The sequence below is a fragment of the Priestia sp. SB1 genome (genome assembly GCF_038898415.1).
Genome location: NZ_JBBJSS010000004.1, coordinates 1 through 114,024, shown reverse-complemented (window position 1 = coordinate 114,024; position 114,024 = coordinate 1). Strand labels below are relative to the sequence as shown.

The 114,024-nt window shown below is 38.6% G+C and carries 126 protein-coding genes, 1 pseudogene and 2 riboswitches; of the genes and pseudogenes, 30 read left to right on the top strand and 97 right to left on the bottom strand.

What is annotated here, in order from left to right; all coding sequences use genetic code 11:
* Positions 1-46 precede the first annotated feature (46 nt).
* A complete protein-coding gene (locus tag WKH56_RS15700) occupies positions 47-646 on the bottom strand; it encodes a TlpA disulfide reductase family protein (protein WP_028413159.1) in 600 nt (199 codons plus the stop codon).
* Positions 647-841: 195 nt separating this feature from the next.
* On the bottom strand, positions 842-3,562 hold the full coding sequence (gene acnA, locus WKH56_RS15695; RefSeq protein WP_063247892.1) for an aconitate hydratase AcnA: 2,721 nt from the start codon (positions 3,560-3,562) through the stop codon (positions 842-844).
* A gap of 221 nt (positions 3,563-3,783) precedes the next feature.
* Between acnA and sspO the strand changes: the two genes are divergently transcribed.
* The 4 genes from sspO to ku all read left to right on the top strand — a co-directional run bounded on the left by sspO (position 3,784) and on the right by ku (position 5,863).
* Complete coding sequence (sspO, locus tag WKH56_RS15690) at positions 3,784-3,933, top strand: small acid-soluble spore protein O (RefSeq protein ID WP_013083371.1); 150 nt, start codon at positions 3,784-3,786, stop codon at positions 3,931-3,933.
* A gap of 212 nt (positions 3,934-4,145) precedes the next feature.
* Positions 4,146-4,286 carry a small acid-soluble spore protein P gene (locus tag WKH56_RS15685; protein WP_013057256.1) on the top strand — a complete coding sequence of 47 codons (141 nt, stop codon included), beginning with the start codon at positions 4,146-4,148 and terminating at the stop codon, positions 4,284-4,286.
* 152 nt (positions 4,287-4,438) lie between these two features.
* Positions 4,439-4,879, top strand: a complete 441-nt coding sequence (locus tag WKH56_RS15680; protein ID WP_310883860.1) for an Hsp20/alpha crystallin family protein — start codon at positions 4,439-4,441, stop codon at positions 4,877-4,879.
* A gap of 150 nt (positions 4,880-5,029) precedes the next feature.
* Complete coding sequence (gene ku / locus WKH56_RS15675; RefSeq protein WP_048019234.1) at positions 5,030-5,863, top strand: non-homologous end joining protein Ku; 834 nt, start codon at positions 5,030-5,032, stop codon at positions 5,861-5,863.
* A gap of 22 nt (positions 5,864-5,885) precedes the next feature.
* Here ku and WKH56_RS15670 read toward each other — a convergent pair whose 3' ends face one another.
* The 9 genes from WKH56_RS15670 to WKH56_RS15630 all read right to left on the bottom strand — a co-directional run bounded on the left by WKH56_RS15670 (position 5,886) and on the right by WKH56_RS15630 (position 16,065).
* Positions 5,886-6,284, bottom strand: a complete 399-nt coding sequence (locus WKH56_RS15670) for a hypothetical protein (RefSeq protein WP_048019233.1) — start codon at positions 6,282-6,284, stop codon at positions 5,886-5,888.
* Positions 6,285-6,471: 187 nt separating this feature from the next.
* Positions 6,472-8,184 carry a DUF2357 domain-containing protein gene (locus WKH56_RS15665; protein ID WP_048019232.1) on the bottom strand — a complete coding sequence of 571 codons (1,713 nt, stop codon included), beginning with the start codon at positions 8,182-8,184 and terminating at the stop codon, positions 6,472-6,474.
* Complete coding sequence (locus tag WKH56_RS15660) at positions 8,138-9,772, bottom strand: MrcB family domain-containing protein (protein ID WP_342836069.1); 1,635 nt, start codon at positions 9,770-9,772, stop codon at positions 8,138-8,140. The genes WKH56_RS15665 and WKH56_RS15660 overlap by 47 nt, the downstream gene beginning before the upstream one ends.
* 431 nt (positions 9,773-10,203) lie before the next feature.
* Positions 10,204-10,656: a hypothetical protein gene (locus tag WKH56_RS15655; RefSeq protein ID WP_372451734.1), complete on the bottom strand. Its 453-nt coding sequence runs from the start codon at positions 10,654-10,656 to the stop codon at positions 10,204-10,206.
* A gap of 71 nt (positions 10,657-10,727) precedes the next feature.
* The gene (locus WKH56_RS15650) at positions 10,728-11,207 is read right to left on the bottom strand and encodes a (2Fe-2S)-binding protein (RefSeq protein WP_063247888.1); all 480 of its coding nucleotides are present in this window, start codon (positions 11,205-11,207) and stop codon (positions 10,728-10,730) included.
* 1 nt (position 11,208) lies between these two features.
* Positions 11,209-12,042 carry an FAD binding domain-containing protein gene (locus WKH56_RS15645; protein ID WP_342836068.1) on the bottom strand — a complete coding sequence of 278 codons (834 nt, stop codon included), beginning with the start codon at positions 12,040-12,042 and terminating at the stop codon, positions 11,209-11,211.
* Positions 12,029-14,395 carry a xanthine dehydrogenase family protein molybdopterin-binding subunit gene (locus WKH56_RS15640; RefSeq protein WP_342836067.1) on the bottom strand — a complete coding sequence of 789 codons (2,367 nt, stop codon included), beginning with the start codon at positions 14,393-14,395 and terminating at the stop codon, positions 12,029-12,031. The genes WKH56_RS15645 and WKH56_RS15640 overlap by 14 nt, the downstream gene beginning before the upstream one ends.
* Positions 14,396-14,413: 18 nt before the next feature.
* Positions 14,414-15,058, bottom strand: coding sequence for an NTP transferase domain-containing protein (locus WKH56_RS15635; RefSeq protein WP_342836066.1), 645 nt, complete (start codon positions 15,056-15,058; stop codon positions 14,414-14,416).
* Positions 15,059-15,060: 2 nt separating this feature from the next.
* Positions 15,061-16,065: an XdhC family protein gene (locus WKH56_RS15630; protein WP_342836065.1), complete on the bottom strand. Its 1,005-nt coding sequence runs from the start codon at positions 16,063-16,065 to the stop codon at positions 15,061-15,063.
* Positions 16,066-16,249: 184 nt separating this feature from the next.
* On the opposite strand from WKH56_RS15630, the gene WKH56_RS15625 reads away from it, so the two are divergent.
* Both WKH56_RS15625 and WKH56_RS15620 read left to right on the top strand, forming a co-directional pair.
* On the top strand, positions 16,250-16,480 hold the full coding sequence (locus WKH56_RS15625) for a hypothetical protein (RefSeq protein WP_033579133.1): 231 nt from the start codon (positions 16,250-16,252) through the stop codon (positions 16,478-16,480).
* Between the two features lie 12 nt (positions 16,481-16,492).
* Positions 16,493-16,726, top strand: coding sequence for a hypothetical protein (locus WKH56_RS15620; RefSeq protein ID WP_013057270.1), 234 nt, complete (start codon positions 16,493-16,495; stop codon positions 16,724-16,726).
* Positions 16,727-16,854: 128 nt separating this feature from the next.
* On the opposite strand, the gene WKH56_RS15615 is transcribed toward WKH56_RS15620, so the two are convergent.
* Complete coding sequence (locus WKH56_RS15615; RefSeq protein ID WP_033579134.1) at positions 16,855-17,094, bottom strand: hypothetical protein; 240 nt, start codon at positions 17,092-17,094, stop codon at positions 16,855-16,857.
* A 70-nt stretch (positions 17,095-17,164) separates the two neighbouring features.
* Between WKH56_RS15615 and WKH56_RS15610 the strand changes: the two genes are divergently transcribed.
* The 5 genes from WKH56_RS15610 to WKH56_RS15590 all read left to right on the top strand — a co-directional run bounded on the left by WKH56_RS15610 (position 17,165) and on the right by WKH56_RS15590 (position 20,004).
* Positions 17,165-17,638, top strand: a complete 474-nt coding sequence (locus tag WKH56_RS15610; RefSeq protein ID WP_342836064.1) for an Hsp20/alpha crystallin family protein — start codon at positions 17,165-17,167, stop codon at positions 17,636-17,638.
* Positions 17,639-17,785: 147 nt separating this feature from the next.
* Entirely contained in the window at positions 17,786-18,682 is an 897-nt protein-coding gene (locus tag WKH56_RS15605) for a dynamitin family protein (RefSeq protein ID WP_342836063.1), read from the top strand.
* A 92-nt stretch (positions 18,683-18,774) separates the two neighbouring features.
* Positions 18,775-18,906, top strand: coding sequence for a hypothetical protein (locus tag WKH56_RS15600; protein WP_013057274.1), 132 nt, complete (start codon positions 18,775-18,777; stop codon positions 18,904-18,906).
* Between the two features lie 76 nt (positions 18,907-18,982).
* On the top strand, positions 18,983-19,537 hold the full coding sequence (locus WKH56_RS15595) for a PadR family transcriptional regulator (protein WP_034266508.1): 555 nt from the start codon (positions 18,983-18,985) through the stop codon (positions 19,535-19,537).
* Positions 19,534-20,004 carry a DUF4188 domain-containing protein gene (locus WKH56_RS15590; protein ID WP_063247883.1) on the top strand — a complete coding sequence of 157 codons (471 nt, stop codon included), beginning with the start codon at positions 19,534-19,536 and terminating at the stop codon, positions 20,002-20,004. Before WKH56_RS15595 ends, WKH56_RS15590 begins: the two co-directional genes overlap by 4 nt.
* 194 nt (positions 20,005-20,198) lie before the next feature.
* Here WKH56_RS15590 and WKH56_RS15585 read toward each other — a convergent pair whose 3' ends face one another.
* From WKH56_RS15585 to WKH56_RS15575, 3 genes are all read right to left on the bottom strand, one after another.
* Positions 20,199-20,894, bottom strand: a complete 696-nt coding sequence (locus tag WKH56_RS15585) for a class I SAM-dependent methyltransferase (protein ID WP_342836062.1) — start codon at positions 20,892-20,894, stop codon at positions 20,199-20,201.
* A gap of 67 nt (positions 20,895-20,961) precedes the next feature.
* Entirely contained in the window at positions 20,962-21,303 is a 342-nt protein-coding gene (locus WKH56_RS15580) for a DUF3147 family protein (protein ID WP_047750859.1), read from the bottom strand.
* Positions 21,296-21,703: a MarR family winged helix-turn-helix transcriptional regulator gene (locus WKH56_RS15575; RefSeq protein WP_342836061.1), complete on the bottom strand. Its 408-nt coding sequence runs from the start codon at positions 21,701-21,703 to the stop codon at positions 21,296-21,298. The genes WKH56_RS15580 and WKH56_RS15575 overlap by 8 nt, the downstream gene beginning before the upstream one ends.
* 170 nt (positions 21,704-21,873) lie before the next feature.
* Here WKH56_RS15575 and pssA point away from each other — a divergent pair, with 170 nt between their 5' ends.
* Complete coding sequence (gene pssA / locus WKH56_RS15570) at positions 21,874-22,365, top strand: CDP-diacylglycerol--serine O-phosphatidyltransferase (RefSeq protein WP_181170486.1); 492 nt, start codon at positions 21,874-21,876, stop codon at positions 22,363-22,365.
* Positions 22,366-22,397: 32 nt separating this feature from the next.
* Here pssA and WKH56_RS15565 read toward each other — a convergent pair whose 3' ends face one another.
* On the bottom strand, positions 22,398-22,625 hold the full coding sequence (locus tag WKH56_RS15565; RefSeq protein WP_074680934.1) for a hypothetical protein: 228 nt from the start codon (positions 22,623-22,625) through the stop codon (positions 22,398-22,400).
* 217 nt (positions 22,626-22,842) lie between these two features.
* Here WKH56_RS15565 and WKH56_RS15560 point away from each other — a divergent pair, with 217 nt between their 5' ends.
* Positions 22,843-23,601 (top strand): TrmB family transcriptional regulator, encoded by a 759-nt coding sequence (locus tag WKH56_RS15560; protein ID WP_342836060.1) that lies wholly within the window; start codon positions 22,843-22,845, stop codon positions 23,599-23,601.
* 104 nt (positions 23,602-23,705) lie between these two features.
* Entirely contained in the window at positions 23,706-24,875 is a 1,170-nt protein-coding gene (locus WKH56_RS15555; RefSeq protein ID WP_342836059.1) for an MFS transporter, read from the top strand.
* A 45-nt stretch (positions 24,876-24,920) separates the two neighbouring features.
* Here WKH56_RS15555 and WKH56_RS15550 read toward each other — a convergent pair whose 3' ends face one another.
* The 7 genes from WKH56_RS15550 to WKH56_RS15520 form a co-directional block, all read right to left on the bottom strand.
* Positions 24,921-25,391 carry a 2-thiouracil desulfurase family protein gene (locus WKH56_RS15550; RefSeq protein ID WP_310883868.1) on the bottom strand — a complete coding sequence of 157 codons (471 nt, stop codon included), beginning with the start codon at positions 25,389-25,391 and terminating at the stop codon, positions 24,921-24,923.
* 83 nt (positions 25,392-25,474) lie between these two features.
* Positions 25,475-25,915, bottom strand: a complete 441-nt coding sequence (locus tag WKH56_RS15545; RefSeq protein ID WP_063247878.1) for an Asp23/Gls24 family envelope stress response protein — start codon at positions 25,913-25,915, stop codon at positions 25,475-25,477.
* Positions 25,916-25,942: 27 nt separating this feature from the next.
* The gene (locus WKH56_RS15540) at positions 25,943-26,152 is read right to left on the bottom strand and encodes a DUF2273 domain-containing protein (RefSeq protein WP_048019213.1); all 210 of its coding nucleotides are present in this window, start codon (positions 26,150-26,152) and stop codon (positions 25,943-25,945) included.
* Between the two features lie 15 nt (positions 26,153-26,167).
* A complete protein-coding gene (amaP, locus tag WKH56_RS15535) occupies positions 26,168-26,710 on the bottom strand; it encodes an alkaline shock response membrane anchor protein AmaP (RefSeq protein WP_048019212.1) in 543 nt (180 codons plus the stop codon).
* Positions 26,711-26,856: 146 nt separating this feature from the next.
* Positions 26,857-27,687 carry a YihY/virulence factor BrkB family protein gene (locus WKH56_RS15530; protein WP_048019211.1) on the bottom strand — a complete coding sequence of 277 codons (831 nt, stop codon included), beginning with the start codon at positions 27,685-27,687 and terminating at the stop codon, positions 26,857-26,859.
* 281 nt (positions 27,688-27,968) lie between these two features.
* The gene (locus tag WKH56_RS15525; protein WP_048019210.1) at positions 27,969-28,331 is read right to left on the bottom strand and encodes a YidH family protein; all 363 of its coding nucleotides are present in this window, start codon (positions 28,329-28,331) and stop codon (positions 27,969-27,971) included.
* Positions 28,332-28,467: 136 nt separating this feature from the next.
* On the bottom strand, positions 28,468-28,869 hold the full coding sequence (locus WKH56_RS15520) for an alanine:cation symporter family protein (protein ID WP_342836133.1): 402 nt from the start codon (positions 28,867-28,869) through the stop codon (positions 28,468-28,470).
* A 323-nt stretch (positions 28,870-29,192) separates the two neighbouring features.
* Between WKH56_RS15520 and WKH56_RS15515 the strand changes: the two genes are divergently transcribed.
* Complete coding sequence (locus WKH56_RS15515) at positions 29,193-30,392, top strand: multidrug efflux MFS transporter (protein WP_048019624.1); 1,200 nt, start codon at positions 29,193-29,195, stop codon at positions 30,390-30,392.
* A gap of 32 nt (positions 30,393-30,424) precedes the next feature.
* Here WKH56_RS15515 and WKH56_RS15510 read toward each other — a convergent pair whose 3' ends face one another.
* The 4 genes from WKH56_RS15510 to WKH56_RS15495 form a co-directional block, all read right to left on the bottom strand.
* Positions 30,425-30,724: a TIGR04104 family putative zinc finger protein gene (locus WKH56_RS15510; protein ID WP_016764349.1), complete on the bottom strand. Its 300-nt coding sequence runs from the start codon at positions 30,722-30,724 to the stop codon at positions 30,425-30,427.
* 153 nt (positions 30,725-30,877) lie between these two features.
* Positions 30,878-32,050, bottom strand: coding sequence for an MFS transporter (locus WKH56_RS15505; protein WP_048019208.1), 1,173 nt, complete (start codon positions 32,048-32,050; stop codon positions 30,878-30,880).
* Positions 32,020-32,466, bottom strand: coding sequence for a MerR family transcriptional regulator (locus tag WKH56_RS15500; RefSeq protein WP_048019207.1), 447 nt, complete (start codon positions 32,464-32,466; stop codon positions 32,020-32,022). Before WKH56_RS15500 ends, WKH56_RS15505 begins: the two co-directional genes overlap by 31 nt.
* A gap of 155 nt (positions 32,467-32,621) precedes the next feature.
* Complete coding sequence (locus WKH56_RS15495; protein ID WP_048019206.1) at positions 32,622-33,284, bottom strand: hypothetical protein; 663 nt, start codon at positions 33,282-33,284, stop codon at positions 32,622-32,624.
* A gap of 248 nt (positions 33,285-33,532) precedes the next feature.
* On the opposite strand from WKH56_RS15495, the gene WKH56_RS15490 reads away from it, so the two are divergent.
* Together WKH56_RS15490 and WKH56_RS15485 are read left to right on the top strand one after the other, a co-directional pair.
* Positions 33,533-34,120 (top strand): beta-class carbonic anhydrase, encoded by a 588-nt coding sequence (locus WKH56_RS15490; RefSeq protein WP_013057294.1) that lies wholly within the window; start codon positions 33,533-33,535, stop codon positions 34,118-34,120.
* A gap of 16 nt (positions 34,121-34,136) precedes the next feature.
* Complete coding sequence (locus WKH56_RS15485; protein ID WP_047750849.1) at positions 34,137-35,756, top strand: SulP family inorganic anion transporter; 1,620 nt, start codon at positions 34,137-34,139, stop codon at positions 35,754-35,756.
* A 42-nt stretch (positions 35,757-35,798) separates the two neighbouring features.
* Here WKH56_RS15485 and WKH56_RS15480 read toward each other — a convergent pair whose 3' ends face one another.
* Together WKH56_RS15480 and WKH56_RS15475 are read right to left on the bottom strand one after the other, a co-directional pair.
* Entirely contained in the window at positions 35,799-36,482 is a 684-nt protein-coding gene (locus WKH56_RS15480) for a response regulator transcription factor (RefSeq protein WP_033579157.1), read from the bottom strand.
* Positions 36,460-37,950 (bottom strand): sensor histidine kinase, encoded by a 1,491-nt coding sequence (locus WKH56_RS15475; RefSeq protein WP_033579158.1) that lies wholly within the window; start codon positions 37,948-37,950, stop codon positions 36,460-36,462. The genes WKH56_RS15480 and WKH56_RS15475 overlap by 23 nt, the downstream gene beginning before the upstream one ends.
* Before the next feature lie 270 nt (positions 37,951-38,220).
* Here WKH56_RS15475 and WKH56_RS15470 point away from each other — a divergent pair, with 270 nt between their 5' ends.
* Entirely contained in the window at positions 38,221-38,721 is a 501-nt protein-coding gene (locus WKH56_RS15470) for a GNAT family N-acetyltransferase (protein WP_033579159.1), read from the top strand.
* A gap of 42 nt (positions 38,722-38,763) precedes the next feature.
* Here WKH56_RS15470 and WKH56_RS15465 read toward each other — a convergent pair whose 3' ends face one another.
* Together WKH56_RS15465 and WKH56_RS15460 are read right to left on the bottom strand one after the other, a co-directional pair.
* Positions 38,764-39,303 (bottom strand): SMI1/KNR4 family protein, encoded by a 540-nt coding sequence (locus WKH56_RS15465; protein ID WP_275211066.1) that lies wholly within the window; start codon positions 39,301-39,303, stop codon positions 38,764-38,766.
* Positions 39,304-39,458: 155 nt separating this feature from the next.
* On the bottom strand, positions 39,459-41,051 hold the full coding sequence (locus WKH56_RS15460; RefSeq protein ID WP_013057301.1) for an APC family permease: 1,593 nt from the start codon (positions 41,049-41,051) through the stop codon (positions 39,459-39,461).
* 249 nt (positions 41,052-41,300) lie between these two features.
* On the opposite strand from WKH56_RS15460, the gene WKH56_RS15455 reads away from it, so the two are divergent.
* Entirely contained in the window at positions 41,301-42,869 is a 1,569-nt protein-coding gene (locus WKH56_RS15455; RefSeq protein ID WP_310883871.1) for an RQC-minor-2 family DNA-binding protein, read from the top strand.
* Between the two features lie 160 nt (positions 42,870-43,029).
* The gene (spoIIP, locus tag WKH56_RS15450; RefSeq protein WP_168760859.1) at positions 43,030-44,199 is read left to right on the top strand and encodes a stage II sporulation protein P; all 1,170 of its coding nucleotides are present in this window, start codon (positions 43,030-43,032) and stop codon (positions 44,197-44,199) included.
* Positions 44,200-44,225: 26 nt separating this feature from the next.
* Here the strand turns inward: spoIIP and cobO are convergent, their stop codons facing one another.
* The 18 genes from cobO to WKH56_RS15360 form a co-directional block, all read right to left on the bottom strand.
* Positions 44,226-44,765, bottom strand: coding sequence for a cob(I)yrinic acid a,c-diamide adenosyltransferase (gene cobO, locus WKH56_RS15445; RefSeq protein ID WP_014459837.1), 540 nt, complete (start codon positions 44,763-44,765; stop codon positions 44,226-44,228).
* Positions 44,766-44,796: 31 nt separating this feature from the next.
* On the bottom strand, positions 44,797-45,366 hold the full coding sequence (locus WKH56_RS15440) for a nitroreductase family protein (protein ID WP_033579163.1): 570 nt from the start codon (positions 45,364-45,366) through the stop codon (positions 44,797-44,799).
* 20 nt (positions 45,367-45,386) lie between these two features.
* The gene (gene cobA / locus WKH56_RS15435) at positions 45,387-46,157 is read right to left on the bottom strand and encodes a uroporphyrinogen-III C-methyltransferase (RefSeq protein ID WP_013057306.1); all 771 of its coding nucleotides are present in this window, start codon (positions 46,155-46,157) and stop codon (positions 45,387-45,389) included.
* A complete protein-coding gene (locus WKH56_RS15430; protein ID WP_063247870.1) occupies positions 46,154-47,536 on the bottom strand; it encodes a cobyrinic acid a,c-diamide synthase CobB in 1,383 nt (460 codons plus the stop codon). The genes cobA and WKH56_RS15430 overlap by 4 nt, the downstream gene beginning before the upstream one ends.
* A 13-nt stretch (positions 47,537-47,549) precedes the next feature.
* Positions 47,550-48,674, bottom strand: a complete 1,125-nt coding sequence (locus WKH56_RS15425; protein WP_048019200.1) for a cobalt-precorrin 5A hydrolase — start codon at positions 48,672-48,674, stop codon at positions 47,550-47,552.
* Positions 48,671-49,447: a precorrin-4 C(11)-methyltransferase gene (cobM, locus tag WKH56_RS15420; protein WP_028413122.1), complete on the bottom strand. Its 777-nt coding sequence runs from the start codon at positions 49,445-49,447 to the stop codon at positions 48,671-48,673. Before cobM ends, WKH56_RS15425 begins: the two co-directional genes overlap by 4 nt.
* The gene (gene cobI / locus WKH56_RS15415) at positions 49,444-50,145 is read right to left on the bottom strand and encodes a precorrin-2 C(20)-methyltransferase (RefSeq protein WP_048019199.1); all 702 of its coding nucleotides are present in this window, start codon (positions 50,143-50,145) and stop codon (positions 49,444-49,446) included. The genes cobM and cobI overlap by 4 nt, the downstream gene beginning before the upstream one ends.
* Positions 50,146-50,147: 2 nt before the next feature.
* Entirely contained in the window at positions 50,148-51,344 is a 1,197-nt protein-coding gene (locus WKH56_RS15410; protein ID WP_063247869.1) for a bifunctional cobalt-precorrin-7 (C(5))-methyltransferase/cobalt-precorrin-6B (C(15))-methyltransferase, read from the bottom strand.
* A complete protein-coding gene (locus WKH56_RS15405) occupies positions 51,334-52,437 on the bottom strand; it encodes a cobalt-precorrin-5B (C(1))-methyltransferase (protein ID WP_028408304.1) in 1,104 nt (367 codons plus the stop codon). The genes WKH56_RS15410 and WKH56_RS15405 overlap by 11 nt, the downstream gene beginning before the upstream one ends.
* Before the next feature lie 3 nt (positions 52,438-52,440).
* Positions 52,441-53,088: a precorrin-8X methylmutase gene (locus WKH56_RS15400; protein WP_013083415.1), complete on the bottom strand. Its 648-nt coding sequence runs from the start codon at positions 53,086-53,088 to the stop codon at positions 52,441-52,443.
* Between the two features lie 5 nt (positions 53,089-53,093).
* Positions 53,094-53,861 carry a precorrin-6A reductase gene (cobK, locus tag WKH56_RS15395; RefSeq protein WP_063247868.1) on the bottom strand — a complete coding sequence of 256 codons (768 nt, stop codon included), beginning with the start codon at positions 53,859-53,861 and terminating at the stop codon, positions 53,094-53,096.
* A complete protein-coding gene (locus WKH56_RS15390) occupies positions 53,858-54,769 on the bottom strand; it encodes a sirohydrochlorin chelatase (protein WP_033579551.1) in 912 nt (303 codons plus the stop codon). The genes cobK and WKH56_RS15390 overlap by 4 nt, the downstream gene beginning before the upstream one ends.
* A 17-nt stretch (positions 54,770-54,786) precedes the next feature.
* Positions 54,787-56,409, bottom strand: coding sequence for a precorrin-3B C(17)-methyltransferase (gene cobJ, locus WKH56_RS15385; RefSeq protein WP_063247867.1), 1,623 nt, complete (start codon positions 56,407-56,409; stop codon positions 54,787-54,789).
* Between the two features lie 13 nt (positions 56,410-56,422).
* The gene (locus tag WKH56_RS15380) at positions 56,423-56,803 is read right to left on the bottom strand and encodes a (2Fe-2S) ferredoxin domain-containing protein (RefSeq protein ID WP_063247866.1); all 381 of its coding nucleotides are present in this window, start codon (positions 56,801-56,803) and stop codon (positions 56,423-56,425) included.
* Positions 56,804-56,903: 100 nt separating this feature from the next.
* Positions 56,904-57,083: riboswitch (cobalamin riboswitch) on the bottom strand.
* Positions 57,084-57,201: 118 nt separating this feature from the next.
* A riboswitch (cobalamin riboswitch) is annotated at positions 57,202-57,380 on the bottom strand.
* A 146-nt stretch (positions 57,381-57,526) separates the two neighbouring features.
* A complete protein-coding gene (locus tag WKH56_RS15375) occupies positions 57,527-57,685 on the bottom strand; it encodes a hypothetical protein (protein ID WP_014459832.1) in 159 nt (52 codons plus the stop codon).
* Positions 57,686-57,852: 167 nt separating this feature from the next.
* A complete protein-coding gene (locus WKH56_RS15370; protein WP_168760861.1) occupies positions 57,853-58,008 on the bottom strand; it encodes a hypothetical protein in 156 nt (51 codons plus the stop codon).
* Positions 58,009-58,036: 28 nt separating this feature from the next.
* Positions 58,037-59,074: a M42 family metallopeptidase gene (locus tag WKH56_RS15365; RefSeq protein WP_063247865.1), complete on the bottom strand. Its 1,038-nt coding sequence runs from the start codon at positions 59,072-59,074 to the stop codon at positions 58,037-58,039.
* A 107-nt stretch (positions 59,075-59,181) separates the two neighbouring features.
* A complete protein-coding gene (locus WKH56_RS15360; protein WP_048019195.1) occupies positions 59,182-60,453 on the bottom strand; it encodes a cation:dicarboxylate symporter family transporter in 1,272 nt (423 codons plus the stop codon).
* A gap of 387 nt (positions 60,454-60,840) precedes the next feature.
* On the opposite strand from WKH56_RS15360, the gene brnQ reads away from it, so the two are divergent.
* Complete coding sequence (gene brnQ / locus WKH56_RS15355) at positions 60,841-62,196, top strand: branched-chain amino acid transport system II carrier protein (protein ID WP_063247864.1); 1,356 nt, start codon at positions 60,841-60,843, stop codon at positions 62,194-62,196.
* 39 nt (positions 62,197-62,235) lie between these two features.
* On the opposite strand, the gene WKH56_RS15350 is transcribed toward brnQ, so the two are convergent.
* The 5 genes from WKH56_RS15350 to WKH56_RS15330 all read right to left on the bottom strand — a co-directional run bounded on the left by WKH56_RS15350 (position 62,236) and on the right by WKH56_RS15330 (position 64,939).
* Entirely contained in the window at positions 62,236-62,613 is a 378-nt protein-coding gene (locus WKH56_RS15350; protein ID WP_063247863.1) for a hypothetical protein, read from the bottom strand.
* Between the two features lie 13 nt (positions 62,614-62,626).
* On the bottom strand, positions 62,627-62,839 hold the full coding sequence (locus WKH56_RS15345) for a hypothetical protein (protein WP_047750840.1): 213 nt from the start codon (positions 62,837-62,839) through the stop codon (positions 62,627-62,629).
* Positions 62,840-62,909: 70 nt separating this feature from the next.
* A complete protein-coding gene (locus WKH56_RS15340; RefSeq protein ID WP_013057324.1) occupies positions 62,910-63,107 on the bottom strand; it encodes an IDEAL domain-containing protein in 198 nt (65 codons plus the stop codon).
* A 135-nt stretch (positions 63,108-63,242) separates the two neighbouring features.
* Positions 63,243-64,526, bottom strand: coding sequence for an ammonium transporter (locus WKH56_RS15335; protein ID WP_048019192.1), 1,284 nt, complete (start codon positions 64,524-64,526; stop codon positions 63,243-63,245).
* A complete protein-coding gene (locus tag WKH56_RS15330) occupies positions 64,523-64,939 on the bottom strand; it encodes a hypothetical protein (RefSeq protein WP_028413111.1) in 417 nt (138 codons plus the stop codon). Before WKH56_RS15330 ends, WKH56_RS15335 begins: the two co-directional genes overlap by 4 nt.
* A gap of 429 nt (positions 64,940-65,368) precedes the next feature.
* On the opposite strand from WKH56_RS15330, the gene WKH56_RS15325 reads away from it, so the two are divergent.
* Both WKH56_RS15325 and WKH56_RS15320 read left to right on the top strand, forming a co-directional pair.
* Positions 65,369-65,821: a DUF1641 domain-containing protein gene (locus tag WKH56_RS15325; protein ID WP_013057327.1), complete on the top strand. Its 453-nt coding sequence runs from the start codon at positions 65,369-65,371 to the stop codon at positions 65,819-65,821.
* Positions 65,822-65,854: 33 nt separating this feature from the next.
* Positions 65,855-67,033, top strand: coding sequence for an NAD(P)/FAD-dependent oxidoreductase (locus WKH56_RS15320; protein WP_013057328.1), 1,179 nt, complete (start codon positions 65,855-65,857; stop codon positions 67,031-67,033).
* Between the two features lie 45 nt (positions 67,034-67,078).
* Here the strand turns inward: WKH56_RS15320 and WKH56_RS15315 are convergent, their stop codons facing one another.
* The 4 genes from WKH56_RS15315 to WKH56_RS15300 form a co-directional block, all read right to left on the bottom strand.
* A complete protein-coding gene (locus WKH56_RS15315) occupies positions 67,079-68,035 on the bottom strand; it encodes an AEC family transporter (RefSeq protein WP_063247862.1) in 957 nt (318 codons plus the stop codon).
* A 12-nt stretch (positions 68,036-68,047) separates the two neighbouring features.
* The gene (locus WKH56_RS15310) at positions 68,048-69,751 is read right to left on the bottom strand and encodes an NAD-dependent malic enzyme (RefSeq protein ID WP_063247861.1); all 1,704 of its coding nucleotides are present in this window, start codon (positions 69,749-69,751) and stop codon (positions 68,048-68,050) included.
* Positions 69,752-69,975: 224 nt separating this feature from the next.
* Positions 69,976-71,427 carry a M20 family metallopeptidase gene (locus tag WKH56_RS15305; RefSeq protein WP_063247860.1) on the bottom strand — a complete coding sequence of 484 codons (1,452 nt, stop codon included), beginning with the start codon at positions 71,425-71,427 and terminating at the stop codon, positions 69,976-69,978.
* A gap of 23 nt (positions 71,428-71,450) precedes the next feature.
* Positions 71,451-72,674: an MFS transporter gene (locus WKH56_RS15300; protein ID WP_310883872.1), complete on the bottom strand. Its 1,224-nt coding sequence runs from the start codon at positions 72,672-72,674 to the stop codon at positions 71,451-71,453.
* Positions 72,675-72,843: 169 nt separating this feature from the next.
* Here WKH56_RS15300 and WKH56_RS15295 point away from each other — a divergent pair, with 169 nt between their 5' ends.
* On the top strand, positions 72,844-74,922 hold the full coding sequence (locus WKH56_RS15295; RefSeq protein WP_063247859.1) for a helix-turn-helix domain-containing protein: 2,079 nt from the start codon (positions 72,844-72,846) through the stop codon (positions 74,920-74,922).
* Positions 74,923-74,939: 17 nt separating this feature from the next.
* On the opposite strand, the gene WKH56_RS15290 is transcribed toward WKH56_RS15295, so the two are convergent.
* The 4 genes from WKH56_RS15290 to WKH56_RS15275 are packed head-to-tail and all read right to left on the bottom strand — an operon-like array spanning position 74,940 to position 77,678.
* Positions 74,940-75,410 (bottom strand): pyridoxamine 5'-phosphate oxidase family protein, encoded by a 471-nt coding sequence (locus WKH56_RS15290; RefSeq protein WP_028413105.1) that lies wholly within the window; start codon positions 75,408-75,410, stop codon positions 74,940-74,942.
* Positions 75,411-75,431: 21 nt separating this feature from the next.
* Positions 75,432-75,656, bottom strand: coding sequence for a non-oxidative hydroxyarylic acid decarboxylases subunit D (locus WKH56_RS15285; protein WP_028413104.1), 225 nt, complete (start codon positions 75,654-75,656; stop codon positions 75,432-75,434).
* A 16-nt stretch (positions 75,657-75,672) separates the two neighbouring features.
* Entirely contained in the window at positions 75,673-77,094 is a 1,422-nt protein-coding gene (locus WKH56_RS15280) for a non-oxidative hydroxyarylic acid decarboxylases subunit C (RefSeq protein ID WP_275211063.1), read from the bottom strand.
* Between the two features lie 2 nt (positions 77,095-77,096).
* Entirely contained in the window at positions 77,097-77,678 is a 582-nt protein-coding gene (locus WKH56_RS15275) for a non-oxidative hydroxyarylic acid decarboxylases subunit B (protein WP_028413102.1), read from the bottom strand.
* 113 nt (positions 77,679-77,791) lie between these two features.
* Here WKH56_RS15275 and WKH56_RS15270 point away from each other — a divergent pair, with 113 nt between their 5' ends.
* Complete coding sequence (locus WKH56_RS15270; protein WP_342836131.1) at positions 77,792-78,661, top strand: LysR family transcriptional regulator; 870 nt, start codon at positions 77,792-77,794, stop codon at positions 78,659-78,661.
* A gap of 68 nt (positions 78,662-78,729) precedes the next feature.
* Here the strand turns inward: WKH56_RS15270 and WKH56_RS15265 are convergent, their stop codons facing one another.
* The 4 genes from WKH56_RS15265 to WKH56_RS15250 form a co-directional block, all read right to left on the bottom strand.
* A complete protein-coding gene (locus tag WKH56_RS15265) occupies positions 78,730-79,686 on the bottom strand; it encodes an AEC family transporter (RefSeq protein ID WP_028408284.1) in 957 nt (318 codons plus the stop codon).
* 707 nt (positions 79,687-80,393) lie between these two features.
* Complete coding sequence (locus tag WKH56_RS15260) at positions 80,394-80,798, bottom strand: YkvA family protein (RefSeq protein ID WP_221833933.1); 405 nt, start codon at positions 80,796-80,798, stop codon at positions 80,394-80,396.
* A gap of 99 nt (positions 80,799-80,897) precedes the next feature.
* Positions 80,898-81,179: a hypothetical protein gene (locus WKH56_RS15255; protein ID WP_013083437.1), complete on the bottom strand. Its 282-nt coding sequence runs from the start codon at positions 81,177-81,179 to the stop codon at positions 80,898-80,900.
* A gap of 88 nt (positions 81,180-81,267) precedes the next feature.
* Positions 81,268-81,903, bottom strand: coding sequence for a DUF1796 family putative cysteine peptidase (locus WKH56_RS15250; RefSeq protein WP_275211061.1), 636 nt, complete (start codon positions 81,901-81,903; stop codon positions 81,268-81,270).
* A gap of 233 nt (positions 81,904-82,136) precedes the next feature.
* On the opposite strand from WKH56_RS15250, the gene WKH56_RS15245 reads away from it, so the two are divergent.
* Entirely contained in the window at positions 82,137-83,141 is a 1,005-nt protein-coding gene (locus WKH56_RS15245; RefSeq protein ID WP_168760869.1) for an LLM class flavin-dependent oxidoreductase, read from the top strand.
* Between the two features lie 27 nt (positions 83,142-83,168).
* Here the strand turns inward: WKH56_RS15245 and WKH56_RS15240 are convergent, their stop codons facing one another.
* The 13 genes from WKH56_RS15240 to WKH56_RS15180 all read right to left on the bottom strand — a co-directional run bounded on the left by WKH56_RS15240 (position 83,169) and on the right by WKH56_RS15180 (position 97,840).
* The gene (locus tag WKH56_RS15240; RefSeq protein ID WP_033579188.1) at positions 83,169-84,488 is read right to left on the bottom strand and encodes a (Fe-S)-binding protein; all 1,320 of its coding nucleotides are present in this window, start codon (positions 84,486-84,488) and stop codon (positions 83,169-83,171) included.
* The gene (glcD, locus tag WKH56_RS15235) at positions 84,485-85,897 is read right to left on the bottom strand and encodes a glycolate oxidase subunit GlcD (protein ID WP_063247857.1); all 1,413 of its coding nucleotides are present in this window, start codon (positions 85,895-85,897) and stop codon (positions 84,485-84,487) included. Before glcD ends, WKH56_RS15240 begins: the two co-directional genes overlap by 4 nt.
* Before the next feature lie 131 nt (positions 85,898-86,028).
* Complete coding sequence (locus WKH56_RS15230) at positions 86,029-87,141, bottom strand: CdaR family transcriptional regulator (protein WP_063247856.1); 1,113 nt, start codon at positions 87,139-87,141, stop codon at positions 86,029-86,031.
* Between the two features lie 71 nt (positions 87,142-87,212).
* Positions 87,213-87,785 carry a DJ-1/PfpI family protein gene (locus tag WKH56_RS15225; RefSeq protein ID WP_013083443.1) on the bottom strand — a complete coding sequence of 191 codons (573 nt, stop codon included), beginning with the start codon at positions 87,783-87,785 and terminating at the stop codon, positions 87,213-87,215.
* Between the two features lie 119 nt (positions 87,786-87,904).
* A complete protein-coding gene (locus tag WKH56_RS15220) occupies positions 87,905-88,237 on the bottom strand; it encodes an IDEAL domain-containing protein (protein WP_205689613.1) in 333 nt (110 codons plus the stop codon).
* Positions 88,238-88,444: 207 nt separating this feature from the next.
* Positions 88,445-89,878, bottom strand: a complete 1,434-nt coding sequence (locus WKH56_RS15215) for a GntP family permease (RefSeq protein WP_048019181.1) — start codon at positions 89,876-89,878, stop codon at positions 88,445-88,447.
* Between the two features lie 45 nt (positions 89,879-89,923).
* Entirely contained in the window at positions 89,924-91,114 is a 1,191-nt protein-coding gene (locus tag WKH56_RS15210; protein WP_115654099.1) for an iron-containing alcohol dehydrogenase, read from the bottom strand.
* A 245-nt stretch (positions 91,115-91,359) separates the two neighbouring features.
* A complete protein-coding gene (locus tag WKH56_RS15205) occupies positions 91,360-92,508 on the bottom strand; it encodes an ABC transporter permease (protein WP_063247855.1) in 1,149 nt (382 codons plus the stop codon).
* 1 nt (position 92,509) lies between these two features.
* Positions 92,510-93,616: an ABC transporter permease gene (locus WKH56_RS15200; RefSeq protein ID WP_063247854.1), complete on the bottom strand. Its 1,107-nt coding sequence runs from the start codon at positions 93,614-93,616 to the stop codon at positions 92,510-92,512.
* A 19-nt stretch (positions 93,617-93,635) separates the two neighbouring features.
* Positions 93,636-94,574: an ABC transporter ATP-binding protein gene (locus WKH56_RS15195; protein WP_028413090.1), complete on the bottom strand. Its 939-nt coding sequence runs from the start codon at positions 94,572-94,574 to the stop codon at positions 93,636-93,638.
* A 101-nt stretch (positions 94,575-94,675) separates the two neighbouring features.
* Positions 94,676-95,794: a sensor histidine kinase gene (locus WKH56_RS15190; RefSeq protein ID WP_063247853.1), complete on the bottom strand. Its 1,119-nt coding sequence runs from the start codon at positions 95,792-95,794 to the stop codon at positions 94,676-94,678.
* Between the two features lie 4 nt (positions 95,795-95,798).
* Entirely contained in the window at positions 95,799-96,437 is a 639-nt protein-coding gene (locus WKH56_RS15185; protein WP_028408271.1) for a response regulator, read from the bottom strand.
* Between the two features lie 167 nt (positions 96,438-96,604).
* Positions 96,605-97,840: a Zn-dependent hydrolase gene (locus WKH56_RS15180; RefSeq protein ID WP_033579195.1), complete on the bottom strand. Its 1,236-nt coding sequence runs from the start codon at positions 97,838-97,840 to the stop codon at positions 96,605-96,607.
* 714 nt (positions 97,841-98,554) lie between these two features.
* Here WKH56_RS15180 and WKH56_RS15175 point away from each other — a divergent pair.
* Together WKH56_RS15175 and WKH56_RS15170 are read left to right on the top strand one after the other, a co-directional pair.
* Positions 98,555-99,091 (top strand): IseA DL-endopeptidase inhibitor family protein, encoded by a 537-nt coding sequence (locus WKH56_RS15175; protein WP_014459798.1) that lies wholly within the window; start codon positions 98,555-98,557, stop codon positions 99,089-99,091.
* 154 nt (positions 99,092-99,245) lie between these two features.
* On the top strand, positions 99,246-100,832 hold the full coding sequence (locus WKH56_RS15170) for an MptA/MptB family glycosyltransferase (protein ID WP_028413088.1): 1,587 nt from the start codon (positions 99,246-99,248) through the stop codon (positions 100,830-100,832).
* A gap of 40 nt (positions 100,833-100,872) precedes the next feature.
* On the opposite strand, the gene WKH56_RS15165 is transcribed toward WKH56_RS15170, so the two are convergent.
* Positions 100,873-101,292, bottom strand: coding sequence for a GNAT family N-acetyltransferase (locus tag WKH56_RS15165; RefSeq protein ID WP_205826977.1), 420 nt, complete (start codon positions 101,290-101,292; stop codon positions 100,873-100,875).
* Between the two features lie 125 nt (positions 101,293-101,417).
* On the bottom strand, positions 101,418-101,615 hold the full coding sequence (locus WKH56_RS15160; protein WP_034269118.1) for a hypothetical protein: 198 nt from the start codon (positions 101,613-101,615) through the stop codon (positions 101,418-101,420).
* 47 nt (positions 101,616-101,662) lie between these two features.
* Here WKH56_RS15160 and WKH56_RS15155 point away from each other — a divergent pair, with 47 nt between their 5' ends.
* Complete coding sequence (locus tag WKH56_RS15155; RefSeq protein ID WP_342836058.1) at positions 101,663-102,625, top strand: aminoglycoside phosphotransferase family protein; 963 nt, start codon at positions 101,663-101,665, stop codon at positions 102,623-102,625.
* 17 nt (positions 102,626-102,642) lie between these two features.
* On the opposite strand, the gene WKH56_RS15150 is transcribed toward WKH56_RS15155, so the two are convergent.
* From WKH56_RS15150 to WKH56_RS15135, 4 genes are all read right to left on the bottom strand, one after another.
* Complete coding sequence (locus WKH56_RS15150) at positions 102,643-103,638, bottom strand: LLM class flavin-dependent oxidoreductase (RefSeq protein ID WP_063247851.1); 996 nt, start codon at positions 103,636-103,638, stop codon at positions 102,643-102,645.
* Positions 103,639-103,652: 14 nt separating this feature from the next.
* Complete coding sequence (locus WKH56_RS15145) at positions 103,653-103,937, bottom strand: DUF3219 family protein (protein ID WP_063247850.1); 285 nt, start codon at positions 103,935-103,937, stop codon at positions 103,653-103,655.
* 134 nt (positions 103,938-104,071) lie between these two features.
* Positions 104,072-104,665 carry an undecaprenyl phosphate transporter UptA gene (gene uptA / locus WKH56_RS15140; protein ID WP_098249550.1) on the bottom strand — a complete coding sequence of 198 codons (594 nt, stop codon included), beginning with the start codon at positions 104,663-104,665 and terminating at the stop codon, positions 104,072-104,074.
* 94 nt (positions 104,666-104,759) lie between these two features.
* Entirely contained in the window at positions 104,760-105,479 is a 720-nt protein-coding gene (locus WKH56_RS15135) for an endonuclease V (protein ID WP_063247848.1), read from the bottom strand.
* Positions 105,480-105,747: 268 nt separating this feature from the next.
* On the opposite strand from WKH56_RS15135, the gene WKH56_RS15130 reads away from it, so the two are divergent.
* The gene (locus tag WKH56_RS15130) at positions 105,748-106,623 is read left to right on the top strand and encodes a glycerophosphodiester phosphodiesterase (RefSeq protein WP_063247847.1); all 876 of its coding nucleotides are present in this window, start codon (positions 105,748-105,750) and stop codon (positions 106,621-106,623) included.
* A 34-nt stretch (positions 106,624-106,657) separates the two neighbouring features.
* Here WKH56_RS15130 and WKH56_RS15125 read toward each other — a convergent pair whose 3' ends face one another.
* The 12 genes and pseudogenes from WKH56_RS15125 to WKH56_RS15070 form a co-directional block, all read right to left on the bottom strand.
* Positions 106,658-107,170 (bottom strand): hypothetical protein, encoded by a 513-nt coding sequence (locus WKH56_RS15125; protein ID WP_033579200.1) that lies wholly within the window; start codon positions 107,168-107,170, stop codon positions 106,658-106,660.
* A 27-nt stretch (positions 107,171-107,197) separates the two neighbouring features.
* The gene (locus WKH56_RS15120) at positions 107,198-107,692 is read right to left on the bottom strand and encodes a hypothetical protein (RefSeq protein WP_029322197.1); all 495 of its coding nucleotides are present in this window, start codon (positions 107,690-107,692) and stop codon (positions 107,198-107,200) included.
* A 54-nt stretch (positions 107,693-107,746) separates the two neighbouring features.
* Positions 107,747-108,277, bottom strand: a complete 531-nt coding sequence (locus tag WKH56_RS15115; protein WP_048019169.1) for an ankyrin repeat domain-containing protein — start codon at positions 108,275-108,277, stop codon at positions 107,747-107,749.
* 66 nt (positions 108,278-108,343) lie between these two features.
* Positions 108,344-108,856, bottom strand: a complete 513-nt coding sequence (locus WKH56_RS15110; protein WP_063247846.1) for an Imm6 family immunity protein — start codon at positions 108,854-108,856, stop codon at positions 108,344-108,346.
* Between the two features lie 76 nt (positions 108,857-108,932).
* Positions 108,933-109,391, bottom strand: coding sequence for an antitoxin YezG family protein (locus WKH56_RS15105; RefSeq protein ID WP_048019167.1), 459 nt, complete (start codon positions 109,389-109,391; stop codon positions 108,933-108,935).
* The gene (locus WKH56_RS15100; protein WP_048019166.1) at positions 109,382-109,894 is read right to left on the bottom strand and encodes an ankyrin repeat domain-containing protein; all 513 of its coding nucleotides are present in this window, start codon (positions 109,892-109,894) and stop codon (positions 109,382-109,384) included. Before WKH56_RS15100 ends, WKH56_RS15105 begins: the two co-directional genes overlap by 10 nt.
* A gap of 156 nt (positions 109,895-110,050) precedes the next feature.
* Positions 110,051-110,374 (bottom strand): ribonuclease toxin immunity protein CdiI, encoded by a 324-nt coding sequence (cdiI, locus tag WKH56_RS15095; protein WP_230683483.1) that lies wholly within the window; start codon positions 110,372-110,374, stop codon positions 110,051-110,053.
* A gap of 222 nt (positions 110,375-110,596) precedes the next feature.
* Complete coding sequence (locus WKH56_RS15090; protein WP_048019165.1) at positions 110,597-111,085, bottom strand: hypothetical protein; 489 nt, start codon at positions 111,083-111,085, stop codon at positions 110,597-110,599.
* A complete protein-coding gene (locus WKH56_RS15085) occupies positions 111,082-111,519 on the bottom strand; it encodes an AHH domain-containing protein (RefSeq protein WP_230683484.1) in 438 nt (145 codons plus the stop codon). The genes WKH56_RS15090 and WKH56_RS15085 overlap by 4 nt, the downstream gene beginning before the upstream one ends.
* 408 nt (positions 111,520-111,927) lie before the next feature.
* Positions 111,928-112,308, bottom strand: a pseudogene (locus WKH56_RS15080) (T7SS effector LXG polymorphic toxin); the annotation flags it as partial.
* 231 nt (positions 112,309-112,539) lie between these two features.
* On the bottom strand, positions 112,540-113,235 hold the full coding sequence (locus WKH56_RS15075) for a hypothetical protein (protein WP_063247845.1): 696 nt from the start codon (positions 113,233-113,235) through the stop codon (positions 112,540-112,542).
* A gap of 6 nt (positions 113,236-113,241) precedes the next feature.
* Positions 113,242-114,024, bottom strand: a 783-nt coding sequence (locus tag WKH56_RS15070) for a hypothetical protein (RefSeq protein WP_342836057.1), incomplete at its 5' end; no start/stop codon positions are given.

Genomic DNA, 114,024 nt, shown 5'->3' with positions numbered 1-114,024 from the left:
ATGGTAAAGTAAATAAGTTTCATTTTTAATAAAACAAGCAGCGAAGTTAATTCGCTGCTTGTTGGGCAAAGTTTTCCATTTGTTTAAGCGTCATTGGACCATTCACTCGCTGAACAATTTTCCCTTCTTCATCTATAAAGTAAGATGTCGGAATGGTGGACACCCGGTATTTTTTACTTCCCACAGTATCTTGGTCGTCCAATAATACATGAAACGTAAACTGTTTTTCTTTCAGAAACTTAGATACTGCCTGTTTACTACCTTCTGATGAAGTTAAATTAACCGCAAGCAGCTGTACGTCGTTTCCATATTTCTTATAAAATGCTTGCATATCGGGCATTTCTTTTTGACACGGCGGACACCATGTGGCCCAAAAGTTTAAAATAACTTTTTTTCCTTTAAAGTCCGATAATTGAACAGTTTTTCCGTTCGTATCTGAAAGTGTAAACGGAGGTGCTGTATCTTTTGGTTCTAACCCATAAGCTTGACCAGAAGCCTGACGAGCACTATCGCCTTTTTTAATATTTAAATCCTTGTATTCGCTTAAGTTAGAATTATCGGATGCTTCATTTGGAGAAAGCCCTTCCCAAAGTGCGTAGCTAAGAAAGCCTACTAGAAGCAAGACCGCAATTATTTTTTTAACCATATGATCGGCTCCTTTATTTCTTCTAAAAAGTGATAATCTATGTACTAATAGATATGTGCAATATCTACTAAAATAATCCTTTTATCGGGCATTTTCTTTTATAATATAGCATATTTCCCTCTCACTTTTTGTCGAAAACGGTGCGTTTGCATAAAAAAAGAGCGGCTCACGAGAACCGCTCTTTTTCTTTATACCTTACGCATGTGTTTTAGACTGTAATTTATCACGAAGCACCATTTGAAGGATACCACCGTGACGATAGTAATCAATTTCAACTTCACTATCGAAACGAACCAGTACTTCAAATTCTTTTTTGTTTCCAGCTTCATCAGTTGCTGTTACTTTTACAAGATCACGTGGTTTTACTGTTTCATCAACTGCTACTGCAATTGTTTCTTTTCCAGTTAAACCTAATGTATCCGCGCTTTCACCATCTTTAAATTGAAGAGGTAAAACACCCATTAATACTAGGTTTGAACGGTGAATACGCTCAAAGCTTTCAGCGATTACTGTTTTAATACCTAAAAGATTTGTGCCTTTTGCTGCCCAGTCACGAGAACTTCCCATGCCGTAATCTTTACCTGCAAGTACAACAAGACCTGTACCTTGCTCTTTGTATTTCATACAAGCATCATAAATGCTCATTACGTCATTTGTTGGCCAGTACGTTGTCCAGCCGCCTTCTGTACCAGGAGCTACTTGGTTTTTAATGCGGATGTTTGCAAACGTACCGCGCATCATCACTTCATGGTTACCACGACGAGAACCGTATGAGTTAAAGTCTTTTGGTGCTACACCGTTTTCTTGAAGGTAAAGACCTGCAGGTGATGTTTTAGCAATTGAACCCGCTGGTGAAATATGATCCGTTGTCACTGAGTCACCAAATTTCGCTACTACGCGAAGCTTATTTAACGGTTCTACTTCACCTGGCTCTTCTGATAAGCCTTCAAAGAACGGTGGGTTTTGAATGTATGTTGAATCATTCTCCCACGTATAAAGAGCATCTTCGCTCGTTTTAATTTCATTCCAGCGCTCATTGTCATCGAATACACGCTCATACTCGTTGCGGAATAGTTCAGGCGTTACGGTACGGCTAACCACTTCTTTAATTTCATCTTGAGAAGGCCAGATGTCGCTAAAGAATACTTCATTGCCGTCTGTATCAATGCCGATTGGATCTTTTTGTAAATCTACATCTACCGTTCCAGCCAGTGCATATGCTACAACAAGCGGCGGAGAAGCAAGGTAGTTACCTTTTACTAATGGATGAATACGTCCTTCAAAGTTACGGTTTCCTGAAAGAACAGACGTTACAAGCAAGTCGCTGTCTGCAATCGCTGCTTCAATTTCAGCTTCTAATGGACCAGAGTTACCGATACAAGTCGTACAGCCATAACCTACGATGTTAAAGCCAATTTTATCTAAGTATGGAAGCAGCCCTGAATTTTGAAGGTAAGCCGTTACTACTTTTGAACCTGGTGCTAAAGAAGTTTTCACGTAAGCTGGAACATTCAATCCTTTTTCTACCGCTTTTTTCGCAACTAAACCGGCTGCTACTAATACGTAAGGATTTGATGTGTTCGTACAGCTTGTGATAGCGGCAATGGCAATGGCACCTGTTTTCATTGTTGTTTCTGAACCGTCTGCAAGCTTAAACATAATTTCTTTATCCGCGTCTTTAGCATCAAGTCCGAAGCTTTGATTGCTAACAGGAGCTGTTAAAGCTTTCTTGAATTCTGTTTGCATTTGAGAAAGTGGAATTAAATCTTGCGGACGCTTTGGACCTGAAAGATTTGCTTCAATCTCAGCAAGATTAATCTCCACAACATCAGTGAAAACTGGATCTTCATTTTCTGGTGTAAAGAATAAACCGTTTGCTTTTGTATATTGTTCGACAACCTGAATGTCTTTTTCATCTCTTCCTGTTAAACGCATGTATGCTAATGCCTCTGCGTCAACTGGGAAGAATCCACATGTTGCACCGTATTCAGGAGCCATATTAGCAATTGTTGCACGGTCAGCTAATGGAAGTTCTGCTACGCCAGGACCGAAGAATTCAACGAATTTTCCGACTACTCCTTTTTGACGAAGCACTTGCGTAACTTTTAACGCTAAGTCTGTAGCTGTAGTACCGTTTGGTAATTCACCAACAAGTTTAACACCGATTACTTCAGGAACTGGGAAATAAGAAGGTTGACCAAGCATGCCTGCTTCCGCTTCAATACCGCCAACACCCCATCCTAAAACACCGATACCATTAATCATCGTTGTATGAGAGTCAGTACCTACTAGAGAATCAGGGAAAGCTACGAATTCACCGTCTTCTTCAACAGCATGAACAACGTTTGCTAAATATTCTAAATTTACTTGATGCACGATACCAGTAGCTGGCGGAACTGCACGATAGTTATTAAATGATTTTTGAGCCCAGCTTAAGAAATTATAGCGCTCTGTATTACGTTGAAACTCAAGGTCCATATTAATTCGTAATGAATCAGCTGTACCTGCTTTATCAACTTGTACGGAGTGGTCGACAACGAGGTCTACTGGAATTTCTGGATTGATTTTGTCAGGATCTCCTCCTAAATCAGCCATTGCTTTACGAAGTGACGCTAAGTCTACAACCGCTGGAACTCCAGTGAAATCTTGAAGAATAACACGAGATGGTTTGAAAGGAACATCGATATCTTTGATATCTTTTGTTCCCCATTTTGCAAGGTTTTCGACGTGTTCTTTTGTAATAACACGGCCATCTACCTGACGAAGAACAGATTCTAATAATACTTTAATTGAATACGGCAGCTTAGATACGTTACCTAAACCTGCTTCCTCTAAAGCTTGTAAGCGGTAATAATTATATGTGCTGCCATTAAGATCGAATGACGAACGAGCGTTAAAAACGTCTTTTTTAGTCATTGCTTTTACCCCCTTAAAATTCTATGTATAAAGGATTTTCTTACCCCATCCTCTATTCCCTTCACCATCTATCTTAATATAATATTATACATAAGTAAATAAAAAGAATGTTATTAATTAACATAAGTTTCACTTATAACCTTTTTCCATCTTCCTTTTATTTTTCTAATAATTCATATTTCATTGATTTTTACGCATGCTAGAAACGGAGGTGATTCAACATGGCTAAACGCAAGTCAAACCACGTCATTCCTGGAGCTAACGCGGCTAGCGCTCAAGGAAAAGGAGCGGGTTATAATGAAGAATTTTCAAATGAACCATTAACCGAACAACAGAAACAAAATAATAAAAAACGCAAAAAAAATCAATAAAACACTCTCTTATTGGATATACTAATCACTAGTTAGAAAAGCAAAATCGTTTAACTCCATGAAATCTAACGAGAAGGCGTCATTATATATGGCGCTTTTTTTCTGTTCCCATTTCCTGTTTTTGCTAAACCTATTTTTAGAAAGGGGAATTTTTCATCGGATAAATCCCCTGTCACTATCCCACCCTAATAAATGAAAGGGAGGGTTTAACTATGAACAAAAACAGCAGCAAAGACATCAGAAGAAATGCGCCAAAAAGCAATTCTGGACAGCCCGAACCGCTAAGCGGATCTCATAAAGTAAAGAACCGTAAGCATTCTCGCCAAAAACACAATAGCGGACATGATATGTAAAACAGCGGCAAGCTCTCTACAGAGCTTGCTTTTTTATGCGTGGAAAAGACAGCTAGGACTTCAAGCTTATTCTTTGCGCAGGAGTTCACTAAGTACATAAACGCGCATATGATAGTAAAGTGAAACAGTTTAAATAATGGAGGAACGCAGAAATGAAAAACAAGCGTCTGCCAGCAGACCAAATGTTTGTAAAAGGCTTTCAAGAGTTGTTAGAAATCATGCTTTCAAATCCCTTTATGAGTTTTTTAGATTATGATTCCGTTCGTATAGATTTATTTGAAACGGAACAATCATTTATTGTCGAAGCTGAATTATTAGGATATCACCCTAAGGATATTATCGTTCAGATACAACCTGACCATTTACAGCTGACAGCCAAAAAATACTGTATTAGAGAATTTCATGATGAAAAGCAAGGAACGCTTGCAAGAGAACAAATGGAAGAAAGCGTTGAACGTACAATTGACTTTCCATTTTTATTGTTGAATAAAAAAATTACCGCTACATTTAGTAACGAAATCCTCGAAATTACGATTTCTAAACATGAGACAAATGAATCTAATCAGCAAATAGTCCCTATTGAGTTCCAATAAAGCTGCAGATGTTGTCTCTGCAGCTTTATTGGAACTATTTAATTGTTTATTTAGCACATAGTTTTTTTAGAAAGTTTTCCTTTTCAAAACCCTAGGATATCTAATTGGTTTTACGGCACACTACTAAAAAAGAGTAAAAGGAGAACGTTTATGCTTCATACTGCTTGGAAAGGTAAAATCAGCTTTGGATTAATTGATATCCCTATTAAACTCCACGGAGCAATTGAGGAAAAAGATGTAAAGCTGCGCACGCTACACTCCGTTTGCCATACACCTATTCATCAAGAAAAACATTGCCAAACGTGTGGACGAGAAGTAGAATCCGATGAACTGGTTAAAGGATACGAAACAGCGACCGGTCAGTTTGTTGTACTTTCACAACAGGAAATTGACAGTGTCAAAGGACCCTTCGCAGCAAACAAAGCTGTTGAATTGTTACACTTTGTTTCATTAAATGACATTGATCCCCTGTTTTTTGATAAGCCCTACTATATCTCTCCTGGAGAAACGAGCCTAAAAGCTTATTATACGTTGTTAAATGCGCTTGAAATAACGAATAAAGTCGGTATTGCCAATGTATTTTTATATTCCAAACAGCAAATCGCCATTATTCGTTCCGTGGGCGGCTCTCTCGTTCTTCACACGATGCATTTTGAAGAAGAACTTCGTTCAGTTACAGATGTGCCTAACTTATCTAGTACTTCTTCTATTAATGAAAGTGATACCCAAGTGACGGTGGAATTAATTGATAAGCTATCTACTTCTTTTAATCCGTCTATTTACAAAAACAACTACCGAGACGCCTTACAAAACGTCATTCAACAAAAAATAAATCAAGGCGAAGTTACAAAAAGCAGCGAAAGTGAAGAAAGAGACATTCGACATTTGATGGAAATGTTAAAAGTGAGCATAGATCCTTCTACTTTACAGCCGACAAAATCAACAGCAGAGAAAAAAACGTCATCTTTAAAAAAGAAAGCATAAAAAAAGCTAACGAAGAAGTTCGTTAGCTTTCATTTGCAACAGAAGTCTTAGGAATAATTGCTCCATATGACGCCGGTATTTTTAAATATTGCGTTACTTGATCATTTTCCACAAAAACAATAAAGTTATCTTTTTTATCTTTTCCAATACCTTTTGCTTTTGCTTCAGACCAATTGAAGCCCAGCTTTTCATTTACCTCACTGCGGGTCGTTTCCGGTCCAAAAACATATACTTTATCCCATCTAAAATCACATAATTCATTAAAATCAAGGATGGAAGCTTCTTCTTTACTTTGATTTGTTTTTTTAATTTCATTAATTACGGTTTGCTGAAGTTGCGCTTGGTTGCGTTCGCTGTATACCCTGTCAATAAAAAAAGTTGCCAATAGCGCTACTAACGTGAATAGTAGAATCTTTTTCACTTCGTTGTCCTCCTGATACGTTCTCTGCACATGATACGACTTCTTTTCGATACGGTTTTATTCTCTACTATTCTAGAAAATTCAACAGGAAAATACAACTAAAATCTCGAAATGTCATCAAAACATAAAAAACTTAACACTATGTCAACGCATAAAAAAAAGGCTTGTTCACGTTCTACCTATTTACCTAATCAGCGCTGAAAAGATTTGGTTCTTCCGTACAAATAGTTTTAATAAATTCTTCTACTAGCCCTTCCTCTCCCGGCAAAAAAGGCAGCGCACCCACTCCAACGCGTTCAATACTTTTATAAAAATGATGCTGCTTATAGCCTTCTGCTTTCCCTGGAAACAGCACAACCGCTGTTTGTACCGGTTTTATTCCATTTCCCTCTACAATAGCGTCTCGGTAACGATGCATGGTATTAATATCTTCTTCTCTAGGTGAAGGCGTATCGTGATTTGGTTTGATACGATACTTAGCGTCAAAAAGGTATACACTTTTTTTCTCCCCTTGCTTTACTTCAAGCAGTAAGTCAGGCTTTTGAATAACAGTATGAGTATGATGGTATGCTTTCTGATACCATAGCGTGACTTCTGCTTTCCCCACTTGAAAACGATGATAAGACGGCTGCATCCTGACGTTCAACCCTTGTTCTGTCGTTGTCATGATGTTTTGTTCTATCCGTTTGCCGTAAATTTGCAACTTCTTTAAAAGACTAACATACGTCCAGTATTCATAGAGAGTTGCGATATCTTTTAATGAAAGGTGGTAAAACTCTCCGTTAAGAGCCAACCCTCGCGTTAAGAACATAAAGTATCTGCTTGCTTCCCGGTAGCGGGGTGCCGTACGCAGTGTAGAAGAAAGCGTTGAAACTTGTATGGTCTTCACTCTTTGCCAGAACACATTGTTTAGCAGCCTTTTTAATTCGGTATGATTAGTTTCTAGAGCCGATACGGCTTCTTTTTTTACATATCTATCTTCTATCAATTTGTCAATTAGTGTAGTTAGCTTGTGATACAGCTGCGTCATCATCCATTTTACACTTTGATTTTCCAGATTATCATAGGTAGACACATGCCTGGTGCCAATCGCTTTTGTGGGTACTACTTTTATATTTCGATTAATTTTAATCCCCCTGCTTGAAGGTGCAAGATAGGTAGGGTGGGTTCGGACAAAAGATATAGCACGGCTATCTTGTTTTTTTATTTGATCTCCTCTCATGAGCTCATGTTCAACTTTTACCGATTGAAACGGCTGATTTTCAATCTGACGCACAGAATGAAGAAAGGGTTTCATATAGTGAGAGAGAACATGATAAAATTCTGTCCATGTTGCTTGCTTAGACCAAACAGATTTGGCTTGAATATATGTTTTACGAAGCATATCGTATGCCAAATCATGAATGTATTCGTTCACTTCATCGACCATGTGTACATAGTCTGTCTTGTAGCTCATCTTTGAAGGGAAAATTTCAAGAGTAAAGGAGAGCTCTTTTTCTCTTTCGCTGTAAACATGAAACGTAGAATACCCTACCTCATTTTGAAAGCTTATATTTCCCGTCAAAATGTAGGGAAATCCTACGCTTTGAAAGCTTTGTTCAACCCCTTTTGAATCGTGGTTAACAAACAGTCTTGTTTGATTTTTAGAAACAACTGTAATTTGATAGGTTTCATTTTCAAAAAATAAAGGCTCAAGCGGCGGTTTTGAAGTCATCATGCCTTTTGTTTGATTTAATACTTTTACATGTGTAATTCCTTTTCCTGTACAAGAAAAAAACATCATTTCTTCTGCAGATTTTATTTTTTTCTTATTTTTCCCTTTTATAACCACCGTACACGTGTCAGTTTCAATTTCAACGTACGGTATTAATCCAAAATGACGTGTATCCGTATACTTCAAAACGTCTCATCATCTCCATTATTTTGCGTGCGCTTTTAGGAAATCTCATCCCATCTGCATTTACGACAGCTGTCTCAAATTCATCATCTAACAGCGTATTTGTACAGTAATAGTAAAGGTTTTTTAATAAATCAAATGTGTACCCATCGCTTCCTGAAATACGAGGCAAAACTTTTTGCAAAACCTGAAAATCAAACGCCTGATCAAATGTAAACATTCCGCTTTTCACCGCGTGAATTAAATAAAAGCATATTTCGTCGCGTACGCGGTAACCTATTTGTAAATCGACTTCTATAAGCATCTCATTGATGGTTATCAGTTCATTTGTTACTTCGTGAATGAGCTCAGCATGTTCAACATACGCATCTTTTAAGTGAACGTATTGACTTTGAATTTGTACATTTTCAATACTGTGCCGAGGTGGATCTCTATCATCTAAAAAATCAAAAGAATCTAGCTGAATCTTATTCAGCTCAATGGTGTTGGTACGATCTAACAACTTTTGACTGAACCCATGAGTTGTTTCATCCATATTAATCGTACCAATAATGAGAAGGTTAGACGGCAAATAAATATCTCGGAACATCTTATGTCCAGGAAATAAAGGAGCTGTTTTGATTTTCCCTTTTGACCAGCTTCTGCTTTCCATCACGCTTAAAATATCGCTAAAATAATGTTCAACTCGAGCTAAGTTCATTTCATCCAATATGGCAACATATGTATAAGCTGGATGCTGAATGGCTTGCTGCATAATCGACAGAAACGATCCTCTGCGAAAATCTCCTCTTAAATCAATATACCCTAATAAATCTGAACTATCGTGCCAATCGGGCCGAACTGGAATAAGCACTTGTCTTCCATTTTCAATCGTAGCACCGATACTATCTGCCAAGAGCTGCGCAAGCTTTGTTTTTCCCGTCCCGCTCATTCCTGATAAAACAATAAACGGCTTGGTCTTTAAAGCAAAGTAGGCGTTGGCTATATCTTGTCGTTCGTATGTAAATCCAGATTTCTTAATATACTCATGAATGTGGACGATGGCGTCTTTATCGCCCATCATCTCTTTGCTCATTCCGTATGTTTTTATATACTGTTCATGTATACTCAGCAGTAAATGCAAATCATCTTGAAGCTGATCATTGTTAGGTAAGTCTGCTATATTGTAAGGAAGGTAAAGAGCTACTCTATCCTCAAAGCTTTTCGCTTCCATGCTTGTACCAATGACAATATGATTATCTTTCAATACGCGGGCATGTTCAGGAGTAAAAAAACGAATGTCTTTCAGATCAGTTCCTTCTTCTGAGTCTCCTCTCATCATGACTAAGTAAATACGCTGACCGTCTTCACTGAATAAATATGCTACTATCACATCACTCTCTATATTCTTATTGGCAAGGGTCACGTAAGGAAATGTTTCAGCGTGGTGGCCCGATATACGCATTTCTTCTCGATTTATATGCTCCAATCGATAAAGAGAAATCGGAAGCCGGCGTGTAAGCATATTTTCTATTTCATGTTTTACAAGTACGTCTCCACCCATTTGTTTATAATGTTCCGCTACATACAGCAGCCGATCGCGCAAACTCATCGAATTCTCTCCTTTCTGCCTTCACTGCAGTTTGTAAAAATAAAAAGCATCGTCAGCTGACCACGCAAAAGTTTCGTTTCTTTTATTATAGACGCTTTCTTCGTATCGTAAGCTATTTTATAACGTTAGAAAACACTACATTATTCTTTTCTCTACTTATCTCTACATATATGTTTATGTTCATTTTAATGAAACATGACAGAAAAGAAAAGCGTTAGGGGGCTTAATGAATGAAGAGGTAATGATACGAACAGAAAATTAGGCAGCTTCTGTACGCAGTGATACAATCGCCATTATGCTACATGATTATTTAATGTCTGATGCTTTTGGCTGAGTAAAGAAAAAAATAAAAATAACCAGCGGCAGCGCCATAAGAAAAATACTCGTCTCTGAAGGTCTTACTGTAGGTATATCCGTTAATGACATCTTAATCAGTCCTTTGTAAATTTTTCAACTAAGTCAGGATTTACATAAAAATGTTTTGATACGGTACGATGAAAAAACTGAGAGGATTGATTTAGTTCACTTAATGCAGGTTCTGTTTTAGGAACGCCAAAAATAGGTCCACTTACATTAATGGTAAACCTTCCAGAAGAAATAAAGGCGCCCGACACATTAATCTGGTTATTAAGCAGCAACGCCGCAAGAATTACATCAATCATATCAATAATGATATTAATTCCCGCATCTCCGCCTTTTCCTTCTATTCGGCTAGTTCCTGTAATAGGCCCCCCTACTGAAATACGAAAAGCTCCGGGTGTCACAAATACGCCTATAATTGTTATTTGGCCAGTTAATAATAATATAGCTGTTACTACATCCAGATTTCGTTGAATGGCAAAGATCAGTTCCCTTTCTTTGTCAAAGCCGCTTTTCCATTCCACATTCTCCACACCCTTAGCACATACTATTCTAAACACGTGTAAATGTTATTCTATTTTTTCTTTTTCCTGTCTCACTCCCGCTCCGAAAAGTGTAAAACAGATTTTACTGCGTCTTCAATTTCTTTATATCCTGTACATCTGCATATATTGGAAGCAAGCCACTCCTTTATAATATCGTCACTGCCTGAAGGATGGTGTTTGGAAAGCAAATGAGCATTCATGATAAAACCCGATGTGCAATAACCGCACTGAAAAGCAAAGTGTTCAATAAAAGCTTTTTGCATAGGTGAACTCTTCAGCCCTTCTATAGTCATTATTTCTTTCTCTTCTGTTTCTGCCGCTAACATGAGGCAAGATTTCATTGGCCGCTGATTTATCCCTACTGTACAAGCTCCGCAGTCCCCGTTTAAACAGCCTGGTTTTGCTCCGGTAAGGCCCAGCTTTTCTCTTAATACATAAAGCAACGTATCTGCTGTTCGGATATCAACCATTTTTTCTTCACCATTAACCTTTAGCTTAATTGTTATTCTATACCGTTCATCTTTTAGCACATTACGTTCCCCCCAACTCTGTGAAAATATCAAACAATAAATTTTTAATCACAAATTTGCGATAGCGATCCGACCCTTCTCCATCATTCAAAATCTGAGCGGGTATATACTCAAGAGCAGTTTGAATTCGAGCTTCTAATGGCGTTTCTTTATGATTTAGCACTTCTTCTATTTCTGCTGAGCGAAAAGGAAACGAACATACTCCGCTGAAAGCTACTCGAATGGTTCCTTCTGTTTTTAACGCTGCTATTGTCACTAGCGGATATCCTGTATCCCACTGCTGGCGCTCTTTTATACTCATATATGGCAGGGCAGCATACTTCGTTTCAACAAACACCTGAACAAGAAGTTCTCCGTTTTTCAGCTGCAAACGCCGGTTAAAAAGGTCGTGAATCGAATAGATATTTGTTCCAGCAGGACCTGCCACCGCAAGTTGACTATCCGTTAAAAGCAGCGGCAATACCGCTTCTCGATAAAAAATATGCCCACAAATATTTCCTCCTAGCGTTATTTTATTTCGAGCCGTGTGATCAGCCACTTCGCTAGCAGACTTACTTAATAAAGGAAACAAATTTTTCTCTTCCAGTTCAGTTAACGTTACTCCTGCACCAAAAATCATCCAGTCTTCATCGGCTTCTGCTTTTTGAAACTCGGGTATATTTTTTATATCAATAACAGCATGGGTAACAAACAAACCCAATCTGCCTAATGTCAGAATTTCAGTGCCGCCAGCATAATACCGCGGCTGTTTGCCTTGATTCTCTAACTCTTGAAACAGGGCAACTGCTTCTGAAAAGGTAGCAGGTTTATAGTATTCAAAGTCAAACGAAATCATCTGCATTCCCTTCTTTCATTCTCCAAATCAACTTCCTCTTATTCCCTTCTTTCATTCTCCAAATCAATTCTGGAATAAGAGGAAGTTGATTTAATTCTGTTTCTGCTGCCACCGTTAAGCTGTTTCCTAAAGAAGCCGGCATACCAAGCAGCCCGTGTTCTCCGACTCCTCTAGCTCCGTACGCCGCATCTAATTGAGGCGTATGAACAAAATTCACTACGTACTCCGGATGCTCTCCGTAGCGAAGAGGACGATATTTCCGAAGCTGAGGATTTAAAATACGGCCATTTGAATCAAACCAAAATGTTTCTCTGCCTGCAAACGATAGTCCCATACTCATCGCACCCATGACTTGCCCTCTTGCCATTTTCTCGTTTAGCACGGTTCCTATATCAATAACAGAGACTGCTTTTACAATACGATATCTATACGTTCTAGGGTTATATTCCACTTCAACTCCTTCAGCTGCTACCGTCCATTCAGGCCCTGGACGCCCAGCTCCCGTTTCTTTATCCAAGTAGGTCATGCCTCTTAAAATATAGTTTCCTCTCCCTATGATTTGCCCTCCAATTGCATTTCCGTTCGGATATTTATAGCCATACACAATTTCTTTAAATTTCAAAGAAGTCTCAGGCTCATCCCGTAAAAAAACTTTTTCATTTTTTATTTCGATATCTTCCTCAGAAGCTCGAAATATACAAGAAGCTATCTTTTTTAATTGGTTAATCACATCTTCAGCGGCTTCTAAAACCGCTCTTCCTGCCATAAAAGTTCCTCTGCTAGCCACCGTTTTCCAATGTTCAGGAGTCGTTTGAGTATCTACTTCCATTCGCACATGAATACGTTCCACGCGCATCTGCAATTTTTCAGCCAATATTTGCGCGAGCACGGTTTTCGTCCCCGTGCCTAATTCAATAACGCCAGACATTAAATTTACGCTTCCATCCGGATTGAATGTGAGAATAACACCGGAACCTGCGTTTGTTTCAATAGTGGAGGTTTTCCAGACGCAGCTAATCCCTTTGGCAGTAATAAGGCCGTTTTCATGAACCGTTCTTTGCCCTTCCTCCCATTTGATCAGCTGCTTCAAGCGACGAATACATTCCGGTAAGTTACCGACGCTGCTAGACGTTAAACGTACTTGCGTAGGCGTAGTATCGCCCGGCAAAATAGCATTTTTTTCTCTAAACTCCAAAGGATCTATACCTGCTTTTTTAGCAAGGATGTCCATCGTACGCTCAAACGCAAACAATAGTTCTGAGTGGCTGAATCCTCGAAAAGGAGAAGCGTAAGGGTGATTTGTATATACACATAATGAATCACAAACAATATGTTCAAGACGATAAGGTCCCGTACAGTCAGCTGCTGCAGCTTTACTCAGGTCCGTTCCTTTATCTGCATAAGCACCGCTGTCAAACAAATAAAGAATGTCAGCAGCCTGCAAGAGTCCCTCTTTAGAACAACCTAGCTTGATTTTGGCATCTAGACCTATGTGAGCAGGCGAAGTGAGCATATCTTCTTCTCTTGTATTTAATATTTTAACCAGTCTTCCACCAACAGCTTTTGAAGCTATATAGGCAAGCAACTCCAGCTGGACAGCTGCTTTTCCTCCGTAGCCTCCTCCTACTAGCGGTGTTTCAACGATCACTTTTCCCGCTTCAATTTCAAAGTACTCACTGATTAATTTTTTCACCATAAAAGGAGCTTGAGAAGAAGTGATAATTTTAACTAATCCATTCGGAAGAATTTCAGCAGCGGCACTTCTTGTTTCCATTGCCGCGTGATCTGAAGGAGATAGAGAAAACGTTTCTTCAACTATTAACTCACTTTTTTGCCAACCTTCTTCCATATTGCCTTTTCGTATTTTGACTCTGTTTGCTACGTTGGTGCCGGGCTCTGGATACACCGTTTCATCATGCTTGTAGATGTGCATATGTTCATGCACTAAAGGAGAATCCGGCTCAATAGCGGCGCTAGGAGAATGAACGACAGGTAACGGCTCATATTGAATATGAACAGCACTCGCCGCACGCTCAGCGAGTGCAGGATTTTCTGCTACTACAAGGACTACCGCTTCTCCGTGATACCGCACTTTTTCAAACGCAAGCGGTCGCCGGTCACGAACTCCTTCCCCGGTTAACGGCAAATGCTCACCGGTCACAACCGCGTGAACACCGGGAGTAGCAATCGCTGCTTGAACGTCTATTGCTTGAATCCTTGCATGAGCGTAAGGGCTGACCACTATTTTGGCATGCAGGGAACCTTTAAAACTGTAATCATTTGTGTACCTAGCCGTACCCGTTACTTTTTCTAACGCATCTTTTCGAATCACGCTTTTCCCAATAACATCCACTCTTTTCACCTCCATCAATCAAACCCGTCTACATTTCTCTTTATATATCTTTTTAATGAGTTCATACGCTTGTTTTGTATCAACATCCATAAAAAAGGAAGCGTCGGTACATTCATAAAACATTCCATTTCCAGGTCCGTTTTGCCTTATAATTTTTCTTGCTCCTTGATCTCCTTGCAGCTTATCCAAGCTTGAAAACATTTGTTTTGAAAATAAAACCGGTGCTCTGGCAATTCCTTGATAAAAAGAAGAAATAAACGGAGCGGAGGAATGGTTCTCAAACAGAGAAACAAATGTATCTATCAGCACGATACTTATAAGAGGCTGATCTGCCAGCAGCACAATAATAGCATCAGCGCTTAATTCTTTTGCTTTTTTTAATCCGCATTTTAAAGACGCAGACTGACCTTTTAAGGCGCTACTACAAGAAGTATGACTCCACTTCTGCTGATATGCTTCTGAAAAAAGAATAGGGTCAATCCACTCAAGAGAATCTCCTTTCTTTGTGACTACTATCGTATGATTTACTTTTGAACAAACCGCTGTTCGTAAAGCTTTACTCCCTAAACATCCATTCCCTAAAGGCAGCAGCAGCTTATTGCTGCCCATCCTTTTACTAGCTCCCGCGGCAAGATAAACAGCAACAATATTTAACCCGGACATTTTCACCCCTTTTTTTCATCATACATTCGGAGGATCTCAATTAATTCAGCTACAATACTAACCGCAATTTCCTGCGGTCCTACCGCTCCTATAGAAAGTCCCACGGGCGAATGAATATGGGAAGGAATATCGGTATTCAATAATCGAAGCGTTCGCTTTTTAGACCCTAAAACTCCTATATACTTCACAGGACTTGATTTTAATAGCGAGAGAATTTCTTGATCGCGATAAAAATTATGCGTCATAATCACAACAAAATCATCGCTCTGAACGGACAAGTGTTTCTCTACTTCCTCCGGGAATCCAATCTGTATTTCCTCTGCTAGCGGAAAATGTTCCTTATTACATAAAGCCGGTCTCCAGTCGCATAAAGTAACAAAAAACCCCGTATTGGCAGCAAGTGATACTAAATATTTTGCATCAGCACCTGCTCCCCATATAATTAGACGAGGCTTCGGTTTATATAGATGAGCATATGTGAGCAGAGAGCAATTTGAAAGTTGAATACCGCTCTTTCTCCCATTCCAATCATCTGTTGCAAAAGATGATTCGTCGCTATTTGCACCAAATGTTTGGCCCGTCTTTTCTACATAAAAAGAGGTTGTTTGAATAAAGTCTTTTTCTAATTTTTTAATATGCAAAACAGGATTTCGGTTATCTAAATGACGTTTTACCCGCAGAAGATCTTGCTTCATCTTCGCAGTTACAGGTTCTAGGAGAATATAGAGAATTCCATTGCAGCCTGCTCCTTGTCCCCACCCCGCATCACCTTCTTCTTTTAAATTGTACGTAACGGTTAATACGTGCTCAGTATCGAACAACTCTTTTACGCGCTCAGCAAGATCTGCTTCTACACAACCAGCGCTTAACATCCCAATGTTCTCCCCGTTTTCTTGAAACAGCATGGACGTTCCTTCTTTTAAATAAGAGGATCCTTCTACATGAATAATCGTTGCCAACACGCTTTTTACTGTTGATTTTTCTACAGTATGTAAAATGTCGTGCATTTTTATTATTTCCTCCTTTTACTACTGATTTTTTAAAATCTTTTCACGTTTTGTGGAGAACTAAAATACGCTACAGTAGGCTACTTCTGCTCTCGGAATGAATCCATGTATTATTCATATTTTCAACGAAGCTACAATAAGCTTTTAAAGACTTAGAAGAACTGTCGTTTGAAAGGAGAATAGTATGCTATTTGACTCAACAAAAATCAACCTAGGAAAATTGAACGTTCGCAGTGCTGATCAAGCAAGCAGTATTTCTATTGGAAATACGTCAAAAGTTACAAGGTATGTAACAGCAAAGAAAAATCAGGCCTTCGGACAGCAGCTCGCTGATCAATGTTTTTCAGCAGGATCTGCTTACAAAACTGTAGATAATGATTATGTGGATGCATTTGCAACAAAAAATGATAAATAAGGAGGAAACCATATGATTTTTTCACCTATGGTCATTAACTTACAAGCCTTCAAAGTGAACGTTCTGGATAATTCATCCGTTTTAAGTATAGGACCTAATCAGCAGCTTGACGTGTTCGTATCTTATAAACGTAATCAAGGACTAGGAGAATCAAACGGAGATTTTTCTCCAAACGTAACTCCGTTCTCATGGATTATAGATTCAGACGTAAACGATTCAAACTCAGTTAAAAACAGCGTAATTTAAGCTTCTACACCGCCTCTAACGAGCATGACTACTAGCAGCATACCTTCATCTATTCGTCTACTAGTATTCAACCTGATGCCTAATAAATATAACCTGCGTCTGAACTGGCTATATTTATTAGGCTCTTTCTATGAAATGGGTACTTTTTGAAAAGACGATGGGCTATCAATTTGATCACGATCATCAACACAGCTTCTCGTTCCTATAAACCCGCTATCATCACCGAAATTTTGCCCAAACCCCTGTGTTTTTTTATCTGAATTATTCCAGTCTGCTAGTAAATTCTGTCCGATATTTACCGCAGACGCATTTTCAAAGGAATTTATCTTTAGCATTAAAATATTAATATTTATAGATGCACCTGACATTTAAACCACCCCCTTTTCAAACTATATTCAAATTCCATCTTTTTATGATGTGTGGTAAGGAGGAAACCATATGGACTTTGATAAACTTATGCAGTGGATGGAATTTGCTAAAAAATATCAAACAAATGACTTTTGGAACGGTGTTTTTGATCAGACTGCTTTTAACGACTTTATGAAAGAAAATATGGATATGAACGCTCCGGATTCTTATCAGGCTCCTCAAGCTCCTAAAAGTAATTTTCCGCCTGTCGACATTTATGTTACTCCTCACGAGATCATTGTTATCGCTGACCTGCCTGGTTATCTAAAAGAAAACTTGCACGTTTCTGTTTCAGGCAGCCGGCTTCTATTAAAAGGCTCGCCCCACCCTCTCATTACAGGGCAGCCTGTTGTACAAGAACGACCTTCTGGAGATTTCAACCGAATTATCGAATTGCCTGAGCCTACAGATGCGCATCATCTGCGTGCAAAATTTGAAAATGGACTGCTTATTCTTTCTTATCACAGGCAGTTTTTTCAAGAAGAGCGTATTCATATTGAATAAGGTTTAGTAGTTTTACGAATGAAATGTAATGCTGCACATAAGCATTTATAAATGCAAAAAATTTAATATTAACTCCCAAACTGAATCAATATTTATTTATCTAACTGTGATTACAGAGGAAATAAGCCCAAGATGAGGAGAAGCGAAATGTCTATGAAAGGATTTTTCAACCCCAAACAGACTAACCAACATCTTCAAACTGAGCTAGCGGACTTCAAACATCAAATCAAGCGTATTAACACGCTTGAAGTTCACATGAACCGTTTTTTAAAACTCGAACCGCAAATGGGTTCTCTCATAATGTTCAAAAAAAAGCTGGAGGCTCAGCCAGTGCTTTCCAACGATTCTTCATCTTCACAAAGAAGTGCTCACAAAAACACTGAACAATCATATACAAAAGACATGCAGGATACTGCTAGGCAGCTTCATTTTTTAAAAGAAAAAGTAGCACAATTGGAACAAATCATCTCCACGCAAAACCCTCGCGATAAAAAGAAAGAAGCTGTGCCTTATCCGGATATAGCTAGCTTAGTAGAACAATCTGTAGAGAAACAAATGGCTCCTTATCTCGAAAAAATGACCGAACTAGATAACAGAGTTTCAGCATTAGAGCGAAGTATGTCGCTTTTAACTGAAGTACAGGTGGACATGCTAAAACGAACGTCTTCTCTTCAAGAAGAAGTAAGATTGATTCATCAAAAAGCAGCACTTTTAGAAAATGCTCCTCCGCCTATTCATATTGATAAATTTTTTCTTGATAAATACGAACAAAACAACAATATTGGCCAAGTGGGCATTAAGGAGCTCGGAGGTGCTTTAAACATCGGAGCTACATACGGAAGCGGAGCTATACCAAAGGATTTTACGGACCAAATCCAAAAAGATATGGAAGAGTTAAAAAACGCTAAATCAGATATTTCTTCTGGTAAACCGAAGCCTGCACAAGAGGATAAAGAGAATTCTTCTTCCGCTTTCGAAAAAGAAGAAGCGTATACAGAAGTTCCTATTTTTGATGAAGATGATCCAAAGGAAGAGTCAGTCTAAAAAAGTTATAAAATTATATTTAGTTATGACTAGAATTTTTGCAAGCTATTCTTTACACTATAGGTAATAACTTCAAAAAAGGAGATATGCTGATGCCAAAGCTTTTATGGAGAATAGGTGCTGTCATGTTGCTAATGTGTGGAGGCTTTATCTTTTTATTTATTGCTGCTTCGCAAATGATGGTTCAGCAATACAAACCTTTTTTTAGACGCGAGAGTGCATAACTCTCGCGTTTTTTTATTGAATAATATCCTGTTTATGGTAATATATATATCAAAAAGATATAGGTGAGGAAAGTAAATGAAGGAAAATCAAACAACATATGCGATTTTAGGACTGCTTACCACTGAATGCAGAACTGGTTATGAAATTAAGCGGTTAATGGATCGAAGTTTAAATCATTTTTGGAAAATTAGCTATGGTCAAATTTATCCCACTTTACAAAAGCTTGTGAATGAAGAACTAGCGACGGTAAATTCCGTTGCTCAAACTGATAAGCCGGATAAAAAAGTGTACGCAATAACAACTAAAGGAAAAGAAGTTCTGCAAGATTGGCTGCGTGAACCTATTAAGCAGCTCCCCTCAGAACGAAATGAACTTTTGTTAAAACTATTTTTTAGTAGTCACCAAGAAAAGCAGCTCACAATTTCGCAGTTAAAAAACGCTCAGCAGAAACTAACTGAACGCTATCACATGTATTGCGGAATCGAAGACAGCATTTCTAAAAGCCCTTCTCCTGACAGAACGTATTGGCTTATTACCCTAGACTACGGTAAACGAACAACTCGTGCTTCGATGGAATGGTGCAAAGATACGATTAATAAATTATATGATGAGGAGGCGCAGAATTTATGATTCATTCCAATCGTGTAATGGCTAAGCCCGGTCAGGATCTGGTCGTCTTTGTTATAGGAATGCGTATTAATAAATGGACAGCCGTACACAAATGGCTCCCTGTATTTAAAGCAATGCCTCCTATGATTCGAGAGTTGTATGCAAACAAAAATCTTGGCTTTTTATCTTTGCAAGGATCTTTTAATTTAAGAACCATTACGCTGATTCAATATTGGGAGTCAGTTGATCAATTGACCTCCTATGCCAAAGGTCCTCAGCACTTAAAAGCTTGGAATTCTTTTTATAAACAGGCTTCAAAAACGAATGCAGTTGGCATTTATCATGAAACTTACGTCATTCCTGCAGGAAATTATGAATCAGTATATGTGAATATGCCTTCGTTCGGCTTAGCTAAAGCGCTTGGATCTGAAACCATAACGAAGCATACTCAAACTGCTAAAAAACGTTTGAATGTTAAAAGAGGTTAAGACATGACGAAATGAATCCAATATAAAGACGAACAAATGGGATACATGAGCTGAACCGCTTGTGACGCCGCAGTTGAAACATACGTTCACCCTAACAAAAGAAAAAAAACGAACCCTTGATTAACATGTTTGATCAAGGGTTCGTTTTTCACTTGAGCTAAAATACTTTTTCCTCAGCTTCTTCATTACATTTGTTATACATATATTTTCAGCATTTGATTGGCACCTTTTTGAAATTCATACGGGACATCTGCTATTTCTGTTCCTTTTACTAGAGGCGCAATCTCTTCTAAAAGCTGCGGCAAATAGGTAGAAATCTTGCCGCTCAGGTCCGTTAAAGGAAACAAGCGCACTTCCTCTTTTGTAACGCGTATCAGTTCTTTTAAAGCCTCTAAATGAAACGTATAATCTAACCGGTCGCTGTACATAAATAAAAAGTTTGCACAAAGCGTTAAATCAAACTCGTTCTTTTGAAACGGCAAATTAGGAAGGGCTCCGTACTGATAGGCTTCCGGGTTCTTTTTCATATGAGCAATACAATCTTTTAATGCTCTTTTTCGATGTTCAGTTAAATTATCAATAGATGAAAAATATTTCCACACATATTGCTCCTGTACGTGCTGCATTTTATTCATCGTATGAATTAAATCCAGGCTTCCCTTCTTTTCAAGCTCTTCTGCCGTAAATTTATAGGCAATATCACAGCTAGTAGCCGCCGCACCTTGCTGCAAGGCATGAGCAGTAAAAGAACAGGCTCCGCTAGCACAATCTAACACTTTTTTTCCTTTTAAACGCTTGTCATTCAAATTAAACATAGCTCTATACTCTTCAAACGTTCTGCCGATAAAAACAACTCGGTCAATTCCTAACTTTTTCTCTGCTAAACTCAACTCTACTCAGCTCCTATCTTTTACTTAGACCTTTATTTTACAGAAAATTGGATTAAATTCCAATAGTTTATGTAGTAATTAGGTTAATCACCATCTTTTGAAGCACTAAAAACAAGGCCCAACACATAACTCCTATGGATAAACTCACAAACAAATGAAGAGAGTTTTTTACACAAATATAGACGACAGCAAGTAATAAAATAGTGCCTGGGAGTCCATAAAGAACGCCAAGCGTAAACTGACTGACCACTTCCTTTTTTTCTCCTTGCACTGACAACCATATAATACTTAGTAAGCTCACAATTGGAAGAGCAGCCACGATTCCACCGTATGCCGGAAATCTTTTGGCCATTTCTGTTACCCCTGCAATAATAAGAGCCGACATTAAAATTTTGATGATACTATACATGTTCTGCACGCTCGCTCAATAACTGAAAAGCCTGTTGAATTAGCTGTTTTTCAGATGCTGTCATTTCGCGTAAAATAGCTGCTACTTTTTCTTCATCCAAGCTTGAATTCCGTTTTAAGATGTCTTTTCCTGCTTCTGTTAAATGCAGAATTACTTTTCTTTCATCCTGTATATCTCTATTTTTATACACATATCCTTTCTTGATGCTTCTCTTTACATGTTCAGATGCCGTATTATGTGAAATAGTTAAATAATCTGCGATTTCTCTTATTCCAACCGAAGATGATTTGTCGATATGCTGCAAAAGACGTATGGTTTGGTGCGTAATTTTCTCTTGATGCGTATAGTGCAAATGATAATAAATAGACGTCCAATAGCTGTTTAACTCCTCTACTTTCATGATCCTGCTCCTTTATATCGTATTTTTAGTTATTATCGTATTATACGATATATATTACAGAAACGACAGCCAGTTTTCAATACTCCTTTCTTTTTATCTTGCATCTCACATAATAATACGATTTAACAGTTACACTAATTGTACACACTGTGAAAGGCGGTTGTATGACATTGATTCTTCGACTGTTAAAATGGGTTCCGAATCTCTTTACGATTGGAAATTTGCTAAGCGGCGTATTTTCCATAGCCTTTAATATGAACAGCTACGAACGCTTAGCTGCTCTTTTTATTTTTCTAGCCGCTTTTTTCGATTTATTTGACGGCAAAATTGCGAGAAAGCTAAAAGTTAACAGTGAGTTTGGTGTAGAGCTAGATTCTTTGGCTGATATTATAAGCTTTGGCGTAGCGCCTGCAATGCTATTTCATACTCTTTCTCCCCACTCTTGGCTAACGGTACTCGCTTTTATGATTTATCCAAGCATGGGTGCATTGAGATTAGCTAAATTTAGCGCAAATCCAACCGTAGGTTATTTTATAGGGCTTCCTATTCCTTTTCCTGCTCTAATTATCGCACTGCTTGGCATGTTTTATTATGTGAACCCTTATCTTATGATTATTTTAGCTATTTTGATGGTGAGTCCTATCCGGGTCATGAAAATTTAGATGCCATAAAAGACAGACAAAATGCCTGTCTTTTATAGCGCTGTCCATTCCTCACACAGCATTTTATGCTTGAATTTCAGCTCATGTTCTCTTTTTTCAAGCTGAGCTTGTAAAGAAAGCCACTCGCTATTATCAGGTGCTGAGCATAATTTTTCTTCAAGAGACAGTAAGGAATCCAGTACGTCTTCAAGCTGAGCAGCCACTTCTCTTTGCTGTTTCATGTTCATTTTTTTCAACAGTAGTTTTTCATTTTTCTTCATTTTTTTCACCTCTTTCTTTTCTTTACCCGATGATGAGTGTTTTAGTATGAAAAGCACATGATTAAAAATAGTTTTATCGTAGTAAAGACCCTTTAATAGCCTATTTTTTATCTTTGTTGATTATTTAGAACGTAGTTTAATAAGATATAGTTACAATTAGTAATACTTTTACAAACCGTGATATACTAAAAAAAGAAAGGATGATGAATAGAGAATTATGCTGCAAAAATTTGGTTTTTCTCAGTATGAAAGTCAAGTATATGAAGCGCTGCTTGCGAATGAAGGTCCGCTGGATGCTAGTTCGATTGTCACGTATTCGCATGTTCCAAAAGCAAAGATTTATGAAGTACTTAATCGTTTAATTGATAAAGGCATTGTAGTAAATACATTGTCCGGGAAAAAGAAACTTTATTCAGCGGTAGCCCTTCAAACCGTCATTCAAAAACTTACTGCTGATTTTGAAAATGACATTAATGAATTAAAAACATATAAAATTAAAAGAACGTTTACAGATGATCATGTTTGGAGTTTAAAAGATAAATCCTCTATTTCTGCTCACATTGAACAGTTGATTCAAGAAGCGGAATCTTCTATTATTTTATCGGCTTGGAATGATGAGTTGGAACATTACCGCTCATTGCTAGAAGAAAAAGAGAAACAAGGCGTAAACGTCGAGGTCTTAACCATAGGAAACTTGCAGACTTCCCTCAAACATTTACATACATTAAATCCAATAGATGATCATAAAAACCTTGAGCCGTCGCAGTTGATTATTGTTGACGATGCCTACCTTTTATTTGCCGGCATTGAACATGAGACATGGAAAGCAATAAAAACCTTGTCGCAGCCGCTTGTAAAAGTTTTTGCTGATTTCTTTTATCATGATGTCGCACTTACCCATATTACAAAGAAATATCAAGAGCAGCTTCTTCAGGATTCTGAGATCATGGAGCTGCTTACTCGACTGCGATATTAAAAAGGTTACTAATTCATTAGTAACCTTTTTAATATTACCTATTGAAATCCACTCTAAAAAAGGTTACTATTCTAGTTGTAACTTTTTAAAGAGGGGGTTTTTTGATGAATAAAAAAGTTTACATACTTGCGATTGCTTCTTTTGTTGTTGGAACAGTCGAATTAATTCTAGGAGGCATCTTGGACTTAATTGCCGATGCATTTCATGTATCACTAGCAAAAGCAGGTTATTTAATCTCTATTTATTCGTTTGTTTATGCCTTGTCTGCGCCGATTTTACTAAATGTGACGGCTAAGATAGAGCGTAAAAAAGTTTATATGTGGACATTATTTATTTTCTTATTGAGCAATGTATTTTCAGCCTACAGTTCGGGCTATTATATGCTATTAATCGGGCGTATCCTCGCTGCTGCGAGCGGCTCTTTTATTATTGTCCTATCTACCACAATGGCCTCTAGAATGGTAAAGCCTGAATATCAAGGCAGAGCAATTGGCGTTGTGTTTATGGGAATCAGCGGCTCACTTGTTTTGGGTATTCCTCTTGGTATTTTGATTGGAAATGCGCTTGGCTGGCGTCAAGTATTTGTTATGATTGCAATCTTAACTGCTATTATTATGATTACCGTTTGGTTTACAATGGAGCGTCTAGCTCCCGCTCCAATTGTACCGTTAAAGACTCAGATAAAAGCTTTACGCAATAAAAAAATGCTTGCTATTCACCTAGCAACATTGTTTGTACTGGCGGGCCATTTAACGCTTTATGCGTACTTCACGCCATTTTTACAAGAAACGCTAGGATTAAATACAACGATGGTAACCATTATTTATGGTATTTTCGGTCTTGCTGCAGTGGCAGGAGGAGGACTTGGAGGAGCTGTTTCTGATAGATGGAACCCTTCTTCGTCTGTTATCACCATGATTGCTCTCTTTTTTGTTAGCATGATTGCTATGCCGTTTGGCGTTCATTTGCCATTCGTTGTGTTCTTGCTTCTTATGATTATTTGGAGTGCGCTCAGCTGGGCGGTCTCACCGGCTCAAAGCAATTTAATTATTCATAGTGCACGCGACACGTCGGACATTTTAATCAGCACCAATGCAGCGATTTCACACGTAGGAATTGCGATCGGCTCCTATGTCGGAGGAATTGTCGTTAATCAATACTCTGTTATTTATAACGGCTGGGTCGGGTCTATTTTTGTATTACTTGGTCTTTTCTGCTCTCTTTATGCGGTAACACGAACAGAAAGCAAAGCAGATACGCTTCACAGTAAATAAGCTTTTAGAAAAAAAGCGTACACACATAGTGTACGCTTTTTTTGATTATGATTGGTCTCCATGCATTTCAGCTGCAAATTGAGATTCGGATATAACGATAAAACCATGCTTTCTTAACAACGCAGTCGTTACCCCTTCACCGGCTATTTTAACACCTAGAAATGCTCCGTTATATATATGTTCACTTCCGCATGAAGGACTGTTTTCTTTTAGTACAATAACAGTAGCTTTTATTTCTTTTGCGATGTTCAGTGCCTTATAGGCCCCGTCTATGTATATATCTGTCACGTCTTTTCCCGATCGTTCAATAACTCGCGCATTTCCGTTTATTACGTCTATTCCCGTTCCTTTTATAATTTCTGCCGGTTCTCTAGGCGTGTGAAATCCACCTAATAGCTCTGGACACATCATCACCGCTTCTTTATTTTCAACGAGCGCTTCCATTTCCTTAACTAAGGCACTGCTTCCATTATATCTGCAAGCTTGACCTGCTAAGCAGGAACTAACTAAAATCACAGAATTCTCCCTCCCATAAAAAAACACTTCTCCTTCATCATACAGAGAATATATGACGAATGGAAGTGTTTACCTTTTATATTCTATTCGAGATCGCGCTTTGCCTCCTGCTCTTTGTCTCGATCCGTTTTCGCTTCAAATTCAGAGCGAGTCATTACGTCCTCTACGTGCATATTTACTTCTACTACCTCTAATCCTGTCATATCGTGAACTGATTTTTTTACGTTATTAACAGTTTCAGAGAAAATGGCTGGAACGTTTTTTCCGTATTCAACAATTACTTTTAAATCAAGGGCAACTTGCTTTTCTCCAACTTCAGCGTTAATCCCTTTTGTGATATCTTCCGTGCTGCGGAAGCGATCTGTTAACCCGCTCATAAATCCGCCGCTCATTGATAAAATTCCTTTAATTTCATTAGTTGCCATTCCAGCAATTTTTTTAATGACTTGATCTTCAAATGTTAATGTATTTTGATTTGTATTTTCCTGAGATTTTACTGCTGTATTTGTTTCATTAACTGCCATAACTAACATCTCCCTTAAAGTGATTTTCTATCTTCCTTTAGTAAAAAATCCTACCCAATTATTTAGGTCTAAATGACCATCTCGCCACTTCCCAATTACATAACCAATTCCCATAAAAGCTACAATTAGCAGCGTGGGGCCAAAACCAATTGTTAATAGTAAAATTGCCAACACTAAACCTGCCAAAATACCAAGTACTCGGCCACGGTATGGAATCAATTTATCTGGAGTACCCATTATGTCCCTCCTTCATCACACAACACGCTCTTTCTTTCGCGTTTGTGTGTCTGTTAAATCGATGCGGACGGAGTGAACGGGAAGCTCAAGTAAAGCCTCTACGGCACGTTTTGTTTCAAGCTGCATCTCTTTTCCTAGTGTTGGTAGTCCATCTCGTCCAAACAGCGAACAGTTAATATATAGACTAACTCTTTCTTTACGAGAATGAATAGATGCTTGGACTTCAGGAGAGCGTATTCCCTGAAAGCTTCTAATTGCTCGCAAAGCTGTAGATTCAATCGTGGCTTTAGAAATGGTTATTTTGCCTTCGCCTGTCACAATTGCTAAATTCTTTTTAGGCGGCCTGCTAAATATGCCTGTTAAAAGAAAAATAATAAAAATAACAGCTAAAAATGCGCTTATTGACAATATTGTGTAGTAAAACCACTCCTGATGCTGCCACTTTTCTACCCAGTTTGAAAGGTGAGGAACCCTATAAACCATCAGTGCTAACATACCGGAACAAATCAGTCCTGCAATTCCAATAACTGCGATTAAAAACCGATTAAAATTATTCAATTTTCCACCTCATCTCAACGTGAACTCCTGCTGTTTTTTAGTTATGTGTATAGAAAAAGCAACGAGATATTCAATAGTTACCCGCGATATTTTTTTAATAAACCTTTTAACTGTAAAACTGAATATAAAAAAACGACTAGGTTTCCCTAGTCGTTTTCCACGTCTCTATACGTTGTCTCGTGAGCTTTGATGAACTTATTACCGTTTATTAAACCGCCAATTAATAAAATAGCGGCCGTTAAATAAAACCAGACCATTAAAATAATAATACTTCCAAGCTGACCATAGATTTGCGAGTAGCTTCCAAACTGGACATAGTATCCAAATCCGGTAGATACAACTTGCCATCCTAGCGTGGAGAAAACAGCTCCTGGAAGTACATCTTTCCACGTTACTCTTGCGCTTGGCATCAGTTTGTAAAAAAGAATAAAAAAGCCTAATAAAAATAATGTCCCAATTCCCCATCTAATTGTCGTCCAGCTTTGAAACCATATGTCAGGAACATGGACTTTTGTTAGGACCAAATGTCGAATGACCTCTTCAATAATTGGTACAAATAATGAAATAGCTACTACAACCATAAAACCAAAAGTTAAAATTAAATCATTGATTAAACCGCGCAAAAACGTTTGTTTTCTTTGAATATGATACGCGTCATTTAACGAACGAACCAAAGATTGTATAGCCATAGATGCGAGCCAAAAAGTCGCCAATAAACTAAAAGATAAAACTTTTTTCCCGCTATTGTTAACTGTTTCAATTGACCGTTCAATTACGTCGTAGGCGCTTTTAGGTGTAAATGGTTCAATAAATATCAGCAAATTGTTTGTATCAATTGGAAAAAAACTCAGCAGAGAAAAAAGAAAGATAATAAACGGTACAAAAGATAACAAAAAATAGTAGGCTGTTTGAGCAGCCTGATCAAAGAAACGCTCCGTAAAAAAACGAGCGGCAACGGTCTTAGATGTTTGAATCATACAGCGTTCTCCTTTACTTTCGCTTCACCCTACAGTGAAATTCATATTCAATTTTTTATGTTCAACATGGATTGGATAAGTTTCGGCTTATAAAGCTTTCCTTTTCCATTATCCGCGGTTAACAAAGAATTTAACCTGTAAAATTATACAGCCGGTTCATAAAGAAGATATTATTATAATTACATCTGCCATTACCACCATATCAATAGATCTTCTTTTTCTTTCATAAAACCGTAAATTCTTTGGGGGTGTATTCCCTTTTTTCTTACACCTTAAACTTTTTACGCTATGTTAAAAAAGTAAAACATAAGAGCCCCGATCAGCATCAGCATAATCATTGAAACGAAAATAACTAAAACGTGAGAAGATTGATACGTTTGGCTGTTAATTTTTTTACGTGTTGAAAAATAATGATAGGTTGAGAAAAGAAGCAAACCTGCACTTGCAGCTAAAGAAAAGATGATAACAGCAATAATAAGAGTATCGGCTGCTTCATTTAATTTTTTTCCGGAATTAAAATGCAGGCCGCCTGCAACAAAACCAATGCCAAGTGTAGCAATAGACGTTCGAATCCACGCTAAATACGTTCGTTCATTTGCTAAATGCTGCTGAATATAAATAGATTCATTTTCTTTTTTAGTCATGCACATACCACCGTCCTTTTATATGTCTTCTATTATAAATAAATGCTCAAACGAAAATAAATTGAGGACGCTTCATGCCACATTATACCCGAAAAAAACGAATCATTACCATTTTCAAGCGGTCGAAAGAGCTTCTTCACAAACTAAAAAAAGCCAACCCCAGTTGGCTTTTTTTAGTTTGTGAAACATTTTCTTTATCTTGATCATGCTGATATTCCTCGTCCCAATAATCAGCGTTTTGAATTCCTAATTTCCCAGGAGAAAAGACAGGATCTATGCCTTGTTTTCTCTGCTCGCGATAATCTTTTAAGGTTATTGAAGCAGGCTTAGCTAAAATCAAAATTGCAATTAAATTGAGCCAAACCATTATTCCAACTCCGATGTCTGCTAATGCCCATGCAGTTTCAGCTGTTCGGATAGATCCGTACAAAGTAGTGGCTAAAAGAGCTGCCTTAAGGATCATGGATACTATTTTATTTTGTTTGCCTTTCATTACGTAAGCTAAGTTCGTTTCCGCAATATAATACTGTGTGGATATAACGTATATTTTAGACAGATTATCTGACGCTTTTTTCAGTGAAGCATAAGTTCTTTACATATCCCCTACTGTTACAGCATAAGGTAATGAGTGAACTAAGGGTCACTTTATGTTCTAAGCGGAGTGTAACCGCAGCACATCTTTCTGTTTTCATTTCATGTTAATAGTTCACTAAGTGAATCATTTTATTTTTAAATATTTCTGATATGTGGTATAATTTAAGCTGATAAAAAGATGCTGCATGTATGCTAAAAGAGCAGGCCGTATGGTTTCGCTCTTTTGTTGTTTTTACGCTATGCGGCACAACGAAAGAAGGAAATAGAATGGAATTATGGAAACGAAACTTGTACATTTGCTGGTTCGGTTCTTTTTGCACCACAGCCGGGATGAGTTTAGTTATTCCGTTTTTACCGCTTTATATTGAAAAGCTGGGGGTTCACGATACAAGCTCCATCAGCAGATGGGCTGGTATTGCATTTGGAGCTACCTTTTTAATGGCCGCTATTGTTTCTCCTTTATGGGGAAGTTTGGCCGACAAATACGGTCGAAAGCTGATGCTCCTTCGCGCAAGCTTGGGTATGGCAATTGTTATGACTTCTATTGGTTTTGTACAAAATGTCTATCAGCTTGTCGGACTGCGCTTTTTAATGGGGGCCGTTTCCGGCTTCATCTCTGCAGCCATTACGTTAGTAGCGACTCAAACGCCTAAAGAGCACAGCGGTAAAGCATTAGGGACGTTGTCTACAGGGGCTGTATCAGGATCTTTATTAGGACCGCTAGTAGGCGGCTACTTAGGAGATACAATTGGATTGCGTCACGTCTTTTTCGTGACAGGTGCATTTATGTTTTTGTCTTTTTTAATTGTAAATTTAATTCAAGAAGACAAAAAAGAGACGACGAAAACCACGAAAGAATCTAACATTGGGTTACTTTCTCTTAAGAATTCAAAGGCCGTGATTGGTGTATTTGTTACAACTTTTTTACTGCAGCTTGCGGTTATGGCTATTCAGCCAATCGTTACACTGTATGTAAAACAACTGTCTACTCATACCGATCACCTTGCCCTTATTTCAGGTTTTGTCGTGGCGGCAACAGGAATATCAAATATTTTAGCTGCATCCAGACTTGGCAAAGTCAGCGATCGCGTGGGTCCTCAAAATGTGCTTCAAATATGCCTGCTCATCGTAGCGGTTATTTGCGGCTTGCAGGCCTTTGTGCATAGTACTTGGCAGCTATTTTTACTACGTTTTTTACTCGGTTTTGCAATGGGAGGATTGTTACCTTCTATTAATTCTTATTTGAAGAAAATTGTGCCGGACTCGATTACAGGTAAAATGTTTGGTTATAATCAAACAGCACAATACTTCGGGAATTTAGCTGGCCCAGTTATTGGCGGACAAATTGCCGGAGCTAAAGGAATTCCTTACGTATTTTTAACAACGAGTGTTCTTCTACTGTTGAATGCTGGGTGGGTGTATTATCAGCGCCATCACAGACAACAGCTAGACGGTAAAGCCGCATAAAAAACCTTCCGTGTTAACGGAAGGTTTTTTTATTACCACAAGGGTTCTTCTTCGCTGCTTACTTCATAAGAAAGTGGCATCATAACAACCGCTGCTATGAAGAAAATAAGCTCCGCGACAACAATGGATGGAAAGGAAAAGTCAAATAGTGAGAGAATAAGCCAAATAATAAGGGGTGCAAATGAGTAGATTGATAATCGCTTTTGGGATTTTGCAGAGATATACTGTTGTTTGTCACAGTGTGGGCATTCTAAAACGTTTCTAAATGTTAACAGTTGTTTAAAGGTTGTCCTCCAGTTCCATTTATGATTACAATTTTGACAGGTGGCCATGGGCATCACGCTCCTAAAAAGAATTTATGTACATATAAAGTATACGTACAAGTTGGTAAAGAGTTTCATTTTTATGATTAAAAACGTTTTTACTATTATAACATAAAACAAAATAAAAGGCTTTTTACAGGAAAAAGCCTTTTATGTCAACGTTTATTTAGAAACAGCTTCATTCGTTTGAGAAGTTGTTTTTACTTTTATAACCATAGTAACAAAAGCGAGCAATCCAAGAATCGCTGCTACAAGAAAAGGAGCTTGAGGCGCTACGGCATTGCCGATAACTCCTGATAATAAAGGAGCAAACGCTGCGCCTAACCATCTTAAGAAATTATATCCTCCAGATGTAATTCCTCGTTCATAAGGAGATACTTCCATTACATGACTCGTAAATAAGGCATTATTAAGTCCTGATACAAGACCTGCTGCCATAATTAAAACAATGCGCAACCATGTTGCATCAAAGGCAAATAAACAAATTAAAATAAGTGAAAAAACAATTAAGCTAACATGTAACACTTGTTTTGGCTGATATCTTTTTTCTAACTGATGTGCTAAAACCGCTGAGCCATAAGCTAAACATAATCCCCACCCAAAGAAAACAAAGCCAATTTGAAGAGCTCCGATCGATAGAATAAGCGGCGTATAAGCTAACACTGTAAAAAATCCGTAGTAATAAAGCATGCCTGATACAGCGCCTTGAGTAAATGGTTTTAATTTATAAAGTTTAACCATGTCTTTAAAACCTGCTGCTTTACGAGGTTTAGTGCTTGTAGGCTGTTTAACAATCGTTAATACTAAAATAAAGGCGATAAAAATTAAAGCACTTGTACCGAAAAACGGCAATCTCCAAGAAGCATTTCCTAACACGCCTCCTACAAGCGGCCCTCCGGCCATTCCCAAACCAATTGCAGCTTCATATAATCCTACTGCTTTTTTCACTTCACCTGATAATGCAATAAGCAGCGTCATAGCTGTTGCAAAGAAAAACGAATTACCAAGTCCCCAACCTGCTCGGAAAATGGAAAGCTGAGGAATGTTGTTAGAAAACCCGCATAGGGCTGCAAAAATCGTCACAATGATAAGTCCTGTTACCATTAAGCGCTTGTCTCCTACACGTGACGCTAGGATGCCTGCTGGAATCATCATAATAGCCATCATTAACAAATAGGAAGTAAATAACATTTCTACTTGCCAATGAGAAGCTCCAATTTGCTTAGCAATTTCCGGTAAAATCGGATCTACTACTCCAATTCCCATAAATGCTAAAAAAGTAGCTACTACCGTAATAATTTGACCTAATCGGTTAGTTGAATGCTGTCCTTCCACTCTTTCATCTCTCCTTTTGTTTTTGTTTTTTCATGTATTTCCATAGCAGATTCTCGCATTTCTTTTAATTCTGTTTTAAATGCCTGCATTTTTACGACTTTAAAATCAATCATCTTGATTTGATTTTCTAGCAAATCTTCTATTTGCGTGATCTCTTTCACTGACAACCCTTGCCGCTCACTTCTTTCTTCAATCATTCTTTTAAGCGACATAAACTGCTGCAGCTCCTGTAGAGAAAAACCGAGAACTTCTTTTGCTTCCGCTACTTTTCTTAGTTCTTTTACCTCTTCTTCGGAATAAATTCGTGCATTTCCTTTTGTGCGCTGCGGGGGTAAAATGAGTCCAATCTCTTCATAATACCGAAGAGCTCGCTTGGTCAAACCGGTCATTTTCGTCACGTCATCGATTAAATACATATGTTTCACCTCACCTCTCATTAACATTAACGTTAACCTTAATCATTCATATACTCATTATAGATTAACGTTAACGTTAATGTCAACAATATTAAGGTATTTTATGTAAATCTTAAAAATATGTGCACAAAAAAACCTATTGAAAAATCAATAGGTTACATCAATATGTCATATAGCTGCTGTGCTGTTTCTCCTGTTACTTTACCGTACACTCCTCTTTTTTTAGAAGTAAGTTCCGCACTATCGGAGGTGAATCGTACATTGTATACAGCGCCCTCATAAGTAAGCTGTACATCTGGGTCAAGAGCGACGCTGTAATCAGCTTTTTTCCATTGAATTTGTTTCATAATTGATTCTACAGTTAAAGCATCTTCTGAACTTAACGTTTTATCTCCTGCTTTTATAGGCTTGCCCTCCCTGTTTTTATTAAATTTTAGTTCCGAATGAGAAGATGAAAATTCAAGCTGGTTTTTATCATGCGCTACGAAATCTTGGGGTAGTTCTACATAGCGGACAACTTCTCCTTCGTGTACAAACACAAGCATTTGATCAGTAGCAGATATTTTTTTCATCACTTCCTCACTAACCGGTGCGTTTACAAGTTTTTCTACGTCGGCTTTCTTGCTTTTGTTTGTGAATAAATATCCTTTTTCCCATTTAAAATCACTTAACTTCGATACATCCACTGAGCTTACACCTTTTTTTTCAAATGATTGCTGAATATTCTCTCCCATTTCTTTGTCGTTGGTGACTTGGGCATTAGAACTGCACCCTACTAAACAACAGAAAATAATGCCTATTACTATAAGAACCTTCACTTTTGCCTTCCTCCTCTCTACCATTCTTTTATAAAATCCCAACTTTGTACCATTTTAACATATAATTCCTATTTTTTGCGAAAACAAACAAAGAATACGCTTACATAATTTCACGCATATAATTTCTGTTTATTTATAAGTTTTTTCTGAATATTTTAAGAAAATTTTAATATTTTATTTAGTTCGTTTTTAAACTTTATCTTTAGACTAAAAAATAAGTTAAAAATAAATAACGCAGGAGGAAAACAATGACTTGTCTATCTGAAGTTTTAAAGTTTAATGAAAAATTTGTAACCAATAATCAATTTGAGGCTTTTCAAACATCCAAATTTCCTAACAAAAAAATAGTCATTTTAACTTGTATGGATACACGTTTGTTAGAATTACTTCCTAAAGCTATGGGGCTAAAAAATGGAGATGCAAAAATAGTAAAAAATGCCGGAGCTGTTATCTCCCATCCCTTTGGTAGCGTCATGAGAAGTATCTTAGTTGCCGTCTACGCTTTGCAAGCTGATGAAGTATGTGTCATCGGTCATCATGAATGTGGAATGACGGGCATGAAAGCTGAAGCTATTTTAGCCTCTGCTGAACAAAGAGGGATTAGCACGGAACAGATTCGTAATCTAAAATATGCTGGTATTGATTTAGAATCATGGCTGACTGGGTTTGAATGTGTAGAGGATAGTGTCGAAAACAGTGTGGATATGATTCGAAATCACCCTTTATTACCAAAAGACGTGCTTGTTTCTGGAATGGTTATTCATCCTTCAACAGGAAAACTTGACGTCGTTGTAAACGGCTATTCCCAAGACCGAGCTGAAACCGTAAGCTCATGAAGGAGGGTTTTATCGAATGCTAAAAGATAACCGATTTCAAGGCTATTCAGCAGGGCATTTACAAAAAGACATTATCGCCGGTTTGGTTGTTGGGGTCGTTGCTATTCCTTTAGCAATGGCCTTTGCCATCGCTTCTGGTGTAAGACCTGAATACGGAATTTATACAACCATTATCGCAGGGATTATGGTTTCAATATTAGGCGGATCGAAATTTCAAATTGCAGGCCCAACAGGTGCATTTGTTCCGGTGCTGCTTGGAGTTGTCATGCAATATGGTTATGAGAACCTCATTATTGCCGGCTTTATGGCTGGAATTATGATTACGCTTCTCGGAATATTTAAACTAGGGAAACTTATAAAGTTTATTCCGCGCCCTGTGACGATTGGATTTACAGCAGGAATTGCGATTATTATTTTCTCAGGTCAGATCGCTAACTTTTTAGGCCTAAAGGGAATTGCAAAACATGAGGAATTTCATTTAAATATGATTGAAATCCTACGAAAAATTGCAACGATTAACATTTACAGCGTCATCATAGCCGCTATTTGTTTAGCTATCGTGATTATAACGCCAAAGTTTTTACCTAAAATTCCCGGTGCCCTTCTAGGTCTTCTTGTCTCCACACTTGTAGCCATTACACTGTTCCCAGGAAAAGTTGCAACGATTGGCTCTACTTACGGTGCCATTCCGAGTAAACTACCATCTTTTAGCTTCCCAGATTTAACATGGGATAACATCGTGATGCTATTTCCTGCTGCCTGCGTAATTGCGATGCTTGGAGGTATTGAATCTTTACTATCAGCTGTTGTTGCTGATAATATGGCCAAAACCAAGCATAATAGCAATAAAGAGCTTGTGGGTCAAGGAATTGCTAATATCGCTACCTCGCTATTTGGCGGAATTCCTGCAACTGGTGCCATTGCCAGAACAGCTACTAATATCAAAAACGGCGCAGCTTCTCCGTTATCAGGAGTTATACACGGCTTAGTTGTTTTATTGGTCCTTGTGATGCTGGCTCCTTATGCATCAAACATTCCGCTGGCAAGTATGGCACCTATTTTAATGTTTGTGGCCTGGAATATGAGTGAACGTAAAGAATTTGCACATATTTTAAAAACCAAGTCAGCTGATTCATTTGTACTTGTAGCTACGTTTTTATTAACAGTTTCAATCGATTTAACAACAGGTGTAGGCGTAGGTCTACTTTTAGCTATTGTTATGTTCGTGAAACGAATGAGCGGATCACTGAAGATTTCAAAGGTTTTAGCGGAAACATCTGAAAACGCTCACAAATCTGAGCTGATGGAATATACCATGCAAGGATCTCTTTTCTTTGGATCAGCTGAAGTATTAGAAGATTCCTTTGATAACATCGCTGAAGCGAAACCGAAAGTTTTATTGCTTCGAATGAGCCAAGTCTCCTTTATTGATACATCTGGAGAAGCTTTACTATCGAAGGTGGTCGAACGTTTGAAAGATTCGCATAGCCAAGTCGTTATTTCTGGCTTACAGCACCAGCCGAAAGAAATGTTAAAGTCAACCGGTCTATATGATAAAATCGGTGAAAAAAATATATTTTCTTCCGAACCTCCCGTGAGTAAGATTAAAGCTCGTCATAGAATCGTTACTACGTAATAAAAAAGAGATCCGAACGATTAATCGTTCGGATCTCTTTTTTTAAATATTAAACCGGTACCCTGCTCCCCAAACCGTTTCTAGGTACTGAGGATCTGCTGGGTTTTCTTCTAGCTTTTCTCTTAGTTTTCGAATGTGAACTGTTACGGTTGAAATGTCTCCTGAAGAATCAAATCCCCAAATTTTTTCAAATAGATGTTCTTTACTTAATACTTGATTTGGATGAGAAACGATAAACTTCAGCAAATCGAATTCCTTCGCTGTAAAAAACACTTCTTTGTCATTCACAAATACTCTTCTAGCGAGCGTGTCAATCGCTAAACCATGAATGCGAATCATACGCTTTTCCTGCTTATCAGAGAGTCTTTCATATCTCGCTAAATGCGCTTTGACTCTTGCGACCAGCTCCCCAGGGCTGAATGGCTTGGTAATATAGTCATCTGCACCTAGCCCGAGCCCTCTAATTTTATCAATTTCTTCTTTTTTAGCTGAAACTAAAATGATTGGAATATCTTTTGCAGCTCGAATTTGCTTGCACACTTCAAATCCGCTCACTTTAGGGAGCATAATATCCAAAATAATCAAATCAAAATGTTCATTTAACGCTTTTTCTAATCCCTTATCCCCGCTATATTGAACGTCTATTTCAAAATCGTTAATCTCTAAATAATCTCTTTGCAATTCAGCAATACTTACTTCATCTTCAATTAACAATATCTTCTTCATGTGTATCACCATTTTCATTCATTTTTTGCAAAGAAAAGAAAATACTTGTTCCTTCGCCAAGCTTACTTAGTGCCCAGATGTCTCCCCCGTGGCGTTCAACAATTTGTTTTGCGATGGCCAGTCCAAGTCCACTTCCTCCAGTATTGCTATTGCGGGACTGTTCTGCTCGATAAAACCGGTCAAAAATATGCGCTAATGCTTCCGGTGAAATCCCAGAGCCGTTGTCTTTTACTTCAATAATGAGTTCACTTTCGGTAGCAGAAAGAACGATATCGATTCTTCTTTTTTCTTTATCCATAAATTTGATGCTGTTGGTTGTTAAATTTATTAAAACTCTTCGCAGCTGCTCAGCATCTGCCTTTGCATACAGTGTCGTTAGAGAATCATTAGAAAATAAAACATCAATATCATGTTCGCTCATTTCAAACTGAAGCTCTTGCACATAACTTTCCATAAAGGCAGAAATATTAAGTTTTTTAAACACAAATGGAATTTCGTGCAAATCCAATTTAGAAAATAAAAACAGCTCATCGATTAACGCATTCATGTCTTTTGCTTTCGTTGAAATCGTTAACAAATATTTAGAAAGCTTATCTGGCGTATTAGCTACGCCATCTTGAATTCCTTCTACATATCCTACAATGGAAGTAATGGGAGTTCGTAAATCGTGTGAAATACTTGAAAGCAGCTGCTTTCGATTATCTTCATATTGAATTTGCAGTTCAACAGAAGATTTTAGTTTTTGCCTCATTTCTTCAAAAGCTTGCGTTAATTCGCCTATTTCATCCTTTGAATTAGCAGAGATCTCAAAGTGAAGATCACCTTGTTTTATTTTTTCGGCCGCTTCTTTTAATTCACGAATGGGTTTAATAATGCTTCTTGAAACAAGATAGTTTAAAAATCCAATAATCACAATCACTAAAATTAATAGTAGAAAGATTAAAAAAGGGAAAATCCGATTAATAATGCCTACATAAGGGCTGATTTTTCGCAAAACGTAAATGCTTCCTTTTTCTTGATTTGAGAAAGGAAAATCAAGGTTGATATATGTAAAATACTGCTTGCCTATGCGCAGCATGTCCTGCTGATATGAATGATTTCCTTTACTTTTTTGATGCTTTGGCAAGTATTTACGAAGGTTTTCTCCTTTAATGGATTCTGAAGCATATACAACCTCTGTGTTTTTTTGAATCACAATATCAATATTTTCAAATTCATATTTTTTAACTGTCTCCGGCCGCAGCAGCTGTTCTGGTTTTTTTTCACTCAATAACTTTAAATCTAAGAATGCATTTTCTTCTTCTGGCGTTAACAATTTATACTCATAGGAGTGGCTGTACAGTTTTCTTACAAAATCGGCGTCTCCAGTAATGGAGAAAAAAATAAGAAAGCCCGATAAAAAAAGCAAAATAATAAAAACAAACACAATACTGATATACGTTAAAACAAAACGCAGCTGAATTGACATGACTTACCCTATGCCCCTTTGGCTTTAACAAAACTATTTGATAGACTAGTAAAGGTGAATAACAAATAGATCGTTAGACATTATACAAATAGTAAAAATTAAAACAACAAAACAAATGTATATTCTCACTTTACCGTGATAGAGTAAGAATGAACACCACCTTTTTTACCATTTTATGAATTACTGGAAAATTATGATCTATTTTTCATAATATTCTTAGGCTGAAAGGTATACTATATGCCTTAATATTTTAAAAAAGGAGACTTTTTAATGAAAATTATTAAAGCTACTTCCTCTCACATCCCTTCTGTTGCCCGTCTGTACGTAGACAGCTGGCGCATTACATACAAAGGGTTAGTACCTGATGCTTATTTAAACAACTTGTCTTATAAACAAAGTGCAGAAAAGTGGTCCCTTTTTCTTACCGAGCCTTCTCATTTTATTTTGCTCGCTATCGATGAACGAGAAGAGATTGTCGGCTTTTCAGCAGGTAAACCTCATTTGTCTGCTGCTGAAATATACGCGCTATACGTTTGCAAGGAAGTGCAAAACCAAGGAGTTGGTCGTCTTCTGTTTTCTCATTCAGTAAAAGAATTTACTGATCAGCACTATACGTCTATGATTATTTGGGCCATGAAGAAAAATAAGAAAGCCGTTCAGTTTTATAAAAAATTAGGCGGCAAAAAAAGCTTGAATCGTACAAGTCAATTTGGAGAAACTAAAGTTGAAGACGAAGCATACGGTTGGGAACGTCTTCCTTCTAATAAATAAACGAGCACACTAGTGTGCTCGTTTATTTATTAGACGATAATATTATTGAGCCGTTGTCTTTTTATCCGTTGAATGAGCTTTATTACAAAGCTTATTCCAGTGCCAAAAACAATTCCCTTGACTCACTATAAAACAATCCAGCCATTTCTGAAAATTCATATGTAATACATGTGCATCTTGAAACGATGCGTTCCGCTTTTTTACTATTATATATGCAGAGTGCGCTGATTTTTTAGAGTCAATGATAATCTCTTCTTCTCCGACAGACCCAATTGTCATATAAAGACTCTGACTTTTATAAGCTGTTTCTCTTACGTCTTCTAAGCTATAAAAATTCCCTGTTATTTTTTTGTCAGCATCAATGAACAAATTACACCCATTTGTTAGCTGCAAAAACTGCTTGTAGTCTTCAGGAAGTGATACATGCATTTCTTCTTCAAAAACTTGCAGTTGGTTCTTGCTTACTCCATCAAAAAAAGTACAAGTGGTTCTGTATACTTCTCCTTCATTTTTACACACTTCTATAACATTATTGTTTTCCCACAGCCGCTTTCGAAGTGAATTTATTATTTTTTCAATCATACTCTTCCTCCAAGCGTTGGATTTAAAACGGTTACATTACATTAATTAAACAATAATGTGCTAATTCCTTCTTTCCTACTCAATTATACGATAAACTTTAGAAATTCATGTTTGCATAACATAGAAAAAAGCAGCGAATGTCGCTGCTTTACAGGTTATACAGGCGCTTTTTCTTCCTGTTCAGGATGGTGATCGTAATCAATAAGCGCTTTTGGAAGGCCCGTATATTTAGCCCAATAATAAATCCCAAGAGATACGACCGCTATGATAATTAAGTCTACAGGCGTATCAATTAAACCTTTCCCTCCGCCGAACGAACCGATATAAGAAATAAAGAGCATGATGATATAATAAGCAACTAGCCACCATGTTGATTTAATCTGCTGACGAAGACTTACTTCATTTTTAGGCACATATTTAGCAAAAATCAAATATATAACAAACATGACCAGTTGAGAAGTTAGCAGCCACGAAATAGTCTTCCATCCTGACCAGTACACAATAAAGGAAGCAAAAATAAAGGATAATGGACCAATTATACTCATTCCTCTTAATTTAAAAGGCTTTTCCAAATCTTTTGCGTTCACCATAAAGGCCGCTGATGAAATTGGTGCAATCGCGTAAGATAGAATAAGCGCAACAGAGCATACGTTTACGAGTGCATTCCACGAAGGAAATGGCAGTGTCCAAAAAATCGAAAGTCCTAATGAAAGCCATAAAGATGATCGTGGAATCCCTGTTTTTTTATCCACATGGGCAAACGTTTTAAATAACGTACCGTTACGAGACCAAGCATAGATAAGTCTAGATGTTGTATTCATAAAAATATTACCGTTACCACCCGGTGATAAAATAGCGTCTAAAATAACAAGTGTTGCTAGCCAGCCAAGGCCAAGAACAACAGCAATATCTTTAAACGGCAGTGAGAATTTATCTTGAATGCCGGACCAACCGCCTTTAATCATGTCAGATGGAATAGCTCCGATAAACAATACTTGTAGAGCAGTATAAATGAGAGCTGCTAGAATGATACAAATCACAAGAGCAATTGGAATATTGCGCTGAGGATTTTTTACCTCTCCAGCTACCGATACAATTGGATGAAGGCCTAAGTAAGCAAACATAACCCCGCCTGTAGCAATGGCGGCCTGGATACCATCAAATCCCCCGGGAGCAAACTCTCCCATCGTAAAGTTTCCTGACTTAAAATAAAATGCCAACGTTACAATTACCGTAAGCGGTACAAAATATTTGAAAATAGAAATGATAATATTCGATTTCGCAAATGCTTTTACACTCCAGTAATTGAGTAAAAAGAATAAGCAAAGCAACACAAATTGTAGAATCCATCCAGATATCGTTGGTGAGTCAGATCCGGATTTTGTTAAACCTGGAAACCAGTAAGCCACATACTGTCTCACTGCTGTTACTTCGATAGCGATTAAACTAGTGTAAGCTACGATCGTAATAAACGAAATCATATAGCCTACAAGATGACCGTGTGAATAAACAGGATATCGAATAATTCCTCCTGTACGAGGCAAGGCAGCCCCTAGCTCGGCGTATACAAGGCCTATTAATAAAATAATAACTCCACCAATAACCCAAGAAAAACTTCCTGCAGGACCTGCTTGCGTAGCGACATTACTAACGGCAAACAGCCAAGCGGAGCCAAAAATAGCCCCTAATCCAATCAATGTTAAATCTAATAGGGATATCGTCTTTTTAAACGGACCTTTATTCTCCATAAGCTTCCTCCTTTGGATGAATCATCACTTTTGTTGGTTTTTTTGACAACATTCATATATATTCGATAATATATGTCAAAATTTTTATTACTATACCCATTCAAAATTACTTTGAATCCCTTTTCTTTATTTCTGAAGGTTAATTAACAGAAAATTTTAAAAAATCATTCTTGCGTTCAAGACACATTAAAACTTTTTCTTCTTTTCTTTAATGGGTAAAATACTCAATAAATGAAAGGAGTTAGATAAATGACTTTACCAGAGAATTTGCCAGTTGATTTTACAGCTTACAACCACTTAACATTCCTTCCGCTCGGACGTAAGAATAAATCGATTCGGTCCGTAGGAAGTAAACATACTAAAGGGTTGCTTGGACGTTTAAATGACTACTTTGAGCGAGCAATGAATGAGTTACCTCAAGAAGATATCATCCTTTTTCAAACATTCTTATATGGAAATCATAGGGGCGGTTTTCCCGTCGCAATTGATAAAAATGAAGACGTTTATCCTTACTTTTGGAAACCAACTTCATTTCTATGGAAAGAATATAATAAGAATCGCGGCATTCCTATTCATCATGATGAGTTTTATTCTCAAGATTTTACGGTTTTGACTAAAAATGAGTTGGAAAATTATCTCGGAAGCATTATGAAAGATTACATGTTTTGCGCTAGAATACATGATTCTTCAAAAGAAGAATGGATTCAACATATTAATAAGTGTTTTTTCAAACACCCCCTCATTTCTCTTTATCACCGAAATGCAGATGTGATTGAAGCAATTGAACAATCAAAAAAATCACCTTTGCTTTTTATTATGAAAAACCCTGAGCAAATTGCTTTTTGGCGCAATCGGATTGAAATCATTATGAGACCTTTTCGCTCTCTTTCTTCCACCGCTTTTGAGAGAGGATTTTCAGATACGGAAGATACGGTATTAACTGTTCACGGGGAAAACGAGATCATTCGCTTAACTTCAGAAAACAGAGGTCTCGCCGTAACATATGATGTCACAGGTGATGCCATTTCACTTGATGATGAGTATAATGTAGTACTAGCAGCCAAGCGCTTAGTGACAACTCAGCGGCAGTTCGAAGAGATTATGGATGAAAATAAAGAAGTGATTCAAAAACTTCTTGTCTTTTTTAAGTGGAAAAGTCTTTTAAAGCACCATGAAGTGCACATTAAAGAGATCCAAGACAAATTGTGCAGCCTAACCACTTATCAACTTAATGAAGAACAAGTTTTACGGGAAAATGATCCTTTTCTTTCCTTCATTCAAAACGTATTACAAGTAAAAACACCGAATGCCAATCTCAAAATTGGTTCCATACAATGGTTTTCACAGTGGGATTTTTCAGATGCCACCCTGCTGCAGGAAACAAACAAATTTACATGTTATATGGATCCAAACGAAATAGAAAAGAAACTGACAGAAATAAGTGCTAAGATAGAAAATGAACTTCATAAGCAGCGTCAGAACCTGCTTTTGACTCCACTAAAAATCGGTCAAATAACGTTTGATTCAAACCAATTGCTACGGTTATTAACGCTTATAGATACCTTAAAGCACACGGAAACTCAGCAGAGTTACGTACAAATTTTAGAAGGCGTTTCTACTAACAGTATTCGTCAAAAAGAGCTTGATAAAATAACCGCATTTGGATTATTAAATTCGGTAAAGCGCAAGCGTATCGTTACGTATTTACAAGAATTACAAAACTATCAGCTGCTAAAAAAAGAGAAAAAAGGATTCAGCCTCACTCCAAAAGGAGAAGCCATCCGACGTCTATTTGAAGAAGAATCACGGAGAATATGAGATTATATCTCACGTGATTCTTCTTTTTTGATTTTGAAGACTACTTTCTCTATTAAATGCTTATCATAATTAGAAATCTCCATTCATATAATGATTACTAGATTAGCAAAGTCCTTCATACCTATTAGCCTGACGCTGACATAGAGAGGAGATTTCGCCATTGAAATCTAGTAATCGCGCCAATTTTGTAGTGTTAACATATAAGATGGTTCTTGTTATTTTATCCGTTGTTTTAATGACATCATCTATTATTGTTCTAGTAAGTTACTCAGCATTTAAAGAACAGTTCAATTCTTCTATTGTCTATCAAACGTTATCGAAGCATAAAGCAGAAAGTCTTTATTATTTAATGAGCCAAGAAAACCATCATTTTTCAACGGCTTTTGATGAAAACTACTCGCCTCCAGGTCTTTCTTCTACACTGCTAGAGTTATCAACAAGTATTCGAGCAGAAGACGCGAGAAGCTTGTTTGGTTCCGAACTTCCTGGATTCAGTATTTACGACTCCAATATTATCATCGCCGGTGAAGGTACAAATTTCACAAACTTCCCTAGAGAATCTGCACCGCCGCTAGATGAAACACTAAAAGAGAGAAATTCTACTACAAAAGTTCAGCAGCCTAAAGAAAACAATGGTACGAATGCTCCAAATAATAATACAACTGGCGGAAAGAAGGTATTTTATATTTATCATACGCACAGCTGGGAATCTTACTTGCCTCTGTTAGGACTTGAAGGTGATCCAGATGCTAATAAAGCGGTAGATAGTAAAACCAATATTAATATAGTCGCAAATATGCTAGGAAAAGATTTAGAGGCTCAGGGAATTGGAGCAGAAGTAGATCAAACCAATATTGGACAGAAATTAAAAGAAAAAGGTTGGAACACCAATCAATCGTACGCCATGTCTCGTACAGTAATTGAAACGGCGATGACTGAAAATAGAGATTTAACTTACTTTATCGATTTGCACCGAGATTCACTTCGAAAAGATAATACAACTATTAAGATTAACAATAAATCGTATGCAAAAGTTGTGTTTGTTTTAGGGAAAGCGAATCAAAACTTTGAACAAAACTTAAAGATGGCAAAAGCGCTTCATGAAGGACTTGAAAAGAAATATCCCGGCTTAAGCCGCGGAGTTATTGGCAAAAACAAATCCAGCGGTAACGGTGTATATAATCAAGATGTTTCTAAAAATGCGATTTTAATTGAAGTAGGCGGAGTTGACAATAACTTTGATGAACTAACCAACACAACAAAAGCACTGTCTGATGTCATTAGCCAATTTTACTGGCAAGCTGAAAAAGTAGATGCCCCTGCTCCATAAAAAAAGCCCTCTTCACTGAGGGCTTTTTAAAATTCAATTCCTTTTACAGCCGGAATTCCTTCATCGTAATAATGTTTATGAGGCTTCATTTCCGTCACAAGATCTGCTGCTTCCATCACTTCTTTTTTTGCAGAACGTCCGGTAATGACCAAATGCATATGCTCCGGGCGCTTTTGAATAAGGTCAATTACTTCGTGTAGCGGTAGCACATCATCAATAGGGAATTTCTCGATAGCCAGTGCGTTATTTAACTCGTCTAAAATAACCACATCATATTCGTTTGAGAAGACTTTTTCCTTCGTTAGCGCCCAGGCTTTTTGCAAAGCTTCACGATGTTCAGGCGGTGTTTTTGTCCACGTAAAGCCGACTCCTGTTTGAATCATTTCAATTCCTATTCTGTCAAACATCAGCTTTTCGCCATATGTACGCTGAGGAGATTTAATAAATTGAATCATTAATACTTTTTGTCCGCGTCCCGTAGCGCGCAGAGCGAGACCTAAAGCAGCGGTTGTTTTTCCTTTACCGTCTCCGGTATAAATTAACGTAAGACCCCGTTTGTCTTTCAATCTAAAAACCTCTTTTTCTTCGAATTTCAGTTTACAGCCATGTTGTTTTTTCTGTAAACGATGTTCTAGCAGGCTCTTTCATTTTTGTAAGAGACTCTTCATTTGGGTAGCCTAAAAATACGTTTCCTACCACGACTTTACCTGCAGGCTTTCCGATAAACTCATACAGTCGCTCGTCTCGAACAAGACCAACTCCTCTTGTTCTCCAAACGAATCCAAGCCCTAATTCTTTAGCTGCTAGCCACATGGAATGAATCGCGCACGAAACCGCATATTTGTTATCTTCCGTGGCTTCTTCGTCTCCTTCAACTGTATCAGCTGTTACAACAATATGTACAGGTGTATTTTTCACTGCTTTTAACGAACTTTCTACTAAATGAGGCTTTGTCGGAAAGCGCTCCTTTAGATACGCTTCAGCCAGTTCTTCATACTTCTTTTTTGCTTCTCCTTGAATCACATAAAAGCTCCAGGGCTCTCTCATTCTGTCATTTGGAGCCCACGTCGCTGCTTCAAGCAGCTGTTCAATTTTCTCTTGTTCGACTTCACGCGGTTCATGATCTCGTACCGCTCTTCGTTCTTTTAGCTGTGAAATAATCGTCATATTGTCTCCTCCTTTTAACGTTAAAGCAGAATATTTTCCGCTCTTTCTTCGAACCATTTTATTTTTTCTCTAATTGTCACTACTTCACCTACAAGCACGATGGCAGGATGAGCAATTTCTGCTTTTTTTGCTATTTCTTCGATTGTGGCAAGCGTTCCCGTTACGGTGCGCTGATACTTCGTCGTTCCCCATTGAACAAGCGCTACTGGCGTATGTTTATCTCGTCCATGGTCCATCAACTGCTTGCATATATGAGGTAAATTTCCAACGCCCATATAAAACGCAATTGTATCTATTCCTTGAGCAAGCGCTGACCAGTTTAAATAATCTTTTCCTTTTTCTTCTCTTCCATGCCCCGTTACAATCGCAAAAGAAGTGGCATGATCTCTGTGGGTAACAGGAATTCCTGCATAAGCTGGAGCTGCAATTCCTGACGTGATACCAGGCACGACTTCGTAAGGAATTCCTTGAGTAGCAAGTACTTCAGCTTCCTCTGCTCCGCGGCCAAACACAAAAGGATCGCCTCCTTTTAAGCGCGTCACTACTTTTCCTTGAAGTGCTTTTTCAACAAGCAATTCGTGAATACGATCTTGGATGACTCCGTGCTTGCCCGGTAATTTCCCGCAAAAAATAAGCTCCGCGTCTTTTTTAGCATAGTTTAATAACTGTTCATTAGCTAAGCGATCATATAAAATGACATCCGCCTCTTGAATACACTCCATTCCATATACGGTTATTAGCTTCGGATCTCCTGGTCCGGCTCCTACTAAATATACTTTTCCAACTGTCACACGGCATCTCTTCTTTCTTTTTTTACCGCTTTACACTGTTCCACCCAGTTTTCTACCATCTTCGTAGAAGAGCCGAAATGAAAGTGCGTATAGCCGGCAATTAAATTATTGTTCATATAGCCTTCTTCTTTCATTCCTCGCATCCCTTTTGTATCATAGGCAGGCGAAAACTCTTTCTCTGAATGAAAGGTTGAATAATGAAATTCATGGCCTTTAGCTTGTATATCGCCTTTAAATAAAAAATTCCCTGGCTTTCCCGTCACTTCTCGGTACCCTAAAGCAGCCAATTTTATCTGCATTCTTACTTGTCCGGGAATAAGCCCCACCATTTCATGGCATGTATCATCTGTTGTGACAATAGCATCTGTTAAAAACATAAAGCCTCCGCACTCAGCAAGTGTAGGAATCCCTTTTTCGATGGCTGCTCGAACAGAATTTTTAACGTCAATTTGCTGAGCCAGCGTTTCAGCAAATTCTTCTGGAAATCCGCCTCCTATGTAAAGGCCATCAGCATCTTGCGGAACCGTCTCTCCTTTTAAAGGCGAAAATTCTACAAGCTCTGCTCCGTAAGCTTTTAACAATTCGAAATTTTCTTCATAATAAAAGTTAAAAGCGGCATCTCTTGCCACAGCAATTTTCACTTGAGGTACGGACGGCTTTGTAAAGATAGGATCATTAATTTCTATTTTAGGAGCTAAAGCCAGTTCATATACTTTTTCAATATCAATTGTATCATGAACAAGTTGCCCTAACTGTTCAAAAAACGGTGTTAATTCTCCTCGTTCAATCGACGGGATCAGCCCGAGGTGACGTTCAGGAATCGTAAGATCATCGTTTCTTTTCAAGTAGCCTACTACAGGGATATGACATTCCTGCTCAATCGCTGCCTTAACAAGTTTATAATGCCCTTCACTTCCAACTCGGTTAGCAATTACACCGACAATGTTCGCTTCCGGTAAAAATTGCTGAAACCCTTTTACAATTGCCGCTGCACTTCTAGCCATACTAGCACAATTGACAACTAAAAGGACAGGACTATTGGTAATTAAGCTGATTTCTGCTGTTGTCCCTTCGTTCGTTAACGGATTTTTCCCATCAAAAAATCCCATAACTCCTTCCATGATGGAAATATCAGCGTCTTCACTAGCTCGAGCTACAATTTCCCTAACCATATCGTGTTCAAGCATCCAGCTGTCTATATTACGAGACGCTCGTTCTGTAACAGCCGTATGATACGTTGGATCAATATAATCGGGTCCGCATTTAAACCCTTGAACTCTATAACCAGCTTGTTTTAATGCCGCCATCAGCCCAATTGTAAGTGTTGTTTTCCCTACGCCACTTCCGGTACCGGCAATGACGAGTCTTCTGTTTGACATGTTGTTCTCTCCTTTAGTCATATGGAATAAGCGCCACTGAAATGGTGACATTCCCTGACTTTTTCTTCACAAGTTCAAGCGTATCAGCACCGCTGTATAACATAGCAGCAGGTTCACTAACGCCATATGCACCTGTATATTTAAAGACAGTATCTGAAGGCTGTTGGATACTTATGCTGTTTAGCTCTTGGGGCGAATAATAGACAAACTCCCAGCCGTACTTAGACGCCACTTCTAGCAGCCCTTCTTCATCTTTCTTTAACTCTATTGTACATAATGCTTTTACACTTTTCATTGAAAACTGAAGTTCAGCAAGCGTTTTTTCAATAACGGTTTCAATTTCCGCTGCGCTTGTTCCTCTGTTGCACCCCATCCCAATCGCCAGTACTTTTGGACGGTAAAGAACACCGTTTTCTAAGATCGCTTCTTCTTCTTTTTTTAAATTGCGATGCGTTACGACCAAGGCTGCATGTGGCGATGCTTCGAGAGCTGTCTGAATCGATGAGTACGTTTTAATGTTAGCTGGAACAGGGTGCTCATAGTGCCACCAGCCCTTTTCACCTGATTCTTGAACCACCGCTATTGCTTCTTCGTTTACTACAGAAGCGCTGACAGGGGTTAGCTTTTCTGCTGATTCCCACACCCATCCAAAGCGCTTACCAAATAAATCAACGGGAATCGTTTTTTGAACATCGGATGCTGTTGTAATAACAGGATGGGCCTCAAGAGCTGCCGCAACTTCACGCGTAAGCTCATTTGCTCCTCCGATATGACCTGAAAGCACGCTGATGACATTTTCGCCTTTATCATCAATGACAACAACCGCGGGATCCGTTTTCTTATCTTTTAAAATAGGGGCAATCATACGCACAACTGCTCCCAGTGAAATAATAATAATAAGTCCTTTATACGATTCAAAAAGAGAAGGCAAAAGCATCCGAACGCTTCCTGAAAACAGCTGAATGTTCTGCTCTTGTTCGTCTCCTTTTTCAAACTTGCTCATGTAATACACGTCAGACTGCTGAAAGGTGCGACCGAGATTTCTTGCAATTTCTACGCCGTGCTTCGTGATGGCCACGACGGCATAATCCCCGCGCTGTGTAATGGGAGCTTTTTTTCCTTCTTGGAGTTGAATCATTCCGACTTCACTCCTCTTCGAAAGCCATGGGTAAATGTTTTATCGTAAAGTTTTGAACGATAATCCTTGTCATGAATGTGAGGATCAAGTGCCCAGCCCGCCAAAATCATCGCCTGCTTGCGAATGCCGTTTGTTCGCATAGCATCATCCAGGTCTTTTACCGTCGTGCGAACAATTTTTTCATCTGGCCACGTTGCTTTATAGACTACTACAACCGGCGTGTCCTCACTCCAACCGGCGTTTATAAATTCTTTCATTACTTTTTTTGTGAGCGTCGCGCTTAAAAATAACGCAATCGTGCATTTATGTTTTGCTAAATCAGTTAATTTTTCAAACTCAGGTACAGGCGTTCTTCCTTCAGCACGAGTTAAAATAACTGTTTGAGTCAAATCTGGAATGGTTAATTCTGCTTCAGCCGCTGCAGCTGCAGCAAATACGGAGCTGACGCCCGGAACGATTTCAATCTCAACGCCTTCTCTTTTTAAAAGCACCATTTGTTCCATAATGGCTCCGTACATAGCAGGATCTCCGGTATGAACTCTTACAACCATTTTTCCTTCACGCATGCGATCAAGCATCGTGCTGACCATTTCTTCTAAATGCATCCCCGCTGTTTTTAACACTTCAGCTCCTGGTTTAGACTTAGCAACTAGCTCTTGACTTACTAGTGAGTCAGCGTATAAAACAACATCTGCTTGCTGAAGTAATTTTAATCCTTTTACGGTAATTAAATCTGGATCTCCGGGTCCAGCTCCGATTATGTATAACTTCATTTTCGCACCACCATTAGCGTTAAGTATTGTAAATCGGCTCCTTCTAGTTCTGAAGCTTTCCAAATAATTTCTTCATCTGACGTTACTTTTGTTACCACCGATGCTTTTTCAAGCAGATCAAGCTCTTTTAAAAGACCGACCATAAAATCGATGACTTTAGCTACTTTAATAAAAATAACGCAGTCGTTTTCCATTAATACTTTTTTCATTGTTTCATAATCTTCACGAGCAGGAACAATGGCCACGTGTTCATCACCGTCTGCTAATGGAATGCCTAAGCGAGACGCAGCCCCGTTAATAGATGAAATACCAGGAATTACTTGAATAGGAGCTTGAGGGTGACGTTCTTGCATCAGGCGCATCATGTGAATAAACGTGCTATAAAGCATAGGATCTCCCTCTGTCACAAATGCTACATCTTTTCCCTCCTGGAGCTTTTCCCATACTCGTTCCACTGTTTCGGTCCATTTTTTCTCTAAAATAGCAGGATCTTTTGTCATTGGAAACACAAGGCCTAGCATGTCTTTTTCATTTGCACTGAAATAGACATCAATAATTTTTTGGGCGTAGCTTTTGCTTCCTTTTTGCTTTTTTGGGTACGCAATAACGGGTGATTCTTTTAATTTACGAAATGCTTTTACTGTAATCAATTCTGGATCTCCTGGTCCAACTCCAAGTCCGTACAATGTTCCAATCATGTTCATTCTCCTCTTTTGGCTGTAATAATATAAATGGGGTTTAAAGCGTCAAATCGTGTTAAGTGTAAAATTGGCTTGCTTCTTGAAACTTGTGCAAGGGTAACAGCAGTCTCAAATCCTCGCTCTTTAAAAGCTTTCATCGCTTCTGCCAAATTTTCAATCGTTACGGCATTTAATACGATGCGCCCTCCTGAATTTAATCGGTTGCAGCACACGTCTAAAATGGTTTCCATGCCTCCTGCTGTCCCTCCAATAAACACCGCATCAGGATCAGCAAACTCACCTAACCCTTCCGGTGCTTTTCCGTGCACAGTATGGGCATCTACTCGAAATTTCGCTAGATTTCCCCTGCAGTTTTCCAAGTCTGCTTCGTTTTTTTCCACAGCAAAAATTTGTCCTTCACGCGCAATTTTAGCTGCTTCAATCGCGACTGAACCTGTACATGTTCCGATATCCCATACGACGCTGTCTCTCTTTAGCTGCAGGGCACTAATACTAAGTGTACGAACTTCTTTTTTAGTAATAAGTCCCTTGTCCGGCTTGCGTTGAATAAATTCATCGTCCTCTATTCCGAGAGGCCAGACTGGACTTTTTTCTACCTGTTTTAATATCACGACATTAAGCGGAGAAAAGAGTTGATTCGCCGCCTCTTCCAGCGAAAGCAGCTGACAGCGCTCCGCCTCTCCACCTAGATTCTCTGCCACAAACATCTTGTATTCTGTCATGCCGAATGATAACAAGTAGTTTGCCAGAGCACTAGGAGAATTTTGCTCATCGGTTAAAATCGCCACTTTTTTATAACCGTCAATGCGCTGAGCCAGCCCTTTTATACTTCTGCCGTGCACGCTTGTAAAATAAGCGTCTTGCCATCGCTCTTTTAGACGTGAGAATGCAAGCTGAATAGAACTTAAATAAGGATATATTTCAACGTCTAGCTTCGCAGAAAGATAGCTTCCAATTCCGTAAAATAACGGATCGCCTGAGGCTAACACAACCGCATTTCCTTCTTCGTTTTTTAAACGTTCAACAAGGGAAGAAAGACCTCCTTCAATGGCTACTTTTTCTCCTTCGAAATCTTGAAAAAAGTCAAGGTGACGCTTTCCTCCAATTAGCACATCACTTTCATACACCCACTGTTCATACATAGGAAGTAGACTTAACTTCCCGTCGTCACCAATTCCAATAATTTTAATTGCCATGTTGCACCGCCTGTCCTAAAAAATCTCCTTTTAATGTGTAAAGAGACGTATCGACATCGATTCCGTCCCCTACTTCCTTTAATGCTGATAAACAGCAGTACTCGCACAGTTTTTCGAAAAACTGATGATGACCGCTTTGCGTCATTAAATCTCCCACTTGAGAAGCTGTGTTTGCGCCTTTTATTTCCTCTACCAGTTCAGCAGAAGCGCCTGACTCAGAAGCTGCTTTTGCTAAAAAATTAAAATCAATAGGTGCACTTTTTGAATGAACCATCATAACGCCTTGCGCGACTTTTGAAAACTTTCCCATCATGCCTACGAGCGACACTTTTTTCATTCCTTGCTTTTTACATTGTTTTAACGTAAATCCAACAAAATCTCCCATTTCGATAAATGCTTCTTCCGGAAGTTCTGGGAACTGTTTCATTCCATATTTTTCGCTTCGTCCCCCTGTCGTAATGACAACGTGCTCACAATTACTCGCTTTAGCAACGCTAATGGCCTGCACGATACTTGCTTTATAAGCAGCTGTTGAGAACGGAACAACAATCCCCCGCGTCCCCAGTATCGAAATGCCTCCTAAAATACCTAGACGTGCATTTAATGTCTTTTTCGCCATTTCTTCTCCTTCAGGAACCGAGATGACAATCTTAACGCCTTTTTGTATGTTGTATTGGGCTAGAAGCTGTTCAGCCGTTTCTTTCAGCATCTTTCTTGGCACAGGGTTAATGGCTGCTTCACCGACAGGAACTGGGAGGCCAGGCTTTGTCACACGCCCTACTCCCACTCCTCCATCAATGATAATGTCTGCACCATTACACCACGAAACTTCAGAAATAATCAGCGCTCCGTGCGTGGCATCGGGATCATCTCCAGCATCTTTAATGATGCTAGCTACAGCGCTGCTTGTGCGATACTCGCATTCTTCAAGATGAAACGTAGCAAAGCGGCCGACAGGTAAGTAAATCGTTGACTCATCTTGCACTTCTCCTGAAATTAGCGTAAGCAGAGCTGCTCTCGTAGCTGCCGTTGCACAAGCGCCCGTCGTGTAGCCTTCTCTGAGTTTCTTAGGTTCTTTTGGTACTTCCTTCATGTGTTACACCTGATCTGCAAGAATTGAAATTGCATTTAATGCAGCAACCGTTACCGTACTGCCGCCTTTTCGCCCAATGTTTGTAATAAACGGCACGTCAAGTTTTGCAAGTTCTTCTTTCGATTCAGCTGCTGAAACAAATCCTACCGGCAGACCAATAACAAGCCCAGGCTTCGCTTCTCCTTCTTTAATCAAACGAATTAATTCAAGTAAAGCTGTCGGTGCGTTCCCAATTGCAAAAATCCCGCCGTCTGCTTCTTTAATTGCTTTTCGCATAGAAATAATTGCACGCGTTGTATTTAAGCGCTTTGCTTCTTCCATTACGTCCGGATCTGAAATATAAACTTTGATTTCACCGCCGTGTTTTTCAATTCGCTGCTTGTTTGTTCCTACTTGCACCATTTGTACATCTGCAACCACTTGCTTGCCGCTGCGAATGGCTTTAATTCCTGCTTGAATCGCATCTGGATGAAACAGCATACTGCGTCCAAGCTCAAAGTCTGCAGACGCGTGAATTACCCGCTGAACAATTGGGTACTGTTCATCTGTAAACGGATGAGGTCCAAGCTCTTCTGTAATCATTTCAAAACTTTTCCCTTCAATTTGCTGAGGCTGAACAGTTAACGGTTTAAATTCTGTACGAAAATCCATCTCAATCAACTCCTAGTTTGGTTTACTAAAGCATGAACCACTTCTTCAAACGTGGAATACACGGTCCCATACTCAATTTTCGGTCGCCCAATCATAATGATATCTAAGCCTAACTCTTTAGCTGCTTCCACTTTTTCATCCACAGATCCAACTTTTCCGCTTTCTTTTGTGACCATGACCGTCACTCCGTATTGCGTATAAAGCGCTTGATCAAACTCTTTTGTAAACGGACCTTGAATAGCAATAATATTTTTTTGCGGCAATCCTAACTGCTGACACTTTTCCATATTATCCAGCCTTGGAAGCATACGAGCAACAAGCCGTACATCTGAAAGAGGAAGGAGCTTTTCTGTAAAAACCTGCAGCGTCTTGCTGCCTGTTGTCAGCATAATAACTCCTTTTTTCTCAGCTGCTACTTCAGCTGCTTCTTCATACGTAGAAACCATCGTCATATTGTCGTAGGTAAAAGCCTGCGAAGCCCGCTCATAGCGTATGTAAGGAATCGATGTTTCAGCAGCCGCACCGATGGCGTTTTTAGATGCTTCTTCGGCAAAGGGGTGACTTGCATCCACAATAGCTTTTACACCATGTTCGTTTATAAAAGTCATCATATCTTCTTGTGTGAGACGTCCAATTTTCACTTTCACTTCTGCTCGCTGTAATTCGATTGCTGCATTGTCGGTTACAACCGTCGCCGTAACGTCGTAACCTTCTTTTTTCACTTGAACAGCTAATGCACGTGCATCGCTAGTTCCCGCTAACAATAAAATCATTTTAACTCGCCGACCTTATCTTCATGGTGGTGATGGTCATGATGGTGATCGTGGTGATGGTGCCCGTGATCATGATCATGATCGTGATGATGATGGTGATCAATATGCTCCATAATGCCGAGGCGATATTGACATGTATCGCAGTTCATTTTCACTTCGCCTTCTAATCCTTCTTCAGCACGTTCTTTTAAAATTGTCTGCAGTTTTGGATGAAAACCGAAATAGCCGGCTAGCTTAAACTCAATGTTTTCATGCTGCATTTTATACTGCTTCACCATTTCTTCCAAACGCTTAATTAGTACTCCTGTAAATAAGAAATACGGGAGAATAACCACTTTTTTAGCGCCCAGTTTTAAACATCGTTCCACTCCTTCATCAATCAATGGAGCGGTCACGCCCATAAAAGAAGTTTCGACGATTTTGTAGTTTGTTTTTTCCCAAAGAAGGCGCGTAATTTTATATAAATCACTGTTTGCATCAGGATCGCTTCCTCCTCGCCCTAAGACAATAACAGCCGTGTCTTCAGCTGGAGTTTCTAAATTTTCTCCTGATTCTTGTAATCTCGTTTTTAAAATTTCAAGGGCTTCTTCATGAACGCCAATGGGACGTCCGTACACGAAGTTTACGTGTGGATATTTTTCCTTAGCTTCATCTATAGCCGCCGGAATATGTATTTTTGAGTGGCCAGCTGGCAAGAGCATAATTGGAACTACAACTACATCTGTCGCTCCTTTTGCCACACATGTATCAATGCCTTGACTTACATTCGGACGTTCAAACTCTAGAAAACACGTTTCTACTAAAATAGATGGGTCCCAATCATGCTTCATAGTCGAGATAAACTCGCGAATTTGATCGTTCCCTTCAGGATCTCTACTTCCATGACCGACAAATAAAACTGATTTCATATAATGCCCTCCCATTTTTAATCTCCACACGGAGCTGGTTCTACTTTTATTTTTGGTGTTATATCTTGATAGTCGAATCCATAAACATTCTTCACACGCTTAAAGAATTTATGAAACCGCTCATTTGGATGACCTTTTTCTTTATATTCATTGACAATGTTCTCCACTATTTCAACAATGTCATCGGGCGCTATGCCTTCCGCCACAATTTGACCTGAATGGGCGTTTCGTCCAACCGTTTTAGCCCCTAAAAATAAGTCAAACGCACCTTTTCTGTAGACAATGCCGATATCTTCTTGAACAGCACCGTAGCAGGCCATACCGCATCCATTAATACCAAGCTTCAGCTCTTTTGGCATGTCCATTCCACCGAGACGCTTTTGTAATTGTTCCGTATGCGGGATGGCGTCACTTTTTTCTCCATCACAAAAATCACACGCTTTAATTGTAAACACGTCTCCGACTGGAGATAGTAAAAAGGAAGCTGATTGGAGCTTTTTAATAATCACATCTGGCTGAGCCGTTGGAATTTGCAGTTTGATTTGATGGTCAGGCGTATACTCCATCGTACCTTTTTCACCAACAACTTCTGCTAGTGTTGTCATTTGAACGGGCGTAAACTTCTTATTCGCAAGCCCTGGACTAACTGCCACTTCAAAAATAGACTCAATTGGCTGGTGTACGACCGGTGAAGTAGTTTCACCTAAAATTGCTTGAAGCGCTTCTTCTGCCAGAGCTCGTGAAGCTGCTTTTTCTTCTTTTGTATTCTGAACATCTTCAATAGCTGAAGCCGTTTGCTTTACAGTCTCCTCTTGATCAAGAGCCCATGGTTCTGCTTCTTTTCGAAGTCGCTGATGCGGTCTTAGCGGCTGCTCTGTTTGGTTGAGGGTATATTTCCGCTGATACCCGCGCGGTGTAATCATTAAGTCATCGTAAAAGAACGTAGATGAATTTCCGACAACAACGGTAGTCAGCATGCCTATTTCATGATTTAACATGTCTTTTAAATTGGTCATTACCACTTCTTCACGGTCACGATAAGCGCTTTTCACAAGACCAACAGGCGTATCGGGGGAACGGTATTTTAATAAAATCCTTTGCGCTTCCACAATTTGTCTTGTGCGTCTTCCGCTTTTCGGATTATAAAAAGCTACTACAAAATCTGCTTGTGCAGCTGCTTCGATTCGTTTTTCGATTAACTCCCAAGGCGTAAGGTGGTCACTTAAACTAATCGTACAGGCATCATGCATCACGGGCGCCCCAAGGAGGGATGCGCATGAATTAATAGCCGAAATGCCAGGAATCACTTCCAGCTCTACGCCCGTTTCTTTTTTCCATCCTTTTTCAATCAACACTTCATACACAAGGCCGGCCATTCCGTATACTCCTGCATCTCCGCTTGAAATGACCGCCACGGTTTTTCCCGCTTCAGCTTGCTTTACGGCTTCTTGTGCACGGCTTACTTCTTCGGTCATTCCTGTACTAATAATTTGCTGATTCGTTAATAGTCCTTGAATTAATTCCACATAGGTTTTATAACCAATGATCATATCACTTTCTTGAATGGCTTCTCTTGCTCGCTGTGTAATATGTTCAAAGCTTCCTGGACCGAATCCAATAACTAACAGTTTACCTTTCATGCTAGCTCCTCCTTTATGCGTTACTTTTTACTTTGTCAATTCCTTCTATGGAGTCACTCTTTTCCGGAGAAACAAAACCGTTTTGATCATATTCATAAATAAGTGATTCCTTTATACTGCAGCCTCCTGCTAAATGTTCTTCAACAATTCGATGAGCTACGTTTTCAGTGACCTGCTTGTACCAATCTCCTGAAGGGTACACGATAGCTACAGGAGCATCTTTGCATCTTCCGTTACAGCGCGTACGGGTTGTGTGAACCGCTTCATCTAGATTCAGTTCAGTCACTTTATTTCGAATAGCTTGCGTGGCTTCTTCTCCACCTTTTCTCATACAGCTGCTTCCATTACAAATCAATACGTGATGCTTTGTTGCATTCAAGTTCCAAGTCGTCACACTCATTCGCTCCTTTACTAAAAAAACGCCTCTATCAATGATAGAGGCGCAGAAAATTCAAACTAAGTTTTTGCACTTCCACCTATATCCCGTAGGGTAAGCTTCGCATTAGAAAAAGGCTGGTTTCCTGACTTCGATTCATTACTTGATTGCGCCTTCCCGAATACAGTGGCATATGCAATCAGCTCCTCTTCACAGTGGCGGGTACCGCGCTGGCTTCACACCAGACTTCCCATTTAACGCAATGTGAACATTGCGCACCTTTTTTGCACGATATGTAGTTTTGTGCTACGAGAAAAACCCGCTTCGCTAATATGCGAGCGGGTAAAACGTCAGAATAAAAGTGTACACAAATGCCACTTTAAGCCAACGTTTCCCTTCCCGCTCCCCGGAGAAATAGAAACTTCACAATAAAGACAGGTCTCCTGACTTGTGTATCATTCTACTTGAGAACCTTCCCGTGATTTTTCCACAGTGGTTATACTCGTTCGTCCACACTTACAGTTGCGGGGGCAGTACTGGTCTTTCACCAGTTTCCCTATTAAGCCTTCTTGGCATCTTTACTGTTGCTGTTTGATATATATGAACCTTTTAAACTATCAGAATAATAGAAGTAACTACCATATCATAGCGTACATTTTTTTTTATTTCAACTCTATTCTTTTCGTAAGATACAAGAAGCTATAAAAAAACAAGAGCATAAAGTCAGCTCTTGTTTTTTCATTATATAGCTACTAATGTTAAATGAGGATCATTATAATACACGACTTCTGAAAGAACTTTACAGCCATTTGTTTTGGCAAAAGCTTCTCTCGCCTGCGTTTCAGTTTCAAATTCAAACATTTTCATTTCTTTTCCAGCATATACCGTCAGTACCCACATGAAAAGATTCGCCTCCGATTATTGTAGTGATCGCTATATCCACATTATGACGAAACCATATCCTTTTGAAAACCCATTCTACAAAACTTGTCACAAGAAACTTTTAAAAATTTAAAAACATTTTAACTTCTGTAAATGAACAAAATGTACAAAAGGTTTAAGCCGTATTATACCTCTTTAAAAAAGGTGCTTTTTTTACCAACTGTTGCTTCACCAGTAAAAAATATATAGTATTTATTAAAAAAAGAATCCGGACAGCCGGCTTCTTTTTTAGGAAAGGAAAGTACAGACATCATAGTCCCTTCCTGCTCTTTGTTTTGCATAAAAATACACTAATTAAATATTCCTTTCTTAAAGCAGAACCATGTTCGATTGGATATAGTGGTAAAGAAGCTTGTACGTATGGTTTAATGAATCTTGATGCGTTCTCTCAAACGCATGAGAAGAATCAATTCCTGGACCAATTAAGCCGTGTACGATGTCATGCCCGGCACGAATAGCAGCAGAAGCATCTGATCCGTAAAACGGATAAATATCTAATTTGTACTGAATATCGTGCTCCTTGGCTAGCTCCACCAAATGCTTTCTCAAACCGTAATGATATGGGCCGCTTGAATCTTTTACACAAATAGACACGGTGTATTCATCAGTAGATTGTCCATCTCCCATGGCACCCATATCAACCGCTAAGTATTCTACCGTTTGAGGCGTAATATTCGAATTTCCTCCGTATCCAATTTCTTCATTATTTGAAATAAGAAAGTGCGTAGTGTATGGCAGTTCGATCTGCTCTTCTTGAATTGTTTTCATGAGCTGAAGCAATAAAGCTACGCTTGCTTTATCATCGAGATGACGAGATTTAATAAAACCGCTTTTTGTTATTTCTACACGAGGATCAAACGAAACAAAGTCGCCGACTTCAATTCCAAGACTGCGAACATCTTCTGCGCTATGTACTTTTTCATCCAATCGAATTTCTATATTATCTTGATTTCGCTCAGCTTTACCTGCATCTTTATACACATGAACAGATGTTTGATGCATAAGGATGGTCCCTGTAAATACTTCTCCTGCTGACGTTTCGATTTCACAATATTCTCCTTCAATGGAATTGTAGCGGAACCCTCCAATCAAGTCGATTTTCAGACGTCCACTCGGTTTGATTTCTTTTACCATAGCACCTAATGTATCGACATGAGCCGTCAGCATGCGGTGATGATCCGTATCTTTACCGGGAATAGTAGCGACTAAGCCTCCTTTTCGATTGCGATACGTTTGAATATTTAGCTCTTTTACATAGTCTTCGACAAATGAAATCACCTTTTCTGTATTTCCAGAAGGACTGGGAATCGAAACAAGCTTTTTAATTAACTGAACAGTTTCCGTCATTATGACACTTCCTTTGTCTCTCATTTCTTTTATTTTACCATATGTTTCAAAAAAGATAACAGGCAGCTCCAAACAAAAAAGCCAGGCAGCTGCCCGGCTTTTTTATTTTAAGCTATGTTTGATTTCTTTAATTCATTTGTGTAATTTAATGATTTTTGCTTATCAAACTCGCCTTCTGACTTGGACATTACAATTGCAGCTAAAGCATTTCCTACTACGTTAACTGTGGTACGCATCATATCAAGAATGCGGTCAATTCCTGCAATAAATGCCATGCCTTCAAGAGGGAAGCCCATAGATTCAAGCGTAGCAAGTACAACTACAAACGATGCCCCTGGTACACCAGCCATCCCTTTTGAGGTTAACATTAGCACAAGAAGGAGCTGAATTTGATCCATAATGGAAAGGTCAATGCCGTACATTTGAGCAATAAACAGCGATGCCAGCGCCTGATAAATGGTTGAACCATCTAAATTAAACGTGTAGCCTGTTGGAATAACAAACGATGTAACCGATTTAGAACAACCGAAGTCTTCCATCTTTTTGATAAGAGATGGTAAAACGGCTTCTGAACTTGCTGTTGTAAAAGCAAGAAGCAGCTCGTCTTTTAACACTTTTATGAGCGTAAACATGCTTGTTCCAGCCATTTTAGCAATAATTCCAAGAACCACAAGCACAAAGAAAATCATGGTGAAGTAAACGGCGAACACTAATTTCCCTAATGGAATAAGTGATCCGACACCAAACTTTATAATATTAACACCAATAAGTGCAAATACACCTACTGGAGCAAATTTCATCACCAAATTAGTTACCCAAAACATTGCATCCAAGACGCCTTCAAAAAAGGCTAAAACAGGTTTTCCTCTCTGTCCAATCGAAGCTACGCCTACACCAAACAGTACGGAAAATAAAATGATTGGTAAAAGATCGCCTTCTGCTACCGACTGAAAGACGTTTGTCGGAACAATATGAAGAAGCTCCTGAGCAATCCCTGTACTTTCAGACGTTTTTGCCGTTGCCTCATATTGAGAAATATCGCTTTTTGCAATATGTCCCATATCAACCCCTGCACCAGGGTGGAATAAGTTAGCGGCAATAATCCCCACTACAATCGCAATGGTTGTAACAATTTCAAAATAAAGAATTGTTTTTCCGCCAAGCTTACCTAATTTTTTGATATCGCCTACTCCTGCGACCGCTACGATTAATGCTGAAATCACGATCGGTACGACAATCATCTTAATTAAATGAATAAATATGTCTCCAATTGGCTGTAAAATAGAAATGGCCGTATCGCTTCCGTAAAAGATAGCACCTACAGCTACGCCTAAGATCAGTCCAATTAGAATCTGAGTTGCTAGACCTAACCTTTTCACTTTCTTGCTCCTTTCGCACAGTTGACTTTCACCCATCGAGCATATGCGGTTCAACGAACCGTGTATAAATATACATCCTTACAGCACCTTATGTAAACAGTTCTTTACTAATAAGGATGTAAGGCCGCACATGCAAATTTTTAAAAGCCACGGTTCTGTTTTATCATATCAAATAATTGTTGTACACTGAGATTTTTTTGCTAAGTATTTTTCTATTTTTGCTATTTCAGCGAATAAATAAAAAAAATAAAATTTTATATTGAAATATGCATTTTAGGTTAGTATAATACGATACATGTTTATTTTTATTATTCGAATATAAAATTCTGAAAATTTTAATTATTCAACACGATAATAAAAAGCATTTATAATTTTGGAGGTTTTAATGTGTCAAACAAAGTTCCTTTTTCATTTATAGTGGTTATTGGCTTTATGCTTTTTGCCCTATTCTTCGGCGCAGGTAATTTAATTTTCCCTGCAATGTTAGGTCAGTCTGCTGGAAGCAATATTTGGTCAGCAAATGCTGGATTTTTAGTAACGGGTGTAGGTCTGCCTCTGCTAGGCGTTCTCGCATTTGGTTTTTCCGGAAAAGAGGATCTGCAGTCTTTAGCTAGTCGCGTACACCCAGCTTTCGGTATTATCTTTACTACGATTTTATACTTGGCAATCGGACCGCTTTTTGCAATGCCAAGAACGGGAAGTGTTTCGTTTGAAATTGGCGTTAAGCCTTTTTTATCAGAAAATTCAGGTCACCTTCCCCTTATCATTTTCACGGTAATTTTCTTTACGATTACGTGCTTTTTTTCGCTAAATCCTGCGAAAATTGTCGATTTAGTAGGAAAAGTTTTAACACCTATTAAATTAACGTTTATTGGAATATTGGTAGTTGTAGCCGTTGTGAACCCAATTGGAAAGTTCGAAGCACCAAGCGAAGCTTATACAACACACTCATTTTTCAAAGGCTTCCAAGAAGGCTACTTAACAATGGATACATTAGCATCATTTGTTTTTGGAATTATTATTATTAATGCAATTAAAGAAAAAGGAGCAAAAACCAACCGACAAATCATCACAATTTGTGCAAAAGCTACGGCTATCGCTGCCGTTATTTTGGCTCTTATTTATAGTGCATTGTCTTATATGGGTGCTTCAAGCGTATCAGAGCTTGGACGTCTTGATAACGGAGGTACGGTTTTGGCTGAAGTATCAAATTACTACTTTGGCTCTTACGGAGGAATTCTTTTAGGTCTGATGATTACCGTTGCTTGTTTAACAACAAGTGTAGGCCTTGTAACATCTTGTTCATCTTTCTTCCATAAGTTGTTTCCAAGGGTTTCTTATAAGTTGATTGCTGTCATTTTATCAGCATTCAGCGCCGTTGTAGCAAACTTTGGCTTAACGGAATTAATCGCTATTTCGGTTCCAGTCTTAACAGCTATTTATCCGTTAGCTATTGTGTTAATTGCTTTAACATTCTTACATCCTTTATTTAAAGGACGTTCTGAAGTTTACCAAGTAAGCCTTCTGTTCACGTTTATCGTTAGTTTATTTGATGGCTTAAATGCTGCTGGATTCAAAATTGCCGCAGTAAACGATCTGTTTACATCGATTCTACCTATGTATGGAGTGGGTCTCGGCTGGGTAGTTCCTGCTATTGTAGGAGGATTAATCGGTCTTGGCATTACCTTCCTTCGTACAAATGATAATACGAACAGAAACACTTCAAGAAAATTAATTAAATAAAAAGAGGATGCATTTGCATCCTCTTTTTATTGTGGCGTTTTATGAATAAGGAGTTTTTTTCTCCGTTAACTTCACTTCTTCCTTTAACACACGTTTTTCATATAGATATTTATCCGTTTGTTGAAAATGATATTTATCAGCTTTTTCTTTTTCAGATGTGGTCAAAAGCACTTGACCATCAGAAGCAGCTGACACACCAAACGTTTCATTTCGATAAGTAGCATACGGAGCTACAAAAAACACTTCTTCAACAGCATCACGAGGAACTTCTTTTGTAAAAGTCGTGTCATTGTATGGAATGAATCCATTTGCTACATCGCCTTTATCATAGCTAATCAGCTTTACACACCCATTTTCCGTTTCATAACATTCGTAGTCTCGTTCATTATATGCTGCATACAAACCTTTTCGAATCATAAAAAACATTCCTTTACATTGGTTTAGCAACCGCTGGCACAAATCGTTTTTCTTCTGCCACGTAGGTAGCTAAAAGTACTTCTTCCCCATTTACCACTTGATATAGTTCCGCTCCGTTTGCTGGTGGATAATAGTTATCAAATTTGAACTCTGGAACGGTTTCTCCGTTTCGAGATCCTGTAAACCCATTAAGCGTACATGGAGGTCCATAATTATTACCAATCAATCCCTTTTAGTAGGTCTCAAAAATAAAACACACCATCTAAAATAGATGGTGTGTGAAGTATAGTAAGTAATTAAGAAATTTGTTTAAGTTCTGATGAGAGTTTTAAAAACTCTTCTTTATTTTTCATCAATAGCGTGCGGTCGATTTCTTCTTTTAGCTGTGCTTTACGAAATTCTGCAATCGCCTTGTCTAAAATCATCTCAGCGAATAATGCATCAAGCACCTTTCCGTTGGATTTTTGCGGTGAATTAAGTAAATTCTTTTTCATAAGAAATCAACTCCTTGGCTTTTTTATAATATAACACAAATATTCTGACTTTTCAATCATTTAAACCAAGTATTTTACATCTATTTTTTTCCACATAAAAAGGCCGCCCTTTTTGTTATAAGGCGCGGCCTTTTATTATGAATCTGCGGCTTTTTCTTTTACTTCCGCATAGTAGTTTTCATATTCAATAAATTCAGGAGCTTGATGAGCTGCCATGATACCGTGGTAACTGATGTCTAAGCCCACTTCTTCTTCTTCTTCCGTAGATCGAAGCGGAACCACCAAGGAAATAACCTTTAACCCTATCCACGTCGTAACAAACCCCCAAGCGCATAGAGCAATTAATCCAAGAAGTTGAACGCCAAGTAACGTCCAGCTCCCTCCTGTAAACACACCGCCGTCTGTAGAAAATAAACCCACAGCCAACGTGCCCCATATTCCCGAAGCAGCGTGTACAGGAAAAGCTCCTACAGGATCGTCGATTTGACGTGCTTCGAGCCAGTTTGTAGCTGCCATCATTAATAAGCCGGATACAGCTCCAATAAAAATAGCAGATGGCGTATTTACAAAAGCGCACCCGGCCGTGATGCCGACAAGTCCGGCAAGCGATCCATTTATTACAGAAGGTGCATCTGAACGGTTGTAGCGAAATAAAGTATAAAATAAAGTAGCTGCTCCGCCTGCTGCTGCTGATAACATTGTGACAATAGCAATGTGACCAATTCTAACGTCAGTGGCACTTAGCGTACTTCCTGCATTAAACCCGAACCATCCAAACCATAATAAAAAAGCACCCACTGATGCAAGCGGCAAATTGCTTGGAAGAGAAACAGAACTAATTCCATTTTTCGTGAACTTCCCTTTTCTCGGTCCAATCATTATTGCAGCTGCTAAAGCTGAAAAACCGCCAAGAGCATGAATAACTGCCGAACCGGCAAAATCAAGCATCCCTAACTTACTAATCCATCCGCCTCCCCAAATCCAGTGGCCGGCTATAGGATAAATAAATGTAGTCATTAAAATCGCATATAAAAGATATGCGCGGAAATTAATTCGTTCTGCCACCGCTCCAGAAACGATAGAAATGACCGCAATAACAAACGCACATTGAAACAGCCAAAATGTTTCAAGCCCAATTGGAATGTCAAGGTGCGATAAATTACCTGAGAGCGCAAAACCGCTTTTACCGAAGATTCCGCCTAAATCATCTCCGTACATTAATCCAAACCCAATTAAATAGAAACAAAGCGTTCCTATTGTAATATCAGCGAATACTTTCATAATAATATTGACGCTATTTTTATAGCGGACAAAACCTGCCTCTAGCAAGGCAAAGCCGCCTTCCATTAGCAAAATCATCGCCGCTGTTAACACAACCCACGTCGTATTTATACCTAAACTTAGTTCATTAACACTCATATCCCAACGCCTCCACTGCTTTTTAATCGTTTTATTTCTTGTACAATAGCAGGCGAAAGCGTAATTTCACTTGTTTCTTCATTTTCCGCTTTTATTAATTCAAGAACTTCATGAAGTTCTCGCATTTGTGCTTTAAGGTGATCAATTTTTTTAAAGCGTTCCTTTACGTATACCATATACTCGACCGCTTGATGCTGACTTAAAGGACGCCCGGTAAAAAATTTACGAAACGGTGATAGTGATTGGTACCAAGCTTCTTCAGCACGTTTCTTCTCTTCGTATTTACTAATTTTCGCTTTTATATCCTCTATTTCTTGTGCTTTAGCTTCTTTTAACTTCATTATAAATTCAATTAATTTTAATTGAGGCAATGTAATGACCACATTATGATAAAGTTCATCCACTATAACCATGTTATATCTCCTTACATAAGATGTTATATTTAGATTATATGTAGAACACTATAGTAAGTCAATGTAATTTTTTGAAAACTCTTTAAATAGTAAATGCGCCCTATCTTTTTACTACTTATAGAATATTAAGTTCGTATGTGTTGAAATATGACGTTATTTGTTTTATCGTAGGAAGAGGAATTATGTTAGTTCCCTATTTTAATTTTATTTACCTAGGCAATTATTCGCTTTATTTTTTATAAACTTTTATTAAACAAAGGGTTACGAGGTTCTTCACTTATTTTTTCAACGAAATGAGTTGATTTTATCTCGTATTAAAATTAAAATAGAATTATGTGCAAGATTTCACAACTTCACAATGTAGTTTGAAAGTCTAGCAGATAACTAGGAACTACATATGCAACAGTATCCAGCAAAGGAGGACTTTTCATGTCTCAATCAACTATTCAAAAATCAGCTGCAGAGGAAAATGCTGCTGTACAAACAGAAGCGGCAGTTAACAAAGGTCAAGCGGATGTGTTAGATCAATTGTTAAAGCCTGAAGTACAAGAAGCTCTTACTGTTCTTGTAGATAATTTACCAAAATTATCTGAAATGGTAACGGTGCTTACAAAAACTTACGACGTTGCGCAATCATTATTAACTGACGACGTATTAAAAGAAGATCTACTTGGTGGAGTAAAAGAATTTATCGAGCCGGTAGAAGGAACAGTAAAAGGTCTTGCAGCTACTGCAATCGAAGCAAACGATCGTGCAGAAGCAAATGCTTCTAATTCAATCGGTTTATTCGGTTTATTACGCATGCTTAAAGATCCACAAGCTCAAAAACTATTCCGCTTTGCACAAGCGTATTTAGACATTACAAACGAAAAACAAAAATAATTTTCATTAAAAAGTGTGGACGGAGGATCGACTATGTCAAAACATATTTTAATTTTAGGCGGCGGTTACGGTGGTTTATTAACTGCAATGACAGCTCGCCAACACCTAAGTGCGGATGAAGCAAAAATTACAGTAGTGAACCGTTTTGCTACTCACCAAATCATTACAGAATTACACCGTCTAGCTGTAGGCGGCGTTTCTGAACAAGCGGTAGCTTTACCACTTGATAAATTACTTAAAAACTACAACGTTGATTTAAAAATTGCAACGGTAAAAGAAATCTCACCAGATCAACGTGAAGTATCTCTTGAAGATGGTACAAAATTAAGCTACGACTACCTTGTTACAGCTTTAGGTAGTGAAACTGCTTACTTCGGTATCCCTGGTTTAGAAGAGCACAGCTTCGTTCTTAAATCAGTAAATGATGCAAACCGTTTACGTGCACACGTAGAAGCTTGTATCGCTGAATACAGCAAAACAAAAAATAAAGCTGACGGTACAATCGTAGTTGGCGGTGGCGGATTAACAGGTATCGAACTTGTTGGTGAATACGCTGACTTAATGCCAAGCCTATGTCTAAAACACGGTGTTGATCCGAAAGAAATTTCTCTATACTGTGTAGAAGCAGCTCCTACAGTTCTTCCAGGCTTCCCTGCTGAATTAGTAGAGCGCGCTCAATCAAGCTTAACAAAACGTGGCGTTACATTTGTTACTGGTACACCTGTAACAAAAATGGATGCTACAACTGTTGAACTTAAAGACGGCAGCAAAATTGAAACAAAAACAATGGTATGGACTGGCGGAGTTCAAGGTAACTCTGTAGTTGCTAACTCAGGTATCGAAGTAAATCGCGGTCGTGCACTTGTAAATGAATTCTTACAATCTACATCTCATAAAGATGTATTCCTTGCTGGTGACTCAGCGGTTGTAATGGGTCCAGAAGGTCGCCCTTACCCACCTACTGCTCAATTAGCTTGGCAAATGGGTGAAGTTGTAGGCGTGAACTTAGCAGTAGCTATTCGCGGCGGAGCAATGGAATCATTCGTTCCTGTCTTCTCTGGTACACTAGGAAGTCTTGGACGCAAAGATGCAATTGGTACAATCGGCGGAAACAAAACGCAATTAAAAGGTTTACCAGCATCACTTATGAAAGAAGCAAGTAACGTTCGTTACTTATCTCATATCAAAGGATTATTTGCATTAGCTTATTAATCCGTCTTAAAACGAAAGAGGAATTCTCCTCTTTCGTTTTTTTATTTACATAAGCCAAGAAATAAGAAGCGGCAGCGTAATCAACGATAAAATAGCACTAATAACAAAAGCAGATGCCGTTTCGTTTTCTAAGCTTTCAAACCGCAAAGCAATCATCGCTGCTACAGCAGACCCAGGAAAAGCTACCAGTAAAATAGCTTTTGTCACTTCATCTGAAGACAACCCTATCCATACTGCAATTCCGAGCATAACGATGGGTTGAACCGCTACTTTTAAGACGGCTATCCCAAGCGCCCCTTTACTAAAGTTAATTTTTCCAATTCCAATCGTTACTCCTACCGCAAACAAAGCTGCTCCCGATGTAATACTTCCGATTTGATCAAGCATATCCTGTAACAGTTTAGGTGACTGAAAGCCGCAAAGCGTTAAAATCACTCCAATTAACGGTACACATGCCAAAGGCTCAGATAAACCATGCAAAATAGAATGAACCGTTACTTTGAATAAACTTGTTTTCTCTTCCCCTTCTTTTCGCCCCCGTTGTCCAACGGTTCCCAAAATCGTTGCCAGCGGATCTAAAATCGCGTTTACTACGATTCCTGTGATGGCAATTGGAATCGCTACTGCACCTGCACCGAACAATCCTCCGAGTACTGGAATGCCCATAAAAGCAAACGTTGGCTGAGCTGAGTTTAGAGCAAACATAGAAGAAGAAGTTAGCGTATGCTTCCCTGCATACTTCACGACAAGCAAGATAATGAGGTAAAACCCGACGATTCCTAAAATCAGCGCTACTAAAAACGGCCATTCGTCTATGAGTGTTTTTCTTGGCGTTGTCGTTACACCTACAAATAAGTGTGCAGGAAGCGCAAACTTCGTTACTAATGTGTTGAGCCCCTTAGACGTTTGCTTATCAAATTTTTTAAAGTGCCCTGCTAAATAACCAAGCAAAATGACAAAAAAGATAGGCGCGAGAATGAGGAAAATTTGACCTATGCTCATTTATCATTCACCTCATTCATTTCTTGCCTTAACAGGTTTATAAACAGGCTGCCATACCGCTTCTTCTACAAGTTCAGCTACATTTTTTTCGGTAACAGTTGCTACGTTATCTTTTACAGCAGCATCGGCAACTGCTACAGCAACCGCCTTTGATGCTTTTTGAAGATCTTTAATATTTGGAAGAAGCGTATCTCCTTTTGTATCTGTTTCTGCTATACGCGCTACTGCATTGGCTGCTTCTGCAAACATAGATTCAGTAAACTTTTGAGCGCGAACCACAATTGCACCTAAACCAAGACCTGGAAACACAAATGCATTATTAGCCTGTCCGATTTCGTAAGTGTGCCCGTTATATTCAACGGGTTCAAATGGACTTCCCGTTGCAATAAGGGCTTTTCCTTCCGTCCATTTTATAATATTTTCCGGAACAGCTTCAGCAAGTTTAGTTGGGTTTGAAAGCGGCATAATCACCGGGCGCTCTACATGCTTTGCCATTTCTTTAATAATTTCTTCGGTAAAAGCATCCGTGACGCCTGATGTTCCAATTAAAATCGTTGGCTTCACTTGCTTGACAAGCTCCAACAGTGAAATTTTATTTTCATCGTCTTTTTCCCATTCTTTAATCTCTTCATTTTGGCGAACATATGGCTGTTGAAAAGGAGCTAAATCTTCCATATCTTCCGTTAACAGACCTCTGTAATCATATGCCCAAAAACGATCATATGCTTCTTCTTCAGATAACCCTTCAAGCATCATCGCACTATGAATACGATCGGCATTCCCAATTCCAGCGGATCCTGGTCCAAATACAACAACTCGCTGATCTTTTAAAGGCGTTCCTGTAATACGAACCGCTGTTAAAACGGCTGCAAGAGTAATTACTCCCGTTCCTTGAATATCATCATTAAATGTTAAAATTTTATCGCCATATTCTTTCATAATGTGACGCGCGTTAATATTACCAAGATCCTCCCAATGAAGAAGCGCTTTAGGAAACTTGGCCGTTATTTCTTTTACAAATTGAGCGATAAAACGATTATAGTCTTCTCCTTTTACTCGTTCATGACGATTTCCTAAATACAAAGGATCTTCAAGAAGCTTTTTGTTATTGGTCCCCATGTCAAGAACAACAGGCAGTACGCGGCTTGGGTCAATTCCTGCTGCAGCTGTGTAGACCGCTAACTTTCCCACTGCAATATTTATCCCTCCTACACCCCAGTCCCCAATGCCTAGAATACTTTCTGAATCCGTGACTACAAGCAAATCAATATCTTCGCTGTCGAGCCCTAAATTTTCAATCGCCTCACTTAATCGATCCGCTTCATTTACGGATAAATATAAGCCGTCAGGACGGTGGTATTCATGGCTGTATTCTTGAATGGATTGACCTACAGTAGGCGTGTAAATAATGGGAAGCATTTCACTTAAATGATCGGTTAATAAACGATAAAACAACACGACGTTCCGATTATGTAGATCATTCAACGAATTATTTTTTTGAAGATCATTCGGTGCTTTTTTGAACTGCTCATATGCTCTCTTTGCCTGTTCTTCTAACGTTAAGACCGTCGGAGGAAGAAGCCCCTGCAGATGAAGGTCTTGTCTTTCTTCTTCAGTAAAAGCAGAACCTTTGTTTAAATAAGAAGTGGATAAAACTGATTTTCCTTTTAGTGAAGTTGAAATTGAACCATCTTTTTCTATTTTATATGCTCTCATGTTTTTACCTCTTTTCGTGAACAATTAGATAGGGTTAGGTTCAGCAAAGAGATATATTTTTAACCATTTATTTTTAATGAAAACAAAAAAAGAGATTGAAGCATAACTACATCAATACAATCTAAAGACGAAAAAACGGGATAAATGAACCCTGTGTTCAACCTAACAATAAAAAGATCCGAACGATTCATCGTTCGGATCTTCCTTACACGAAAATACGTTTTTTACACCATGCTATAGTCTTCGTGCTCACTTTCTGAGTAATTAGGTGGCTGTATATGTGAAGGCACAAGACATTCATAGCTTTCCCCTTCTAGCCTATCCTCTAGCTCTTGTTTCGCTTGACTAATCAGCTCTTGATTTTCTATCATTTCAATCGCCGTAGCCGCAATGGCTTTTCCAGCTAACAACATCGCATCGTGAGCATACTCTGTTTTCCCTTGAGCAACAGCTTGCCATGTATGAAACGGCGTAGCATAAGCCCACGTTGCAGTCACGCACTGTGCAGTTGGAACATTCCAGCTAACGTCTGCAACATCGGTTGATCCCGTCATGAAGGAAACATTTTTAGACATAGGAGCAATTTGGTTGAAGACTGGATGATTTGCTAAAGCTCTGTCTAGCAGTGAACCGACTTGTTTTTTTGCTGCTTCTTTGTCTTCAGCGGATGTAGACTCGTAAATAGCTTTGGCAAAGACTATTTCTTCATGTTTCACCTCAGCCAAATTTATCTGCATCATTTGCTTATGCATCAGCTGCTCCATTGTTTGATTTGGAATTAGATTAGCGCAGGCTCCTTGAATTTCCTGTTCCATTTGTGTTTCAGTCATTAAAGCCGCTCCCTTTGCAATTTTCACAACCCGTTCATAAAGTTCTTTTACTTGAGATGGCTTCGGAGCACGAATTAAGTACATGACTTCCGCTTCTGCTTGAACAACATTAGGAGAAATGCCTCCGCTGTTTGTAATGGCATAGTGTACGCGCGCTTCATCTATCATATGTTCACGCATATAATTCACACCAATATTCATCAACTCTACAGCGTCTAAAGCGCTTCTGCCAAGGTGAGGACTAGCAGCTGCATGACTGCTTCTTCCTTTAAATTTAAAAGTTGCTTGCATAACCGCATTCGATGACGTATGCATGACACCATTAACGGTAGCCGGATGCCACGAAAACGCGATGTCTACATCTTGGAAAAATCCTTCTCGTACCATATACGTCTTTCCGTAGCCACTTTCCTCAGCTGGACATCCATAGTATCGAACGGTTCCCGGAACATTTTTTTCTTTTAAGTATTCTTTGACTGCAAGCGCAGCTGCTAGTGAGCCTACGCCAAGTAGGTTATGTCCACACCCATGGCCATTTCCATTTTTTTTGACTGGATCTGCTACTGCACACTTATCTTTTTGACTCAGCCCGGTAAGCGCATCATATTCACCAAGAATAGCGATGATCGGATAACCGTGCCCGTAACTTCCAATAAAACCTGTTTCAAGGCTAGCAATATGTGTACGAAGCGTAAACTCTTCTTTTTCTAACATGTCGCAAATTAGCTGTGCCGACTTATGCTCTTCAAACCTCGTTTCTGCATATTCCCATATTTGATCACTGATTTGAGTTAGCTCGTGTCGCTTTTGTTCAATAAGTTGTTCGACTTTTTTGACAATATCCATAAGACACTCTCCTTTTTCCCTCATTATTTAACAGCATTTTGTGCGTTCACTACCACTTTTGCAGGTCGAATCGAAAACAACGAAATAGCACAGACAAGAGCGCAGATAATTAATAAAGCAAACGCTGCATTATACGACCCGCAAAACGATTGTACTAAAAAACCAATAAGCATTGGTGTTAATACGCCGGCTGCTTGAGCCCCTGTATTAATAAAACCATTTGCTGAACCGACCACTGATTCAGGCAGCATTTTTAAAGGAGCTGAAGCGATTAAAATCACATTAAATGAAAACAGTAAAGTTACTGCGCTTTGAAAAACGATAAACATGCCTACGCTAGGTGAAATAGCCATTAAGCAAAGAAAAACGCCCATAAGTAAACCAAAAACCGCTGCTATCGTCTTGTCTTTTCCTTCTGGAAGCTTGTCTAAAATAAAGCCGCTAACAAACATTCCTATAATGCCTACAAATGCTGGGATAGCGGAAAGAAAACCGATGTCCGTTAAATTCAAATGTCTTACTTCGGCTAAATATGTAGGCATCCACGACATGAGCCCCCAGTTAATAGCGTAAATACTGAAATAGGCAATAAATAAATTCCAAATCATCGGGGTTTTGATAATTTCTTTTAATGTCATCTGCTTAGCAGGAATAGCAGAAGCCTCTCTTTTTTCCCCCTGCTGCTTTTCTTTTAGTAAAAAAACAAACAGAACTGTAATAACAAGCCCGATGGCTCCTATGATATAAAAGATACTTCTCCAGCTTATTGTTTGCATCAGCTGCGTCGCCAGAATCGGTGTCACCACGCCCATAATCGTACCTGACGATAACAAAAAAGACATGGCTCTACTGCGTTCTTGCTGAGGAAACCACCCTGCGATTCCTTTTGACGCAGATGGAAAATAGCTCCCTTCCCCTAATCCAAATAAAAAACGAATGATAATAATAGAAGCAAAAGACCAGGCCATTCCGGTAAAAACCGTAAACAAAGACCATAAAAGCACGGCGATTGTAATGACTTTTTTAAACCCAAAGCGGTCTGCTAGCCACCCACCAGGTATTTGCATCAGTGCGTATCCTGCAAAAAAACTGCTTAAGATGATGCCTGTAGAAGAAGCATTAAGGTGTAGATCTTTCGAGATATCTAAAATAGCGTAATTAATAATAAAACGATCTAAGTTTCCAAGCGACCAGCCTAAAAATAATAAAAATAAAATGATGTATTTCCAGTTCGACCTTGCTAGCATAAACTCGCTCATCTCCTTTTTATTCCATTTAATGTAATGTTTTGTAACAAATCGATTCGTTACATAAATATTAAAAAATTCTGACTATTTTTTCAATGTGTATTTCTATATAATAAGAACTATAACTATGTATTTTTTTACATTAAGTAGTCTATAAGGGGTTGTTAATATGAGTGATTTATTAGCTAATATGAAAGGTTATCTTACATCTATTATTAAAAACAGTTCTTATCAAATTTGGACAAGTATTGATTCTGCAAATTTTAACATGTTTTTTTCCAGTTCTTTATGCTCATCCCTGACTTACACTCCTCCCACTAGCCTACATAACGGCAGTGATTCCTTTCAAAAGCATATCGCATATGAAGAGTTCGAAGAAATTTACTTATCCTTTCCAAACCGGTATGCGTTTGTTGTTCGCATATTTGCTAAGCATGACTGGACACCACAACAAATAAAGAAGCTATCCGCTAACTTTTCTCCTTATGTGCTGCAAAAAAAGCTAGAGCGGCATGAGCACATTTTGAACGTACTTATGAAAAGTATTAAGGAAATTTCACTTTTACAAGACTCTGATTATCTATTAACAAGAATTCTAGAAAATGCTCTTTCAGTTATTTCTGTTGCGGATATGGGCGTGCTGTGGATGTTTGATTCTTCCACTGAATTTCTTTTGCCTCGCGCCTGGTCCGGGGGGCCAAACAATGAAATTCAAAACATGAAAATGAAAGTTGGCGAAGGAATTATCGGAAAGACATTTCAGCATAATAAAAGCTATATGTATACGAACTTAGAGGATATAGTACGCGATTCTTCTACTATGACTGACGATAATATTCACTATCTTAATCAGTCCTATACATTTACAAACATTCAATCTATTATTTCTGTCCCAATTTGCATGGAAGAACAAACGGTATGCGTACTCATTATTTATCAAAACGGTACAACTCCTCTTTTAAATGAAGAGGATAAAGAATTGTTAGAAAGCTTTTCCGATCAAGTTTCGATTGCTCTCTTAAACTCAGCGCTTTTTGAAGATGTAAAAAAACAAAATGAACTTTTAATACGCCGCGATCAAATTCATCGCACATTCATGAACGTTTCACTTCAAAGTAAAGGAATTGAACCGATACTTACCGAATTACGCCGAATGGTTACATCTCCCGTCACCATTGTAGATTTTGTTGATAATAAGACCTATGGCTTTTTAAAATTTCTTGATGTAGACACAAAAACAGCTGAATTTCACACGCATTTTCTTTTACATACAAAAGCTTGCTTTTATACTATTGAGTCACACAACCAGAAGCACAGCGTCTACATTCAACCGATACACGGCATTGATACGCTCTTAGGGTTAGTTATTCTGCAGACAAATCAAGAAGATCTTTCCTCTCTAGATCAAGTGGCACTCGAACAAAGCAGCTCTGTTATTGCACTAGAAATGCTGAAAAAACAAACGTTAGTCGATTTATTTTACAAGCGAACGCATGAACTATTTAGTGAATACTTATCATGTTATGACACCACTTTACTGTATCAAAAAGCAAATGAGCTAAACATTGATACAAAAAAGCATATTCTAGTCGCTCTTATTACCATTCGTTCACAGGCGGACCTCCAGCTCTTAAACTTACATCTTCATCGCCTTGTATCTGACATCAAATCGGTTTTCAGCTTAAAAGCGCCGGTCGTATACGGATTCGACACGAAAGTAACCATTGTATTCACGCTTGATTCTTATGAAGACCATCATGCTATTATCAAACAATTAGAAGATTCACTCTCAAAATGGCGTTACTACAATGAATGTCATGTAAAAATAGGGATTGGAAGTCGTTATTCTCACTTTACCCAAATAGAAAAAAGTTATAGTGAAGCTGAAAAAGCTGTCTCTTACCTTCTGTCTCAGCAGCAAGATGGATGCATGTTGTATGAGGAAATAGGAATTAACCGGTTATTTATTAATCAATCGAAAGAAGAAGTCAAAACCTTTATTGATGAAGTATTTGTCCCTCTTAAAAACAATCATTTGAACGATGAACCTTTAGAACAAACGCTAGAAGCGTATTTTGATAACAACCGCTCGGCTTCACTTACAGCTAAGCAGCTTCATATTCACGTTAATACACTCTATCAGCGGTTGAAGAAAATCGAAGATAAAATGAACATATCATTTACAAATAGTGAACATCTATTAAAAGTGCAGCTAGCGTGCTATTTGAAAAAATTTCACTACAGCTAAAAAACCGATTCTTATTTTTAAGAATCGGTTTTTTCAGTAGAAAGAACAGCTGCAATTGATTGCTTCCAGCGGCTTAGTACCTGTTTGGAATCATGAAGCTGAAATTGAATTCCTGATGTTAGAACGGCATATTTTGCGTAATCTTCTTTAACAGCGGCTACTTCTCCTGTAAATAACTCATAGCCTGACAACACAGGAGCTTCTTTTTTCAGCCAAAATTTAATGTAATAAGCTTTCCCTTCAACAACTAATGTAACGGTTGCCTTATGATTCTGTATCATGTTTTTTGCAGAAGTTGTACCCTTCCATACTAACAGCTTGACGCGTGAAGAGCTAATAGCTACCAGCTCTCCTGCGCTAATCATTGCTACATGAGGAAAACCCTCGGATGTCACTGTAGATAGCAACATCGCATCACGCTGTTTTCTTTCTAAGTCTTTTCCATTTAAAAATACGCGCACGGCTTTTGGCAGCTCTGCTTTATTCATTTTACTTGCCACCTTTGCTGATTAAGACCGGGGTGGCACAGGAGGCACGTGCGTTGCCAGCGGTACGTCTTTTGGATTGATTTTAAATGGTCGAGGGTATTTTTCAGGATTGGTGATCGTCTCGGGTTCAGAAGAACGCCAGGTAAACAAACACACGTTGCATAAGTAAATCTCCCAGGCTCCTTCAACTGGTGATTTAGATACTAAGTTCGCTTGTTTGGCTTCACATCTTGGACAAGTATGCATGTCGATTCCTCCTTGTTTATTTTTGCATCATATTCGTTAAGATTTTTTCCCATTTTTCAGTTTCAAGTGGTGTATCTAAAGGCTGCGAGTAGTGGCCTCTTGTTTCTGGTGCAACCGGTGTTGTAGCATCCAAAATCATTTTATCTGTAATACCAGCCGGATCAGATCCTGGATCAAGTGGCAGAACTGAGAGATTAGGCACTGTTATAACATCATGTTTTGGGTGCAATTTTGTCGATAGCGCCCACATGACTTGCGGTAAATTAAACGGATCCACATCTTCGTCTACTAAAATAACTAGCTTGCAATATCCTAATCCATGCGGCGTAGTCAATGCCCTCATACCAACCGCCTTAGCAAATCCTCCGTATCGGCTTTTCGTTGAAATGATAGCAACAAGACCATGAGTATACATCGCGTTCACCGCTTCAATCTCTTCAGGATATGCTTCTTTTAGCTGCTGATATAAAGGAACGCTTGTATTGATTCCAATTAAATAATCTGTTTCTGTCCAAGGCATACCGATATATAGACTTTCAAAAATAGGATCTTTGCGATGGTATACGCGATTGATTTTGATAACAGGCATGCTTCTGCCACCGGAGTAATGACCTGTAAATTCACCAAAAGGACCCTCATACTCACGTTCACCAGCTAAGATTTCTCCCTCTAAAATCACTTCTGCTCCCCAAGGTACATCTAAATCAGAAAGCTGAGACTTCACAATTCTGTACGGCTCACCTTGAATAGCTCCTGCCATTTCATACTCTGATTGATCGTAATGAAGCGGCGTAGCAGCTGCTGTGACAATCGCGGGTTCACATCCTAAAGCAATTGATACAGGGAGGTTTTCACCTTTTTCTTCGGCTTGTTTCAAGTGAATGGCAATATCATGCTGTGGCACGGGCTGAATGCCTAGACGGTCTTTCCCTTTGACCTGCATACGATATATACCTACGTTTTGTTTGCCGAAATGCGCCTTATCATGCTGATCACGAGAAATAACGCACGCTTTATCTAGATAATAGCCTCCGTCTCCTTGATTCAAGCGGAACAATGGCAAAAGGTCGAATAAGTTAATATCATCTTTAATTTCACACTCATGAAATGGCGCTGTTTCTTCTCTTTTCACTTTAACAGGAAATTTTTCATATCTCCGAGCAAACTCAAAGAACTGTTCTTTTACAGGAGTTGATTTAGGCAGTCCCATCATTAACGCGTGATTTGACCAGGAACCCATTACGTTTAGAGCTACCTTTGCGTTGTTATATCCATAAATATTTGTAAATAATAATCCCGGCGTTTGATCTCCTAAATTACTGATGGCTTGACCTGCTGAACCTAAATCCGGATCTGGCTGCACTTCATCTGTAATCGTCAGCAGCTGCCCTTCTTTATGTAGCGTATCAAGGAAATCTCTAAAGTCTTTATAAGCCATGTTTATTTTCCTCCTTGTGATAAATGTTTAATTCCATTCCATCTTTTTGCCTCAGGAAGCTCAATTCCTAATTGATCTAACGTTCGAACAGCAATATGCGTGACAATATCATCAATTGTCTCAGGTTTGTTATAAAAAGCTGGCATAGGAGGCACGAGGATAGCTCCCATTTTTGAGAGATCCAGCATGTTTTCTAAATGAATCGTATTCAAAGGCGTTTCGCGAGGAAGTAGCACCAGTGGCTTTCTTTCTTTTAACATCACATCTGCCGTTCTTGCTATTAAGTTATCTGCTAGTCCCATTCGAATAGATGCTAATGTTTTCATGCTGCAAGGACTTACAATCATTCCGTCTATACGAAATGAACCGCTCGAAATTTTTGCTGCTTGGTCTTGATATGAATAACAATAATCTGCTAGCGCTTCTACTTGCCTAACGCTATACGGTGTTTCCAGCTTAATTGTGGCATGAGCCCAAGACGACATGACTAAATGCGTTTCAACAGAAGCCTTCTTCAAAAGCTCTAAAATTCGAATACCTAGAATAGCTCCTGTGGCTCCTGTTATTCCTACAGCTATTTTCATTTCTTTTCCTCCTCTCTGCTTTGGTTACACATTTAACTTTACACTTATTTTCCATACAATTAAAATATTGATAAAGTATATAATAATACCTTTAAAGTATGGAGTTGAATATAGTGGAATTAAGACAGCTGCATTATTTTATTGTCATAGCTGAAGAATTAAATGTAACTAAAGCAGCCAAGCGTCTGCACATGGCTCAGCCTCCTTTAAGCAGACAGCTAAAGCAGCTCGAAAATGAGCTGGGCCTTTTGCTTTTTGAACGAAACAATAACAAGCGCTTATTGTTAACGGCAGAAGGAGAGCTTTTTTTAAAACGAGCGAAAGAAATTGTGCAAAGGGTCGAAAAATCAGTATTGGAAGTACAGGAATGTAAAAACGTAACAAATGAAAAGCTTGAAGTCGGATGTACAATCTACTGTGCATCAACGGTTCTCGATAAGCTAGCTCTTATTCAAAAACAGTATCCAAACAGTACTTTTAATATCTATGAAAACGAACCAGCTCATTTAAACGAGTTGTTGAAGGATGGAAAGATTGATGTAACAGTCACCACTACAGACTTACCTTGTCAACAGGTAAAAACAAAAACACTTGCACCAGATGTCTTTGTTGTAGCAGTTCCCAAAGAAAGTAGTTATGCAACAGAAAAGATTTCAGTCGCTGAAATCGCTTCTCTCCCTCTTATTCTTCTTCGTTCAAATCGGGAAATAAGCATATACAACCGCATTATAAAGGAATTTAAAAAGATGGATATAACACCTAACATTTTATGCGAATGCCATGACTCAGCGATGCTTCTTAATTTAGTATGTCGTGGCCTTGGTGCTGCTATTGTTCCTTATTCGATGCTATCTTCTTTTTCACTAGAACATATTAAAATTTTAAGCATAGAAGATAATCCATTTGTAATTGAGCCTTTAGTTACGTGGCGTACCGATAGTTATCTCCCCAAAATCGCTCAAGAATTTTTAAAGCTTTTTTAAGTATAGATGCACAAAAAAGGCTTTGCTAAAATAGCAAAGCCTTTTTTATTTTATATTGATATATGTGACTACATTAACCAAGAAATTAATAGCGGTAATGTAACAAGTGACATAATGGCACTAAGTACGAATGCTGAAGCTGTTTCACCAGCTAGGCTATCAAAGCGCACTGAAATCATCGCTGCTACAGCTGAACCTGGGAACGCTACTAATAACACTAATTTTACGATGTCAGCTGATGATAGACCCATTGCTGTTGCAATTCCTAACATTACAAGCGGCTGAATAGCCACTTTTAAAATCGCAATACCAAATGCCGCTGGGCTAAATTGAATTTTACGGATACCAATTGTTACCCCAACTGCGAATAGTGCCGCACCAGATGTAATTGAACCAATTTGATCTAAACTGCTTGATAGTAAATCTGGAGATTGGAATCCACATAGCACTAATACTACTGCGATTAACGGAACACAAGCTAACGGTTCAGAAAGACCGTGTAAGATTGATTTAATCGTTACTTTAAATAAGCTTTCTTCAGAATCCCCTTCACTTCTTTCGCGCTGTCCAACCGTACCAATAATAGTTGCTAAAGGATCAAGCATCGCATTTACTACGATACCCGTAATAGCGATTGGAATTGCTACTACATCCGCGCCAAACAAGCTACCTAATACGGGAATACCCATAAACGCAAACGTTGGCTGCGTAGAGTTTAAAGAGAACATAGACGCGCCTGTTAGTGAGTATTTGAATACATATTTTGCAACAAGTAAGAAAAGAACATAAAATCCAATAATACCAAGAACTAATGCTAGTAAAAACGGCCATTTTTCAATAAGCGTTTGTTTTGATGTTGTTGTAATACCAACGAATAGATGTGCAGGTAACGCAAATTTTGTTACAAGCGTATTTAACCCTTTAGATGTTGTTGCATCAAACTTTTTAAAATATCCTGCTAAATAACCTAGCAAAATAACAAAAAAGATTGGGGTTAAAATAATAAAGATTTGACTAATTTCCATTTTTGAACACTCCATTGTTTAGATTAGAATCAATCATATAAATTTGCTTTCTTAGAAAGATAATTATCTTCTAAGGCTTGTCTATGGATATTGTTTACGTCAGGCCATTCATCTCCCTTTTTGCTAAACATCTCTACAAATATGAAGTAACGTATAATGGTTCATGAAAACGCATGGACTTTGTTTTTCTACAATCATTTATTTACTTCGAAACTGTTCATTTAATCAATATCAAATCACATAAAACTTGTCATACAATACAGTAACTCTACAACCTTAGTAAAAACTTGTCATACAATCATGTTGTTGGCTTACTTAAGCTGAAAAAAAACACCTTCAAATGAAAGATGCTTAATCTTGTGACGAAAGAAAGCGACTTCTGATTGATGAGGAAGAATCTCTAAGAGTTTGAAACTCTCAGTTAAAAAGTTCCATAATTTCACAAAGTTTTTACAAACTATCTTACTTATTTGTATATTGCTTTCTGTGACGAATTTATGAACATGTTTTAACTTAACATTTGTAGGGGAATTATTCAATTACATTGCTTAAAATTTTAATGAAAAAAATATTTTAATCCTGTTTTTTTTACATAAAACGGATTAAAATAGTCATAAAGACCTATATATTATCGGTTAAAAAGAAGATGATTCATCTATCACCTTCTTTTGCTCACTTTATTTAATAATGACATTTTGATCATAACGTTACTTTATTTTAGCATCAATAATGGAAAAATTGTGTTCTTCTGAAAACCACGTTTTGATTTTTTCTTTTGCTTTCAGTTTAACATCTTCATCAATGTACATGGCAACTTGAATCAATGCAAGCCCCAGAGCTCCTATATCATCTGTAAATCCAACTCCTGCTGCAAAGTCCGGAATTAAATCTAAAGGAAGAATAAAATAACCTAACGCTCCTATAATCACTGCTTTTGCTTTTGGAGGAATATCAGGCTTTTGCAGCGTGTAGTATAAAAGCAGTACGGCATAAACAACGTTTGCTCCCGCTTTTTTACCAAACTTTTTAAGCTTGTCCCAAAATTTTTCTTCCGAATAATATTTGGCTGTTTCCTCTGTACGAACGGGTACAATTTCTTGTTTCTCTTCCATATCGATCACCCTTTCATCACCATATGTACTTATTATAAACGATTATCTCTACCGAATTCCATTGAGAGCTTAAACTCCATAAACCTGCACAAAGCAGGCTTATGAATTTTTTAATGAGTAATGCTTCATAACGATAGTAACTAAGTCATTCAGCGCCGTTTCGCTTTTAGAATGATTTTCAAACTGCTGAATGAGATCCATATGTTCAAGCAGCACTTCGTAATTACCCGTCATCTTTCTCAGGACTTCATATGCGGAACTATTCAAATCCACTTGTATTTTCAAATCCTCCAGCTGTACTAGATACTCATTCCAGCGCTGGTCTTGTTCTAGCAGCAGCCATACAATTTCTTTTATCGCCTTCCGCACATTGGACTCCATCTTTTCATCTCCTTTGATACACAGATATAACAAAGTCTATGAAAAAAACGAGCTTTTTCATTCCCGTATTACACAAAAAGAGTTTCTTTTATTTTATAACAAGCCCGCTTAAGAGCTCTTCCCATACTTTATCATCGCGCAGCACGTCCATTGAAAAAATAGGTGCATGTAAAACACATGTATAAGGCAAGTCCCAGTTAGCTTCGGACAAAAGTTCTTTTTCACTGTTTGTCAGCAGCAGTATATAGAAATCGTTTTTGACCATTCCCTTTAAAACATGCTCTAATTCTTTCGCTTCTTCATACGTTCCGCCCATACGAATAAACAATATACAAGAACTGGTCTCCATTGACGTTAAAAATCGCTCCGTTCTCCGTTCATATTTTTCTTTGACTTCATTATATGAAAGCCAGTTAGTCTCCGTATTAATAGACGACGGAAAATCATGAGCAGAATCAATTTGATACACCTTATCACGCAGTCTAAGCGTGGAACCATCTCCGAAAGAACTGATATAGGTTAAGTGTTCATATACAAATAAGTCTTTACAGTGATTTTTCAACAGCTGATTGACATGAGAAAGAGAAATGCTAATACACCAATCAATCACCCCGGCTTGTTTTCGCAAAGAATATTTTTTCATATATATCCCTGGAAAACAGTTATAGCCTAAACTGTATATCATATCGTACTGCTTGCTTTTTAGTTCATTTAAAGTAACCATATTCATCCTCCCTTCTTCTATAAAATATGACAGTCTTTTATAGAAAGAGGCGGCTTCTGCCTTATACCGTACAAGCTTTTTGCGTTTTAGGAGCTTGTGTAATAAAAGAGTAAGGAATTAAAAAAAACAACCGAAGCAAAATATTTTGGAACTCGAAAGATTCTTGTTAAAATACTTGTATTCCATTGAAATAACAAGGCCTATGAAGTCTTTAAAGAAAGAAGATGAAATTGATGAGTAAAGCATTAAAAGATATTCCGATTTCCGTGTTAGATCTTTCTCCTGTAGTTGAAGGAGGAACTGTATCTGACTCACTTAGAAATACATTAGATTTAGCTCAGCACGCTGAAAAATGGGGGTATAACCGCTATTGGCTAGCTGAACATCATAATATGACAGGTATCGCAAGCTCCGCTACATCTGTTGTAATTGGTCATGTCGCTGGAGGCACGTCACGCATTCGCGTAGGCTCTGGCGGCATTATGCTTCCTAACCATTCTCCGCTTGTTATTGCTGAGCATTTTGGTACGCTTGAATCACTATTTCCAGGACGTATTGATTTAGGCTTAGGAAGAGCGCCAGGGACAGATCAGCTGACAGCGCAGGCGCTGCGACGCGACCGCAGAAGCGACGGCAGTGACTTCCCAGAACAGCTGGCCGAACTGCAAGAATACTTTAAACCTGCTTCAGAAAGTCAGATGCGTGTTAAAGCTGTTCCCGGTCAAGGTTTAAATATTCCGATTTGGCTCCTTGGCTCAAGCGGTTTTAGCGCACAGCTTTCTGCACAGCTAGGCCTGCCATTTTCATTTGCAAGTCACTTTTCGCCTAATAATACAATGACAGCTCTTAACATGTACCGTCGTTATTTTAAGCCGTCCGACGTGTTAGAGAAACCATATGCAATGTTAGGTGTAAACGTAATCGCTGCTGATACAGATAGAGAAGCTGAACGCTTGGCTACTTCTATGCAACAGCAGTTTCTAAATTTAATTCGAAACACACCGGGTAAACTAAAAGCTCCTGTGGATAATATGGATGAACTATGGACTGACTTTGAAAAAGCTTCTCTTCAACAGCAGCTGGGCTCTTCTATTGTCGGAAGTCCTGAGACGATTAAAGTCAAGCTTGAACAGTTTATTGAAGAAACAGAAGCAGATGAACTGATGGTTAACGCTCAAATTTACGATCACAAAGCTCGCCTTCGTTCGTACGAAATTGTTTCTCAGCTGTTCAAATAATAAAAAGGCCGGACACGTCCGGCCTTTTTATTTGCTTTCTACTGCTTCAAGAAGTAAATCTGCAAGATGAACGGCCCTTACACTTTCTTCTACTCCTTCTCTGACTACGCCTAGCTTCATTTGAATGAGACAGCCCGGGTTTGCTGTTACAATTGTATGGGCATGGGCTTCTTTCACTTTTTCCATTTTATAATCTAAAATTTGCATAGACATCTCTTGTTCCGTTAAGTTATAAATACCAGCTGATCCGCAGCAATGAGCCGCATTTTCCATTTCATTAAACACCGTTCCGTTAATCGCTTGGATCAGTTTTCTCGGTGCGCTGGACGTTTTCATCACGTTTCTTAAATGACACGAATCTTGATACGTAATAATTTGACTTGGGAGCGATAACTTTTGTCTTTCTACAAACTGCTGCTGCAATAAAATCTCTGAGAAATCTTTGACTTTTGCAGAAAAGACCGCTGCTCTTTCTTTCCATTCCGGCTCATCTTTTAATAGATGATCGTATTCCACTAACAGCGCACCGCAGCCGCCTGCATTAAGAACAATATCATCCGCTTGAATGGATTCAAACGCCATAATATTTTGTTTTGCTAACTTTTTTGCCTGATCTTTTTCTCCGCCGTGCGCATGCAGGGCGCCACAGCACGTCTGCACTTCTGGTATAACGACCTTACACCCCGCTTTTTGTAAAAGTGCAATCGTCGCGTTGTTTGTTTCCATAAACATCGTGTCCATTAAACACCCTGTAAAAAAAGCAACCGTACGCTCTCTTGTTCCTTCTGCTTCAAATAAAAAAGGGCGTTTCTTCATTTCTTTTTTTGTTGGCACAGGCGGAAGCGTTTTTTCCATTTGTGCTAAATTACCGGGCAGGACGTTTAATATATTTGTTTTTTGAACAGCTTTTTGCAAGCCGCTTCTTTGATAGAAAGCAAGCAGAGAATGTACATTTTTTAATCGTTCTTTATGCGGAAAAAGCTGTTCAAACACCATATGCCTGAGCGCTTTTACCGGCCATTTATGTCGTTTTTTCTGCTGAATAATATCACGCGCTTCTTCTAATAAGTGTCCGTACTTCACACCCGAAGGACAAACAGGCTCACACGCTCGGCAGCCAAGGCAAAGGTTCAATTGTTTTTCAACGGATTCATCCGGTTCAATAAGCCCATCTACAACTCCTTTCATCAAAGCAATTCTTCCGCGCGGTGACGCTGCTTCATATTGATTGGTTTGGCCATACGTCGGACAGCTTGGCAAACAAAAACCGCATCTCATACAATTCATTAACTCGTCATAATCTAACCGTTCTTTAAACGCTTGCTGAATGTCTTTTGTTGCCGTCATGAACGAACCACCACTCTTTTTCTCGTGTCTTTAGCAAAAATTTTTCCTGGATTCATAATTCCTTGCGGGTCCAAAGCATACTTAATTGCTTTCATCGCAGCTACTCCTTCTCCGCCCATCTTCAATGCTAAATACGGTGCTTTCATTTCTCCGACTCCATGTTCACCTGTAATCGTTCCTCCAAGCTCAATGGCTTTATGAAAAATTGCTTCAAAAGCTTGTTCGACTCGGTGAATCTCCTCTTTGTCACGCGCATCTGTTAAGCAAGTCGGATGCAGATTTCCGTCTCCCGCATGACCAAACGTACAGATTTTAACGTTGTATTTTACAGCAATTTCATTAATCGCTTTGACCATTTCACTAATTTTGGACCGCGGAACGGTTGCGTCTTCTAAAATCGTCGTTGGCTTCATTCGTGCTAAAGCAGAAAGAGCTGATCTTCTTGCTGTACTTAACGCTTCTGCTTCTGCTTGCGAAGCCGCTACTTTCACCGATACAGCCTTTCCTTCGCTGCAGATGCGTGAAATCATTTCAATATCGCGCTTCACCACTTCTGGCGGGCCATCTTGTTCAATCAATAAGACAGCGTTTACATCAGTTGGAAGCCCAACTTGGGCAAAATCTTCTACTACTTCACACGTCGGCTGATCTAAAAATTCAAGCGTAGCCGGAATAATCTTATTGGCGATAATTGCTGAAACCGTCTTAGCAGCTGCGTCCATGTCTTCAAACAGCGCAAGCAGAGTTTGTTTTGTTTCAGGTATTGGAATGAGCTTTAAAATCGCTTCTGTCACGACGCCCAGCGTTCCTTCAGAACCAACAAACAAGTTCGTTAAATCGTAGCCAGCTACATCTTTAGCCAGCTTGCCTCCTGTCTTAATACAATCGCCGTTTGCAAGAATTACTTCAAGACCAAGAACGTAATCTTTTGTTACTCCGTATTTTAAGCCTCGTAATCCTCCTGAGCATTCATTGATGTTTCCTCCAATGGTTGATATTTTCATAGAACTTGGATCAGGAGGATAAAATAAACCTTTTGCCTCTACGGCATTAATTAAGTCTAACGTAATAACACCCGGCTGCACGGTAGCGGTTAAATTTTCTTCATCAATTTCCAAAATTTTATTCATTCGGTTAAAGGTAAGAACAATTCCGCCTTGCGTTGGACACGTTCCTGCGCTTAGATTTGTGCCTGAGCCTCTTGGCACAATAGGAACGTGATCTTCGTTGCATATCGTTAAAATTCTTTTCACTTGATCTTTGTTTTCAGGCATAATAACTGCATCAGGAAGCGACTGAAAGTTAGGGGTTGCGTCATAAGAATATACGAGTCTTGCTTCACTGCTATCTTGAAAGTTGGCCGACCCTACAACTTCAACGAGCTTTGCTTTTGTTCGTTCATTAAGCATAACGTTCCTCCTTGTATGTATCTCTTACTCTTATTATAGTTGCAGAAGCCATGAGGGAATATGGATAAAGAACTAAAAAAAAAACGCTTTAAAAACTTATTTTTTGTATGTTCATCTAATGAATAGCGTACTTATTCTAGTAGAGACAGCGCAAGGTAAAAAAGCGTGAGACCCTTTACACTTTTAGGATCAATGTCTGTGAGCTCTTTCATTTGCTTCAAGCGGTAATGAAGCGTATTGATATGAATATGTAAATCAACTGCCGTTTTTTTTAATGATTGATCATTGGATAAATAGCATTTCAACGTTTCGAGAAGCTCTTTTTCTTTTAAAAGAGCGGAAAGCACTCTACTTAAGAATTCCTTTTTTACAGGTTCAGAAACGTCTTCTAAAATCATATCCATCAGCAGTTCCTCATAAAAAACAACGGTTTGACGTTTTGAAGCTACTTTAAGCGCTTTTTTTGCTTCTTCATATGAAGCATGCAAATCAAATTGCTCCGCTGGCTTTCCTATACCAATAGTGATGATAACTTGGTTGTTTGCTTGAATGTACTGCTGACATTTTTTTAATTCTTCTTTAAATCCTTGTCTTACCTTTTCACCTACCGCTTCTTTCAGTAAAAGTAAGCGATCGTATCCCCAATTTGCGATATAATCTCCTTCACCTTTATGACTTTCAAACCAGTAGCGAATCATTTCTTGTACCTGCTGCTGCTTCTTTTTCGAAAGAGATGAGTCAATTTGAAAGAGCGTGCAGCAATAAGGACTGTCTACTTGTACTCCTAAAATATGACCTCGTTCAATAAATTCTGCATCTACCTGCTGGCTATAAATCCATTCACGAAAAAAAGCTTCTACTCCTTTATTTTCCCATTCCTTTGTTTCTATGTAGTATGCTTCGCGAATAATTAACTCTGTTAATCTTCGAATAATATCTGCAAAAGGCTCAACAGCTTCTGGAGTACCTGTAATGCCAATAACGCCAATAATGTCTCCTTGATAACTGATAGGCAAATTAATTCCTGGCTTAACTCCTTTTAAATCTGCTGCTTCTTTTTTAGAGATATATAGTTTTTGCTTTTTTTGCATCACGTTCCACGCGCCTTCGTGAAAAAAACCAACCCGCTTTTCTTCTGTTGATGCAATAATAATTCCGCGTGGATCCGTTACAATTACATGTTCTTTCATCACCAGCTGTACTTCTTTTATAATTTTCTTCGACAGTTCAGAAACTAGCTGCACGTTGTTTACACCTCACCTATCATCAATTAAAAGAGCTGAAAGAATGGTTTTCTCTCAGCCCGCTTTTTTTATTATGCGTTCACTTTTTCAGCTTTTTTTAGCACGTTAAAAAACTCTTTCATAAATTTAGGTAAATCCGGCCAAGCTTGTCCGGTTACTAAGTTTCTGTCTACGTGGAGCGTCTGTTCAACAAATACAGCACCCGCCGCTTCTACTTCCGGACGGCAAGCAGGATACGCTGTCACTTCTCTGTCTTGCAGATACTCTCTAACCGTCGTTAACACGAGCTGACCATGACAAATAACGCCTAAAGGTTTGTTTTCTTTTAAAAAATGAGCAGCAATTTCCTGAACTTTTGTGTTCATTCGAATGTATTCAGGCGCCCGTCCTCCAGGAATAATAAGACCATCATAATCGGCAGGATCCACTTCATCAACAGAAGCATGAGAATCAATTTTATATCCCGTTTTCTCTGTGAATGTTTCCATCTCTGGAAGAAAATCATGAACAACCGTTTGGAGCTTCTTTTTCACGGGAGAGGCAATGGTACACTGAATATCTTCTTCTAAACAGCGATAATACGGATAAAAAACTTCTAAAGCCTCCACGGCATCTCCTGTTAAAATCAAGACACGTTTACTCATCTTTTATCACCTTTTCTTTTAATGTCGTCATTTACTTCTTCTCGCAAGCTGCTTTCCATTCCTGCTTTTCCCCTATGAATAATAAAAAAAGCAGGGCCTTCATTCCTTTACTAGGAATGTCAGCCTTGCTTTTTATCTTGTACTCTTTTTAATTCAGCTGTTAATTCAATAAACCAAGCTTCGTCTTTTGTTAGCAGCGCAAGATCAATCAATGAAAGAATCTGCTCTTCGTGCGCCGTTTTTTGAAGGGGCAGCTTCTCTATTTTTTCATCCATCATGCCAATGGTTGTGCCGACCATTTTTTCATCATCACTTTTCACTACATTGATTAGTGCGGCTTTTTTAGATGGATTAATCGTTTTTATATATCCGTATATAAGTTCACCGTCGCGAGACTTTCCTTTGACCCAGTCGCCTACTTTTAAATTTCCTTCAAATAGCTTCACAGTCATTCTCCTTTCTTCATAAACATGCTAAGAATTAATGTAACGGCATATAGTATTCTAGAAAGTAGTGTAATCATAATACTTACAGTTTAGAAAGTCAAAGAATCTGTTTTAGAGCAAAAGGCTCGATATACAAAATCAGTGCAACAATAAAAAAATCCGAACGATTTATCGTTCGGATCTTTCTTCAACTACACTCAGCCTCTTTATTTGTTATACGAGTCCAGTTAAGCTGTAGATTCCAATGATTAAGAAACATGCAAGCGTTTTTATAACAGTGATGGCAAAAATATCTCGGTAAGACTGCTTGTGGGTTAATCCGGTAATAGCAAGCAGGGTAATAACGGCTCCGTTATGAGGAAGCGTATCCATACCGCCTGATGCCATCGCTACAACTCTGTGCATAACTTCAGGAGGAATATTGTATTGATTAATAGCTTCTACATACTTATCTCCCATCGCACTAAGCGCAATTCCCATACCTCCAGAAGCGGATCCTGTAATACCGGCTAAAATGTTTGTCGTAACGGCTCCATTGACAAGCGGATTTGTAAAGGTATGTGAAATACCATCGCGAACGGTTGCAAAGCCAGGAAGAGATGAAATAACGCCTCCAAAGCCATACTCAGCTCCCGTGTTCATCGCAGCGAGAAGCGCTCCGCCAATACTTGCGTTAAGACCCGCTTGGAAACCGGTGGTCACTCTCTTCCAGTCATACGCAATCGTCGTAATAATTCCAATAACAAGTGCTAACTCCACTGACCAAATACCAACAACTGCGGTTAAATCTACTTTTCCGAACGCTTCAAGGCCAATTTTGGCAAAATCAAAACCGTCTGGGTACCACTTTGGAATAGAAACAGTAAAAAATTTGTTTGCAACCCCTACAAGCACGAGCGGAACAAACGCTAAAACCTGTCTTGCTACGCTAGGTTCATATTTAGGTTCTGTAGAAGGTACAGACTCTTTTTCTAGCTCTGCAGCAGCCGCTAGTTCATTATTAAATCCGTAGTAGCCTTCTCCAGCTTTTCTTGCTTTTTTGCTTCGGCTTTCTAAATACCAAAGACCTAAGCTAAAGACAATAACCGATCCGATAATCCCCAGTGTCGGAGCAGCATAGATGTCTGTTTTAAAAAAAGTCGTTGGAATAACGTTTTGAATTTGCGGTGTACCGGGAAGTGCATCCATGGTAAACGAAATAGCTCCTAATGCAATCGTTCCCGGTACTAATCGTTTTGGAATATTCGCTTCGCGGAATAAGTTAGCCGCAAACGGATAAACTGCAAACGCAACAACGAATAAACTTACGCCGCTGTAGGTTAAGATTGCTCCCATTAAAACAATCGCCAAGATCGCACGTTTAGCCCCCACGACTTTAACAATTGTTTTCGCAATCGATTCAGCGACTCCAGACATTTCAACCATCTTCCCGAAGACTGCTCCTAATAGAAAGACAGGGAAGTAGTTTTTAATAAATCCAACCATTTTCTCCATAAAAACGTTTGAGAAAAATGGGAGTGCATAGCTTGGTTCCGTTAAAATAACGGCTAGCAGCGCACAAAGTGGAGCAAACAAAATAACTGAAAATCCGCGGTAAGCAACCAGCATCAAAAGCCCCAGAGACAGCAAAATAATCAGCAAATCCATAACGTTTCCCCTTTCATCCCTCATTCAATTTGTCTTGAATTTATCTTATTTCTTATAAAGTGCAGACTCAAACTCATATTCATAGGACGTGTAATAAAGCTGAATAACTTCTTCTGCCGTCGGTACGATCGGATGATTAGCAGGACTTCCGCTTTGAATCGCATCCGCTGCCATTTTCTCAACCGCCGCGTAAAACAGCTGTCGATCAATGCCCCACGATTGAAGATTAGGAATCTCTAAGTCGATACAAAGCTGCTTAATGGCTTCAATTAACACATCTGCTCCTTCTTTTTTTGTATATGATACGTTCGGAAAAAGAGCTTGTCCTATTTCACCTAAACGATCGATTGAAGCCTCTTTTGTATAGTCCAAAACCGCAGGCAGGAGCATCGCGTTAGAAATACCGTGCGGCACATGGAATAACGCGCCAATAGGTCGTGACATACCGTGCACTAGAGCAACGGATGAATTTGAAAACGCCATCCCCGCAAGCATAGAAGCATAGGCCATTTCGTTTCTTGCTTGAACATTTTCTCCATTTCTGTACACAAGACGAATATTTTTCATAATTAACTCAATTGCTTGAAGAGCAAGTGAATCCGTAAAAGGATGTGCTTTTTTAGACAAATACGCTTCGACCGCATGACTGAGTGCATCAATTCCTGTAGCTGCCGTTACGTGTTTTGGACATGATAGAGTTAATAACGGATCAACAATGGCTGTATCAGGCAATAATTGAGGCCTTGCGAGCATCATTTTTACATCGTATGCCGTGTCTGTAATAACCGTCGCTTTCGTCACTTCTGAGCCCGTTCCGGCAGTCGTAGGCACGGCAACCAAAGGAAGAGGGCTACCTTGAAAATCTTGTTGATTTTGAAAATACGTTCGTAGATGCCCTTCATTTGTCATCATAATGGCAACCGCTTTTCCAGTATCGATACAGCTGCCTCCCCCTAAGGCAATAACCACATCGCACTGCTCCGTTTTACATATGGCAAGCGCTTCATCTAGATGAATATCTGTCGGCTCTGAATTTACGCCTGTATACACGGCACAGTCCATGCCAGCCTCTGCTAAGTAACGACGACAAGTTTCTACATTGCCTGCTTTCGCCATAACGTCATCACTTATAAGCAATGCCTTTGTCCCAAGCAGTGCAGCCTGCTCTCCAATTTTAGAAAATGATCCTTCTCCATATAAAACCGTGCGTGGTACAAGTAGTTCATAAATTCCCACTGTTTTTCCCCCTTTGTTATCTCGCTGACAATCTCTCCTTCCGTATTTTCATGCTGACTTATGTAAGCGATTTCATTTATTTGTGCAAAAAACCAACATGAACTTCGTTTTTCTCCCCTATTTATTCTCTTTTTGTATACCCCTTTCCTCTTTCATTCTAAAATTTCATCTTATATTTTTCAATCTTTTTTTGTAACTTTTTAAAAATTACAAAAAAAGCCAGAGGTATTCTCTGACTTTACCATTTAAATAAACTTTTGAACAGTATTATTTCGATTTAATTTATAAATCGATAGCAGGAAAAAAACGAGTGCAAAAGCTAGTAAAATGCTGATATTTAACCATAGGCTGCTTAATGCGGCTCCTTGTTGAACACTTTTCAACGTGCTTAATACCCACGTTTGAGGAAGAAAGTCGGCTATTTTCTGCATCACATCCGGCATAAATTCAGGAGGGAAAAAGCACCCTGACAGTAAACAAGTTGGCGTAATAATAAGCGTTTGAAGGCCGTTTGCCGCTTTTGAGCTTTCTGTAAAAGCAACGATTACAAGCGACAAGCCGATGGCTACTAGCCCAAACAAAACTAAAATAAAAAATAGCTGCCACACAGGAATGTTCATATCTACGTGAAAAAGAGTCGTAATACAAACAAGTGTAATCATTACTTGCAAAGTTAATAAAATCATATTTGTCATAACATTAGATATCACGTATTGCCTTGCACTGACTGGCGAAGCTAGTAGTCTAAAATACGTGCGCTGCTCTTTTTCTTTTGTGATAAGAGCCGATAGATTTACGGCAGAAAAAAGCATAAACATAATTAAATACCCAATTGTCTGCTTGACAATGTTTTGATCGGTTCCTTTGTCTTCAAGTGCATGCGTGGAGACGTGGAATGGCGCTTTTTGATAACTCTCATACATTTGTTTAAACGCAGCGTCATTGCCGCCTGCTGCTTGATTAAGCGCAGAAACATTATCAATATATTGATACAAATAAGACTTAATAAAGCCCGTTACTTCTGCTCCTTTTATCGAAGTAATCGTAATATGATCTGGTTTGTTCGCTTTGACGCTTTCAAAAAACCCTTTTTCAAAAGTAATAACAGCATCAACTTTCTTTGACGTAATCTCATGATCCACTTCTTTGTCAGTGAGCATTTTAACATTTGTTTTATGCAGCCCTTTTAAAAACTGAACGGTGTCTTTTGAGATATCCGTTGAGTCGTGATTGACAACTCCGATATTCACCGAAGTCCCTGCTGTATTTCCATAAATAAGAACGGACATCAAAATACCTGCAATAGGCAAACCAATAACAAGTACAAGCGTCCTTTTGTTTCTAAGCAGCATATTTCTCAGCATATTTGTGACAAGCCACATGATATTTTTCATGTTATAACCCCTCTCTTTTTCTCAAAAGCACAATGGCTGTGCCCAAGAATAAAATAGAGAAGCCTACATTCAACCCGATAACTGAAAGAGAAGCGCCGATATCATTTGTATAAATCAATTTAATAAGTCCATTATTCATCCAGGTTAAAGGTGATACATTGACGAAGCCTTCTCCAGATCCATTTTGAAAATAGGTTCCTCCCACAATACACGACACTTGAATCACAACCATAATAATTGCTCTTGACGCCGCTTCCGTCTTCGTAAGGTAGCTAACTCCTAGTCCAAAGCTAATGGCAAAAAGAATTTGAGATACTAACATTACGAGTACTAAGAGTAAATGATCTCCCCAATTCGCATCAAAAAAATATTTAGTCGACATAATGACGACTAATACACAAATGGCGTGAACCAAAACAGTGCCTAAAATTTTCCCGACAAAAATTTCAGCGGTTTTAATCGGTGCGGCTACTAATCGAATTGCTGTATTTCGCATACGCTCTCCTCTAATTAAATAACTCGCTGAGATAGATCCGTACAAAACAATCATGGTGGTCATTGAAATAGCGTAGTAGTCTATTGAATTTGGCTGTTTTTGAGAATGAAGGGATGTTTCTTGAATATAGTCATGCTTAGACGCACGCAGCAGGTTCTCGACTTGCTGAGGATTTACTTTGGCCACTTCCATAGCCACGTTATACTTATCAACAAATGTACTTAACATACCTTGCACCACGTTAAATTCAATGCTGTTTTCTTCATTTCCGTAGAGATTAATGCCTCCGTCTTTCACTTCTACATAAGCTGTATAATGCTGCTCTTTTACTTCTTTTTTTCCATCTTGATCTTTTTTCAACGCTTTAAAGTGAATGCCCGATTTTTCTGCATGTGCAGCAAACTGCTTAAAAGCAGCAGATTCTTCATTACTTGTGTCGATTTTATAGAGAACATAGCTATCGTCTATCGTCATGTCGTTATTAAAGGCTTGAGACAAAGCTGTTCCTAAAATAAGGACAAGAGCTAGCGGAAAAAGAATCATAAAGATAAATGCACGCTTATCTCGCAGATCACTTTTCATTTCTTTCAAAGCAATTGCAATAATATTCATTCGCTATTCCTCCTTTCTTTTATAAATCTCTTAGACTGCGTCCTGTGAGCGTCAGAAAGACCGTCTCTAAATTAGGGGCTTGCTCCTTGACTGCTTTAATTTCGATATGATGCGTCATTAAATAATGAATGACCTTGTTTAAGTTATTCACTTCGGCGCTTGAATTAATTTTAATGATTCCATCTTCATACGTAACGGCTGTTACGCCTGGAATTTCCTTTAGACCGCTGCAATCTATATCGTCTGCTTCTTTTACTTCAATCCAAATGTCTTTTGTATCGGTGATAATCGCTTTCAGCTGTTCTTTTGTTCCTTCAGCAATAATTTTGCCGTGATCAATAATTGCAATTTTTGTACATACCTCTTCTACTTCTTCCATATAGTGACTCGTATAAATGATTGTGCTTCCCATTTCATTTAGCTTTTTTACAGATGTTAAAATATAATTTCGCGACTGAGGATCAATGCCAACCGTCGGTTCATCCATAATGATCAGCTTAGGGCGATGAGCAATTGCGCATGCGATATTTAACCTTCTTTTCATTCCTCCTGAAAAGCTTTTCGGATACGCCTTTTGTTTATCTAAAAGCCCTACAAACGCTAAAGCTTCTTCGACTCGTTCGCTAAGAAGTGACCCTCTTAATCCGTAGAGTCCTGCAAAAAACTTCACATTTTCATAGGCTGTCAAATCTTCATAAATCGCTAAGTCCTGCGGAACAATTCCGATGTTCATCTTTGCGAAATTTCGGTGTTTCTTTATATTTTTCCCAAGTACTTCAATATCGCCGCTGTTGCTTTGAAGAAGACTAGCTACCATATGAATCGTTGTGCTTTTTCCTGCTCCGTTTGTTCCTAAAAACCCAAATATATCTCCTTCTTCTACTTGTAAAGATAAATTATCTACCGCAATAAAATCTCCAAATTTCTTTGTTAATTTTTGAATGGATAATACGTTCATCATTTCACCTCTAGTGTGTTGGTATATCCTTATTTTATGAAAAAAAGGCAAACTTACGTCAGTGCATAAGTTCACCTTTTCCCCATGAGAAATCTCATTATTTACGTATGAAGTTTCTCACCTATCGGCAGCAGTGTGGTAACAAAAAATCCGTTTGTACCGTCGACAATCACCGTTCCGTTAATGGAAGCAGCGCGCTCTTCCATTCCTGCTATGCCAAGTCCTTTTTGAAACAAGTGAGCGCCTTTTCCATTGTCTTTGACTTCTACTTTCACCATTTTATTTAGTACGTGAAGCTCAATGGCAATCATCGTTGCTTCTGCATATTTCAAAGCATTCGTAATAGCTTCTGTTATATTTTCATGGATAATTTTCCACTGAAGAGGCGTGATAAGATCTAAATTCCCTTTGTATACAAGAGGCATTGCGATACTATGCTTAGCCTCAAATTCACCAATAAATAATTTAAGACGGCTGATTCCTATTTGCTCAGCGGGAGGCTTTATACTTTTTAACGTTAACCTAATTTCTTCAATGCCTTCTTTCGAAATCGTAATCGCATTTTGAAGAAGAGACAGCGCTTTTTCCTCGTCTTGCTTCATTACGTGCTTTGCTGCCTCCATTTGAATAAGCGCTCCTGTCATTGAATGACCAATCTTATCATGAATTTCCTGCGATAGTCGATTTCGCTCTTCTAATTTTGAAGCATATTGAGACTGTCTCACATACTCTTTATTTTCATTCACGTGCTTTTGCAGCTTTTGCATACTTACTCTCATTTCATCAAGCTTTTGTTCATAATTGTTTGTCCGCTTTTGATAGATAGCTGCTCCTGTGTAAATAAAAAAAGTAAACGCAGCGACTAACACATACAGAGCTCTACTATCAGAGGGAACTAGCAGTACTGGAAGCAATACAAGCAGCACCATCCATTTTTTTAAGATTGATTCTCCAATAAGCTCACAAAGGTTTAGCGGCAAAAGAAGAAAAAACAAAGGATGAAGTTGATACGCACAATATAGAATAAGGACAATTGAAAAAGCAATAAGCATGCGCTTGAACGCGCTCTTTTTCACAATAGACGCGGCGATATTAACACAGCTGTAAAGAAGCAGTGCTAACACAATAGCTGAAATGGAGTGTACATAATTAAACTGAATGTACGTAATAGCCAAAAACAGCATGAGGATGAGCTTGGTCATCATTAATCCGACTTCCATAGTCCTACTTCCCTTTACCGGTTAAATAGTAAATAGCAATTTGAGTACGGTGCTCAAGTCCCGTTTTACTTAAAATCGAACTAATATAGTTTGCTACGGTACCTTCTGAAATAAAAAGCGTTTTAGAAATTTCTTTATTTGAAAGCCCCTTGGCAATCAGCGTCATAATGCTTGTTTCACGCTCGGTAAACTGTGTCATATCCGCTTTGGACTCGCGCTCAGTTGCAGCGTTTAAACTTGATTTAATTTTATCAAGCACAACATCTTGCAGCACCGTATGTCCGTTGAACACACTTTTGATTGCGTCTCGAATGCGCTCTGGCTCTGTATTTTTTAACAAGTAGCCTTTAGCTCCGTTTTTTACAGCATCAATAATATATTCATCGTCATCAAACGTAGTTAAAATAAGCGGCTTTGCTTTCGTTGACTCTGAAATAAGCTTTGTAGCCTCTACACCGTCCATAACAGGCATTCTTACATCTAACAATGCAATATCGACGGAGTGATTCTTGCAATATTGAACGGCTTCTTGACCATCTTTTAAAGTAGCGACAACGTCGAATTCCTCGTATGTATTTAATATAATTTTCATTCCTTCTCGAATAAACGAATTATCATCTGCAATAATAATAGTAATTTTCATTTCTGCAAGTGAGAAGATCTCACTTTTTTTCACATCCTTTTTTCACATCCATCCCGATGCTTCTCATTTATTGTAGCCATAATAAACCAAAAGTTCAATGCGATAGTTTGCAGTCTTTCTAAGCACTAAAAAAGAGCAAACCTCCGCAGGTTTACTCTTTCGTCCTGTTACTTCTGAGCTAACTTAATCACCGTCTCTAAAAGTACGTTTACACCTTTTTCGCATTCTTCCCAAGGAGTGAACTCTTCTTCACAATGACTTTTTCCGTTTACGCTCGGAATAAAAATCATAGCCGTCGGAATGTAGCTAGCTAAAAACTGTGCGTCATGTCCAGCTCCGCTGACCATTCGCTTGTAGGAATACCCTAGCGAACGAACCGACTCTTCCACTTCATCACAAACCGTTTTATCAAACCACACGGTATCGCGTCCCCAAAGCTTGGTCACCCGCACTTCGCACCCTTCTAACAGCTCCGCTTGATCAGGCAGTGATTGAATAATTTTTTCCACGGATGCAATGACATCTTCATCCGTATGTCTCGCTTCAAGCGAAAAAATCACTTTATTTGGAATAACGGTATGAATATTAGGCAGTACGTTCATACGACCCATTGTATAGACTAAATTTGAATCCAATCTGCCGAGCTCATGACGAGCTTCAGCAATCAGGTTATTAGTTGCAAATAGCGCATCTTTCCGCATATCCATCGGCGTCGTCCCGGCGTGATCTGACTCCCCCGTAACTTCAATTTCATAGCATACCATTCCGAGCACGCACTCGACTACACCAATTGATTTGGCTTCTCTTTCTAAAATAGGCCCTTGCTCAATATGTAATTCTACAAATGCCGATGCTTCAGTAAGACGGTTACTTCTATCGCCTTCATATCCGCATGATTGAAGGGCTTGCTTAAACGTCACGCCGTCAACATCTGTCTTCTTCATCATAACGTCTTTTTGAAACTTGCCCGATAAAATACCTGAAGCCATCATAGAAGGCTCAAAACGCGCTCCTTCTTCATTCGTAAAGTTAACAATCATAATCGGCACCTTCGGCTTAATATTATGTTCAACCAGCGTCCTTACTAACTCTAACCCTGCAACTACACCGAGGATTCCATCAAACCTTCCGCCTTTTTTTACGCTGTCCATGTGTGAGCCAATCACAACAGGCGGCTTATCTTCTAGTCCTTCAAGCGTGGCGTAAATACATCCAAGGTCATCGATTTTAATATCCATTCCAAGATCCCGGCAGCATGAGCAAAAATAATCTCGTGCTAGGCGATCTTCTTCTGACAGCGCTAGGCGGGTTACACCGTTATTAGGTGTTCGTCCATAATCGGCAAATCGTTCAAGCGTATTTTTTAACCTTTCTCCATTCACTGCTACTTTTTGTCGTTGCAACTCAACCACTCTCCTCATTATTTGGTTATAAAGTGCGTCTAAGATGCTGTGTTAATGAATATCATTCATTATGACATAAAATAGGCGATATCACTTGAAGTCTGTTAGAACCCCTTCCATTGTTTTTGTAATGAAAGTGCGCAGCTTGCCTTATGTATCTATTAGCTTCAAAACGTAAATTTCCTGCTTTTTTCTATGAATAATGCACGCGTTATTTATGCATTTTTATTATAAAAATAGCGATAGGTTTTTTTCAAAAAAAAGAGAATTAGTTATTATACTAACTCTCCTCTACACACTTACTTTTTATTTGCTTTCTTCGCAATCGCAATCATTGTAGCCAAAACACCAACTGTAATAATCACAATAGCAATTACGGCAGTGGTAATAATAATTCCTGATGTCACTTCTGAAACACCCATTAGTTTACGTTCTCCTTTTGTGCCTGACCTATTTATCTAAATCAGCATATTGATCGATTTATTCCTATTATATACGAACTTGTAAAGCGACGAAATATGTGACACATAATTGACATACTGTTTATATGTTTTCTTTTAATTCTACGTTTTATTTAAGAAAATACGGGAATAATTCAAACATATATAAGAAATACTCTTTATTTCTTTAAAGAAGTATTGTAATATAAATGTAACAATTGTAATATTAACAGCATGAATGTTACATATATTTCAATGAATGAGTAGGAGGGAAATGGAAATGAAAAAATTTGGAATAATCTTAGCATCACTTGCTCTTTTCTTTTCACTAAGCACAGGAGTTACAGCTCAAGCAGCATCACAAAATCTATCAACGACTAATGCGGTAAAAATTGCAGCAAACGCAAGCAACCATTTCTGGAATGCACTTCATGGATCTAAAGGTAATTTATGTACTCAAAAAACATTTAATTATAAAGGCACTCAGTACTCATATCTTTGTCAAGATTTTAATACAAAAAGCAAACTAGTAAGCTACTTATCTGAAACGTTTACAAACAGTGCTATTCAAAAAGGATTAACAAATTATCGCTACATCACATATAACGGAAAGCTTGCTCGTCCTGTCGGTGACGGATTCAGCATGCTAGAGTGGAACAAAGCAAAAGCAAAACTAACTTATCAGCGCGCCGATGTTCGCTCTTATCAATTTACGGTTCCAACAGTTGACGGAGGAAGTGTAAAACGCACCGTTACATTTTATAAATCTGGTTCACAGTGGAAAGTAAATAAGTTTGATGCTGTACTATAAGCAATATAAAAAACAAGGTCTTCTAAGGCCTTGTTTTTTTATGCTCTCTCTTCCGCTCTTTATTAAAGAAGTTTCACTTTATTTTCACCAACTCCCCTTATAGTATGGAGACACACTACTACTTATTCGATACATTGTCATCGGAGGATTTTATATGAACATACTACAAAAAAGAACGGCTTTTATCGTAACGGCAGCTTTTCTTTTAGCATTTGTTTTCAGTATCGTTTCACTATCACACTATAAAGGAGAAGAACATTTATTTTCAATTCAAGAAAGTCATCAGTTAAAAAAGATTACGAATGGTATATCTGCTCTTGATAATAACTCAAGAGATCATCGTCTTCCTTCAGGAAACGGTCCTGCTTCACCCAGCAATTCCGGAGAACACGTAACGCCTTTTCATAATCTATCTATGGATAACGGTGCCGGAAGTCAAGGAGCTAATAAAGACTATGAAACGCCGCTAGCTCTTTATACGGTGGGCTTTTTTATAGCAGCAGCTTTCGTTTACGGATTAGTAAAGAAAAAGAAATGGCATCATTCGATAGGGCATTCTCGCGTTATTTTATGGTCATTACTTGGCACTGGTTTATTTATTCGGATTGCGCTGATTCCGTGGGTAGGCTCTCATATGGATGCGTCGCTTTTCAAAAACTGGGCATCGGTTGCGGCTAATCATTTTTCAAATTTCTACGCTAAAAGCGGAAGCGATTATCCGCCGTTTTATATTTATATCTTGTTTATCGTTGGGAAAGTTGGCAGTTTACCGGATTTTCAGCAGTATTTTTCGCTGTTGATTAAAATTCCGCCTATTTTAGCAGATGTTGTCACATCTTATTTACTCTATCGTTTAGCTCGTAAATACTTGGCACCTTCTTTTGCATACCTGTTAGCAATTGGGTATTTATTTAATCCGGCCATTTTAGTTAATTCAACGTTTTGGGGACAAGTGGATTCATTTTTCACTTTACTTATTGTCCTAGCCATTGTAATGATTACGGAAAAACGAATTTACGCGTCGGCCGTTATTTTTACAGCAGCGGTCTTAATGAAGCCGCAGGCGATTATTATCCTGCCTATTTTGTTTTTCGAGCTCATTCGCCTGAAGCAAGTGAAGCATTTCTTCGGCATTGCTTTAACGGCGGCTTTCACTGCTGGGGTGATTTTATTGCCTTTTTCAGTCGGAAAAAGTCCAACGTGGATTATTGATTTATTTTCATCCACCATTGGAGAGTACCCGTATGCTTCTGTTAACGCCTACAACTTTTATAGTTTAATAGGCGCAAACTATAAAGACAGCTCTGCAACGCTGCTGTTTTTCAGCTATCATACGTGGGGACTTATTTTTATCGTCGCGACAACTATTTTTTCTTGGCTTATTTATATAAAAGGACGGAGCTTTAAATACGCCGCTCTTGCAGCGCTTATTCAAATTTCAGGGGTATTTACGTTTTCTTCAAGCATGCATGAACGCTACTTATTTCCAGCAGCAGCGCTTGCTTTAGTGGCTTATATTTATTTAAAAGACAAAAATTTGCTTTACTTATCCCTTGGATTTAGCATCAGTATTTTTATGAACACTTTTTTTGTTTTATACGGCGACAGTAATATGCAAAACAGCACGTCATACCCGTTTTCTATGTTTGCTACATCGATGCTAAACGTTTTGCTTGTTGTTTATTTAGTAAAAGTTGCTTGGAATTTAGTCCAAAAAAGTACGGTTTTAAAAACGGCATAATACAAAAAGCTCAGTGAGTATGATTGATCACTGAGCTTTTTTACATAACAAGCGACATGCCTGGCGCGTCTTCTTCTCTTTCTTGAAATCCTAATTTTTTATAAAAATGATGCTTTCCTTTTGCTGCAAACAGCTGAATCGATTCAATTCCGCTTTCTTGGCATTTCGTCAACAGCTCTTGAATAATTTGCTTTCCAAGTCCTTTGTTTTGGTACGAGGGATCAACCATCACGTCGCAAATAAGCGCTTGGTAAATTCCGTCTGAAATCATACGACCGAATGCAATCAATTGTTCATTATCATAAATACCGACTCTAAACCAGCTGTTGGCTGCCGCTTCAAACAGCTGTTCTTTTGTATAATTGCCTTTTTTACTTTTATGTAATCCGCTCGCTTCATGCAAAGCAGCAAACTGCTCAAATAACGGAACCTCTTTTTTTATTACGTAAGACACGTTCATTCTCCTCTCAATACCGTTGCTTTCTATATTATATTTATACATCAAAAAGAATAATAATTCAACATTTTTATCTAGTTATCTTGTTACCCTTTCTCCAAATAAAAAAACTGCCAAACGGCAGTTTTTTAGGCCTGTGCTGATTTTTTTCGTTTTTTAAGATCAATTCCTGCAATAATAAGCAAAATGATTCCAAGAGCGATCATGATTTTACTCACTGTTTCTACCCATTCCGGTGCGCCTTCAGCAAGTAAAAGTGAAAATCCAATGATATAAACCGGAAACCCAACGAGAGCCCAAGGGGATTTCACCTTCTTTGTCTTCATATATAGGATCTCCTCCTTCTTTACAGATTCTATGTAGGCTGTATATGATGAGTTTATCAGAAAAAATTGGAAACGACAAAGGAGATAAACGCATGCATACGTTGCCTCAAACATTTTGTGATACAATTACTCACCTTCACTCTCATAAAGGCCAAAAGTGGCTAACTGACTTTCCTCAGCTGATTCGCTACTGCGAACAGCGATGGCATATCACCATTCACAGTCACTTCCCTCTTTCTTACCACTTTGTTGCTCCTGCGCGCAAAGCAGATGGAAGCGAACTAGTTGTAAAACTCTTTGTAGAGCCTTCAGAGCTGCTTCATGAGCAAGAAGCACTGACAGCAATAGCTGTTGAGAACACGGTAAAAATAGTGGACAGCGATGCTGAAAAAGGCATTCTACTGCTTGAAAAGCTATCTCCCGGATGCCCGCTTTCCTCTTTATCAACTAAAGAAGAAGCTGCGTTAATCGCTGCTGGGCTCATGAAATCTCTGTGGCGCATGCCTCAATCAGACTCCACTATCGAAGAAACAGCCGTTAAAAGAGAGAAGCAGCTTCGAGAGTATACACAAATGTATCCAAGCGGCATTGATTTTCTTTCTTCCGAAACGCTTCAACACGCGCTATCCGTTTTCTCTGAATTAAACCGGACTTCTCAGCAGCTTTTTTTGCTTCACGGAGACTTGCATCATGATAACATCTTACAGTCTGGTGAAGCGTGGAAAATAATTGATCCAAAAGGGTTGATTGGAGAAAAAGAGTACGAAATTATCCCTTTTCTTTTAAATCATCTGCCTAAGACAAACGTAGCAGAGACAATTGACCATCGAATCAATATATTTGTAAAAGAACTGAACGTAAGTAAAAAACGCATTTTACTGTGGGGATACGCTCATTCTGTATTAGCCACGTGCTGGTTAATAGAAGACCGCCAAGACGCCGCTTCTTTTTTACGTGCTATAGAAGCATTTCAGCACTTATTTGAGTACTATTACGGGCATAAAAAATAAGAGCCGACATTTGGCTCTTATTTTTTGCATTTCTCTGCGACAAGCTCATATGATTTTAATCGTTCAGCCGGATCATGCGTAATGGTGACAAGCATGAGTTCATCCGCTCCGTAGCGTGCTTGAACTTCTTGAAGACGGACGTGTACTTCTTCCGGGTTTCCGATAATCATAGCTTCTTTCATCTTCTTCATTTTTTTCTCTTCTTCTTCTGTAAGCGGATAGCTGGCCGCTTCTTCAATAGAAGGCACGCCTTTTGCTTCCATTTTATCCTGCTGAATTTTCCATAGAAGTGAGCTCGTTGCGATGCGATGCGCTTGCTCGGTTGTTTCAGCGCAAATGACCGATACAGTGACAATCGCATAGGGCTGATTCCCGCTCCGTCTTGGCTGAAAAGCCTGCTTGTACTGATCAATAATAGCTGAACCGTCTTGTTCACTCATAAACTGTCCAAACGTATAGGCCATTCCGTTTCTAGCAGCGAGCTCGGCACTTTTTTTACTTGTGCCAAGCAGCCACGGTTCTGGAGAGACAGGTGGAAGCGGCGAAGCTGAAAGCTTGGCGTATTCATGTTCAGCCGGAAATTTATCGTCTAAAAACTGCAGAAGCTCTTCAACAAGTTCAGGCATTTTAAATACTTGCTGCAAGAAGTTATCCGATAGCGCATTTGTTGCTTCAGCCGATCCACCCGGCGCGCGCCCAATCCCTAAATCAACGCGCCCTGGAAACAGCGTTGCGAGCATGTTATACGTTTCCGCTACTTTATACGGCTTGTAGTGAGGCAGCAGCACCGCTCCCGATCCAATTCGAATTCTATTAGTTTGTGCGCCGATATAGCCAAGCATCACTTCAGGAGCCGAACAGGCAAGTCCAGACAAATCATGGTGCTCTGCAATCCAGTAGCGCTCATAGCCAAGCTTGTCACCCGCTTTGGCCAGCTGCATCGATGCTTCTAACGCTTCCGCTGGGGTCTGATGGGATGAAACGGGCGATTGGTCGAGTATACTTACTTTCATCACACATCTGCTCCTTATTCGTTCACTTCAATTAAACTTAATGAGAAATCCCCTACCTGGCCTTTTTCATATAAATTTGTAAAAGACGTAGAGTACTGATGAATCGTTCCTTGGAAATCCAGATCTTCTTCTGGGACATTTACATGAAAAGTACCTTTATATAAAAGTGTAGTAATATCATGATATTCCTCACTTGTTACTTTAAAATCAACTGAAACTTTTGTTTTGCCTTTTACAATTTCTTGTTCATAGCTGTAAATTTGAATAGGCATATCATTTAATACAATTTCTTGTACCACGTTAAATCGTCTCCTTTTTTAGTGCGTATGAAAAATAATAGCACTTGAAGAAGTCATGAGCAAATAAAAGAGCTTCTGGTTGCGCATGCAAAAAAAGCATGGCTTTTCGCCATGCTTGTAGTCCAAAAACGATCTTATACGCGCTTTGTACGCGTGCGTTTGAATACGAAATAAAGAACAATAATCACAAATGCCGCAACTACAAACGGAAGCGTATATTTGCTTGCTACGTCTTCAATGTTCGCCCAGTTCTCGCCTAGCTTTCCGCCTAAGTAAATAAATAAAATCGACCAAGGAATCATCGCTAACACGGTTAAAGACGTAAACTTCCAAAACGGCATTTTAGCAATACCTGCAGGGATCGAAATCGCATGTCGAACAACCGGGACAAAACGAGCGGAGAAAACCACGCCCGCGCCGTATTTATTAAACCAGTTTTCCGCAAGGTCGATATGCTTATCATGAATAAATAAGTACTTGCCGTATTTTTGAAGAAACGGACGTCCTCCGTAGGCTCCAATCCAATATAAAAACCACTGTGCAATCGTTCCGCCAATAATTCCGGCAATGACTGCTCCAGGAAAACTAATCATGCCTTTAGAAATCATATACCCCCCGTAGGCTAGTACAATTTCACTTGGAATGATTTCAATCATTAAGCCGAGCGCAATACCTAAATAGCCAAGGCTCGTTAAAAAATCCAAAATACTCGTAATAAATGAACTCACCTTTAATCACCTTACTCATTCTTTAATAATTTTACACTACTACTATATTCCAACCATCAGTATAAAAGGAAACTATGAACTCATTATGAACAGCTTACTTCCCCGTTGACTGCCGGTACCTTTTCCGCAGCTCATGCGTATGCAGATCCGCTAGGCGGACCGGAATCGGAAGCTTACTTTCTTTTGAAATAAAATGCATCATAAGCTGATATGACATGTCCAAATCAATATAGTTTCCGCACGACAGAAAAATAGGCTTTACCCCTTTGGCTGTCCTTACTACTCTACCATAAACTTCGCCATCAATCACAATATCTTCATAAGCGCCTGCTGTATCTTCAGGCATAACGTAATCATGTCCCTTGATCTTTAAATAGCTTTTCCCAATTCCAACGGTAGGTTTATTGAGAAAAAACGAAGCATGTGTGGCTACTCCCATGTGCTCGTAGTGCAAATATCCGTTGCCATCAAATAAAAACACATCGGGCTCTATTTGAAGTTTTTTAGCCGCTTCAAGAATTAAAGGAAGCTCTCGAAAAGCTAGAAACCCAGGAAGATAAGGAACCGTTACTTCTCCTACACTGTGCACTTTTTCCACAATGCTTTTCGTCTGATAATCAACCACTACAATGCTGCAAGCTCCGTAAGATATGCCGTTTTCTTCCCAATACGCAACATCAACACCAGCACAGTTATGTATATGCGTCATTTTGACGCCTGATGTTAAATCAATTTGTGCTTTTAGCTTTTGCTGAAGCGTCCGGCACTCCTCTTTCGTTTGCATCGTAAACGTATGTATATACTGAATATCCATGTTCCATTCCTTTCATTGACTGACTCACCTATTATACAACTATTTTCTAAGAAATTCCTATTCTTTTTTTCACACCTTCTATTATAGCGCTGTTTCCTTAACGTTTGATTAAAATTCCTATTCGTTTACGCATTTTTTGTAAACATCATCATGAAAAAATCCCTATTTTTCTTTACGAAATGTCAACGTTTTCTACACACTTCCTCTATATCAGCATCACATTTTTTCGTTACGCTATTTCTATACCAACGCATAGGAGAGAAATGTGATGAAAAAATATTTAGCTGGTTTAAGCGCCGTCGCCTTGTTATGCTGTTCAATCGCCTCTTCTGCTTTTGCACGCACGGAAGAAAAACTCACAAATATCGCGCACCGAGGAGCCTCTGCCTACGCACCTGAAAATACAATGGCTGCTTTTCACCAAGCGCTAGAAATGAATGCGGATTACATTGAACTTGACGTGCAGCAAAGCAAAGACGGTGTACTCGTTATTATGCATGACCGTACCGTAGACCGAACGACAAACGGAAGCGGACACATTCGAGAGTTAACGTACGCGGAGCTTCAGCGCTTGGACGCAGGAAGCTGGAAAGGGGATTCTTTTACGAATGAAAAAATTCCAACTCTTTCGCAAGTATTAGATGAATTTCAAGGAAAAATCGGTATATTAATAGAGTTAAAAGCGCCGGAACTTTATCCTGGAATTGAAAAAAAAGTAGCTTTTGAAATCAACAAGCGACAGCTCGATCACGTTATCATTCAGTCTTTTAACGTTTCATCCATGAAAAAAATGCATGAGCTTCTCCCAAACGTTCCTATAGGCATACTAACTTCTTCACAGCGAGACGCAAGCCCAAATTCAATCCAGCAATTCGCCGCTTTTGCCACTTACTTTAACCCGTCTTATGACATCCTAACGCCTGCTCTTATCCACCAAGTCCATTCTGCCGGAATGAAAATATCACCGTGGTCTGGAACCAAGCGGCTTACCGCTTCATTTTTGTGGAAAACAAAAAGTGACGGAGTGATTACAAATTATCCTGATGAAGTGAATTGGGTGCAAACATCAAGTGCTATCGGACAACAGCTCGAAAAAGGAAGCGCACGCCGAGTAATTACACTTGCCGTCACAATGTGGCCATAGTTCCTGTAATCTTTTACTAGTAACCTCGTCTTCCTTACTGCCTTTTTAACGCTTCGATACGTTTGATTTCACTGAAATACCGAAAGTTCCCTTTAAAACATCTCTCCATCGTTTTAAAAAACTGCTCCGCTCCTCCTAACACCACCATAAAAAAGTCTTGTTTTGGAAGCACTGCTTTTACAGGAGGAGATGTATGCAAGGTATACAGTACAAACTGTTCAGAAGCCGATTTTAAGGTTAATACTAACGGTTGATCTGGAAAATTCATCTCTCCATATCCGGTCTCTTTTAAACTCTCCATTGCATCCAACAAATAAAGCCACATCCCATCTATAACATCCCATGCAGATGCATCAAGAAGCGGCTCACCGTAGTATTCAAGCTTAATAGCTCCTTCAAGGCAAGTAAAATCAAACTGATTACCGTAACGAATGAGTTCTTCTTCGTTCGATATATCGATAAAATAGTGCGATTCCTTTTCATATAGAGATGATAAATCCGTAATCAAAATACCTGGACGCTTAATGAATGTTTGAACACGAAACAACATTATCCCTCCATGCCCTGTTTGCTTTCACAGCTCAAATAAATTTTCTCCGTCCTTATTTACCCAATACTTTTCTATTTTTGGAATCAAACCTGTAAAGTCTTTATACGTTCCTTTCCAATCGCTTGGAACATATTCTTCAAATGAAGCCGGCTCAGGAAACAGTGAGTAAAACGTCTTTTGATCAAAATCCACCAAAAACGAAGGGCTAAAATCTAATACGTCTTCTTCATCTACGCTTTCTATTTTATCTTCAAACAGCTTTAAAAGAGTAGTTGTATCTGCTTGATACGACTCTATACGTTTTAAAAAAAGCTCAGCATTTTCATTGCTGAGAACTTCGATCCCTTTTCGTTCAGGTTCGATGTATTCATTAACCGCTGAATCACCTTCATTTTCAAAAGCTTGTGCAAACTTTACATAATCCAAATACCATAGCTCTCGATCGGTCACATACCATTGAAACTGCTTTTTATGTACTACTCCGACAATTACGTTTTCAGCATATATGGGTTCTAGTATGAGATGGACCCTCCTTGCTTTTATTAGCTTTGTGGCCTGTTATATACGATTTAATTAATCTTTAAGCACTCTCTTTTGTACTTTTTCATTCAGCTTTCGTTTTAAATATTCAGCAATTTCTATTTGTCCAAATTCCTTAGCATATCGGTACGCATCCATCTCTTTAATATTCTCACCGGTATATTGAACGGAAATATCTATACCTTGATCAACTAGATGTTCAACTACCTCTTTATGACCACCGTAAATTGCTGCGAATAATGGATTTCTTTTTGCTGAGCTTACATCTAATTCTGCTCCAGATTGGATTAAGTACTGTACTATTTCTACATGCCCCTCACCTGCTGCCACTCGTAAGGCAGAAGCATCAAATATATCCCCTTTTATATTTACATCGATTCCTTTATGCACTAGATACTCTACTATTTCCATCTGTCCTTTTTTTGCTGCTATATGCAACCAGCTACCAAATGGAGTCATGGTGTGTAGAATTGCTTTATTACTACCTATTAATTCTTTGACTGAGTTAATGTCACCACGTTTAATTGCATTTCTTATTGCTTTATTGACACTGTTTTTCTCCAAAGCATATCCCCCTTAATTTAGCTGTTTCTACCGTTTTTACTTTTAAATAGTTGTGGTCAGTGAACTTCACTGTCGTACTTGTAGTTCTTTTAAGACTTTTGTTCGCAGATCATTCACTGTTTTCCTATTCTTATCATCATTTAATAAAGAAGTTAATCTTTCTATGTAACTATCCGCATTCTCTATACATCTTTCAAAACCATTTATAAAATGCTCTACTAATTTATCATTAACTAAAGCAATGGGTTCGGGATAATATTCCACGCCTTCTCTTTCAAATGCTTTTCTACTAGTATAGGCAACTGCATCAATAATACAGTCCCAGGCTATAACATCTGTTTTATTATCTGACGTCTCTTGAATTATTGTGATACCATTTTCCTCGTGATCTAATAATTCATAAAGAGTATCTCCACTATTTTCTTTGTCTTTTAACCATTCCCAGCATTTACATATAACTTTCCGAGCTGAAATTTGATCTTCCGTACGAGAAAGTACCGGTACTACTTTTTCTGAAAGTGCCAGAAAAAATATCACTTTATCATGTTCTGTTAAACTATTGAAATTAGCATTAGTCATTCTTAAACTCCGTTTCCACTTCTCTCACTATGATGAGCTTAACTCCTCCGTCTATATATCTTTTGCTTTTCTATGATTAGGAAAGAAATTTTTTTATGATCTTTTTATCATATTCATCTTCTGAAATAATCCCCAAGTACTTATACTCCCAAATCACCTGTTGTTCATACGGGTCAACAGTAAGAATATCTTCATACCCGTAGTCTATCTCAAATTTCCCATCATGATCTAAATGCAAAGTTAAACTTGTCCATATCTCCTGCTTGTTTTCTATAAATACATCTAACAACTCACGAAAGCACTCTAACTGTTTGTCTAATAACACTAAGTAGCTCTGTTCTGACACCTCAAATAGTTCAGGTATATCATGACTATATATAGGTTCATCGCTTCCTTTTGGATAATAAAAGAAATACGTTGTTTGAGAACCTTCTCCTACTTCTGCATACAAATAGATTTCTCGCCAGTCTTCTTGTATCATTTCCTTTAAATTATCGGCCACCTTTTGATAAATATTATTAAGCTTTAATTCCATCTACTGTCCACCTTCTGCTTTAAATATTCAGCAATTTCTATTTGTCCTCGTTCAATCGCAAATGTGTAAGCATACATTTCTTTTATGTTTTCACCAGAGTATGTAATCGATATATTAATATGATTCTCAACTAACAGTTTAACCATCTCAAAATGACCGTTATATATGGCAGCAAACAGCGGATTTCTATCTGGTTCACTGATATCAATTTCAATATTATGGTTAATAAGATACTTAGCAATATCTATATGTCCTTTTGCAGCCGCTCTTTCTAAGGCATTGGTAGAAAAAGTTCCTCCTTGTGCATTAACATCTATTCCAGCACGAATAAGGTATTGTACAATTTCTAAATGACCATGAGCTGTCGCTACATGTAGCCATGTGCCAAAAGGTGTGATCCATGTTAACATTTCTGGTTCTTTCTCAAATAAGTCTCTTACCTTATTTAAGTGACCACCTTTTATAGCACCTCTAATAGCTTTTGTCATTTGAGTTATTTCCATTTTTCGTTTTCCCTTTACTTTCTACCTTGTAGAATCCTCTCCAATATACTTCAGCACTTCCATTATATCGTCTCTCTGCTTGGTGTAATGCGCTGTAGTGTGGAAAGCTTGTTCTCTATAGCAAGACTCCATTCGTTGCTTCTTTATATACTCCTACTAGTCTTCATTACTATGATTTTGTTTGATTTTATGTAAAAGAGCCATCACTTTTTCTTTATCATGGGCATGATCTTCAATATATACGCGGCAGATTTTGTGCAAGTAAGTTAAAAACGTTTCATAATCGACAATAACACTTTTGTCAGTGTCACCCGTACCGTCTAGAAATTCAATTCCGTTTTCAACATAACCCTCTTCCCACGGCTCTAAGTCACCTGAAAATGTACAAATGTGGTACTCATTTCCATAACCAGTTTCCTCTGAAAAATAGTGTAAGACTTTTAAAAATTTTTCATCTGATAAAGCGCTATAAAAACTTATTAATGATATTGTGGTTATTTGCTTAACAAAATAAAGAATAAATAGGGCATACGTTTAAAAGGTGTTGTACGTCCTATATAATTCGTAAAAACATAATATGGGGATTTAAGGAGTTACTTATATTCTCTGAATAAAAAATGAACTATGAGTCACTAGGTGGCCCTACCACAAAAAAGAAACCTTGAAAGGCACTTTGCCATCAAGGTTTGAAATTCATTTAATTTAAGGCACATACACAATAATTTCACCAATAGGGTATGTCCCCTTCCACCCACAAGGCCAACCTCCTTGCTTATAAACTTCAAAGATTTTTTCATAAAAATTATCTGTTTTCCCATTAACTAATCGATTTAATGCACACATCGTGAGGTCTCCCTCAACTTCCTCATTAATATCAATATAATCAAAAGGAAGAAAGTCATTCGAGTAATTGTCATGGTCACTAAAAAAATCATATAAATCATCTTGCTGAGTTACTAAATCCAAATCATATACCTTTTCAACAATACTTTCTGCTTCCTGTGATTTAACATATTCCCATACAGTATCGACTTCACTTGAGTCCTGAGACCAGGCAAGGTTTTGGGCTTCATTGAAATCATTTATTACCTCTAAGTTATTTACATGAAAGTTATTCTTATTAAACATCTTATCATTACGAATAAAATCCATTACTTCTTCTACTAATTGAGTGTTTTCACCAAATTTCATTTAGATAACCACCTTTCCCATAACTCTTCGGTTGCTCCACCGCCTCTGTTCCAAACAGGCAGTTTTTTATTTTTACCACTTTTGTAAAATTCCTCGATATTATTTATTTTAGTCTTATATAACGGTAATCCATTTTCCACTCCCTTTTTTAGCTTTTGTTGTAGTTCATATACTTGTTTTTCTAACACTGCTATATCTTGATTAACATCCATTTTATCAAGCTGTTTTCTTACAACATTGTTATAAACGCTATGAAAGCCTCTATGTCTAGATAGACTACTAACATCGTCAGAAGGTATAGGTAAAAATATACCGTTTGTAGAGTCATTCATTTCCATTCCAATTTTTTTAATAACTGGATGTTTATTTAATTGAGAAGGAATTATATGTTGTGCTTGATAACCTTTCCAACTTTTAGAGCGAGGTAACCCCATTGACTCTAGTAAGTTTTTACCTAATTTAGTTGGGTCTCCTGAGGTAGGGTTTCCAGGAGTACCTGGAATAAGTCTATTAGCATTATCTATACCCTTAGTACCCGTTTGAATTTGACGTTCACTCACACGCTCTGCTTTTACAGGCTTTTCAATCATCTGCATCGTCTGTTTCTTCACATTCTGCAAGGTCTCCCTCACCGTCTGCTGGGCAAGTGCTGGACCAGCCGGCACAAGTTCTGGCATGAGTCTTGGCATACTGCTGTCTAGGATGTTGTTATACGTTTTATGTAGCGACTGTGTCCAAGAGGCCGGTGCGTTTTTGACGCTTTGGTAGGCTTGCTTTGTGACGTTGGCAACGGCGCTTGTGCGAAGCGTGTTGCGCATGTTGTTGAGCTTTTCGGTTCCTTTGGTCGCAAGGCTTTGTCCCATTTTCCCCGCTACCTTCGTAGAAAGCGCCCCAGCTCCAGCAATTCCTAATGCTTGCAGAAGACTTGCTTTACGCTGTTCTTCACTGATTTTATTCCCGAACATGTCGCGTCCGGTCATGTATTCTCCTAGCCCGTTTGCGGCCACAAGACCGTAAAGGCCTTTTTCGGTTTGCTCTAGGACTTTGAAGGATTTAGCGGATTTGTAGGCGTCTAAGGCGTGATCCGCTGCGCTTAGGCCTTTAGCCGTTTTGTAGATGGCTTTTCCGCCTTTTGCGGCTCTTCCTACCCAGCCGACAACCGGAATGAAGCCGGCTGCTGCCATGGCTCCTGCTGCGACGCGCTGTGAGGTAGAAAGTTTTTTATCAACAGTAACTATTTAAAACAAAAACTTTACCCATTGACAATTTTGAAATACATGTTACAGACAAATGCTTAGATTTATTCTATATCAAAATTAATTAGATAAAAAAAGATGCTCAACTAATACGCTAAGCATCTTTTTTATTTATTCACTCATTCTACAACATTATAATTCTGTTTGATTTTGTTTAAAAGAGCCATTATCTTTTCTCTGTCATTATAATCTTACTAATTACTCTTCAAACCCAATGACTAACCACTCATCTGTAACATCCCAAAAGTTAACACCGTAGTCCGGCTGATCATTTGTAAACCAAATCGTAGCATTATCATTGCTGCAATTTTCTAAATCGACGGCTACATAACCTCCCATTCCACTTTCAAAGAAGCTAAATGTTGTAGTCAAATTAATCTCTAATGGTTGTTCTAGATCATCAATAATTCCCCATTCATCGTCATCAGAGAATGTAACATGATTTAATGATACTAATCCCATTGCCCTGCTTGAAAAATAATAAAAGCCGTCATGTATATTTTCATAGAAACTCCTCAATTTTTCAGGTACATCTTGCCAAACATTTTTTAAAGTAGGATTCTCTATATTACTAGTGGGTAAACCACCTTCATAATACATACAACCACTTTGAGAATCCTTTATACTATATAAAATCGCATATTTACCATTATCTAAGATTAATTCAACATCCAACAAATTTTCTGACAGGTATAATATTGTGTTGCTCAACTCTTTATTGAATAAACTTTTCCATATAGCTAAAGTTTTTCTTACTCTAATATCCTTATCTTCTTCCCTAACAATCTCTAACCATTGACTTGGTATTTCGTCCTCTCTAATGCTCTTTATTTTATCAAAGTGTACTAGTTCCACTTCTTTTCTATATTGTCTTAAAAAAGATATTTTATCCATTAGTTGTCACTCCTTATTGAATTTATTAAATTCATCTATTATATCTTGAATCTCACTCTCTAATTTTCTCTCTTTTAATATCATTTCTTCTCTAAATTTCGGATTAACCAGGATCCCTTCTTTTTTATATATTGTCCATTCCTGGTATGATTTGGATCCTTTTGATTTGTTTGCTGTCTCAGTCAATCCAATAAAATTTTCTCTGTAATTGGCGATTGCTTTTTGTTGTTCATAAGTGAGGATTTCAAAACCCTCCATTCTACTTATCTTAGCTAACGGAACAATGTGATCTGCATGTAATTTTCCATTTATTGTTTTGCCAGGGAGAGCTGGATCAGGAGTACCTATTAAATCATCAATATTCTTATTTACATCATCTTGTATTTTTTTAGTAGGTGAGGAAGCCCTTAACTTCTTACTAACTTCAGCAGATATCTTTCTTTCTCCATATCTCACACCACTAACTTCATCCGTACCCTTAGTATTCTTTTGAATCGGACGTTCACTCACACGTTCTACTTTTACAGGCTCGTCAACCTTCCAAACCGTCTCAACCTCAACCTCATCACCCAGCTTGTTAACATCACTCTCTGACATAAACCTGCCGCCAGGTCCACGGTAGCTGTTGCGATTCGGATAATATTTCACCTTCGTTACCATCTGCATCGTCTGCTGCTTCACATTCTGCAAGGTCTCTCTCACCGTCTGCTGGGCAAGCGCTGGACCTGCCGGCACAAGATCTGGCATGAGTCTTGGCATACTGCTGTCTAGGATGTTGTTATACGTTTT

Coding starts and splice junctions, on each gene's coding strand:
- WKH56_RS15190 (WP_063247853.1), bottom strand. CDS start 95,794: ATGGAAGTCGGATTAATGATGACCAAGCTCATCCTCATGCTGTTTTTG.
- WKH56_RS15635 (WP_342836066.1), bottom strand. CDS start 15,058: ATGTCCGGGTTAAATATTGTTGCTGTTTATCTTGCCGCGGGAGCTAGT.
- WKH56_RS15165 (WP_205826977.1), bottom strand. CDS start 101,292: ATGAACGTGTCTTACGTAATAAAAAAAGAGGTTCCGTTATTTGAGCAG.
- WKH56_RS15135 (WP_063247848.1), bottom strand. CDS start 105,479: ATGGATATTCAGTATATACATACGTTTACGATGCAAACGAAAGAGGAG.
- WKH56_RS15250 (WP_275211061.1), bottom strand. CDS start 81,903: ATGGTTACTTTAAATGAACTAAAAAGCAAGCAGTACGATATGATATAC.
- WKH56_RS15485 (WP_047750849.1), top strand. CDS start 34,137: ATGCTAAAAGATAACCGATTTCAAGGCTATTCAGCAGGGCATTTACAA.
- WKH56_RS15480 (WP_033579157.1), bottom strand. CDS start 36,482: ATGAAGAAGATATTGTTAATTGAAGATGAAGTAAGTATTGCTGAATTG.
- WKH56_RS15575 (WP_342836061.1), bottom strand. CDS start 21,703: ATGAAAGTAGAGGAGTTAAACAGCTATTGGACGTCTATTTATTATCAT.
- WKH56_RS15310 (WP_063247861.1), bottom strand. CDS start 69,751: ATGAGAGCATATAAAATAGAAAAAGATGGTTCAATTTCAACTTCACTA.
- WKH56_RS15105 (WP_048019167.1), bottom strand. CDS start 109,391: ATGGAATTAAAGCTTAATAATATTTATCAAAAGGTGGCCGATAATTTA.
- WKH56_RS15700 (WP_028413159.1), bottom strand. CDS start 646: ATGGTTAAAAAAATAATTGCGGTCTTGCTTCTAGTAGGCTTTCTTAGC.
- WKH56_RS15685 (WP_013057256.1), top strand. CDS start 4,146: ATGAACAAAAACAGCAGCAAAGACATCAGAAGAAATGCGCCAAAAAGC.
- WKH56_RS15100 (WP_048019166.1), bottom strand. CDS start 109,894: ATGGAAATAACTCAAATGACAAAAGCTATTAGAGGTGCTATAAAAGGT.
- WKH56_RS15515 (WP_048019624.1), top strand. CDS start 29,193: ATGGAATTATGGAAACGAAACTTGTACATTTGCTGGTTCGGTTCTTTT.
- WKH56_RS15215 (WP_048019181.1), bottom strand. CDS start 89,878: ATGGATTTGCTGATTATTTTGCTGTCTCTGGGGCTTTTGATGCTGGTT.
- WKH56_RS15090 (WP_048019165.1), bottom strand. CDS start 111,085: ATGAAATTTGGTGAAAACACTCAATTAGTAGAAGAAGTAATGGATTTT.
- acnA (WP_063247892.1), bottom strand. CDS start 3,562: ATGACTAAAAAAGACGTTTTTAACGCTCGTTCGTCATTCGATCTTAAT.
- WKH56_RS15280 (WP_275211063.1), bottom strand. CDS start 77,094: ATGGCTTATAAAGACTTTAGAGATTTCCTTGATACGCTACATAAAGAA.
- glcD (WP_063247857.1), bottom strand. CDS start 85,897: ATGCTTAATGAACGAACAAAAGCAAAGCTCGTTGAAGTTGTAGGGTCG.
- WKH56_RS15320 (WP_013057328.1), top strand. CDS start 65,855: ATGTCAAAACATATTTTAATTTTAGGCGGCGGTTACGGTGGTTTATTA.
- WKH56_RS15315 (WP_063247862.1), bottom strand. CDS start 68,035: ATGAGCATAGGTCAAATTTTCCTCATTCTCGCGCCTATCTTTTTTGTC.
- WKH56_RS15540 (WP_048019213.1), bottom strand. CDS start 26,152: ATGGGTACTCCAGATAAATTGATTCCATACCGTGGCCGAGTACTTGGT.
- WKH56_RS15170 (WP_028413088.1), top strand. CDS start 99,246: ATGAACATACTACAAAAAAGAACGGCTTTTATCGTAACGGCAGCTTTT.
- WKH56_RS15625 (WP_033579133.1), top strand. CDS start 16,250: ATGCTATTTGACTCAACAAAAATCAACCTAGGAAAATTGAACGTTCGC.
- WKH56_RS15325 (WP_013057327.1), top strand. CDS start 65,369: ATGTCTCAATCAACTATTCAAAAATCAGCTGCAGAGGAAAATGCTGCT.
- cobM (WP_028413122.1), bottom strand. CDS start 49,447: ATGAAGTTATACATAATCGGAGCTGGACCCGGAGATCCAGATTTAATT.
- WKH56_RS15470 (WP_033579159.1), top strand. CDS start 38,221: ATGAAAATTATTAAAGCTACTTCCTCTCACATCCCTTCTGTTGCCCGT.
- WKH56_RS15185 (WP_028408271.1), bottom strand. CDS start 96,437: ATGAAAATTACTATTATTATTGCAGATGATAATTCGTTTATTCGAGAA.
- cobI (WP_048019199.1), bottom strand. CDS start 50,145: ATGATTGGAACATTGTACGGACTTGGAGTTGGACCAGGAGATCCAGAA.
- WKH56_RS15560 (WP_342836060.1), top strand. CDS start 22,843: ATGCTGCAAAAATTTGGTTTTTCTCAGTATGAAAGTCAAGTATATGAA.
- WKH56_RS15245 (WP_168760869.1), top strand. CDS start 82,137: ATGAGTAAAGCATTAAAAGATATTCCGATTTCCGTGTTAGATCTTTCT.
- WKH56_RS15615 (WP_033579134.1), bottom strand. CDS start 17,094: ATGTCAGGTGCATCTATAAATATTAATATTTTAATGCTAAAGATAAAT.
- WKH56_RS15500 (WP_048019207.1), bottom strand. CDS start 32,466: ATGTATTTAATCGATGACGTGACGAAAATGACCGGTTTGACCAAGCGA.
- WKH56_RS15130 (WP_063247847.1), top strand. CDS start 105,748: ATGAAAAAATATTTAGCTGGTTTAAGCGCCGTCGCCTTGTTATGCTGT.
- WKH56_RS15225 (WP_013083443.1), bottom strand. CDS start 87,785: ATGAGTAAACGTGTCTTGATTTTAACAGGAGATGCCGTGGAGGCTTTA.
- WKH56_RS15330 (WP_028413111.1), bottom strand. CDS start 64,939: ATGGTTATAGTGGATGAACTTTATCATAATGTGGTCATTACATTGCCT.
- WKH56_RS15430 (WP_063247870.1), bottom strand. CDS start 47,536: ATGTCAAACAGAAGACTCGTCATTGCCGGTACCGGAAGTGGCGTAGGG.
- WKH56_RS15260 (WP_221833933.1), bottom strand. CDS start 80,798: ATGGAAGAGAAACAAGAAATTGTACCCGTTCGTACAGAGGAAACAGCC.
- WKH56_RS15365 (WP_063247865.1), bottom strand. CDS start 59,074: ATGACGGAAACTGTTCAGTTAATTAAAAAGCTTGTTTCGATTCCCAGT.
- WKH56_RS15555 (WP_342836059.1), top strand. CDS start 23,706: ATGAATAAAAAAGTTTACATACTTGCGATTGCTTCTTTTGTTGTTGGA.
- WKH56_RS15465 (WP_275211066.1), bottom strand. CDS start 39,303: ATGATTGAAAAAATAATAAATTCACTTCGAAAGCGGCTGTGGGAAAAC.
- WKH56_RS15400 (WP_013083415.1), bottom strand. CDS start 53,088: ATGGATTTTCGTACAGAATTTAAACCGTTAACTGTTCAGCCTCAGCAA.
- WKH56_RS15205 (WP_063247855.1), bottom strand. CDS start 92,508: ATGAAAAATATCATGTGGCTTGTCACAAATATGCTGAGAAATATGCTG.
- WKH56_RS15600 (WP_013057274.1), top strand. CDS start 18,775: ATGCCAAAGCTTTTATGGAGAATAGGTGCTGTCATGTTGCTAATGTGT.
- WKH56_RS15200 (WP_063247854.1), bottom strand. CDS start 93,616: ATGAATATTATTGCAATTGCTTTGAAAGAAATGAAAAGTGATCTGCGA.
- WKH56_RS15240 (WP_033579188.1), bottom strand. CDS start 84,488: ATGACGGCAACAAAAGACATTCAGCAAGCGTTTAAAGAACGGTTAGAT.
- ku (WP_048019234.1), top strand. CDS start 5,030: ATGCTTCATACTGCTTGGAAAGGTAAAATCAGCTTTGGATTAATTGAT.
- WKH56_RS15195 (WP_028413090.1), bottom strand. CDS start 94,574: ATGAACGTATTATCCATTCAAAAATTAACAAAGAAATTTGGAGATTTT.
- WKH56_RS15295 (WP_063247859.1), top strand. CDS start 72,844: ATGAGTGATTTATTAGCTAATATGAAAGGTTATCTTACATCTATTATT.
- cobJ (WP_063247867.1), bottom strand. CDS start 56,409: ATGAAAGGTAAACTGTTAGTTATTGGATTCGGTCCAGGAAGCTTTGAA.
- WKH56_RS15175 (WP_014459798.1), top strand. CDS start 98,555: ATGGAAATGAAAAAATTTGGAATAATCTTAGCATCACTTGCTCTTTTC.
- WKH56_RS15605 (WP_342836063.1), top strand. CDS start 17,786: ATGTCTATGAAAGGATTTTTCAACCCCAAACAGACTAACCAACATCTT.
- WKH56_RS15220 (WP_205689613.1), bottom strand. CDS start 88,237: ATGACTGTGAAGCTATTTGAAGGAAATTTAAAAGTAGGCGACTGGGTC.
- WKH56_RS15255 (WP_013083437.1), bottom strand. CDS start 81,179: ATGGAGTCCAATGTGCGGAAGGCGATAAAAGAAATTGTATGGCTGCTG.
- cobK (WP_063247868.1), bottom strand. CDS start 53,861: ATGATTTTATTGTTAGCGGGAACTAGCGATGCACGTGCATTAGCTGTT.
- WKH56_RS15375 (WP_014459832.1), bottom strand. CDS start 57,685: ATGTGGGTACTGACGGTATATGCTGGAAAAGAAATGAAAATGTTTGAA.
- WKH56_RS15285 (WP_028413104.1), bottom strand. CDS start 75,656: ATGCATACTTGTCCAAGATGTGAAGCCAAACAAGCGAACTTAGTATCT.
- WKH56_RS15565 (WP_074680934.1), bottom strand. CDS start 22,625: ATGAAGAAAAATGAAAAACTACTGTTGAAAAAAATGAACATGAAACAG.
- WKH56_RS15660 (WP_342836069.1), bottom strand. CDS start 9,772: ATGAGTTTGCGCGATCGGCTGCTGTATGTAGCGGAACATTATAAACAA.
- WKH56_RS15265 (WP_028408284.1), bottom strand. CDS start 79,686: ATGGAAATTAGTCAAATCTTTATTATTTTAACCCCAATCTTTTTTGTT.
- WKH56_RS15595 (WP_034266508.1), top strand. CDS start 18,983: ATGAAGGAAAATCAAACAACATATGCGATTTTAGGACTGCTTACCACT.
- WKH56_RS15410 (WP_063247869.1), bottom strand. CDS start 51,344: ATGGCAATTAAAATTATTGGAATTGGTGACGACGGGAAGTTAAGTCTA.
- WKH56_RS15460 (WP_013057301.1), bottom strand. CDS start 41,051: ATGGAGAATAAAGGTCCGTTTAAAAAGACGATATCCCTATTAGATTTA.
- WKH56_RS15290 (WP_028413105.1), bottom strand. CDS start 75,410: ATGAATAAAGCAGAGCTGCCAAAAGCCGTGCGCGTATTTTTAAATGGA.
- WKH56_RS15300 (WP_310883872.1), bottom strand. CDS start 72,674: ATGCTAGCAAGGTCGAACTGGAAATACATCATTTTATTTTTATTATTT.
- WKH56_RS15490 (WP_013057294.1), top strand. CDS start 33,533: ATGACTTGTCTATCTGAAGTTTTAAAGTTTAATGAAAAATTTGTAACC.
- WKH56_RS15075 (WP_063247845.1), bottom strand. CDS start 113,235: ATGGATAAAATATCTTTTTTAAGACAATATAGAAAAGAAGTGGAACTA.
- WKH56_RS15610 (WP_342836064.1), top strand. CDS start 17,165: ATGGACTTTGATAAACTTATGCAGTGGATGGAATTTGCTAAAAAATAT.
- WKH56_RS15580 (WP_047750859.1), bottom strand. CDS start 21,303: ATGTATAGTATCATCAAAATTTTAATGTCGGCTCTTATTATTGCAGGG.
- WKH56_RS15620 (WP_013057270.1), top strand. CDS start 16,493: ATGATTTTTTCACCTATGGTCATTAACTTACAAGCCTTCAAAGTGAAC.
- WKH56_RS15150 (WP_063247851.1), bottom strand. CDS start 103,638: ATGAAAGTAAGTATACTCGACCAATCGCCCGTTTCATCCCATCAGACC.
- WKH56_RS15440 (WP_033579163.1), bottom strand. CDS start 45,366: ATGACGATTATTTCACAGCTAAAAGAACGAAGAGCGGTACGAGATCAT.
- WKH56_RS15405 (WP_028408304.1), bottom strand. CDS start 52,437: ATGAAGGAAGTACCAAAAGAACCTAAGAAACTCAGAGAAGGCTACACG.
- WKH56_RS15335 (WP_048019192.1), bottom strand. CDS start 64,526: ATGAGTGTTAATGAACTAAGTTTAGGTATAAATACGACGTGGGTTGTG.
- sspO (WP_013083371.1), top strand. CDS start 3,784: ATGGCTAAACGCAAGTCAAACCACGTCATTCCTGGAGCTAACGCGGCT.
- WKH56_RS15590 (WP_063247883.1), top strand. CDS start 19,534: ATGATTCATTCCAATCGTGTAATGGCTAAGCCCGGTCAGGATCTGGTC.
- WKH56_RS15630 (WP_342836065.1), bottom strand. CDS start 16,065: ATGCACGACATTTTACATACTGTAGAAAAATCAACAGTAAAAAGCGTG.
- WKH56_RS15510 (WP_016764349.1), bottom strand. CDS start 30,724: ATGGCCACCTGTCAAAATTGTAATCATAAATGGAACTGGAGGACAACC.
- WKH56_RS15085 (WP_230683484.1), bottom strand. CDS start 111,519: ATGGGGTTACCTCGCTCTAAAAGTTGGAAAGGTTATCAAGCACAACAT.
- WKH56_RS15390 (WP_033579551.1), bottom strand. CDS start 54,769: ATGAAATCAGTTTTATTTGTCGGTCATGGAAGTAGAGATCCTGAAGGG.
- WKH56_RS15305 (WP_063247860.1), bottom strand. CDS start 71,427: ATGGATATTGTCAAAAAAGTCGAACAACTTATTGAACAAAAGCGACAC.
- WKH56_RS15455 (WP_310883871.1), top strand. CDS start 41,301: ATGACTTTACCAGAGAATTTGCCAGTTGATTTTACAGCTTACAACCAC.
- WKH56_RS15340 (WP_013057324.1), bottom strand. CDS start 63,107: ATGAAAAAGAATTTACTTAATTCACCGCAAAAATCCAACGGAAAGGTG.
- WKH56_RS15525 (WP_048019210.1), bottom strand. CDS start 28,331: ATGACTAAAAAAGAAAATGAATCTATTTATATTCAGCAGCATTTAGCA.
- WKH56_RS15370 (WP_168760861.1), bottom strand. CDS start 58,008: ATGCAAAACAAAGAGCAGGAAGGGACTATGATGTCTGTACTTTCCTTT.
- WKH56_RS15425 (WP_048019200.1), bottom strand. CDS start 48,674: ATGATTCAACTCCAAGAAGGAAAAAAAGCTCCCATTACACAGCGCGGG.
- WKH56_RS15680 (WP_310883860.1), top strand. CDS start 4,439: ATGAAAAACAAGCGTCTGCCAGCAGACCAAATGTTTGTAAAAGGCTTT.
- WKH56_RS15545 (WP_063247878.1), bottom strand. CDS start 25,915: ATGGCAGTTAATGAAACAAATACAGCAGTAAAATCTCAGGAAAATACA.
- WKH56_RS15475 (WP_033579158.1), bottom strand. CDS start 37,950: ATGTCAATTCAGCTGCGTTTTGTTTTAACGTATATCAGTATTGTGTTT.
- WKH56_RS15110 (WP_063247846.1), bottom strand. CDS start 108,856: ATGACTAATGCTAATTTCAATAGTTTAACAGAACATGATAAAGTGATA.
- WKH56_RS15645 (WP_342836068.1), bottom strand. CDS start 12,042: ATGATTTCGTTTGACTTTGAATACTATAAACCTGCTACCTTTTCAGAA.
- WKH56_RS15275 (WP_028413102.1), bottom strand. CDS start 77,678: ATGAAAATAGCTGTAGGAATAACAGGAGCCACAGGAGCTATTCTAGGT.
- WKH56_RS15155 (WP_342836058.1), top strand. CDS start 101,663: ATGAGTTTATCAGAAAAAATTGGAAACGACAAAGGAGATAAACGCATG.
- WKH56_RS15530 (WP_048019211.1), bottom strand. CDS start 27,687: ATGATTCAAACATCTAAGACCGTTGCCGCTCGTTTTTTTACGGAGCGT.
- WKH56_RS15160 (WP_034269118.1), bottom strand. CDS start 101,615: ATGAAGACAAAGAAGGTGAAATCCCCTTGGGCTCTCGTTGGGTTTCCG.
- WKH56_RS15350 (WP_063247863.1), bottom strand. CDS start 62,613: ATGATTCGAAAAGGTTTGTATGCAGCATATAATGAACGAGACTACGAA.